Below are 111976 nucleotides of genomic sequence, written 5' to 3'. Positions count from 1 at the left end.
CGGCGGCCGTACCGGTCGCTGCCCGCCCCGGCCAGCGGCACCACCAGCAACTCGGTGGCAAATCCCAACCCGCCCAATGCCCAGCAGCAGCGACGTCACCGCCACCCCGTCCGCCCGCAGCGCCGCGAAGTACGCGCCCACCACCAGCCCGCTGGCGGCCGACCGGTCCGTATTAGCGACTGGGCGCCCAGCACCGCGCCCAACCCCCGCCCTGGAGGCTGGACGGTCGAGGCGGCGGGCGGCGGTGAGGTGGCCATGGCGCGGCCCAGCCAACCATGCCCCGCCGGCGCCAACCCCGCTGCCCGACCGCGCCCCGCAGTGGCTTCCGTGTCCTGGCCTGCGTCGAGCAGCGCCGGTCGGAGTCGGTCGTCGCGCGGTAGATGGCGGCCGGGCGGGTTGTCCGGACAGGCATGCATACGCTCCCCGCGGCCTGCTCTCCGGCACGGCCGCCCTCGACCTGGCGGGCAGGGATGACCCGGTGGCGGGTACGGCCGGCCTGCACGAGCATGAACCGATGAACATCGCCCCGGTTGACGCTGTCGTGTTCGACGTCAACGAAACTCTGTTCACGCTGGACCGGCTGCGACCGGCGTTCACCGACGCGGGCCTCGACCCCAGCCTGGTTCCGGTATGGTTCGCCCGGCTGCTGCGCGACGGGTTCGCCCTGACCGCGCTCGGCAGCTACCGGCCCTTCGCCGAGGTCGCCGCGGAAACCCTCCGCAGGCTCGGCGCCTCCGTCGAGGATGACGCGGTCGCCATGATCGTCGCGACGATGCGGGATCTCGACCCGCATCCCGACGTCGAACCGGCACTGCGCGCGTTGCGCGACGCCGGCATCGCCACGGCCACGCTGACCAACGGCAGCGTCGAGGTCGTCCAGGCGCTGCTGCACCGCGCCAACCTCGGCCGGTATCTGTCCGCCAATCTGTCCGTCGACGCGGTACGCCGCTGGAAACCGGCCGCCGAACCGTACCGGTTCGCGGCCACCGAACTCGCCGTCGACCCCGGATCGCTGGCACTGGTGGCCGCGCACCCTGGGGACTGCGCCGGCGCCACCGCCGCCGGCCTGCGCGCCGCCTGGGTCAACCGCGCCGGCCAGCACTGGCCGGCGATCTTCCAGGCAGCCGGGTTCTCCGCCCCCGACCGGGCCACCCTCGTCGACGCGCTGCTGGCCACTCGCCGGTGAACCGGTTCCCGCAGCCGGCAGCACCGCAGTGATCCTCCGCATCCGGTAGCCGGGGCGCGGGTTGATCGGCCAATCGGTCGGTAGGCCCCGTCGCGGGCTGGCCCCCTACTGTGTGCGGGCTCACAGACCGCGCCTGGCGGGCGGGGAGACGGTCAACGACGACCAGACCCCGGCTGAAGTCATGAGGAGCCCCGAACGATGCCCCGCGTTCCGGTACACGACCTGCACAGCGCACCTGACGCCAGCCGCGACCTGCTCGTGGCACTGAAGGACCGCTACGGCAAGGTCCTCAACATCCACGGCGAGATGGCGCACGCCCCGGTGGTCCTCGCCGCCTACAGCGGCATCCAGGCCGCCATCGCCGAACACGGCAGTTTCGACCCGCGCACCAGCGAAGCGACCGCGCTGGCCGTCGCCGCCGCCGACTGCGGCTACTGCCAGGCCGCGCACACCGCCGCCGCGCAGCGCGCCGGCATGAACCTCGACGAAACCGTCGCGGCCCGCCTCGGCCGGCCGATCGAGCCGAAACTCGACGCGCTGCTGGCCGTCGTCCGCGCCGCGGTCACGCACGTCGGCCAGGTCGACGAGGCGACCTGGCGGCAGGCCCTCGCGGCAGGCTGAACCGTGCCGGAGCTCGCGGCGCTGTTCGCGTACCTGATCGCCAACATGTTCACCAACTACTTCAACCACTACGTCGGCACCGACCTGGACTTCCCACCCGCACCCGATCCGAGCTGACTTCCGAAGCTGCTGCCGGGGTCCGCGGCCTAGCGGTCGGCCGCGTTCACGAGATTCCTGAGGACGCGGTCGGCGTCGGCGTCGAGCGGGTAGATCAGCTCGATACGGAGCTCGTCGAGGGTGATCTCGGCGGCGGACTCGAACCGGGCGGCGATGCCGATGGTCTTCACGACCTGGTCGCCGACGCGGAACCACGGACACACCACCGGGTCGGTGGATGGCCGGTGCGGGCGGGGCACGCCGGACAGCGTGGTCTCGGCCCGCTCGACCAGTCGCCTGAGCCGCTGGTCGAACGGGGTGCGGTCAAGCTGGTGGCGGAGCCGGTCGAGGCCGGCCCAGGCAACCTCGGGCCAGTTGGCGATGGTGTGCCGGGCGGCCGGGTCGGCGAGGAACCGGCGGGTCAGGTCGGCACCGACGATGTCGGCGCCGAACAGGGCGTGGCAGGCTCGGTTGGCCAGCAGCACCGTGCCGTACGGGTCGATGACCATGGCCGGGTAGGGCAGGTGGGCCTGTAGCAGCCGGTCGACGGCGGCCAGATAGGGGGCCAGGTCGCGGTCACCCAGGTCGGCCTGCGGGTAGGCGACCGGCAGGCCGGCGGCGTGCAGGAGCTGGTTGCGTTCGCGCAGGGGCACGCCCAGCGCCTCGCCGAGCCGCAGGACCATCTGCCGGCTGGGGCGGGAGCGTCCGGTCTCCAGAAACGACACGTGGCGGGCGGTGGAGCCGACCGACGTCGCGAGGGCGAGCTGGCTCAGGCCGCGGTGGGTGCGCCAGCGGCGCAGCCGAGCCCCGAACGGGCTGACCGCCGCCTCGGTGGCGTTGTCCATGACGCCAGTATCCCGGCCGGCCGGCGGTCTGCCGATTCCCTGTTCGGGAATCGACGCGGCGCCGGCCCGCCGCCCATCCTCGATGACATGTTCTCGCTGACCGACCACATAATCATCGACGCGCCCGCCGACCAGGTCTGGGAGGTGGTGGCCGGCCGGTTCGACCGGATCGGCGAGTGGGCCACCGCGATCCCGGCCTCGGCCGCGCTGCCGGCGGCGCCCGCAGGCACCCTGCCGGCCGTGGGGGCGCCGGTGCCGGGTCGGGTCTGCCACACCGGGATCGCGCTGGTGCCCGAGGCCACCGAGACCATCGTGGAGTACGACGAGGCCGCCCGGTCGCTCACCTACCAGGCGAGCGGGCTGCCCGGGTTCGTCACGCTGGCCCGCAACCGGTGGCAGATCACGGCGCTGGGCCCGCACCGCTGCCGGGCGGAGTTCCAGGCCCAGCTCCAGGTGCGCGGCGCGCTCGGGAAGCTGGCCCGGTGGTGGCTGCTGGCCCGCGTCGGGCGGACCGGGCAGCACCTGCTGGCGGACCTGCGGCACCTGGTCGAGCACGGCACCGTGTCGCCGCGCAAGCAGCGGCAGCTCAACCGGCTGACCCTGCAACGCAGCCGCATCATCCGGGCTCCACTGCCCGACGTGTGGGAGATCATCTCGGACCTCGACGGCTACCACCGGCACACCGACACCCTGGCCGTCACGACGGTGATCTCCGGCGCCGGCCAGGGGGCGCGACGCCGCTGCGTCGACAGCTCCGCACGCGACTGGCAGGAGACGTGCACCCTCTGGCAACCCCATGACCGGTACGTGATGGACGTCGACGTGTCGACCTACCCCGCCGCGTACCGGGCGATGTTCCGGACATTCACCGGCGCGTGGAGCGTGGCGCCGGTCGACGGCGGCACACAGGTCACCATCCGGTTCGACGCCCGGCTGCGGCGGGTCCCGGGGCTGGCGGCGCTGGCCCGCCTCCACGCCGAACGCGGCGGCGCGGATATGGAGGCGATCCTTGACAGCTACCAGCGCACGGCCGAGCAGCAGGCCGGATAGCCCCCGGGGCGACCGCACCGTCGCCAGGCACCAAGCCCATCCCGGTTCTCCGGCAGCCCACTCGACGTCGTGGTGTGCCGTCACCGTCGCACGGCGACGATCCGCCGGACCGGTACCGGCACGGTGAGGCGGGCACGGGCCAACCCCCGCAGCGCCGTTCGTGCCGTTCGGTACCGGTAGCCGGGCAGGTCCGGCAGGTACAGCGAGGCCAGGAACCGGTCGGCCGCCGCCGCGTCGAGCAGCGGGTACCCGAAGCGGCGTCGCTCGTCGTCGACCAGCCTCAGCCCGGCGCCGGTGAGCAGGTCCGGCAGCCGCCGCAACGCGGCGTCGTTCGGATACCGCAGGCCGCGACCCAACACCGCCAGCAGCCCGGCGAGGACGAGCACATCACCGGGTCGCAGCGGCCCCCGGTCGGGCCACGTGGCCACCAGCCGGCCCCCGGGCACCAGCACCCGTGTGATCTCGGCGAGCACGGCCGGCAGCGGCGCCAGCACCTGCAACGCCATCGAACACACCACCACCTCCACGCTGGCGCCCGCCACCGGCAGCGCCGCCGCCGAGGCGCGCACCAGCGGCCCCGCACCCCGGCCGCGGGCCGCCGACAGCTCGCCGGCGGACGCGTCCACCCCGACGAGGTAGGTCCGGCCCGGCAGCCGCGCTCACAGCGGCGCGCTGCCGCACGCGACATCCAGCACCCGAGCACCGGGCGGCGCCACCGAGGCGACCCAGTCGTACGGGTCCCCCGGCCCGCTACGGGCGCGCTCGAGTACCTGCTCGGTGATTCCCGGATTCCGGGCGTGGAAGTCGGTCAGATAACGCGGCCACCGGTCATCTCGCACCCTAGCCACCGTAGCGGCGCCCACACCGACCCCACGCGAGAACGCCAGCCCCTCCGGTAGTCGGTAACGCCGGGTGTGTCAGTGAGCTGGATCACGGAAGATGGGTGCCAGGCTGCGGCACGCTGACCGGTCGGCGGACGAATGGAGCACCAATGAAGGTACGGCGGGCACTACTCGCCTTGATGGTCGTCGGCACGCTGGTCGTGACCGGCTGCGCGACCGGCTCGGACCAGCAGGCGGCGACGTCGGGGAGTTCGGCCGCTGGGGCCGCCGACACACCGACCGGCAGCTACGACTTCACCGCGGCCACCCTCGACGGTGGCAGCTTCGACGGTCACAGCCTGGCCGGCAAGCCCGCGCTGCTGTGGTTCTGGGCCCCCTGGTGTCCCACCTGCCTGCAGCAGGCCCGGCCGGTCACCGACCTGGCGGCCAAATACCAAGGCAAGGTCACCGTCGTCGGGGTGGCCGGGCTGGACCAGGAGTCGGCGATGCACGACTTCGTGAAGATGGCCAAGCTGTCCGGGTTCCCGCAACTGGCAGACGAGCAGGGCGTCGTGTGGAAACGGTTCAAGATGGCCGAACAGAGCACCTTCGTGGTGCTCGACCGCACCGGCACGGTCGTGGCGCGCGGCCACACCGACGTCGACAAGCTGCCCGACGTGCTCGACCCGCTGCTGGCCGGCTGAGATGGGTGAGGCACCGCTGGGCCTGGCGGTAGCCGCCGGCATGCTCGCCGCGGTCAACCCGTGCGGGTTCGCGCTGCTGCCGGCCTACCTGTCGCTGCTGGTGGCCGGCGACGGCACGACCGGCCGCGGGGCCGCCGTGGCCCGGGCCTTGGCAGCCACCGCGGCGATGACCGCCGGGTTCGTCGCCGTGTTCGGCCTGTTCGGGCTGGTCCTGGCACCGGTCGCCGGTACGGTGCAGCGGCACCTGCCCTGGGTCACCATCATCCTGGGTGTGCTGCTGCTCGGGTTCGGTGGTTGGCTGCTGGCCGGCCGCCAGCTGCCGGGCCTGCGGCTGACCGGCTCGCGCGCGCCGACGGTGCGCCGGTCGGTGCCGTCGATGGTGCTGTTCGGCGCCGCCTACGCGGCGGCGTCGCTGTCGTGCACGATCGGCCCGTTCCTGGCCATCGTGGTCACCAGCTTCCGCGCCGGCTCGATCGTCGCCGGGGCCGGGCTGTTCCTCGCGTACGCGGCCGGGATGGGACTGACCGTCGCCGTCGCCGCCCTCACCGTCGCGCTCGCCCGCGACGGCGTGCTACGCCGGGTCCGCCGCGCCGCACCACTGTTGTCCCGCCTCGGCGGCGCGCTGCTCCTGGCCGCCGGCGTCTACGTGGCCTGGTACGGCTGGTTCGAAATTCGCATCCTGCACGGCACAACGACCAGCGACCCGATCATCGACACAGCCGCCGTCGCCCAGCGCCGGCTGGCCACCCTGCTCGACCGCGCCGGCGCAGGAATCCTCGCCGTGGTCCTGGCCGCCCTCCTGGCCGGCGCCGCCGTGGGCTGGATGCGTCAACGACGCCGCCATCGCCGCCCCCGCCAGGAGCCAGCCCCGACCGGCACCGCGAGGCCGCGCGACTGAGCGAGGCTCACCCGGCCTGGCAGCGGGCCCCCTCGTCCACCGGTCGCGCGGTACTGGCACGGCCAGGGTGGTCCCGCACCCGCGCATTCGCGCCGGGGAGCGACCTCGACGAGTAGCCAAGGGTTGGCACGGCGTGACGGTTCCGGGCCGCCTCGACGGTAGGGGTGTGGCTGTGGCCGGCCGTACGGAGGTGCTGGTCCTCGACGCCGAGGACCCGCTCGCCGTTGCCGCCGTCACCGCAATCCGCACCGGTGACGTGGCCCGGCCGCGGCGGCGGCTGGCCGGGCAGCCGGGGCTGGCCACCGCCCGGCCGGGTGACCACGACAGCCGTCCGGACGGTGGCATGTCCCGCACCCTGCTGCACGTGGTGACCGACTGGCCAGGTCACTATCCCAACGGTGCCACCACCGTCGCCGCGCTCGTCGCCGCGGGCGCCGACGTGCACGTCCGGTTCACCGGGCCGCATACCGAGACGCCGCTGCACTGGGCGGCCAGCAGCGACGACGTCGAGTTGCTCGACGCGTCTGCTGGACGCGGGCGCGGACATCGGCGCCCCTGGTGCGGTCATCGGTGCAGGCACACCGTTGGATGATGCGACGGCGTTCCCCCAATGGCGGGCCGCGCACCGGCTGGTCGAGCGCGGCGCGAACGACCTTGTGGCACGCCGCGACGCTCGCGATCGTCTTCAGCGGCATTTCGCCGATGCCGCGCCGCCGGATCGTCGCGAGATCAACCGAGCGTTGTTTGATTGGCCGGGGTGGCGCTGTTGGCGTCGGTCATGGCTTTCCTTCTTGGTCTCTCATATAAAGCTGTTGTCCGATGTGGAGTACCGCTGCGGACAGGGCACCTGCGGGATGCACCGGTGAGCTGATCGCGCCACGATCCGGTAGGGCGCGCCGGGGCGGGCAGCGTCCTCGCGGGCCCGATTCTGCGGTGACTCCAACTGGTACAGGCGGGTGCTGACCGGCTCCATCACCCGGGTTGCCGGGTACCCGGCAACCCGGGTGATGGCCAGATCCTCGACCAGATCTCTGATGCGCATCGCGCGTCGCCCCGTCGTCGTCTCACGGTCGCGTCGCGGCGGCGCGGGGTTCAGGCAGCGCAGCAGGACAGCTTGGACACGTCGCGGGTGTATGTCTGGGCGGCGAGTTTGAGCGCCTCGGCCATGGTCAGGTACGGGCACCACAGGTCGGCGATCTTCGCCACGGTCATGTGGTTGGCCAGCGCGTACACCGCGGTGGCGATCACCTCACCGGCGCCCTCGGCGATGACGTGCGCGCCCAGCAGCCGGCCGGTGTCGGCGTCGGCGACGAGTTTGACCAGGCCGCGGGTGTCCCGGTTGACCACCGCCCGGGGCACATACTCCAGCGGCAGGACCCGGCAGTCACACCGGTGCCCGGCCGCGATGGCCTGGGCGTCGGTCATGCCGGCCGAGGCGATGGCCGGGGTAGTGAACGTGACCCGCGGCAGGGTGGCGTAGTCGACGCCGCGCTCGGTGCGGTCGAAGGCGTTGTCGGCGATCAGTGTGCCGTGCGCGGCGGCAACGTACACGAACTGGGGGTGGCCGGTGACGTCCCCGGCGGCCCAGATCCTCGGGTTGGTGGTGCGCAGGCCGGCGTCGACGACGATCTTGCCCCGGTCGCCGACCTCGACGCCCACGAGGTCGAGGTTCAGCCCGGCGGTGACCGGGTGGCGGCCGGTGGCCACCAGCAGCTGCTCGCCGGTCAGTTCCTTGACGTCGCCACCGGCGAGGGTCACCGCGACCCGGTAGCCGGCGGTGTCCCGGCCGACGGCGGTGACCGTCGCCGCGGTGTGTACGGCGATGCCCTCATCGGCGAACACCTCCTCGATCACCTGGGAGATCTCCGGCTCCTCGAACGGAGCCAACCGATCGAGGGCCTCGATGACGGTGACCTGGGCCCCGAGGCGGGTGAAGAGCTGGGCCTGTTCCAGCCCGATCGCGTTGCCCCCGATGGCGATCATCGAAGCGGGCAGGTGGTCGAGGTCCATCGCGGTGGTGGAGGTCAGATACCCGGCGTCGGCGAGGCCGTCGATCGGCGGGGCCCATGGCGCCGACCCGGTCGCCACCAGGTAATGGGCCGCCTCCAATGTCTGGGTGCCGCCGTCGGCGAGGTCGACCTCCAGCAGCGGTGCGTCCGGATCGCCGGAGAACCGGGCGGTGCCGGCCAGGATCTGCCAGCCGTACTCGGCGGCCAGGTCGCCGTACTTGTCCGCCCGCATCGCCTCGACCAGGTCGTTCTTGGCTCCGGCCAGGGCCGGCCAGTCCACAGGACCGGCACTGGTGGCCACGCCGGGGAACCGGTGGTCAAGGGCGACATGGCGGGCCTCCGCCGCGGCCAGCAGCGCCTTGGACGGCACGCACCCGGTGTTCACACACGTCCCGCCGACCGTGCCTTGCTCGATCATCACCACAGACACGCCCCGGCGGCGGGCGGTGATCGCGGCCGCGAACGCCCCACCGCCGGAGCCGATGATCGCCAGGTCGTACCGCATCACGGTCTCCTCCACAGCCGGAACCATCCTGCTATCCAGATGAACAGGTCCTACGCTAGCATCTGGTTATCCGGATGATTCCAGAAATTGGGGTGGTGAGGTGAGCCAGCGTTCGGCGCCGATCGGGGCGCTGCTGCCCATCGAGGACGAGGGGGTGGCGATGGTGGCCAAGTTCTTCCGCGCCCTGGCCGACCCGACCAGGCTGCGGCTGCTGGAGTTCCTGCTGCACGAGCCGCACACCGTCGGCGAATGCGTTACGCACGTCGGGCTGGCTCAGGGCCGCGTGTCGACCCACCTTGCCTGTTTGGCCGACTGCGGCTACGTGGCGGCCCGCCGCGACGGGCGGCGCACGTTCCACCAGGTCACCGACCCCCGGGTGGCCGACCTGATCGTGCTGGCCCGGTCTCTGGCCGCCGACAACGCGACCGCCCTGGCCGCGTGTGTGCGGATCGCCCCTGCCCCCCGGCCGGAAGGGTGAGCATCGTGCCACCGCCCACCGACGGCCCACCCGAGCGCAGCTCCGCCAGCCCCTCGGTCGCCATCGCTGGCGGGGCCGGCGCCATGGCCGCCTGCTGCACCGTGCACCTGCTCATCGTCGCCGGTGTCCTGGCCGGCCTCAGCGGCGCCGCGATCGGCGGGATCGCCCTCGCCGTCGGCCTGACCACCGCCGCCACCGTGTGGGCGATTGCGGTCCTACTGCGCCGCCGGACCACGTCCGCGGCGTGCCGCACCAACCCCGCACCCCAGCAGGACGCCGAGCGGTACCACGACGCCGAGCCCCAACCGAGGCGTCGAGCCGGGTACGCCGGCCGCGACGAAAGGCCGCCGCCGATGAGTTACCGTCCTGCCCCGCCGCCGCATCCTCGCCACCGCCGTCGCGGTTGGCCGTGGCCGGCGGCGGCGCCGTGCACACCACCAGCGGACATCGGCACCGCCGGCGGCGACGACTTGGCCGCGCAGGCACTCACCATCGTCGACCACCACCCCCTGCCCGTTGCGGGCGTTCGCCGTTCAGACGCTGCGAAGAACCCACGAGCCGTCGGCACACATCAATTAGATGTCCGCATATACTTGCAGTTCAAGGGCCTTTTTCTGTGGGCCGCCGGGGACTCGAACCCCGAACCTACTGATTAAAAGTCAGCAAATCAAGACGAATGCGGACTATATACACTCGGTGACCAACTGACCAACCCTGTCGCGGTGGTCCTAGCGGTTGACGTTGCGTCCAGCGGCGTAGGTGCTGGTCCTCGCGGCAAGTGCGGACCGCCACGACCGAACAGGCAGCTGCTTTGGGTCAGAATCCGGGCACCCGGCAGTCAGTCCATCCACACACCGAAACATCCGAGCACCCAAGGAGCACCCACAGCCTCCACCCGAATCCCCCTGTGCCCCCGAGGAACGGCGTGCCGCTGAACATCGGCCCACCTGTCCTCGCGCCAACGCCTACGCTCAGTTCCCAGCATGCGGTCGGCCGACGCCCGGATCGCGGCAGATGAGCGCATGTGCGGTGTTCTGATAATCAGGGCGAAGCGGTCCTCGACCAGACCCTGATCCTCCACCAGCGGCACCTGCTACACGCGCTCCGCGAGTACGAGGTCTTGTACAACGAGCATCGCCCTCATCAGGGCATCGCCAACGCCCGGCCACTCGCGCCACTGCCCGAACCGATCACCGACCCGGACCGTCTCATCCACCTGAACATCCACCGACGCGACCGCCTCGGCGGCATCCTCCACGAATACGAACATGCCGCCTGACCTGCCCGGATGACCTTTTCGGCAAGTACAGGTGCTGGACGCGATGTGGGAGCTGGACCCGCATCCGGACGTGGAACCGGCGTTGCGGACGTTGCGCGAGGCCGGTGTGCCTGCGGTGACGCTGACCAACGGTGGCGTCGAGGTCGTCTCGGCGTTGCTCCGGTGGGCCGGGCTGCGGGTCGTGCTCCTCGGGCGGTGCTCCGGGCACCAGTGCCGTGCCCGGAGCACCGCCGTGAGCACGCCTCGTCAGGAGGTCGGCGGAGCGGCCGGTAGGTCCAGCTCCGTGCCGGCGTAGTGGTTGAAGTAGTTGGTGAACATGTTGGCCATCACGTGGGCGAACAGCTCGGTGAGTTCCTCGGCGCTCCATCCGGCGTCCAGGGCCTGCTGCCAGGTCGGCTCGTCGACCTCGCCCCGCGCGGTGGTGGCCTGCCGAGCCACAACTAGCAGCGCGTCGAGGCGGGGTTCGATCGGCGTGCCGGCCCGTGCCGCCAGCGCCTCGTCGGGGCTCAGGCCCGCGCCGCGCGCGGCCACCGTGTGGGCGGCCTGGCAGTACGCACACTCGTTGACGGCGCTGACCGCGAGAGCGATCGCCTCCCGGGTGCGGGCGTCGAAGCTGCCGTGCTCGGCGATGGCGGCTTGGACGCCGGTGTAGGCGGCGAGCACGACGGGGGAGTGGGCCATCCCGCCGTGGACGTTCAGCACCTTGCCGAACCGCTCGCGCAGCGCGGTGAGCATGTCGTGGGCGGCTTTGGGCGCGTCGTCCAGGGTGTGTGCGGGGACGCGGGGCATCCTCGGCTCCTCTCGTTGACGTGTTGACGTCGCCTACGGTCCCCGCTCGGCCGAAGAGCGTCTGTAAGGCGGCTTACGCACCTGCTGCCGGCGGTGCGTTGTGTGTGCTGGCTTACCGAACGTGAACCGGATGCGCGCCTACCGTCGGTGCCGTCCGAGGGAGTCGTCGACGCGGAGGTACCGGCATGGCCACCGGCAGCGCTACAGCGGTCAGTCCCGCGCGATCGACCCGCGACTCTAGGCCCGGTTCGCCACCTGGGAGTTGCGTGAACACGGCCCGGCTGGGAACGGCTCGTCGATGACGAGCCCCGATCGTCCGATCCCCACCAGCGCAGCGCGTGCCGCACGGTCGGACCTCGCGTCAGCGCCGTCACGTGGCGCTGACCTGCCGATGTCGTACTGTTTGGGAGACAGCCTCGACGTGCTTGACCAGCCGCCCTGGGGTGCCGCACCGCCGCCCTGGGCGCCCGGACGTCGTGAGGAGGTCGCCGCCATGGAGCGCGCCGCCGTGTATCAGGACAAGGTGTGGTGCTTGAGTCAGGTCGACATTTTCCGGGATCTGTCGCCGGCGGAGATGGACGCGATCGCCGCGATCGCCCCATCGCGGACCTACCGTCCGGGGGAGATGCTGTACTCCCCTCCGAACCCGGTGGAAACCCTGTTCATCCTCAAGGCCGGCCGGGTTCGCCTGTTCCGGATCTCCTCCGACGGGCGGGCCCTGACCACTTCCCTGATCAACCCGGGGACGATCTTCGGGGAGATGATCCTGCTCGGGCAGCACATGTACGACAACTACGCCGAGGCGCTCGACGAGGTGGTGGTCTGCGTGCTGAACCGCGCCTGCGTACAGGAGCAGTTGCTGTCCGACCCGCGCATCGCCGCCCGCATCACGGATATCCTCGGGCAGCGCCTGCTCGCGATGGAACGCCGGCTGTCCGAAAGCGTGTTCAAGAGCGTGCCGCAGCGCATCGCGGGGTTGCTGCTGCAACTGGCGGCACCGCCGGCCAGGCGGCCGCTCACCGCGCGCGCGGAGCAGGTCCGGCTCACCCACGAGCAGATCGCCGCTCTGGCGGGCACCTCCCGGGAGACGACCACGAAGATCCTCGGGGAGTTCGCCGAGCGCGGTCTCCTCCGGCTCGGCCGGGGTCGGATCACCCTGCTCGACCGGGACCGGCTCGCCGCTGAAACCGGCGACTGACAGACCATCCCGGATTCGCCGTTCGGAGCTCGACCGGGGGCGGGTGGCCTACCACAGCCAGAACGACAGGCGGGAGTATCGATGGTGATTCGGCGAGTGTGTGCGGCGCTGGTGCTTGTGGTCGCGTTGGCTCTCGCCGGGTGCGGCGAGGGTGCGGCACCGAACACCAGCGGCGCTGGGGCTTCCCCGGGTGCGGCGGTGGATCTGACCTTCACTGTCGCCACCGTCGATGGAGCCACGTTCTCCGGTGATCGGCTGCGGGGCAGACCGGCTGTGCTGTGGTTCTGGGCTCCGTGGTGCTCGACCTGCGCGACCGAGGCGCCGACGGTGAAGACCCTGGCGACCGAGTACGTCGACCGTGCCACGGTGGTGGGTGTGGCGGGACTCGGCGAGCGGAAGGCGATGCGGGAGTTCGTCGCCCTGACCGGCATCGACGGGTTTCCGCAGCTCGCTGACGCCCAGGGGGTGGTGTGGCAGCGGTTGGGGGTGACGGCGCAGGCTACGTTCGTCCTGCTCGACTCCGACGGGGTCGTGGCCGCTCGGGGTTATCTGGAGCCCGACGAGCTGAAGCGGCGGATCGACGGGCTGGTGGGCTGACCGGTGAATGAGACGCCCTTCGCGTTGGCGGTGGCCGCCGGGATGCTCGCGGTGGTCAACCCGTGCGGATTCGCGTTGCTGCCGGCGTACCTGTCGTTCCTGGTCGTCGGTGACGGCAGCGCCGGACGGGGGGCTGCCGTGCTTCGTGCGCTGGTTACGACGGCAGCGATGACCGTGGGGTTCGTCGCCGTGTTCGGTGTGTTCGGGTTGCTGGTGGCCCCGGCCGGCGGTGCCATACAGCGTCACCTGCCATGGGTGACCGTCGTCATGGGCGTCCTGCTGCTCGGCCTCGGCGGTTGGCTCCTGGCCGGCCGGACGCTGCCCGGCCTGGGCGTGGCGGCCGGTCGGGGGCCGGCGGTGAGCCGGTCACTGCCGTCGATGGCCGCCTTCGGCGCGGCGTACGCGGTAGCGTCACTGTCCTGCACCGTCGGACCGTTCCTGGCCATCGTGGTGACCAGTTTCCGGGCCGGTTCCGTCGCCGCCGGTGCCGGGCTGCTCGTGGCGTATGCGGCGGGCATGGGGTTGACCGTGGCGGTCGCGGCGGTGGCCGTCGCGCTGGCTCGGGACGGCCTGATCCGCCGGGCCCGGCGAGCGGCCCCGCTGCTGTCGCGGGCCGGTGGCCTCCTGCTGGTGGTCGCCGGCGGCTATGTGGCCTGGTACGGGTGGTACGAGACCCGGGTGTTGCGCGGCGCGGCGTCCGGCGACGTCGTCGTGGACGGCGCGGCCGTGGTGCAGCGCTGGCTGGCCGAGGTGCTGTCCCAGACCGGCGCGGTCACCCTCTCGGCTGCGCTGGTCGCGCTGCTCGCCGTGGCCGGCGTGCTCTGGTGGGGACGACGTCCGGACGGTCGGTTCCCGACACGCTCTGGCACCCGACCGGCGGCTGCCGATGACCGGACCGAGGTCCCGGTCCGCGGGTCAGGACCGTAGGGCCCGGTAGGTCGTGGCGGTGACCGCGCCGTAGGCGAGGTGGGGTATCAGGTCGGTCACCCAGTCGGCGGTGCTCCAGGTGCGCGGGTCGGTGACCTTGAGCAGGGTCATCGGCGTGGCTGCGGCGATCATCGCGGTGGCGGTGAGCGCGGCGGTGGCGGTGGCCCAGCGGGGGCGGGCAGGGTCGGCGAGGGCGTACAGGGCGGCGGCGCCGATGCCGGCGGCGTATCCGAGTAGGGGGCCGATTCCGGCGTGCCGGTTGGCGGCGGTCTGCTCGTCGCCGAGGTCGACGTGCAGGGTGCTGGTGAGGCGGTCGGCGGTCTGTTCGGGTGTCTGGCTCGCGGGTCTGGCGCGCAGCGTCATGTCCAGGTAGGTGACGATGTTGAGGGCGCTGGAGCCGGCAGCGCCGGCGAGCGCTGCGCTGAGAAGACGTCGCATGGCGACGGCCTACCCCGAGCCGGCCTGGTGAAACGCCTGCGATCAGGCCTGGCCGTTGTCGGCGGGGGAACTGACCTGGCCGAGCGAACTCCCGGCCACCGGACAGCCGTCATTGGTCAACTTCTGGCGGCGCTCTTCCCGTTCTCAGGAAGGCGCCACTTCCGCGTGCAGCCAGCCGATGAGTTCGGGATCGGCCAGTTCGGCGAGGCGCCTGTCATACCGGTCCAGGTCTTGTTCGGTAAGCCACGTTCGCCAGCCGCCGGATGGTCCGCTGCGGAAGAACCGCCCGGCGTCGTCGAGGATGTCGGCGTCCGGCGCGAGTAAGGCGGAGCGCTGCCGCATCCGTTCGAAAGTGGCCGCGTTGACCAATATCGGCCACATGGTTTCCGCGACATCGATGCCGAGCAGGCCGGCCAGCCATCTCATCTGCCCGGGAAGGTCGCGGCGCAGGTCGTGGTAGTGCACCAGCGCCACGTTGGGCTGGTGACGGCGTGACCAGGCGTCCGCCAGATGCCAGACCATTCCCTTCAGCGTGACCAGGTTGTGCTGCGGCGCGTCGTCGTTGTTCAGCCAGGACAGCAGGCTTTGCGGGAAGCTGGGCGGGATCGATTGGCGCCGGGCACTCGGGGCCCCGAAAATGGAGGGTTTGAGGTTGTTGCGGTGGTGGTACAGCGACACGGCCACATCCCGGGGGTCGCGACCCACCACGACATAGGTGACCCGGTGGTCGAACGGTATGCCGTCGAGTGGCGTGTGCGTCTTGATGAACCGTCGATGGCGTTGGGCCTCAAGGTGATCGCACACCGCACCGGGCGGCCGTAGCCGCGTGTCCAACCACGGTGACAGCGCGGCCAGCGGTGCCGGCAGATCGGCCGACTGGAAGATGAGCAGGGCGCAGATCATCTGTACCCAGGTGGTGCCGGTCTTGGCCGGCGTGCTGATGACGATGTCGCCGTCGCGGAAACGCAGGTTCTGCCAGCGGCTGTTGTCTTCCAGTGAGGTCCGGTAGCGGACGATCATGCGGGCTCCTCCAGTTCAATGCCATTCCGGGCGTCGATGGGCATGTACGGCCGATTGTCAATACGGCCGAACCGACGTGATGCGAGCGAGCCGGGCAGCCGCGAGTCTGACCCGGTGAGAGAGGAACCACGCCGATGAACCTGCCTCCGCGAGAAACCCGGGCTCACCTGGACACCACGGTGGCGCGCTTCCGTCGCGCCATGCAGGACGCCGACTTCGATGCGCTCGACGGGCTGTTCGCCGAGGACGTGCGGTTCAACAGCCCCCGAGCGGCCAAGCCGGTTCAGGGGGTACGGGCGATCAGCATGGTGCTGTGGTCCGCGATGTCCAACTTCAAGTTGCTGCGCTATGTCGGGCATGTTGGCCCGAGCGCGGGCGGCGCCGATCGCCGTGCGGCCGAGACGCATGTCCTGCTGTTCGACGCTGTGGGCGTTCGCGGAGCGAAGCTGAACGGCGTCGACATCATCGAGCTCGACCGTGCGGGCCGGATCTGCGCGTTGACGGTGATGTTGCGGCCGCTGGATTCGATCGCCGCGGTGCGGCGGCTCGGTGCCGGTCGCTGACCGGCTACCTGGCCACCATCGGCTCACCCCAGCGCAGGGACAGGCCAGCATAGACGTAGCGGCTGGCCTCGATGGCTAGCAGCAGTACGGTATCCCCAGGACGGATCCGTCCCTGTGCCACACCCGCGTCGAGGGCCAGCAGGACCGCCGGTGATCCGGTCGCGGCCACATCGGCGAGGTTCTCGACCACCCTGCGCTGGACCAGCTCGTGATCCTGCCGAGACATCCCGGCGGCGGCCAACTCGCTGCTAAAGTATTCGGCGTTGCCCTCGGGCAGCACGAACGCGTCGATGTCCGATAACTGCCAGCCTGTACGGTCAAGCATGTCCCGCAGCGCGGTCACGAACACCTGCGGGCCCAGCCCGGCCACGCCTGAGGCGTCAAGCTGGATGTCCATCAGCCGCTTGCGCGCCAACTGCCGGGAGTACGGCAGGTCGGTGCCACCGCCGACGACCCGCATCCCCGGCTTGCGTCCGCCGCCCAGGCAGGCGGTGCCGAAGACGCAGGCACCCAGGCCCGGGGCCCGCTCCGGGCCGGTGCCGCGGGCCGGGTCGGCTCGTAACACGACGGCGGCGGCACCGTCACCGAAGTTGTACAGGCTCATCCGGTCTCGCATCCGCACGCCCAACGGGTCCAGCCCCTGATACATGGGCACGAGCAGCGGCGAGATCGCCTCGGCTCCGATCACCAACGCGGTCCGGAAGGTCCCGTCGGCCAACTGCCGACGGGCGATGTCGAGGGCCTGCACCGCACCGACGCAGCCGGCCCGCAGCTCGATCGTGGCACAGCGCTGCAGGCCGAGATGCTCCTGGACGTAGCTGGCCGCAGTCGGCAGATGATATTCTGGGCTGGCCGTCGACAACACGATCAGATCGACGTCCTGCGGTGCCAGACCAGCCTTGGCAAGCGCGACTCGTGCGGCAGCTTCAGCCATCCGGCTGTTGCTGATGATGTGCTCGCCGGTGGCGGGATCCACGAGCCAGTGCCGCCGCGCTACGCCGAGTCCGGCGAGCACGTCGGCTGGCAGCGGGCCGCACAGTTTCTCCAACTGCTCGTTGTCAATGGGCTCACCCGGCAGATAGCTTCCGGTGGCCAGGATCCTGGCGCTCACTTCTCGGTCCTCTTCAAAATCAGGGAAACGTGTGTGCCGCCGAGCGAGGAGCTGTTGATCAGCACGAAGCGGCCCTGGTCGGCTTGCAGGGCGAGCGCGACGGCTTCCAGCGCACGGACGCCAATCGGTTGAGCCCGTCGCCGGCTGGGCCGGTGGATCGGCACGCCGGCAGCGCCGATCACCCGCCGGATCGCCCGGTCCTCGGGACGGTCGACCGCGGCCACTCCGATGGTGTTGGTCCACACCCCGCACAGATCGCGAGCCGGTATTGCAGCCTGGGCCAGGGCGAAGCGCATGGCCCGCTCGATCCCGGCTCCGTCGCGATCCCACCGTCCGATGCCGATGGCGTCCGAGGTGATCGCGCGTCCGGCGACGGTGGCCAGGATGCGGGCCCCGCGTGCCAGCGCGACCGAGCGGCGTTCCAGCACCAGCGCCACACCGCCTTCAGCCGGCCGCAGCCGCTTGAGCAGCGGCAGATGTGCGTACACCCGTCTGGTCAGCTCGGATGGCGTGTCGACGCCGACGCACAGCAGGGCGTCGGCTCGCCCGGCTCGCAGCAGGTCGTGGGCCACGCACAGGGCGGCCGTGCCGGCGGCGTGGGACGCGGCGATGGTGGAGGTCGGTCCGCGGGTACCCAGATGCATCGCCACCTGACCGGCGGCGGCGTTGTGCACCGTGTTGGGGAAGAGGCCCGGATTCGCGGCGCCCGGCCCCTCGGCCAGTACCGGAATGGCGAACCTTTCGATGCTCTCGACCGGCCCGAGGCCGGAGCCGAGGACCACGCCGATCCGGTCGCCGCTGTCGGCGTCGACCCGCAGGCCGGCGTCGGCCAGGGCCTGGCTGCCGGCGGCGATGGCGAGGAGACTGAGCCGGTCCAGGCGGCGACGCTGGCGGGCCGGCAGGACGCCGTCCAGGTCGAGGTCCACGTGCAGATCGTCGCCGCGATCGAGCACGCCGATGCCGGTGACGACGACGTCCTCGGGCGCGGCACGTTCGGCCGGGTCGGCCTCGGGAAAGTAGGCGCCGAAGGCGACGGTGGCATTGGCGCCGGCGAAGGCGAAGTTGTTGGACAACGCTACCTCGATGGGCATCTGGCGGGCGGCGCCGGGCACCGGGTCAAGCCCGCAACCGGGATCGGGGTCGGCGAAGTTGGCCGTCGGTGGCGCGGTCTGATGCTGCACGGCGAGCACGGTGGCGATTGCCTCTACCGCTCCGGCCGCGCCGAGCAGGTGACCGACCATCGACTTGGTGCTGCTCAACGGCGTTTTCTCGGCATGGGTGCCGAGGGCGGCGCGTACCGCGTTGCTTTCGGCGGCATCGTTCTTGAGGGTGCCGGTGCCGTGACCGTTGATGTAGTCCACGGCCCCGGCGGCGACACCGGCGTCGGCCAGCGCGGCGGTGATGGCTCGGGCTGCGCCCTCGCCCTGCGGGTGGGGGGCGGTGGGATGGTAGCCGTCCGCGGACAGCCCGTAGCCGAGCACTTCAGCCAGGATGGAAGCGCCGGCAGCCTGAGCGACGGCCAGCTTGGCGAGCACCAGCATGCCGGCGCCCTCGCCCAGGCTCAGGCCCTGGCGTTGCTTGGAGTATGGGGCGGCCGGCTTGGGGGACAGCGATTCGAGGCTGTTGAATCCGGCGAACACTGTCCTGGTGAACGCGTCGGTGCCGCCGACCAGCATCGCGTCCGCCTGATCGGACCTGATCATGTCCAGGGCGTGGCCGATGGCGTGCGCGGCGGAGGCGCAGGCGGTGTTCACCGACAAGACCGGTCCCTGGAGCCCGAACTCGGCGGCCAGGGCTTCGGCGAGGATCTGTGGCTGAATCGCCAGGTAGTGGCGCCAGTCGGGTTGACGCCCGGCCTGTTCGGCCTGCCAGGCGTGCTCGGCGCTGCGCAAGCCGGCGTTGCAGGTGCCCAGTACGACACCCCATCGGTGTGGTGCGACAGTGATGCCGGTGTCCGCCATCGCCTCGTGCGCGGCGGCGAGCGCGTAGTCGAGGGCGGTGTCGCGGCCGGCCCGCCGCGGCCAGTCGACTTCGCCGCCTAGCGCGGTGCGGTGGCCGGTCAGGTCGAGGCTCGACACCGGTCGGATAGCGACGTGGCCCTGCAGCAGCCCATGCCACAGGTGGGGCACGCCCGCACCGTGGGCGGTGACCGCACCCATGCTGGTGACCACTGTTCGTTGCATCTGCGGCTGCCTTTCAGTGCGCGGTGGTGAGGGCGAGCGCAGTGGCCTGGCCTTCGAAGCCGCGGGCCAGCGCGAGAGCATGATGTAGCCGGGCCGACATCGGCTCGCGCCGGATGTGGTCGAGGTCGCATCCGGGGTCGGGATCGTCGAGGTTCAGCGTCGCCGGTGCCGCCCCGTGTCGAAGTGCCAGCGCGGCGACGGCGACGTTGAGTGCGCCGGCGCCGCCGACAAGGTGGCCGGTCTGCGGCTTCACGGTGCTGACCGGCACCTGGGCCGGGCCCAGGATGTGCCGGATGGCGCGTGCCTCGCTGATGTCGCCGGCCCAGGTGGCGCTGCCGTGTGCGGCGACATAGGACAGGGCGCCGGGTTCGAGTCGGCTGTCGTCGAGCGCCCGGCGCATCGCGGCAGCCACGCCGCGTCCCTGTGGATCGGGGCTGGGTGCGGGCCGGCAGTCGTTGCCCTCCCCGAAGCCGATCAGCTCGGCGTAGCAGGGCACGCCCCGGGCCAGTGCGGTGTTCCGTTCTTCCAGCACCAGGATGGCGGCGCCCTCGCCGAGCACCGAGCCACTTCGCTGGCTGTCGAACGGCCGGAATGCGGCGGACCCGGCGTCGTTGTCGGTGCAGAGCACCCCGAGACCGTCCATCTTCGACATCGACCACCAGCCGCTGGCATCGTCGTAGCCGCCGGCGATGGCGCGGTCGGCCTCGCCACGCCGGATGGCGCGCATCGCCCGCCCGATGGCGCGGGCGCCGCTGTCGGCGGTACCGGCGAAAAAGCAGTTGGGGCCGCGGATGCCGAACTTCTCCGAGACATGGAACACCGCGGCCGGCTGCAGCCCCTCGACGAAGAACAGGGGCGGCAGCACCGAGGAGGCGGTGCGGCCCAGCTTGAGCAGGTCGGCGGTGCCGCCCTCGGCGCGAATGGCCGACAGGTTGGCGATCAGGTCGTCGAGGCGGGAGATCTCCTTGCCGCCGCCGAGGAACAGCCCGGTGCGGTGGCCGAGTTCGGTGCCGGTGTCGAGTCCTGCGTCGGCGACGGCCAGCGTCGCCCCGGCCAGCCCGAGCTGGTCGCCACGGTTGAGCATGCGCAGCGCCTTGCGGGAGGCGAACCGCAGCGGGTCGAACCCGGCGAGTTCCGCGCCGAGCTGGCTGTGCAGCGGCGACGGGTCGTAGCCGGTCAACCGGGCGATGGCACTGCGTCCGGCCAGCAGGGCGTCCCAGTTGGCTGCGGCGCCCTCGCCAAGGCCGGTGAGCAGCCCGATCCCCGTGATCACCACCCGCCTGCTCATACCCGCTCCAGAACCAGCCGGCGGGCGGTCGCTACCGTGCTGTCCGCGATCTGGGCCTTGGCTCTCAACTCGATCACCTCATCGGTGTCCGCGGTGACCTCGGCGGTGATCACCACCTGGTCGCCCGGTTGAACGAAACGCCTGAACTGGATGCGGTGCGCCGCACGCAACCGCCAGCCGTCGCCGACAACGCGCGACGACAGCCGAGCCATGGCTTGCAGCAGCAGCACTCCGGGCAGTACCGGAAATCGGGGAAAGTGGCTGTCGAACAGCGACAGCGTCGCCGGGATGTTCATGATGGCCACCCCGCGTCTGCCCGGCTGGATCTCCAGCACCCGGTCCAGCGGTGTCATCGCTGCGCTCCCACGACGAGAACCGTGTTGCTGCCACCGAACGCAAAAGCGTTGACCATGGCCGTGCGGATCCGAGCGGGGCGGGCGCGGTGGGGCACGTAGTCCAGGTCGAGCCCGTGGCCGGGGCGGTCCAGATTGATCGTCGGCGCGACGATGCCGTGCCGGATTCCGCCGATCGCGGCAAGCAGGTTCAGCCCGGCCGCGGCGGCGGTCAGGTGCCCGGACATCGACTTCGGTGAGCTGATCAAGAGCCGGTACGCGTGGTTGCCGAACACCTTCTTGATCGCCCTGGTCTCGGACACGTCGTTGCCGGGCGTGCTGGTGCCGTGCGCGGCGACATAGTCGACGGCATCAGCGTGGAGGTCGGCGTCGGCCAGGGCCGCCTGCATGGCCTCGATCGCGCCCGAGCCGTCCGGTGGCGAGTCGGTGATGCGCCAGGCGTTGAGGGTGGAGCCGTAGCCGAGCAACTCCGCGAGGATTTCCGCGCCACGGGCTCGGGCGTGCGCCAACTCCTCCAGCATGAACACGACCGCGCCCTCGCCGAGCACGAATCCGGATCGGCGGGCGTCGAAGGGCCGGGACGCACGCTGCGGCTCGTCTTCGCCTCCGCTGGCCAGCGCCCCGAGCAAGCTGAACCCCAGCACGTCGAGCCAACTGGTCAGCGAGTCGTAGCCGCCGGCCAGCATCAGGTCGGCGTCACCATCCTGGATTACCCGCATCGCCTCGCCGATGGCGTGGCCCGAGCCGGAGCAGGCGGTGCTGGTCCCGATCAGCGGCCCGCTCGCGTTCAGCATCCGGGTCATCGCGGCGCAGGGCAAATTCTGGTTACCGGCCAGGGTGCGCGACGGCGGCTGCCGCTCGATCTTCCCGCTGTGCCCTATGTCGACCAGCATCTGCAGATCGGGTCGACCCATGCTGGCCCCCATGGCCACGCCGCGGCGATCGCTGACCGACTCGGGGCGCACGCCCGAGGCACGGATCGCCTCGGCGGCGGCGACGACGCCGAACTGGCCCGCCCTGGACAGGTGCCGCCAGTTCAGGCCCTCGGGAAGGCGCTTCGGTGGCGGGAAGTCATGTACCTGTCCACCGATCCGTACCGGAAAGCCGGAGGTGTCGAACGTGGTCAGCGGCCCTATGCCGCTGCGGCCTTCGGCGAGAGCACGCCACGTCGCCTCGGCATCGTTACCCAACGGCGTGACCGCCCCGATGCCGGTGACTACCACACGCCTCATCCCCGCACCTCCGTACGTAGCAGGCAGCGAGCCATCCGCTCGACGTCATGCCTGGCTTGCAACGTTTCCGCCTCGCGCAGGGCGCACATGATCCCGGAGGCTTCCAGGACGGTCCGGCCCTCCACCTCCACCCGACCGTCAACGACGATGGCGTCGGCGATGCTGGATGCGACGGTTGCGGTCACGGTGAGCACGTCGCCGGGCTCGACGCAGCCGTGGACGGTCATCTCGCCGACCGCCAGCAGCAGAGCGCGGCGCTCGAACCCGCTGCTCAGCATGATCAGCCAGGTGGCTGCCTGGCAGACAACCTCCAGCACGAGCTCGGGCGGCATCACGATCCAGCCGGCCGAGTCGGCGTACCAGAACTCCTCCGCGGCCGCGGTCACCTTCCGCGCGGTGATCCCGCAGCCCGGCTGCCAGGCCTCGATCCGGTCGATCAGCTGGAAACGCATGGTGTCATCCGCCGATCCGGCCGATGCCGAGCTGGGCGCCGAAGCCACCATCGGCCGGGACCAGCGAACCGGTCATGTACGGCGACTGCGCCACGTAGGAGATGACCTGTGCGATCTGCTCCACGTCGCCGAAGCCGCGCAGCGGGATCTGGCGCGCGAGCGCCCTGCCCTTCTCGCCGTCGAGGCGTGGACCGACCAGCTCGGTACGGGTGAAGCCAGGCAGCACCGCGTTGACCCTGACCTTGAACCGGGCCAGCTCAACCGCACTGGCCAGGGTGAACGCGTTTATCGCGCCTTTCGATGCCGCGTACGCCGATTCGCCGGTCCAGCCGCGCTGTGCCATCATCGACGACACGTTCACGATGGAGCCGTCCCGCTGTGACATGAGATGGCTCATCGCCGCCTGGGTCATGTTGACGACCCCGCCGAGGTTGACTCGCATCACCTGCCACAGCTCGTCGACGTCGAGATCGAAGATGAGGCTGTCCCGGGAGGTCCCGGCATTGTTGATCAGGTAGTGGAGCCCGCCCAGTTCCCGTCTGGTCTGCTCGACCAGGGCGGCTGCCTGGTCCGGATCGGATACGTCCGCCTGGATGGCGACCGCGGCACCGCCGAGGTCTTCGATCTGCTTGACGGCCTCTGCGGCTTCGTCATTACGGGATCGGTAGTTCACGGCGACGCTGGCGCCCTGCGCCGCGAACCGCACAGCGGTGGCGCGACCGATGCCGCGCGACGCGCCGGTCACCAGAGCCACCTGGCCTTTGAGCGTCACGGCGCCACCGCCCCGTCGCATACCAGCACCGCGAACGCGATGGCCAGGTGTGCGGTGTGCGACAGCGAAATCTCCATCGACCGGACCCCTGCCGTGCCCGCCACCGACCGTGCCGCACCGGCCAGGCGCAGCCTGGGTCGACCGCTGGCCGCGTTGACCACCTCGACATCACGCCAGCCCACCCCGCCGGCCAGGCCAGTGCCGAGCGCCTTGAACACCGCTTCTTTGGCGGCGAACCGGGCCGCCAGATGCTCGTGGCGTCGACGCCGGCCGCTGCAGTAGGACAACTCGCGCTCGGTGAATACCTCGCCGGCAAGATCCGGCTGTGCGGTCAGCATCGACGCCAACCGGTCGATGGCCACCAGATCGGTGCCGACCAGCACGCGCGGAACCGGGCTCGCGCCGTCAGCGGGCATCTGCTGCCATCGCCGCACGCTGGGCCACCAGGTACGCCAGGTTCTCCACCGTGAACAGGTTCATGATGTCGTCGGCGACCAGACGTCCGGCGAGCTCCGCCTTGTCGATCTGCGGCAGCACCCGTTGCAACTGGTCCAGGCCGGCTGCGGTCACGATCCCGCCAGGTCCTTCGAACTCATCGTCGCTGAGGTCACCCTGCAGCAGGTCGGCGATCTCGGTCGCCGAGATCTTCACACCCACCACCCGCTCGACTCGAAACAGGACATCCAACAGGTCAATCGACTCCGCGCCCAGATCGCCGAGGATCGTGGCCGACGGCTCGATATCGCTCTCTTCGAGTCCCACCGCCTCGGCCAGTGCGGGGCGCAGGACCGCGACGTAATCGGTGATCCCACCGTCAGCCATAGCAAACCTCCTCGATTCGGATCGGCGCTGTGCGCCTGCACCGACACGCTAGAAATTCGCTGCGGCCGGCAGTAGACGGCCGATTACCGTCGTTGACATTCGTCTGACGGCGAGGTATCAGGTGCGCGTTGTGTAATGCCGCCCACATACGGCTCCGGTCGTCGGTCGTACTTTCCTCGGTAGACAGCGGTCTTCGGCGCCGCAGAACGTGCTTCAAGGAGTCATCGCAGATGTCCACATTGCTTGCTCGTCCGATGCGGCCGGCAGCCGACGTCACGGCCAGCATCGATGCCATGCCGCGCATATTCCGGCTGGTCATGCTGATAGTCGGAGTACACCGGGCGATCAGCCTGGCCACGGTGCTTGCCGAGGGCTCCGCTCGGCCCGGCACATCCATGTCCATCGCGGTGGCCCTTACTACGGCTTGGGGATGCATCCTGCTATGGGACGCCTGGCGGCATGCCGCCTTCCGGCAACCCCTCGCCGTGCTCGATGTCGGCCTCGCCGCAGGCATCGGCCTGCTGGCGCTCGCCGGCGGCTGGGAGGACCTGGCGTTCAGCTATGGCAGCCTGCACTGCGCGGCGATCGTCGCCGGATGGGCACTGTCGACCCGCGCTGTCATGGTTGCGCTCGCCAGCTTGGTCACCATCCCGCTACTGCTCGCCCTTCACCCTGCCGACGCCGTTGACATCACGGTGCCTCAGGTCGCGGCGCACACGGCAACCCTCGTCGTCATCGCTCTGGTGGCCGGTGCGACTCGCCGGACGCTGTTGGCCACCGACGACACCATCGGCCGCTGCGAAGACGCTGGCGAGACCCAGTGGGATGCCCCGGAGAGTCGGCGCGTAGTGCACGACACGGCACTGGCCACGCTGACCGCGATCGCTAGCGGCCGGCTCGATGCCAACTCCGACCAGGTCCGAGCCTTGGCCGCCCGCGACGCCACCTATCTGCGGACCATCATGCAAGGGGGCACCGTGGCGTCCGACAGCCTGCCAGCCGCGCTGGCGTCGGTGGCAGCGGACGCCACGGGCATCGGCCTACGGCTGCACCCGCTGCTCGCACCGCTGTCGTCTTCTATAGATCGACGAGCGGTCACCGCGATCGCGATGGCCTGCCGAGAGGCCCTCAACAACACACACCGCCACGCTCGCACCGGCGAGGCCTGGTTGACCGCGGGCATGGAGGACGGTGCGGTCGTGGTCCGCATCGTCGATCGTGGCGTGGGTTTCGAACCCGTCGATGAGACAACTCCTGGAACTGGAATACGAACCTCGATCATAGCTAGAATGCGAGAAGTGGGGGGAACGGCCTCGGTGCATTCCGTCCCCGGCGATGGGACCTGCGTGGAGCTGAAGTGGCCGCAGTGATCACGATCGCAGCCGTGGACGACGATCGTATGTTGATTTCCGGCCTGACCGCGTGGGTTGACAGTGCACCTGATCTTCGTCTGGTGGCTACCGTCGAATCAGTGGATCAGTTGATGCAACGCGACATGGGCACCATCGACGTCGTCGTTCTCGATCTTATGCTGGCCGACAATTCCGATCCGGCCACCAACGTGCGCCGGATCATCCGGGCCGGCCCCAAGGTGCTCGTGGCCACTGTCATGGCCGATCCGGCGCACATGCTGGCCACCCACGCCGCAGGTGCCGCCGGGTATCTGACCAAAAATCATGACTTGGCCGAACTGGCCGCGATGATCCGCGACATCCATCGCGGCCAACAGATGTTTCCCAGCGAACTGGCCTTCGCCATAGCCCACGACAGCCGGCCCAACAAGCCGAGACTGTCCGACCAGGAACTGCGGTTGCTGGTTGCGTACGCATCCGGCATGACGTTGGACTCTGCGGCACGGCGCACCAGCATTCGGCCTGCTACGGCCAAGCACTACCTGGAACGGGTGAAGGAAAAGTACCGGTCCGTAGGCCGACCGACCTACACCAAACTCGACCTCGCCAACCGAGTGCGTGAAGATGGCCTGGTCGCCGGTGACCCCCCTCCACCATGAGGCTGCGGCCAGTGCTGCGTCCTGCGTCTGGTGAAGCGGTACCGTGAGCAGGCGTTCGCCGTCGTCGTGGAAGAAGGCACGACACTGGCGTTGTCGTTCACGCTTCGGGCCACAGGCCGGTGGACCTACGGCGTCACGACGCTGAGATGGGCCGGGGGTAGCCAGAGCAGTGGCTCGTCGCCGAGCCGCAGCGGGGTCGCCGGCCCGACTCTGATCTGCAGGGTGAGCCCCGAGCTGGTGGCCCGCACGTCGAGGTGGGTGCCACGGTCGGTGACGGCGGTAACGGTCGCCGGGACGACGTTGTCGCCCCGCTGGTCGTCGGCGACCACGATCGCCTCCGGTCGGATGAGCAGCAGGCCGGGTCCCCGGTGGTCGGTGTCCAGGTGCAGGCTGCCGAGGGGGCAGTCGAAGCGGCCCGGGCGGGCGGAGCCGGCGACGACGTTGACCGCGCCGCCCAGGAAGCGGGCGACGGCGAGAGTGGCGGATCGGCGGAACAGGTCGGCGGGTGGGGCGTGCTGGGCGACGTGGCCGTCGAGCAGGACGGCGACCTGGTCGGCGACGTCGACGGCGTCGTCGCGGTCGTGGGTGACGAACAGCGTGGTGGTGCCCTCCCGCTGGTGCAGGTCGGCGAGGAGGGTGCGCATGCTGGCCCGCAGTTGCGGGTCGAGGGCGCTGAACGGCTCGTCGAGCAGGAGCACGGCCGGCCGGGCGGCCAACGCCCGGGCGAGGGCGACCCGCTGCTGCTGGCCGCCGGAGAGCGCGGTGCTGCGTCGTCCGGCGTAGTCGACGAGCGCGACGGCGTCGAGCAGCTCTCCGACCCGTCGCCGGGTGGCGGTGCGGTCGGTGCCGCGCATCCGCAGCCCGAAGGCGACGTTCTCGCTGACGGTGAGGTGTGGGAACAGCAGCGGACGTTGAAAGACCACGCCGAGGTCGCGGCGGTGCGCCGGCTGGCGCAGAACGCTGCGACCGGCGAACCGTACGTCGCCGCCGGTGGGCGCGGTCAGCCCGGCGACGATCGACAACAGGGTCGACTTGCCGCTGCCGGAAGGGCCCAGGATCGCGGTACGGGTGCCGGCCGGCACCTCCAGGCTGACCCGGCGCAGGGTCGGTGCGGCGGCACCGGGGTAGGTGTGGTCGAGGGCGTCGATGGTGACGTCGGTGGTCATCGTCCGACTCCGAGCCGGGCGGTGTCGCGGCCGGCGAGTTGGCGGGCCGCGAGGGCGGTGAGCAGCAGGGGCGGGGCGATGGCGACCAGGGCGATGGCGGCGGTGGCGGCCTGGTTGCCGCTGCCGGCGGCGGTGGCGAACAGCAGCAGCGGCACGGTGGTGACGACACCGCCGCCGATGAGCAGGGTCATCAGGTAGTCGCTCCAGGAGACAAGGAAGGCGAACATCGCGGCGACGGTCAGGCCGCCGCGCAGCTGAGGCAGGCTCACCGCGCGCATTGCCCGCCAGGGCCCGGCTCCGAGGGTGCGGGCCTGCCGTTCCAGGTCGGGGTCGACTCCGGCCCAGACCCCGGACAGCAGCAGGGTGGCGTACGCGGTGGCGGCGGGTAGCTGGGCCAGCACCACCCCGGCGACCGAGTCGGCGAGGCCGGCGCGCAGGTACACGGTCTGGGCGCCCATCGCGACGGCGAACGGCGGCACCAGCACCGGGGCGAGCAGGACCAGTTCGATCAGCCGCCGGCCGGGCAGCCGGTGCCAGGCCAGCGCCCGCCCGGCGGCGGCGCCCAGCACGGTGGCGAGTACGGCGACAGCGGCCCCGATGCCGATAGAGGTGGCGACGGCCTCGGGCAGGCGCGACTGCGGGCCCAGCGCCTGCCGCCAGCCCGCCAACGACCATCGGCCCGGCCACAGATCCGGGTAGAACCACTGGTCGGTGAAGGCCTGCACGGCCAGCGGCAGCAGCGGTCCGGCGACCCAGAGCCCGGCGAGGATCACCACCGCCGGGCGGGCCAGCGTGGTCACCGCTTCGCCCCGGTGACGTCGCCGACGGCCCGCCGGCTGGCCCAGGTGTACGCCCCCGCGGCGGCCACCGCCACCGCCGCGATCAGCAGCGCGACCGCGACCCCTTCGGCGCGGCCGGACAGTTCGGCGGCGGTGAACCGCTGGTAGGCGAGCACCGGCAACGGTTGCGGGTAGGCGCGGCCGAGCAGCGCCGGCACCTCGTACGCGCCGAGGGTGAACGCGAAGATCAGCACCGCCACGGCCAGGATCGACGGGGCGAGCAGCGGCAGGGTCACCCGCCGCAGCACCTGACGAGGGCTGGCGCCGAGGGTGGCGGCGACCTGTTCGTGTTCGCCGACCGGGCCGCCCAGGGCGGCGAGGACCACGATCAGCACGAACGGGGCTTCCTTCCAGACGTACTCGACGATCACGCCGATCGCGTACGGGTCGGCGACCAGGGCGGGCAGCGGGACACCCATCGCGTGAGCGGTCCGGGCGAGCAGCCCGGAGTCGGCCAGCAGCAGCCCGATCGCGACCGCCCCGATCAGGTGCGGCACCGGCAGCCCCAGCTGGGCGAGGAACGTGGCGGTCCGCCGACCGCCGGCGGTGCGGCGCAGGGCAAGGGCGGCGGCGACGCCGATGACGACGGCCAGGACGGTGGCCACGGTGGAGATCCACAGGCTGAGCAGCAGCCCGTCGACGAACGCCGGCCCCTCGGTCACCTGCCGGTACGCGGCCAGGCCGGGTGGGGCGTCGGTGAAACCGGCCAGACCCAGGCTCTGGGCGAGGCCGTAGCCGAGGCCGCCGCCGAAGAGCAGCACGACGGCGGCCAGCGCGGGCAGGACCAGCAGCAGCCCGGTACGACGACGGTGGTGGTTCACCGTTGCAGGACCTCGCGCCGCCAGCCCTCCTCCAGCGGCGGCAGCCAGTCGGCGCGCAGCTCCGGCTGGCTGTTGCGGGACAGCTCGGCGTAGCCGGGCACCTGCGGCGAGGTGGGCAGGGCGGCGAACCGGTCCCGCCACTGCACGTCCAGTTTGTCCAGATCGACGGCCGGGTACTGCCCCCACCCGCCAGGCCTGGCCTTCTCGTACTGCAACTCCGGCGACAGCATCAGGTCGGCCAGTGTCAGGGCGGCCGGGCGGTTGGCGGCGTTGGCGGGCACGGCCAGGTAGTTGGTGTTGCCGATGGTCCCCTCGTCCAGCAGCAGGGTGCGGGTGGTGGCCGGGAACTGGCCCCGCTCGACCAGGCTGGTGACCTGCGCCGGGCCGTAGGTCATGGTGAAGTCGACCTGCCGGTTGGCGTACAGGTCGTTGAGTTCCTTCTCGTTGGCCGGGTACGTCCCACCCTCGCGCCACAGCGCGGGCCGCAGCTCGCGCAGGGTCTGCCACAGCGGAGGGGTGAGCCGGTCGTAGGCGGCCTGGTCGAACCCGTCCGGGACCTGGTCGCGCCCGCCGGACTGGGCGGCCAGGACGTGCCGGACGAAGACCGAGCCGGTGAAGTCCGGCGGCGCGGGATAGGTGAACCGGCCCGGGTTGGCACGGACCCAGTCCAGCAGACTGGTGAGCGTGCTCGGCGGGTCGTCGACCCGGGCCGAGTCGTAGACGAACGCGAACTGGGCCCGGCTCCACGGCACCTCGCAGCCGTCGACCGGGGTGCCGAAGTCGTTGGCGACCGCCGGGTCGGACCAGTCCACGTAGCGCATGTTGGGCAGCACCTCGACCAGGCCGCACTGCCACAGCCCGGCCTGCTTGCCGGTGCGGAAGTTCTCCCCGTTGATCCACACCAGGTCCACCGATCCGCCCGAGGCGCGACCGGCCTGCCGCTCGCCGAGGACCTTGTTGACCGCCAACGCGGTGTCGGTGACCGGCACCCGGTTGATCCCGACGTCCAGCTGCTGGCGGGCGGCCGGGGCGACGACCTCGTCGATGTAGCGGTTGGCGCCGTCGTCGCCGCCGTACATGAACAGGTTGACGGTCTGCCCGCGCGCCTCGCGCTGCACCTGGGCGAAATCGCCCGGCGCGGGATCGGCCCCGCCGGGCTCGCCGCCGCAGGCGGTGGCGAGCAGCCCGGCGGCGGTCAGCGCGACCACGGCACGCCATCGTCGGATCATCGGGTGGGCCTCCAGTCAGGATCGGACAGGGTACGCACGGCGTACACGACACGCTGCCCGGCGGTGACCGCGACCACGGCGGCCCACACCCAGGCGATCGGCCCGGCGACGCCGGGAAACAGGCAGAACAGGCTGTGTACGGCGACCGTTTCGGCGCCCTCGGCCAGCCCGCCGAGGAAGTGCAGCGACCGCTCGTCGCCCCGGTCGCGGCCCAGCCGTTCGGCGATCGACGAGTACGCCAGCAGGGCCGCCCCGTTGACGTAGTAGGCCACCAGCAGCACCAGGAACGGCGTGGCCGAGCCGTCGACGCCGACGGCGACCCCGGCGACGAACGCCCCGTACACGGTGAAGTCGGCGACGATGTCGAGGAACCCGCCCAGCGGCGACGCAGTGTCGCGGCGGCGGGCCAGCGGCCCGTCGAGGCCGTCGGCCAACCGGGACAGCAGCCACCCGGCCAGCGCCCACCACCACAGCCCGGCCGCCGCGGCGACGCTGGCGGCCAGCCCCAACGCCAGCCCGGCGGCGGTGAGCCGACCGGGCGTGATCCACGGCCGGTCGAGGCCGGCGGCGAGGCGGTCCAGCGGCCCGGCCAGCACCGGACGCAGTCGCGCGTCGATCACCGCGCGTCGACCCCGGTTTCGCGGCGGCGGACCCGCGTCTCGCGGCGGCGAACCCGGCGGGCGGCGAGCAGCCCGGTCAGCGACAGCAGACCCAGACCGGTCAGGGCGATGAGAAACTGTGGAGACGTCGGGTCGGTGACCGATCCACCGACCGCCGTGTAGGCGACGATCCCGGGAGTCATGCCGATCGCCGAGCCGAGCGTGTAGTCGCGCAGCCGCACCGCAGTCACCCCCGACCCGTAGTTGAACAGCGCGAACGGCACCAACGGTACGAGCCGCAGGCCGACGACCGCGACGAGTCCCCGGCGGGCGAGGAACCCGTCCAGCCGGTCCAGCCGGCCACCGACGAGCCGCTCCACCGCCGGACGGCCCAACGCCCGGCCCAGCAGGAACGACGCCACCGCGCCGAGCGTCGCCCCGAGCAGCACCACCACCGAGCCGCCGACCACGCCGAACAGCAGCCCGGCCGTCGCGGTCAGCAGCACCCCGGGCACCAGCAGCACGGTGCCGACGGCGTAGCCGACGACGAACAGGACCGGCCCCCAGACCCCGGCGTCGGCGACCCCGGCGCGCAGCGTCTCCACGTTCAGGCCGCCCCCGGTGGCGAGCAGCGTCGCCGCGCCGGTCAGGAAACCCGTCAACAGCGCCAGCCTCGGCCACGGTGAGGCGATGATCCGCGCCAGCCGGGACATCGGCACCGGCCGGGCCTCGCTCGTCACCGGCTCGGTCTCGATCCCCACGGGCTCGGCCTCGGTCGTCACCGGCCGAGTCTCGTCGGGGATCATCGGCGGTCACCCCGGACCGGGTGCAGGGCGCGGCGCAGGCCGCGCAGGCCGCCGATGGCGCGGGAGAGCAGCGGCCCGGCGAGGTCCGCCCGGACCTGGGCCAGGCTGGCGTTCCACGGCCCGTCGGCGTACGTCGGATAGGCGTGCACGGTGCCGGCGACGTCGCGCACCTTCGCGCCCCGGCGAATCGCGGCGGCCAACTCGGCGATCGACTCCCCGGCCCGGGGCGACACCACAGTGGCGCCCAGCAGCCGGTCGGCCGGGCCGATCACCAGCAGGGTGAACCCGTCCGGGCGGCCGTCGGTGATCGCCCGGTCGACGTGCTCGTGCGTCAACCGTCGGTAGTGGACCCGGTCGCCGTGGCGGCGGCGGGCCTGGGCGAGGGTCGCCCCGACGTGTGCCACCTCCGGGTCGGTGAACGTCACCCACGGAATCGCCGCGTAGTCGACACGGCGGCGCAGCCCGAGCAGCGCGTTCGTTGCGGCGTAGCCGCCCTGCACCCCGGCGACATGGGTGAACGGCAGCACCCCGGTCACGTCACCGGCGGCGAAGATCCGCCGGTTACTGGTCCGCAGCAGCCCGTCCACGACGACGTGGCCCCGCTCGTCGCAACGCACCCCGGCGGCGGCCAGTCCCAACCCGCCGGTGCGGGGTCGCCGGCCGGTGGCGACCAGGATCCGGTCGACCACGACCGGATCCGCGCCGGTCAGCTGCACCGTGCCGCCGTCGACGCGTTCGACGTCCGCCCCGGACAGCACGGCCACCCCCTCGGCGCGCAGCCGTTCGGCGATCAGGGCACCGACCTCCGGCTCCTCCTTGGTCAGCAGCCGGTCGGCCCGCTGCACGATGGTGACCCGCACACCGAGCCTCGCGAGGGCCTGGCCCAGCTCGCAGCCGACCGGGCCGCCCCCGAGCACCGCCACCCGTTCCGGCAACGCGTCGAGGTCCCACAGCGTCTCGGTGGTCAGCGGATCAGCCTCGGCCAGACCGGGCAGATCCGGTACGGCCGGGGCGGCACCGGTGGCGAGCACCGCCCAGCGGAACCGCACCGCACGCTCACCGACGGCCCCGGTCACCCGCAGGCTGCCGGGGCCGGTGAACTCCGCCCGGCCGGTCACGACCTGTGCCCCGTCCGCGCTGATCGCCGCTGGCGAGTCGACCGGCTCGATCCGGGCGATGGCCGCCCGCACGTACGCCAGCACCGCGGCGTCGTCCACCTTCGGCGGGCCGGCGTGCACCCCGAACCGGGCAGCGGTACGGACGGTGTGCGCGGCATGCGCGGCGGCGATCAACGACTTACTCGGCACGCACCCGGTCCACAGGCAGTCACCCCCGGTGCGGGCGGACTCGACCAGCAACACCCGCGCGCCGAACCGGCCGGCGGTCTTGGCCGCCACGATGCCGGCCGTACCGCCACCGATGATCGCCAGATCCCACTCGTCCACGCATCGTCCTTCCTCGCCGTCGGCGTCGCCCGTGCGGGCAGTGCCGGTTCATGCTGCCCGATGGGGGCGTGCGGAACTGTGAGCTTGCTTCCAGAACGCCCCAGGGCAGCGCAATCATTCTGCTTCCGAGTCGACGCGCCCTGGTCCGATCCGCCATGGCTGGCAAGCCCGACATACAGCGCGCCTAATGTGGGGTGAGGGAGGCAGGATGGATACCGCGACCGACAAGCAGGAAATTCGTGTCCGCCGCCGCTGGTGGCGGACGCTGCGCCGATGGGAGCGGGTCACCCGGCCAGTCGACCCTGAGTTGGCAGCTGCACTGGCCCGCCGATGGGCTGAGTTGCCCGAGCACGTCCGCACCCAGGCGCAACTACTCGGCCGCAACGCGCTGGGCTGCGAGGGCACCCACGGGGTCTTCCCCCGCTGCAACCTGCTGCTACCACTCTAGACCCGTCTTTCGCACATGCGGTTGAGTGACTTGCGTTGCGGGCGTGCGGCTGGTTCGTTGCTGATCCATGAGTAGATCTGGTGGGCCTCGACGGGTGGCGCGGCGGCCTCGGACGCGGGTCGCCGCGACGGGTCGGGTGGAGAAGCAGCTGGGGTCGCTGCCGGTCATCGCGGACTTCTCCCGCCGGTTGGACATCGCGGGTGTGGTGGACCGGGCCTGCCCGATACGGGAGGTCGCCTCCATCAGCCACGGGCAGGTCATCGAGGCGCTGATCGCGAACCGGCTGACCAGTCCGAAGGCGATGGTCGCCGTGGCCGACTGGGCCCACGCGTGGGCGGTGGAAGAGGTCTACGACATCGATCCCGACCTGCTCAACGACGACCGGCTGGGCCGGGCCCTGGACGCCCTCGCCGATCAGGCCGACCAGGTCGTCGGATCAATCGGCGCGACCGCGATCACGGCATTCGGCATCGACGTCACCCGCTGCCACTGGGACATGACCTCGATCTCGCTGTACGGCGCATACGACCACGTCGACGACGAGTACCCCACCCCTGCCTACGGCCACCCGAAAGACCGGCGCACCGACCTCAAACAGATCCAGGCCGGCCTCGCCGTCACCGCGGACGGCGCCGTCCCCGTCCTCAGCCGGACCTATGACGGCAACGCCGCCGAGATCGCCCAGGTCACCGACACCATGCGCGCTCTGCAAGCCCTGGCCACACCCCGCAACTTCCTGCTGGTCGGCGACTCGAAACTCATCTCCTACCCCAACGTCACCGCGATGACCACCGAGCAGGTCACCTTCATCGCGCCCCTGGCCGCGTCCCGGGTCCCCGACGGGCTGTTCGCCGGCCTCGACCCGTCCCGGGCCACGATCGTGGACTACGTCGCCGAACGCGACGAGGGCAGACCACACACCGAACGGTGCACCTACCGGGTCGACGAAGACACCATGGACCTGACCGGCCCCCGCAAGAAGGACCCGGTACACACCCTACGGCGGATCCTGGTGCACTCCACCGCCAACGCCACCGCCCAGGCCAAGGCCCGCGCGCTCAGACTCGCCCAGGCCCGCACCGAACTGGACACCCTCACCCGTACCGCCGGCACCCGCCACCACCGCACCATCGAGGCCGTCACCACCAAAGCCACCGCGATCGCCCGCCGCCGCCGCATCAGCGCACACCTGCACACCACGATCACCACCGACGACACCGGCAAACCGACGTTCGCCTGGACCTTCGACCAGGCAGCCCTCGACGCCGAAGCCGCCGCCGACGGCTGGTACGCCCTGCTGACCAACCTGCCCGCCGACATCGACGCCACCGACGTGTTCCTGCGCTACAAGGACCAACCCACCGTCGAACGCCGCTACAGCGAGTTCAAAGGCCCCCTCGCCGTCGCACCGATCTTCCTACGCAACAACCGCCGGATCACCGCCCTGATCACCGTGATCTGCCTGGCCCTGCTCATCTTCTGCCTCATCGAACGCGAAGTCCGCCGCAACCTCGCCCCCGACACCGAGATACGTGGCTTCTACATCAACGACCGCCGCCCACGAAAGCCCACCGGACGGCTCATCCTGCAAGCACTCGGCGAACTCCGACTCATCCCCGCGCCCCCGAACGAAGCAGCCACCATCCCCACACCCGGGCCTCTACAAACCCGACTCCTGCGACTACTCCACGTCGACCCCACCCAACCCCGCTGGCCATGACCGACGACCACGGGTGTGTACAACTAACGGCGGATCTGCTGATCAAGGGAGATGCGCCAGATGACGACCGAGACCACCATCGAGCAGGAGCCCGCAGGCGGGTCGGTGGGTACGGCCACGGATGAGCAGTTGATCGCGCTGCTGGTGGACCGGGCACGCGGTGACGGGCTGAAGCTCACCGGTGAGGGCGGTCTGCTGCAGCAGCTGACCAAGCGGGTCCTGGAGTCCGCCCTGGAGGGCGAGATCACCGACCACGTCGGCTACGACAAGCACGACCCGGCCGGCAAGGGCACCGGGAACTCCCGTAACGGCACCCGGACGAAGACCGTGCTGACCGACGTCGGCCCGGTCGAGGTACGGGTCCCCCGGGATGTCGCGGGGACGTTCGAGCCGCAGATCGTGCGTAAGCGCCAGCGCAGGCTGTCCGGGGTGGACGAGCTCGTGCTGTCGTTGTCGGCCCGGGGGCTGACGCACGGGGAGATCGCCGCGCACCTGGCCGAGGTGTACGGCGCCGAGGTGTCGAAGCAGACGATCTCGACGATCACGGACAAGGTCATCGACGGGATGACCGAGTGGCAGAACAGGCCACTCGACCCGGTCTACCCGGTCGTGTTCATCGATGCCATCAATGTGAAGATCCGGGACGGGAAGGTCGCGAACCGGCCCATCTACCTGGCGATGGCGGTCACCGTCGACGGCCACCGGGACATCCTCGGCCTGTGGGCCGGTGACGGCGGTGAGGGCGCGAAGCACTGGCTGCACGTGCTCACCGAGCTGAAGAACCGGGGCGTGGCCGATGTGCTGATGCTCGTCTGCGACGGGCTCAAGGGCCTACCGGAGGCGGTCGAGGCGGTGTGGCCGGCCACCATCGTGCAGACGTGCGTGATCCACCTGCTGCGCAACTCGTTCCGCTACGCGGCGCGGCAGGACTGGGAGAAGATCGCCCGAGCGCTCAAGCCGGTCTACACCGCGCCGACGGAGGACGCGGCGACGGAGCGGTTCCTGGAGTTCGCCGAGGCCTGGGGGCGGAAGTACCCGGCGATCGTGAAGCTGTGGGAGAACGCCTGGGCCGAGTTCGTGCCGTTCCTCGCGTTCGACGTGGAGATCCGCAAGGTCATCTGCTCGACGAACGCGATCGAGTCCGTCAACGCCCGGATCCGCAAAGCGGTCCGCGCCCGCGGGCACTTCCCCAACGAGCAGGCCGCGCTCAAGTGCGTGTACATGGCGTTGATGAGTCTGGACCCGACCGGCAACGGCCGCCGCCGGTGGACCATCCGGTGGAAGGCACCTCTCAACGCGTTCCAGATCGCCTTCGAGGGCCGGCTCACCCCGGCCAACCTCTGACCACTTCAACAACCAAGATCAGCCGTTAACTTGACACTCCCGCAGACGACGGACAAACGGTGCGCACCTCTGCAAGATCAGCTGTACATAGCTCTGCACTCCAGGCCGTACCCCGACACACTGCTGCTGTTCGGTGATCACGGCGACGACTTCAGCGTCCACCAGGATCGTGTCCGGGGCCTGGTCGATTTTGCTTTGCCCGTAACGGAACCGGGCAATCCGCTCGTGGTCGGCGACCTCGACAGCCCGGCTGGTGGCCGGGGACAGGCAGTCGAACTCGGTCAGGCAGATCTCGCTGAGCCGGCGGCCGGTGAGGATCTGCAGCAGGAGCATCCGCATCACCTGTGGCGCGCCCCACCCCGCGGCTTGTTTCTGCGTGCCGTCGATGGTCACCGTCACGGTCTCGTGTTTCGGGGCTGCCAGCACCGCCAGGTGCGTGGTGATCTGCGCCAACGCGTGGTCGTCGACATAGCGGGTCGCATCGAGGCGCCGTACTGGGCGTGCACGGATGATCTGGCGCGACCACACCGCCGGGTGTCCCTCGGTGAGCGCGTCCCACGGCGACGGGCCGAAGCACCGCCGGTAGTCCTTCTGATGGTCCACGACGAACGCCATCAGCTGAGCCACGGCCCGTATGTCCTGGTTGGTGCCGTTGCTGGTCGGTGGGCGGCCCCGTGCAGTGCTGGCTCGGTTGGCCGGATCGGCGGCCCACTGACGAAACCCGGCGGCGAACCCTGCGGCCCGGCGCGGGTCACCGACGACCTGGGCCGGGTCGGGCAGGGTCGCCAGCCAGCGGTCGAAACGCAGCAGACACTGGATGCGGTCGCCGCGGACCGTGCTCCAGGTCAGCGCTCCTGCCTGCAGCATCATCGCCAGCGCCCACTTGGCGGCGTCTCGAAGCCACGGCACGACGATGGCGCCCGGCGTGCATCCCACGCCGGCGGAGGGTTCACGCTCCCGCAGCGGTATCCGTGGGTCGCAGCGCGGATACCAGGTGTCCATCTCCCACCACGGCCCCTCGTGCAGCCGGGCGGCTAGCGCCAGCCGTGGATAACCGAACAGCGGACGCAGGCTGCGCAGGCTCACCGGGGCGGGCAGCCGCTGGTGACGCGCTTCGAACCAGACGCTGACCATCCTGGACGCGGCAGCGAAGTCCAGATCCCGCAACGAAACGGGGACCGCCCGCTTCGCGTCCGCGGCCCCGGCCAGCACCGCGGCGAGCTGGTTGATGCCGGCCACGTGCACGCCCACACCGTCGAGGTACTGCCAATGCGCCATCCACGCCAGCTCGACCCGTAGCCGTTCGGGCAGCCGGTGCAGCCGCAACGCCGTCATCCGCCCACGTCCGCTACGCGCCGTCCAGTCGACGATGCCTGGACCGATGATCTCGCCGCGCCACTGCGGGGGCAGATCCGCCAGCAGCCGGGCGACCGGGCTGGTGTCCGCGCCCGCAACCGCGGCGACCCGCGGGCGGGAATAGTTTTCAGCGGCCATCAGCGACCTGCCAGCCATCGGTGTACTTCTTCCAATTCGCGGCCACGCGTAAGGCCTCGTCCTCGCTGACCCAGCCGTAAAGGTCCAGGGTGGTCTGCACATGGGCGTGGCCCAACCGGCGGGAGACCACCCAGTCGGGGATTCCACCGAGCAGCAGAGCCGTGGCGTGGCTGTGCCGAAGCCAGTGCGGGGTCCACCCCGGCGGTCCGATACCGCGGCGCTTGAGCGCGGTGACCTTGTCCCGGATCGTGCCCTCCCGCAGCGGCGCCAGCAACGGCGGCCGGTCCAGGTTCACCCACAGCGGGCAGTCCACGTTCACCGCGGCCCCGACCTCGGCCGCCCGGCACGCCAGATGCGTCAGATAGTCGGCGAACAACCGTTCAAGGTCCGCACCCACGTAGACCCGCCGTGGACGCATCATCTTCACCCTGGCACCGTTCGGGTTGTCGTCCCGCGGCACGATCTCCACGAACGGCGTGCCGCCCCGGCCCATCACGAAGTCGCTGATCCGCATGCCGAGCAGCTCACCCAGCCGCATCCCGCTCTCGGCAAGGGTGGCGAACAGCAGCCGGTCACGTAGGTTACCCACCCATCGGCCGGCGGCGCTGTCGTAGACCGCGCAGCCGTCCAGGATCGCCTGAATCTGCTGCGGCAACAGCACCGGCGGCCGCTGGTGCCCGCGGTGGCGACGCACCCGTACCAGCGACGACGGCCCAGGCGACGAACGAGCATCCAGGTGCGACAGCAGCCCCCGAGCGGGGCGCCGCCGGGGAACCCCGCGCAGCAGCCGACGGGCGACCGGCACACGGAACCTCACCGGGAGCCGGCAGGGCCACGAGAAGCCTCGGGCTGCCCACCGACGCACCCGCATCGTCCGGCCGTGTCGTGGCCCGCCCCCTGCCGCGCAGGCTTCCCGGCGACCCCGTGCAGGGGAAGTAGCCGGCGTAGTGCGTCGTTCTCCGCAGGGTCGAGGACGGCGTGCTGCACGCAGGCGGGGACGAGCCGATCCCGCTCGGGGTGGGCCATGGTGTAGGAGCAGGCCAGCAGCCGGTCCTGGGTTGCCCGTACGGCGGGATCGCTGCTGAGGGCGCCCTGCTCGAGCAGCGCCCACGCCGGACGGACCTGATCGGCGGGAATGAAACTGTGCATCACGAACGTCATCGGGCGGACCCGACGGGTCAGCAACGGGCGGAGACCGGCACGGCGGATCAGCCCAGCCGCCCAGCGAAGCCCGGTCCAGGTAGCGGTGGGATGTGAAACGAGGGCGCGCAGTAGGCGGACGGCCAGCAGCTGGGGCGGGGTGCCGCCGACGTTGACGCCACCGAGGTGGCGCAGGAACGCGTCGCGGGCGGCGAGGTCGACCGGACGCTGGTCGTCGATCAGTGGGATCCACCGGTCGCCGAGGAAGAAGCCGAAGGCGGTGCGGTTGCAGCGTCCGTCGCCCATCTGCAGGGCACGCCAGGGCAGTCTGGTGCCGGCGCCGCGTTCGATCTCAGCCCACACCTGATCGCCGGTCAACGACCGGTAGTCCTCCTTCCAACGGCGTTCGTCGCCAATGGCGGCGGCGGGCTGGAAAGACATCATGGCGTAGCCCATGGTGTGGGTTTCGGCGATCACCGCTGCGATCTGGTCGACGTTGCGTGGGTGACGGTCATGTTGTGGGCCAGGTAGGCGCGCACGCCGTACTCGCGGCGCAACCGGTGGAACATGTCGGCGAACTGCCGGCGCAACGGCGCAAGCTCGGTCTCGGTGCGAGGTCGGGGGGCGCCGCGCCGGCCGCGCATCAGCGAGTCGATGTGGGCGGCGAACGACAGCCGGCGTAGCCGGCGCCGACCGCCCGGGCCGATCGCGAGGGTACGCAAGTAGTGGTAGTCGAAGTCGCCGTGGGTCATGCTCATCGGCTCGCGCCCGTGTTCGCGCATCACCTGTAGCGCGGCGGCGTGGTCGTCGGGCGGCAGCAAACTGACCTCGCCGCCGATGAGCTGGGCGTGTGCGCGCGGGCCTCGGGCGCGGCGCAGATGGGCCATTTGCCGGCGAACCTCGGCCACGCGGTGTGGGTGCCGTCGACGCGGACCTTGTTGGCGTCTCTAGACCCGTCTTTCGCACATGCGGTTGAGTGACTTGCGTTGCGGGCGTGCGGCTGGTTCGTTGCTGATCCATGAGTAGATCTGGTGGGCCTCGACGGGTGGCGCGGCGGCCTCGGACGCGGGTCGCCGCGACGGGTCGGGTGGAGAAGCAGCTGGGGTCGCTGCCGGTCATCGCGGACTTCTCCCGCCGGTTGGACATCGCGGGTGTGGTGGACCGGGCCTGCCCGATACGGGAGGTCGCCTCCATCAGCCACGGGCAGGTCATCGAGGCGCTGATCGCGAACCGGCTGACCAGTCCGAAGGCGATGGTCGCCGTGGCCGACTGGGCCCACGCGTGGGCGGTGGAAGAGGTCTACGACATCGATCCCGACCTGCTCAACGACGACCGGCTGGGCCGGGCCCTGGACGCCCTCGCCGATCAGGCCGACCAGGTCGTCGGATCAATCGGCGCGACCGCGATCACGGCATTCGGCATCGACGTCACCCGCTGCCACTGGGACATGACCTCGATCTCGCTGTACGGCGCATACGACCACGTCGACGACGAGTACCCCACCCCTGCCTACGGCCACCCGAAAGACCGGCGCACCGACCTCAAACAGATCCAGGCCGGCCTCGCCGTCACCGCGGACGGCGCCGTCCCCGTCCTCAGCCGGACCTATGACGGCAACGCCGCCGAGATCGCCCAGGTCACCGACACCATGCGCGCTCTGCAAGCCCTGGCCACACCCCGCAACTTCCTGCTGGTCGGCGACTCGAAACTCATCTCCTACCCCAACGTCACCGCGATGACCACCGAGCAGGTCACCTTCATCGCGCCCCTGGCCGCGTCCCGGGTCCCCGACGGGCTGTTCGCCGGCCTCGACCCGTCCCGGGCCACGATCGTGGACTACGTCGCCGAACGCGACGAGGGCAGACCACACACCGAACGGTGCACCTACCGGGTCGACGAAGACACCATGGACCTGACCGGCCCCCGCAAGAAGGACCCGGTACACACCCTACGGCGGATCCTGGTGCACTCCACCGCCAACGCCACCGCCCAGGCCAAGGCCCGCGCGCTCAGACTCGCCCAGGCCCGCACCGAACTGGACACCCTCACCCGTACCGCCGGCACCCGCCACCACCGCACCATCGAGGCCGTCACCACCAAAGCCACCGCGATCGCCCGCCGCCGCCGCATCAGCGCACACCTGCACACCACGATCACCACCGACGACACCGGCAAACCGACGTTCGCCTGGACCTTCGACCAGGCAGCCCTCGACGCCGAAGCCGCCGCCGACGGCTGGTACGCCCTGCTGACCAACCTGCCCGCCGACATCGACGCCACCGACGTGTTCCTGCGCTACAAGGACCAACCCACCGTCGAACGCCGCTACAGCGAGTTCAAAGGCCCCCTCGCCGTCGCACCGATCTTCCTACGCAACAACCGCCGGATCACCGCCCTGATCACCGTGATCTGCCTGGCCCTGCTCATCTTCTGCCTCATCGAACGCGAAGTCCGCCGCAACCTCGCCCCCGACACCGAGATACGTGGCTTCTACATCAACGACCGCCGCCCACGAAAGCCCACCGGACGGCTCATCCTGCAAGCACTCGGCGAACTCCGACTCATCCCCGCGCCCCCGAACGAAGCAGCCACCATCCCCACACCCGGGCCTCTACAAACCCGACTCCTGCGACTACTCCACGTCGACCCCACCCAACCCCGCTGGCCATGACCGACGACCACCCAACCGCATGTGCGAAAGACGGGTCTAGTGTCCTGAGTCGTTAATTCGTTGGTAGATTGCTGGTATGGGTGATGGACGTGGTCCGAAGCTGGCGCCGCTGGAACTGACCGCTGAGGAGAGGGGGGGAGTTGCAAGGGCTGGCTCGGCGGCCGAAGACGGCGCAGGCGTTGGCGACGCGGGCGCGGATCGTGCTGGCGTGTGCGGAAGGCCTGTCCAACAGCGAGGTGTCGCGTCGGCTTGGGGTGTCGCTGCCGACGGTCGGCAAGTGGCGCAAGCGGTTCGTGGCCGATCGGGTGGACGGGCTGCGCGACGAACCGCGCCCGGGCGCGCCACGGAAGATCGGCGACGCCCAGGTCGAGGCGGTGATCACGAGAACGCTCGAAGAACCACCATCCGATCGGGACAGCCACTGGTCGACCCGGTCCATGGCCAAGGCGGTCGGGCTGAACCAGACCGCGGTTTCGCGGATCTGGCGGGCGTTCGGGCTCAAGCCGCACCTGGTCGACAGTTGGAAGCTGTCGACCGACCCGCTGTTTGTGGACAAGGTCCGCGACATCGTCGGGTTGTACCTGGACCCACCCGAGGCCGCCATGGTCCTCGCCGTGGACGAGAAGTCGCAGATGCAGGCGCTCGATCGGACCGCGCCGATGCTGCCGATGATGCCGGGCGTGCCCGGCCGGGTGACCCATGACTACGTCCGCCACGGCACGACCAGCCTGTTCGCCGCGCTGGACGTGGCCACTGGCAAGGTCATCGGCCAGACGCAGCGCAAACACCGCCACCAGGAGTTCCTGCGCTTCCTGCGCACCATCGACCGGGCAACCCCGACACTTGCCGACCGTCGGCAGCGACACCCCAAGCCGACGCGACACCTCGCTGTTGGACAGGCCTTCCGCACACGCCAGCACGATCCGCGCCCGCGTCGCCAACGCCTGCGCCGTCTTCGGCCGCCGAGCCAGCCCTTGCAACTCCCCCCCTCTCCTCAGCGGTCAGTTCCAGCGGCGCCAGCTTCGGACCACGTCCATCACCCATACCAGCAATCTACCAACGAATTAACGACTCAGGACACTAGACGGGGGTTCCGTCTGTGCTGAGACCACCATCGGGCCGTCGGGTATCCGCTGTCGCCTTGTTTCGGTCTTGGCCGAAAGGCCACTATCGATGCTGTCGAGGAGGCTGGTGCTGATCCCTGGATCGGAAGGGTCACGGATGGTCTACCGAATCCACTTCACCGCAGAGGACCTTGGCCGTACCCGGATGATCGGGTCGCCGGCGCCGCTGGTGGAGACCATGCGGGTGGTCCGTGGGCTGTGGAAGCCCTCGCTGATGCGGCATGTCCCCTGGAAGGGCCCGATGGTCCCGCGCTTGCCGGCCGAGGCCCGCTTGGTCTTCGACCTGGCGCCGGCTCGTGGCTACGCGCCGGACTTCCTATCCCCGGCACGGCTTGAGGGCATGCAGGAGTGCCTGGAGCAGATCCGGTCCACCTCCCGGCTGGTGATCCGCCGGGAGATGACCCAGCTCGCCGAGGAACGGCCGGTGCCGGGCTGGGCACGCCGACTCGAAGATGACCCACAGGTCCTCCAGCGGATCGCTGACGCCCTCGGCCAACTGCATGCCACGCTGGTCGCCCCGTACTGGGACCAAGTGACCGCCCGCGTCGCCGTCGACCGAGCCGCCCGGGCCCGGGATCTGCTCGACCACGGGATCGACCACTTGCTGCGCAACCTGTGTCCACCGCAGATCCGCTGGAACCCGCCTGTCTTGGAGATCCACTCCGGGCTCATTGGCGAGCTGCACCTCAACGGCCGCGGGCTACTGCTGATCCCCACGGTCTTCGGCTCCGGCATGCCCAGCATCGACTGCGACGCCGAACCCCAGCCCTGGCTGAACTACCCCACCCACCACGACGCGCCCCCAGACCTCGGCGCACCCATACCGACAGCCCCGGCGGCGCCCCGACGGATCGTCGCGCTGCTGGGCCGCACCCGCGCGACGGTCCTGCACGTCATCGCCCACCAACCCGGCTGTACCACCGGCGAGCTCGCCGCCGCTGCCCAGATCAGCCTCAGCAGCGCCAGCGAACACTCCACCGTGCTCCGCGCCGCCGGCCTCATCACCACCACCCGCCGCAGGCAAAGCGTCCTACACGTCCTTACCCCAACCGGCCAGTCCCTCCTCAACATCCCCACCAAACCCTGAGACGGGAGCCCGGAGCCCTGGCCAAACGGGGTCCGGAATGAGAGCTTTCTGCTGGTCTCGGCGTAGCTCAGCTCTGCGCCAGTGAGGTCCGCATGTCGTGCCGCATCGAGTCGACCAGGCCGACAGCGCGGCAACAGGATCGTCGGCGAAGAACCGGATCGTCCGTACATGTGCGAGCCGGCCCAACGGGCGGACCACCCGCAGCGGCTCGGCCAGCTCGACCACCAGGTTGGTCTGCGCGATCGCCGACACGATCAGCACGTCACCGTCGACCCGAATGGTGCCCTGCTCGTTGTAGTTGCGCACCATGCGGACCCCGGTGACCAGCCGGCGGGGCACCCGGACGTCCAGGAACGCGGCGGACCGGACCCGGACCTCGTCGGGCCCGATCACGTGCGGGCGGGTCACGGTCGCGGCGATCACGGCCAGAGCGATCAGTACGCCGTACGCGTCGACGATCAGGATCGCGTACCGCAGCGGGGCCGGGGCACCGACCGCCCGCAGCAGGATCTCCACGACGACCAGCTCCACGATCGACACCACCAGGAACATCACATCGTCGACGCCACCGCCCCGGCATAGGCACCGCCGTCGCCGACTCCGGTACGCCGTGGCGGCGACGGCGTACCCACAGCCAGATGCTGACCAGGCCGGCACCCTCGAATCCGACCAGCCGGCGCAGCACCACTCCGACCCGTCGCAGGCCGCCGACCTGCTCCACCGGCGTCCCGCCGCCGGTCCGGGCCGCCGCCCCGCTGCCCGACTGCGCCGTCATCGCTGGCCCCGCAGCCGGGCGAGGAGCAGCCGGAACACCTCGGCCTGGGCGGGGGAGAACTCACCGGCGATGGCGGTCAGCCACTGGATACCTGCCGCGTCGCCCGCGTTCGTGACGATCGCCCCGGTCATCTCGGCCGGTAGGAAGCCCTCCAGGTCGGCGGCGAGCGCCGCCACCCGCGCGTCGGCCGGGTCAGCGCCGGCGATCTCGTCGAGCCGCCGGTAGAACTCCTGCGTACGGGCCAGCATCGCCGGCTCGGTCAGCGGCTGGAACAGCGCGCTGAACTCGCTGCGGTGCTCCGGCGCGACTCGGGTGTCCAGCAGCGCCAGCATCTCCCGGTCCATTGCGGCGAACGCCGATCCGTCGGCCGGCAGGCGGCGCAGCACCGTCGGCATCTCCTCGGAGACCGTGGCATCGGCGTCCAGCTCGGTGAGCACCTCGCGCAGCTCCCGGCCCTGGTCGTCGGCGAGTACGTCACGGATCTCGTCGAGCGAGAGCCCCAGCTCGGTCAACCGGCGTACCCGGGCCAGGGCGACCGCGTCCCGCAGCCGGTACTCCCGGTAGCCGTTGGACAGCCGCTCCGGTTCGGGCGGCAACCCCAGATGGTGGTAGTGGCGCACGGTCCGGGTGGAGACCCCGACCAGCGCGGCAAGCTCGCCGATCCGCATGCCACCAGTAGAAACGTTGCCGCTGCGACAAGGTCAAGACAACCTGGAGTCTCCGCCTCATCGCTCCTCGGCGATCTGCTCCAGCAGGTCGACCGCGACGACGACGCCCTTCTCGGCGCGGACCTGTTCGCCCAGCCGACGCGCGGCGGCGATCATCGCCGGATCGTCGAGGGCCTGGCGGATCGCGGCGGCCAACCCGTGGGCGGTCAGGTTCCGCTGGTCGATTGGTTCCGGTGCGACACCCAGCTGCTGCATCCGGCGGCCCCAGAACGGCTGGTCCGCGACGAAAGGGCAGATTATCTGCGGTCGGCCCGCTCGGATCGCGGCGGCGGTGGTGCCGGCACCACCGTGGTGCACGATCGCCGCCATCCGGGGAAACACGACGTGGTGGGGCAGGTCCCCGGCCACGAACACGTCTCCCGCCGACGGTGTCTCCTGCAGTCCGCCCCAGCCGGTGGCGAGAACGCCACGGACGCCAGCGAGCCGCAACGCCTGCACCACCTCCTGCGTCGTGGCCACCGGATCCGGACCCGCCATGCTGCCGAAGCTGACAAAGACCACCGGCTCGTCGCCGTGATCCAGGGCGGCGGCCACCGGCTCGGGTACGGCCCTCGTCGCATCTGTCGCCGCGTCAACGAACCAGTAGCCGGTGACGCGGGCCGTCGGCGGCCAGTCCGTGGGGCGGGGCAGTACCGCTGGGCTCACGGCGTGCAGTACGGGAGCAGGCGTGCCGTCCGCACGGCGCAGCGGATCGTGCCTGCCGCGTCGTAGTGGCAGGCCGAGGCCGGTGCGCCACTGGTCCACGGTCCGACCGAACATCACCGTCACTGCCTTCATCCCGGCATAGGTCAACCGGTTCAGCCCCGCCGGCAGCCGTTTCGACAACTGCTGGCCAGGCCAGGGGAACTGCCGGGTGGGCACATACACCGGTGTCGGCAGGGCCATGACCGACGGCACACCCAGTTTCTCCGCTATGTGCTGACCCGCCATGATCTGGCCGTTGTGCACGATCAGATCGGCGCCCGCGCCCGCCCCGGTCGAGGCCACCTGCCAGCAGTCGTCGAGCACGGCGGTGACCATCGCCCGCATCCTGCGCATCAGGGCGAACTTTGCGCGGACGCCCCCTGCGGCCGCGTCGGCCACCGTCCTGGAACTGTCCAGGACCCGTAACGGGCCGTCGTCCACCCGGGCGAACGCCACCCCGTGCCCGGTGACCAGATCAGCGAACCTCTCAGGTGCCGCCAGCACCGCCTGATGGCCGCGACTCTGTAGTTCGCGGGCCAGCGCCACGAACGGCTGCACGTCACCGCGGGTTCCCAGGGTCAGGATCAGGACCTTCATCGTCAGTCTCCTGGGGACGTCGGTGCGTACCCCTCCAGTATGTTCGCGGGGTCACGGACGTAGTAGCCGGGCGGAGCGCAGACGCGTCAGCGGCGGTGACCGTCGGGGAACGCGGCGAGGGCGATCTGCAGGTCTGCCAAGGGTCCGCCGTCGATCGGTGCGTGAGTGGCCAGCAACGCGCTGACGCCGCGCCAGACCGCCACCGCGTAGTCGGCCTCGGACACCTGGCACAGCGGCAGGCCAGCGGGCGTGCTCAGCCGCAGACCATGACGGCGGGTACGGCGCACGGCGAAGCTCCAACCGCTCGCGGCGCCGGTCAACATGTAGCTGGCGTCCGGGTGCGCCAACAGGGTCACGACGCCGTTGAGCATGTCTGCGGCGACGAGATACGCCATCGACAATCCACGCGAACCGTCTGGGCGGAGACTCCGATGTGACTATCAGCGATAGTTGACACTTCCCGGCGATAGTTGGCACCGGGACGATTGATCCCCCATCTCGGGATGAGGGCGGGTCAACGCCTACATGAGGCGGAACCCGCCTTCATCCCATTGCGGTGAATGTCATTTATTGAGGCGGCGGGGCCGCCGCCGTAGCCGGCTCGGCCGGTACGAGGCGATACCCTTCGGAAGGCGAGGGTCGTAGGCGGGCACGAGCCGCGGAGCATCTTCCGGCTCGGGAGCACGACGCGCCCGGCGAGCGAGTCTCGTGACGAAGTCGCCAAGCCCACGAAGCACATAGGCTAGGTAGGCGGTCGACCGTGCCATACGCCTCCTCCGGACGATCCGACTCAGTCGCAGTTGATGCGTAGGTAGTTGAAGTCGACCCTAGAGACCGGTAGCACCGGGTGATCCATGGCGACCTTCCAAGATGGGGTCGGTGGGCGCGGGCCCTATTTCGGTGGTTCGAGCCAAGCGAGTGGTTGTCCGGCGAGAGCGGCGTCGGCGAGGCGGTGGGCCGAGGCGGTCTTGAGAGCGGCGCGGGAGCTGTCGATCCAGCGTTCGACGTTGTCGATGCCCTGGTGGCGGTACTCGACGGCTTGGACGAGAAGTTCGAGTTTGTCGGCATCGCGAGCGACGATCGCTTCGAGGGTTTCGCCGGCTTCGTACTCGGCGACGGCGGCGGTGATGACGTCGGCAACGGCTGGTGGGCAGCCGGCGACCTGGTCGGCGGTGATGGTGGTGCTTGGCGCGGCGGTAAGGTATCGCTTCGCGATGTGGGGCAGGTCGGTGGTACGGGTCTCCTGCGTGTCGTGCAGGACGCAGAGCATGGTCACGCGCGCCGGGTCGGCACCTTCCATGGCCGCGAGCATCATGCCGACGATTGCCGTACGGAACGAATGGTCGGCGATGGATTCGGGCTGGGTGACGCCGGCGAACCACCAGCCGGTGCGGGCCGCCCGTTTGAGTACGCCGGTCTCGAAGATGAACTTCATCGAGCCGGCGGTGTCATCGTGGTTGTCGCTCATCTGCTCGTTCCTGTGCCGGGGAACCCGTTGGTACGCAGGCTGTAGAGGACCGAGGTTAGCTCCTGCCGGGACTGGCCGGAGATCGTGTCGCTCTCCAGGAGAGCGGGAGTGCGGTCGACGAGCGCGTGGGCGCTGGCGGGGTCAGCGTGGACGAGTGTGGGGCGTGCAGTGAGTAGTGCCCAGAGGTTGTGGATGTTGAGGTCGATGAACGGGTGGCCGGGTTCCAGGCGGTGCACCAGGTGTCGTAGGAGCCGAGTTCCGTACCAACTGCTGGTGTTGATCGGCATGAAGGTGTCGTCGCGCTGCCGGTGGGGGATCTCACCAACCCAGTACGCTGAGTAGTTGAGGGCCGCCTGTTCGCATGCGTCGTCCGGGTGAGCCCTGGCGATGAATTCCCGTAACGGTTCGGGATCGCCCTGCTTCGCCAAAGAGGTGGCGACGGATCGGGCGTCGGACCATTGCGGAGACCAGGTGTGGAAGGCAAGCCCCCGGCGGGCGCTCCTGACGGTGTTCTGGGCGAGCCAGGCTGCGGAGGCGCCGCTGGGGTCCATACCGGCCAGGAAACATGCCTGCCGGTGTAGAAGCAGATGCGGGTGACGTTGACTCGCGGCACGCTCGGCGAGCGTCTGCAGATGAGCAAAGAACGCTCGGCGTTCGTCGGCGGAAAGTAGCGGACTGGTAGCTACCGGTCCGCGTCGGCGCTGCGGAGCCCGGGGGTTTCGGATGAAGGTGGGGGTCTGACCGATTACTGTCCATAGTAGTAGGTCAGTGAGGCGGTGCGTGAGGACTGACCAGCCGAGCGGCTGCTCGGCGATCTGGGTGCGTTCGATCCTGTCGTTCAACACTGAACTGAGGATGAAGTCTACCTCGACAGCGTCCTCGACTGCGGTGAGCAGTGTTGGATCCGCGCCGAGTCTGCCGAGTCGCTGCCGTGTGGCGACTGCCTGTCCTAACGGCACGGCCGTAAACGGTCGACGTCCGGATTCCCAGCTCTGCACCGTCGCGCGGTCGACGCCGAGCTCTGTGGCGAGCTGTTCCTGAGTGAGCGGAATGGACTCCCGGATGAGCTTCAGCAGGTATCCGGTTACGTCTCCACGGTGGCGGATTGGTCGTGCGAGATCTGCCATGCGCATCCCTACGTTGACCGGCAGTTCACGTTTGTGGCGCGAAGGGCTCTGGGGGTGGCTCTGGCGGCCTGCTTACTCGTACTACCGGTGAGTCCTACCGTCACCGCCCTGATCGTAGCGTTGTGGTCACCGAACGTGCCAAGCGTGGTCGCGTACCGGGTTAGCCGGCGGCGGCTCGGGGTTGACGTGGAGAGCCACCTCGGGTCGCCGCCCTTCCAACTCTCGCTGTTGAGGGGGCTGCGGTGCTGGGGAAGTGGTTTCAGCGGGCAGACGTGCCAGTGGACGTGGTGTATCCGGTGCCGGGTCGGCGCCGGTACGCCGAGGTGAGCTCGCCGCCGCCGGACCGACGGCCGGCGACCCGGACGGATCGGGCGCTGCGCCGGGGCGGTAACGCTGGCCGGCACTACCTGCCGTGAGAAAGCCGGAAACCGGGCGGGAGCCGGTGCACGAACCGCAGCGGCCGTCGTGGTGGTGTGTGGTGTGTCCGGACGGTACGCCGTGGCCCTGCCCACCGGGGCGGGTGCAGTTGGCGGAAGCGTACGTCGGTGAACCGATCGCGTTGTCGGTCGACGTCAGCGAGTTGCTGCCGGTGGCCGCGCAGGAGGCCGGCATCACCGATCCGGCCGAGCTGTACGAGCGGTTCGTGTCCTGGACCTGGTCGGCGGCGGGTGACCGGCGGTGAGTGTTGCGGTCGGGCGGCGGGTGGCGCAGTGGCGGGTGCGGCGGCGAATGACCCAGCAGGTGTTCGCCGACCGGATCGGCCGGTCGAAAAGCTGGGTGGACAAGGTCGAGCGCGGGGTCCGGACCCTTGACCGCTTTTCGCTGATCAAGCAGGTCGCCGAGGTGCTGCGGGTCGACCCGGCGGAACTCCTCGGCGACGACAGCGAGCCGCAGCTTGGCGCCGCGTCGGCCGGTGTCGATGCGGCCCGGGCGGCGCTGGCCTGCTACGACGTGTTCACCACTTCACCTGCCGGTGCGTCGCCGACGCTGCCGGGGGAGGTGGCGCGGCGGGTCGAACATGCGTGGTCAACGTACCGCCACGGCGACTACCCCCGGTTGCTGCGGACGGTGCCGGAGCTACTGGACGCCGCCCAGCGGTCGCACACCACCCGACCCGAGGAGGGGGCGGTGCTGTTGACGCGGGCGTACCAGGTCACCGCGCTCGTGCTGGTCAAGGTAGGTGAGGCCGAGCTGGCCTGGTTGGCGGCCGATCGGGCGGTCGCGACCGCCGGCACTGACCGGTTGCTGGCGGCGTCGGCGGTGGTGCCGCTCGGGCAGGCGCTGCGCGGGTTGGGTCAGGGCCGGCTGGCGATGGCGGCGGCGGTCACCGCCGCCGACCGGATCGCCGTATCCACAGACGCGCGGGCGACACCGCCGGGCCGGGCGGTGTACGGGACGTTGCTGGTGCAGGCGGGGTTGGCCGCCGCCAGCTGCGGCGACACCCACAGTGTCACTGAGCTGCTCCGGCAGGCGGCCGACGTCGCCGGCCAGGTCGGTGACGGGAAGGACTACCGGGCGGCGAGTTTCGGGCCGGCGGCGGTGGAGTTGGCACACGTGGTGGCAGCGGTGGAGTTGGGCGACGGTCGGCAGGCGATCCGCCTGCATGAGTCGGCCACCAGTCGACAACTCTGGCAAATGCTGCCGGCCGAGCACCGGGCGGCGTATATGGTGGACGCCGCACGGGCGCACCTCGACGGCGGTGACTTCACCGGGGCGGGGCGGTGGCTGGTCGAAGCCGACCGCGTCGCACCAGCGGAGATTCGCTGCCGACCCTCCGTGCGTACCGTCGTGGCTGAGGTCGCCCGGTGCGGGCCGCAGGTCGCCGGCGTCGCCCGGCTGGCGACGGCGCTCGGGCTGACGACGTCTCCGCCACGAGCGGGCTAGGCGGGAACGACGTGCCTGAGCCTCACCTTGATGTGTCCGGGTACCAGGCGGCGGCGCTCATGTCGACCCGCTCGCCGCCGTCGCCGACCCCAACCGCTGTCCCCTTGAACGGGCATCCTTCGGCACGCAGCAGGGCACGGGCGCGGTCTTCGTGCCCCGGCGGCAGCCGGCCGGCCGAGGAAACCACCCGGTACCACGGGACGGCGGAGCCATGGCGCGCCATGATGTTGCCGACCAGGCGGGCGGAGGCACGCCCGCTCGGCTCCGCCAGGGCGTCGGCGACCGCGCCGTACGACATGACCCGCCCGGGTGGGATGCGTTCGACGAGCGCCAGCACTTCCTCGACGTACTCCTGCGGGGTCACGCACGCCACGATATGAGATCTCGCGCCGACGACGCGCACGCCGGCACGCACAATGGGCGGGTGCGTGCCGCAGTTACCCAGGCGAAGCGGGTCGTCGTCAAGATCGGCTCCTCGTCCCTCACGACAGCGGGCGGCGGCCTGGACGGCGACCGGGTCGACGCCCTCGTCGACGTCCTCGCCGCCCTGACGGACGACGGACGTGAGGTGGTGCTCGTCTCCTCCGGGGCGATCGCGGCCGGGCTCGCGCCGCTCGGGCTGACCCGACGCCCGCGTGACCTGGCCACCCAGCAGGCGGCGGCCAGCGTCGGGCAAGGGCTGCTGATCGGCCGGTACGCCGCCAGCCTGGCCCGGCACGGTCTGACGACGGGCCAGGTGCTGCTGACCGCGGACGACGTGACCAGGCGGGCGCACTACCGCAACGCGTACCGGACGTTGCGCAAGCTGCTCGACCTCGGGGCGATCCCGATCGTCAACGAGAACGACACCGTCGCCACCGACGAGATCCGGTTCGGCGACAACGACCGGCTGGCCGCCCTGGTCGCCGCCCTGGTCCACGCCGATCTGCTGGTGCTGCTGTCCGACGTCGACGCCCTCTACACCGGCGACCCAGCGAAGCCGGCCAGTGAACGGATCTCCGAGGTGCGCGACGCCGCCGATCTGGCCGGGGTGGCGATCGGCAAGGCCGGGCGGGCCGGGGTCGGCACCGGCGGCATGGTCACCAAGGTGGAGGCGGCCCGGATCGCCACCGGATTCGGTATCCCGGTGGTGCTGACCGCCGCCCCGCTCGCCGCCGAAGCGTTGCGCGGTGACGCGGTCGGCACCCTGTTCCACCGGGTGGAGCGCCGGCCCGCCGCCCGGCTGTTCTGGCTGGCGCACGCCACCGCGCCCCGGGGCCGGCTGCACCTGGATCCCGGCGCGGTGCAGGCGGTGGTGGCCCGCCGCAAGTCGCTGCTGCCGGCCGGGATCACCGCCGTCGACGGTACGTTCACCGCCGGCGACCCGGTCGACCTGGTCGACGCGGCGGGTGCGCCGGTGGCCCGTGGGCTGGTCAACTACGACGCGGTGGAGCTGCCGACGCTGCTCGGCCGGTCCACCGGTGAGCTGGCCGCGGCACTAGGGCCAGGATATGAGCGGGAGGTCGTGCACCGCGACGACCTGGTGCTCCTATGACCACACGACAATCGAGGAGAAGCTGACCATGAGCGTGACCGAGCAGGGCCGCCGGGCGCGGGTGGCCGCCGACGAGCTGGTCACCGCGACCCGGGCGGCCAAGGACGCCGGGTTGCTGGCGATGGCCGATGCGCTCGTCGCCCGTACCGCCGAGATCGTGGCCGCGAACGCGGCCGACCTGGCGGCGGGACGGGCCAACGGCCTGTCGACGGCGCTGCTGGACCGCCTCGCCCTCAACGAGAAGCGCATTGAAGACATGGCGCAGGCGTTGCTGGCGATGGCCGGGCTGGCCGACCCGGTCGGCGAGGTGGTGCGCGGCTCGACCCTGCCGAACGGGCTGGAGCTGCGGCAGGTGCGGGTGCCGTTCGGGGTGGTCGGCATCATCTACGAGGCGCGGCCGAACGTGACCGTCGACGCCGCCGGGATCTGCCTGAAGTCGGGCAACGCGGCGCTGCTGCGCGGCTCGTCGTCGGCGGCGCACTCCAACGCGGTCCTGGTCGAGGTGCTGCGGGCCGCGCTGGTCGGTGCCGGACTGCCGGCGGACGCGGTGCAGCTGCTGGACGCCTCGTCGCGGGACTCGGTCAAGGAGCTGATGCGGGCGCGCGGCCTGGTCGACGTGCTGATCCCGCGCGGCGGGGCGGATTTGATCCGCACCGTGGTCGAGGAGTCGACGGTGCCGGTGATCGAGACCGGGGTCGGCAACTGCCACGTGTACGTCGACGCCGCCGCCGACCTGGACAAGGCCCTCGCCGTGGCGGTCAACTCGAAGACGCAGCGGCTGTCGACCTGCAACACCGCCGAGTCGCTGCTGGTGCACGTGGACGTGGCGGCGGCGTTCCTGCCGAAGCTGCTGGCGGCGTTGCGTGACGCCGGGGTGACCGTGCACGGCACCCCGGAGGTGGCGGCGTTCTCGGCCGACGTGGTGCCGGCCACCGACGACGACTTCGCCACCGAGTACCTCTCGGCCGACATCTCGGTCGCCGTCGTCGGCTCGCTCGACGCGGCGGTGGCGCACATCAAGCGGTACGGCACCGGGCACACCGAGGCGATCGTCACCGACTCGGCGAGCGCCGCCCGGGAGTTCGTGGCCCGGGTCGACGCGGCCGCGGTGATGGTGAACGCGTCGACCCGGTTCACCGACGGCGGGCAGTTCGGCTTCGGCGCGGAGATCGGCATCTCCACCCAGAAGCTGCACGCCCGCGGCCCGATGGGGCTGCCGGAGCTGACCTCGACGAAGTACGTGGTCACCGGCGACGGCCACCTGCGCGGGTAACCCCACCCGACGGCGGGCGCGCCCGCCGGCAGGCCGGTCAGCGGCAGGCGCGGATCGCGGCCAGGACGACGTGCACCTCGAACGCGTCGCCCGCGTCGCTGTCCCAGCCGCCGTCGCTGCGCTGGGTGGTGGCCAGCCGGCGGCGGGCGTTGGTCAGCAGCCAGTCGTCGTCGGCCAGGCCGGCCCGGCGCAGCGCGGCGGCCAGCTGGGCGACGTCGCCGGGGGTCATGGTGGCGAGCCGGTCGTTGAGCACCACCTGCATCCGGGCCGACTCGTAGAACATGGTCTGCCGGTAGAGGGTGGCGGCGGCCAACCAGCCGGCCAGCAGGTACGACGGCCAGGTGCCGTCCGGGCGCATCTGGGCAGCCAGGTAGTGGGCGGCGCGCTGCGCGGCGGCGCGGTGACCGGGGTCGCCGGCACCGTCGGTGTCGGCGACGCTCAGCCAGTAGCCGGCGTTGGCGGTCAGGTAGTAGGTGGCTTCCGGGTCGCCGGGCCGTGCCCAGTCGGGTGCCTCGGCGGCCAGGCTCTCGTCCTCTTCCCAGCTGCCGTCGGCCCGTTGCCGGGCGGCCAGCCAGTCGAGTGCCTTGCGGGCCGGTGGCCGGTCGAGCGCTCCGAGGTCGTCCAGCTCAGCGAGGCGGAAGCAGGTGGCGTCGACCGAGGCGACGTCGCCGGCCCAGAAGGCGGGCCAGCCGCCGTCCGGGGCCTGGCCGATCTCGGCGCTGGTGAGGGCGTCGGGCTGCGGGGCGGTCCCGGTCCGCAACCAGGACAGCCGGGCCCGGTCCACGGTGTCGCCGTGCGCGACGACGAACCCGATGGCGGCATCCATATCGACCACGGACGACAGGCTACCGGCGGGTCCGCCGGTCCGCCTCGGTAACTCAGTCAAGGTCAACTAGCCGGCCGGGGACCTGGACGGACCGGATCCCCGGCGGCACCGTCATGACCGGCCGGTGGCCGCCGGCCCGCAGCGGGCGGCCACCGGCCCCGGAGGGCTGGCGGCCACCGGCCGCTGGATCAGTAGCTGGGCAGCGACATCAGTAGCTGGGCAGCGACGGGTCGATCTGCTTGACCCAGGAGAGCACCCCGCCCTGGACGTGCACGGCGTCGGCGAAGCCGGCGGCCTTGACCGCGGCGAGGGCTTCGGCCGACCGTACGCCGGACTTGCAGTGCAGCACGATCTGCCGGCCCTGCGGCAGCTTCGCCAGGGCTTCGCCGTTGAGGAACTCGCCCTTGGGGATCAGCGTCGAGCCGGGGATCTTGACGATCTCGTACTCGGCCGGCTCCCGGACGTCGATCAGGAAGAAGTCCTTGCCGGCGTCCTGCCAGTCCTTCAGTTCGCGGGCGGTGATGGTGGAGTCGACGACGGCCTCCTCGGCTTCGGTGGACACCGCGCCGCAGAAGTCGTCGTAGTCGATCAGGCCGGTGATCGGCTCGCCGTTCGGGTCCTTGCGGATCTTGATGACCCGGTAGGTCATCTCCAGGGCGTCGTAGACCATCAGCCGGCCGAGCAGTGGATCACCGATGCCGGTGATCAGCTTGATCGCCTCGGTCACCATGATCGACCCGATCGAGGCGCAGAGCACCCCGAGCACGCCGCCCTCGGCGCACGACGGCACCATGCCGGGCGGCGGCGGCTCCGGGTAGAGGTCCCGGTAGTTCGGGCCGTGCTGGTCCCAGAAGACGCTGACCTGGCCGTCGAACCGGTAGATCGACCCCCACACGTACGGCTTGCCGAGCAGCACGCAGGCGTCGTTGACCAGGTAGCGGGTGGCGAAGTTGTCGGTGCCGTCGAGGATCAGGTCGTACTGGCCGAAGATGTCGAAGACGTTGTCGTTGTCCAGCGACACGTCGTGGATCTGGATGTTGACGTACGGGTTGATCTCCCGGACCGACGACGCGGCCGACTCGGCCTTGGACCGGCCGATGTCCGACTGGCCGTGGATGATCTGACGCTGCAGGTTCGACTCGTCGACGGTGTCGAAGTCGACGATGCCCAGCGTCCCGACACCGGCCGCGGCCAGGTACATCAGGGCGGGTGAGCCGAGCCCACCGGCGCCCACGCAGAGCACCTTGGCGTTCTTGAGGCGTTTCTGGCCGTCGACCCCGACATCCGGGATGATGAGGTGCCGCGAGTAGCGGCGGATCTCATCGACGGTCAGCTCGGCGGCGGGTTCGACGAGCGGGGGCAACGACACGGTGAACTCCCCGGGATCGGCAATGCTGGCTGCGCTATTGTTGCTCGCTTCGCGCCGACTCGGCCATGAGTAGCGACACCGCCCGCCATCCGGGATCCGGGAATAGCCGCTCCCGGCGCGGGTCGGCACCCGGCACCGTGGGCCGGTCGCTCCCGGTCAGGTCATCGGTGGGCCGGCGTACCGCTTTCCGTCCAGGTAGGGCCAGCCGTTGGCCACGCAACCCTGCATTCCGTACGTCTGCTGCTGCATCACCGGAGCGGGCCGGCCGGGTGCCGGGCAGAGTTCGTGGCCCATGCCGAACTGGTGACCGACCTCGTGGTTGATCACGTAGGCGCGGTACTCGGCGAGCGTTCCGTCGTAGTGCGGCACCGCCTCCAGCCAGCGCGCCAGATTGATGATCACCTGGCCGGGCAGTCGGCACGAGGTGTACTTCTCGGTGGACAGCCCACCGAGCGCGCACATCTGCTCCGAGGTGCCCGGGGTGGCCAGGTAGATGGTGAACTCGGCGGCGTCGACCCGGGACACCCGCTGCAGCCGGAACTGCCGGGAGGCGATCCAACTGCGTTCGTCGCCGAGCGTCGCGTCGACGATGGCCGCGAACTCGTCGGCGCGCTGACCGGTCCCGTCCTCGACGGCGACCCGGAACCGGCGTAGGTCCCCGGCCCAGCCGAGCAGCCGGCCGGTCCCGGTGAGGTAGCCGAAGGTACCCGGCCCGGTCTCCGGGTAGCTGGCCGGCGATGGGGCCGGCGATGAGGTCGGCGGCAGACCGGCGCCGTCCGACGGTGCGCTGCCGGCGGGTGCCGCCCCGCCGCCGGGGCCGGGCTCGCGTACCGCCGCCGCCAGCAGCCCGGTGGCGCCGGAACCGGCTCGCAGGACGTCGGTGACGATCAGCGCCGCCGCCATCGTCACCAGGACGAGTGCCCCGGCCCGGCGGCGTCGGCGCCGCGCCGCTCGTCGCCGGTCCGTCCGGTGATCCCGCTGGCGGTCCGGCCCGTGGCCCGGCCGGCGGTCCGGCTCCTCGGTGACTCGTCGTCGGTCGTGCATCGTGGCCCGCCCCTCATGGCGTGCTTCGCCACCCGCGCCGGTCGGACTGGTGCACGACAGGGGGCGAACCGGCGCGAATCCCTGGCCTGACCTGCCCAGATTGTCACGGCATGTCGGTAAGGCCCGAACGACGCGCGGGGATCATCGGCTCAGGGATTCAATCCGACCGTACGCCCCGTATCCTCCGACGATCCGCCGAGCGGCCGGATCACAACGGGGGACCGGCGTACCGCTCACCGGCCAGGAACGGCCACGGGTTGGCCACACATCCCTTGAGGAACAGGGTCTGCTGCATCATCACCGGGGCCGGCTCGCCCTCCCCCGGACAGCGCTCGTGGCCGTAGCCCAGCTCGTGGCCGACCTCATGATTGATCACGTACGCCCGGTAGACGTCGAGCGGGACCTCGCCGCTGACGTAGTGGTCGACCGAGAACCGCCAGCGGTCCAGGTTGATGATCGCCTGGCCCTGCGCCCGACACGAGGTGTACGGCTCGCCGTCGATCCGGATGTCCACCCAGCCGGCCTGGCACATCCGGGCGGCGGTCTGCGCGGTGGCCAGGTAGACCGTGAAGTCGTGGCCGGCCTGGTCCGGCACCCGCTGCAGGCGCAGCTGACCGCCGCCGATCCAGCTCCGTTCGTCGGAGAGCAGCTTCTCCACCGTGTCACCGAACGCCTCGACGTCCTCCTCGGAGCCGATCTCCACGGCCACCCGGTAGCGGCGCAGGGTGCCGGACCGACCGGCGATCTTCCCCTGCTTCGAGCTGAAGTCGAACTCGCCGCTGCCGGCCGACGGCGCCGTGCCGGACAGCCGCAGCACCGGCGCTGGTGGCGCGGTCGTCGGCGGTGGGCCGGTCGTCGTTGGCGGGTCGACGCTGGGCGTCGCCGCTGCGGTGCCGCCGGGCGGCGCGGCCATCGCGTCCCGATCGCCGCCCACTCCGACCCGGGGTAGCGCGAACCCGATCGCGGCCAGCCCGAGCACGGTCACCAGCAGCGCCGCCAGCACCGGCCACCGCAGCTGCCGCCGACGGGTACGCGACGCGTCCCGCCGCTGCCGGCGGTGCGCCGACCGGCTCCGTGCCCCGGACGGGTGGTCACGGCGTGTCGGGCGGGTGCGGCGGTCTGACATCGCTGACCAGCGTGCCACAGCGAACGCCGGTCCGGGCACCCCGGATCGGCGCGTCGGTCCGGGCACGCCGTCTGGCCGACCGGGCCACTGAGCGACCGGTCAGGCCGCCGGACCGCTGCCGATCAGGCCGCAGATGCGTGCCGATCAGGCCAGCAGAGCATCCAGTCGCCGGTTGACGGCGGCGAGTGTGGCTCTCACCACAGCCTGCCGCGGGTCCCCCGAGACGACCGCCGAACCGGCCAACTGCTCCACCCAGCCACCGCAGGCGAGCAGGACCACGACCACCGCCACCTCGCAGCCGCCCATCGGCACCACGGCCGCGTGCTCGACGATGCACCGTCCCCGGTCCGCCGCGCCGGCCGGGCCGGCCAACAGCTTCTCGATCGCCGAGGCGGCGGCCACCGCGCACAGCCGCAGCACGTACCCGTCGACCGCCGGTCCGGTCGCCACACCGGACGTGGTCCGCCGGCCGGCGGTCAGTCGCACCTCGACGGTGGCGTCCACGCCGAATGTGCTGACCTGGACGTGGTCCAGCACGACCCGGGGGCCGGGCCGACCACCCGGGTTCAGCGGCCTGGGCGGCCCGCTCTCCGGCGCGGTGCCACTCGGCTCCACACACGGCACAGCGGCTGTCGCGGCGGCCGTACCCGCGTGCCGTGGCGGCGGATCGTCCTGGCCGGGGCGGGGACCCAGCGGCTGTCGGCGGCGGCGCGGTACGTCCGCCGGCTCCGGGGCGACCCAGCCGGGTACGCCGCCCGGTGCCGTCGGCGGCGGAGCCGTCGAGCCCGGCGGCCGACCCGGCGCCGGCAGATCGGCGCGGCCGGGCAACGCCGGCAGCCCGTGGTCGGGTTCGACACCCGGCAGGTTCTGCGGGGCCGCCGCCAGGCCCATCCGTTCCTGGAGCAGCCGCGCCACCAACCGGCTCACCTCCGCCGGGTCGGCACCTTCGGCCAGGTCGAGCCGGAGGCTGTGGGCACCGGCGTCGGTGGTCCGCAGCGAGGCGTCGCGGACTCCGCCGACGCCGCGTACCGCCGCCAGGATCGCTCCGACGTCGAAGCCTTCCGGCCGCTCCTGCGGCTGGTCGACGACGTCGCCTCGGCGCAGGTGGGACGCGATCCGCGCGAGCTCCGGCGTCTCTGCCGCGTGTTCGACCGGCGGCAGCTGCTGTGGCACGGTCGGCACGTCCGGGTCGGCGGGAACCCGCTGCGGCAACGCGTCCAGCGCGGCAGCCGCGATGGGGGTGGCGGACAGATCCGCCGGATGTTCGACCGGCGGTAGCGCAGCACCGGCCGGCTCGGCAGTCACCGGTGCCACAGCCGGCCCGGACACCGTCGCCTCGCCCAGTTCGTCGTCCGCACGGCGGGAAACCGCCCGGCGGCGGGGCATCAGGTCGTCGGCGTCCCCGTCGCTGTCACCCTGGCCGGGCCGCCCCGGTCCGTACTGCCCGGCGGGAGCCGTCGGCTCGTACCGGGGCTGGCCACTGACCGGCCGGTACCCGGCCGCCTGGCCCAGGTCGGCCGGGCGGTCGGGGCGCCACGGCATCTCCTCCGGCACGGTCGGCGGATCCGGCATCGCCCAGCCCGACTCGCCGCTCGCCGCGCCCGGCCAGCCGCCGCGGTCGTCGCCGCCCCAGCTCGGTGGCGGCGGACCGGACCAGCCGCTGTCAGCGGTGGTGGTCTGGTCGTCGGACCAGGCCGGCGGCTCGATGTCGTCCCGTTCCGCCGGGCCGCTCGGCCCACTGGCGGCCTCGGCCGCCCACACCTGACCGCCGGATTCCGTGGCCGCCCAGCTCGAATCGGTCGGTCCGTCCGTCCAGCCCGGCTCCGACGCCGACCAGCGCTGCCCGTACGACCAGTCCGGCTCACCGGCCGGAGGCCCGGACGTCGGCCCGGAGGGCGCCCCCTGACCACGCTGGGTCCGGTGGCCCGCGTCGTCGCCGGAGGGCCGGTCCCAGGCGGCGGAGCTGGTCGGTCGCGGCCATTCGCCGGTGGCGCTCTGTCGATGCCACTGGTCGGCGGCCGGTACGGCGCTGGTCGGGACCGGCCGTCGCCACTCGTCGGTGGCACCGGGCCGGGGCCATTCGCCGGTCACCTGCCGGGACCACGGCCCGACAGCACCTGGACCGGGCCATTCGCCGGTCGGCTGCCGGAGCGGACCCGGGTCGGAGGGCTGCCCAGCAGGCTGCGGCGGTGCCGGGGCAAGGTCGTCGCGGCGGGCCGGTTCGTCGTGTCTGGCTGCGTCCGCCGTACGGCCGGCGGGGCCGCCAGCAGACCGGTCGGCTGGCGTGCCCGGGGAGCCGGGCCGGTCGGTCGACATCGCAGGGCGGTCGGGCGGAAGGCCGGACTGCGCGCTGCGCTGCCGGTCGGGCTCGACCGGGCGGTCATCGGGCTCGGACCGTCGCTCGGCTGGCCGACCGGTGGTCGGCGGTTGGAAGCCCGGTGGGGTGCCGGGGCGGGCCGGCCGGGCGGGCGACACCGGTGCCGCCGAGGCCACCGGCACCGCGCGCAGCGGCGCGGTCGGCACCACCCGGGCCGTCTCCTGCCAGCGGGGCGGCGGGTTGACCGGCGTCGGGGCCGGGCGTGGGTTGTCACCGCCACGGCGCTCAGCGGGGCCACCAGCTGCGGGCGGGTCGTCGGCAGGCCCACCGGCCACCCGGGCGGTCGGCTCGTCGTCGGCCCGTCCGGTGTCCGTGCCGCCCGGCTGGATCGACTCACCGGCCGGCGCGGGGCGTGGGGTCGGTACCACGGTCTCGGCCGGCCCGGAGACCGGCCGGCCGTTGACGGCGGTGGCACGGCCGTTGTCGGTGCTGCGGGAGCCGCGGGCGGGTGAGCCGCCGCGCGGGGTCCGGGTGAACGGCAGCACCTCGGCGTACCGGGACGGCGGGTCGGCCCAGTGCGGGCCGCTCACCGGTTCGTCGCGGGCGGCCCAGCCGGCACCGGCACGGTCGGCGTCCGGGCCGACACCCGAGCCGTCCGACCACCGGGTCGGCGACCCCGTCCAACTGCCCATGCCCTGGTCACGACGGTCTCGCGGATCCGCTCCGCCGTCCTCTGGTCCCGGTGCGGCCCCGCGGGGTTCACCTGATTCGTCCACCGTGCGCTCCTCGGTCGCCCCCGCTGAGGCTACCGTGTGCTGACAGTGGCGATAAGTTGCAACGTCGGGCCAATCGACCGGCCAGGTGATATGCACTGATCGTTTCGTTTCTTCGCCGACCAGATGGCCGCGACCGGACTCGGAGGTTCGACATGACCGCTGCGTCGAGCGACGCACAGACAAGCGGCCGACCGGCCCGGATGCCGCGGTCCGCCCGCCGCAAGCAGCTGCTCGCCGCCGCCCAGGAGGTGTTCGTCGCGCAGGGTTACCACGCGGCGGCGATGGACGACATCGCGGAGCGGGCCGGCGTGTCGAAGCCGGTGCTTTATCAGCATTTTCCGGGCAAGCTGGAGTTGTATCTGGCACTGCTCGACACGCACTGCGACGCCATCATCGCGAAAGTCGCCGCCGCGATGGCCGCGACCACCGACAACAAGGAACGGGTCAGCGGGGCGGTGCAGGCCTACTTCGACTTCGTCGACGAGGAGAGCGGCGCCTTCCGGCTGGTCTTCGACTCCGACCTGCGCAACGAACCGCTGGTACGGGCCCGGGTGGAGCGCGTCGAACGCGAGTGCATCGCGTCGATCACCGACACCATCATCTCGGACACCGGGGTGAGCCGGTCCCGGGCCGAACTGCTCGCCTCCGGGTTGGTCGGCGCGGCCGAGACCGCCGCCCAGTTCTGGTTGGCCGGTGGTCGACAGGTGCCCAAGGGCGAAGCCGAGTCGTTGCTCGCCGCACTGTCCTGGCGGGGCATCGCCGGGTTCCCGCTGCAGGGCGAGGCATCCTGAACACAGTGCGTCCGCATCGGCTAACCTTCGCGTTGGCGTTGTTTTCGCCCACCTCAAGGAGGACCCGTGGAGGTCAAGATCGGCGTGCAGTACGCGCCGCGCGAGCTCGTTCTGGACAGTGCCCAGTCACCGGCTGAGATCGAGCAGATCGTGACCCAGGCAATCGCGACCGAGGGGACTCTGTCACTCACCGACGAGCGCGGCCGCCGGGTCATCGTCCCGGTCAGCAAGATCGCGTACGTCGAGATCGCCGAGGCCGCTCCCCGTTCGGTCGGCTTCACCGTCCGCTGACCTGACCTGACCGGCCCGAAGCTGCCAAGCCGGCCGCCGACTCACGGCTGCTGACTCCCGGCTGCCGACCGCACCGATCCGGATCGGTTCACCCTGATCCGGATCGGTCCGCCCAGATCACCCGCCAGATCACCGCGCCGGTCGCGATTGCGGCCCGGTCGCGACTCTGCTCGGCCGACACCGCCGACGACCGTGCCGTTCGTCACCGCCGCCGTGCCCGCACCACCCCGACGGCGTGACAAGAACCACAGCTGAGTCGTCGGTCCGGCCGCCGTCGCCGAGGATCTCCACGTCGACGCGGACCGTCAGCTACCATGGTCAGCAATGCTGCGGCCGTCGAGGATGCTCGAGCGGGGTTCGCGGCGCGCGTGCGGCCCGCGACCTGTCGATCGCGTGTGGCCAGCGCCGTCAACTGACGCACTGCGGCATGCCGCAGACAACGCGTCGCCCCGGCATCGCGGCGGCACGTCGCAGCACCCGCACCGCACCGACACGACGTCGGTGCCGACGACCATCGGACGCGCCGGCTCGGCGCGCCGCACAACCGGCGCCCTTCCGGCACCGACCACAACCGGCGCGCACCCTGCGCGCCGCACAACCGGCGCCGTCGCGGCGCCGCATCCGACACGCGCCCTCAGGAACAGGCGGGGCGCACCACGAGAGGCACCCCCGACACCTGATGACTGACATTTTCGATCACAACGCCGGTGACGAGTTCGATCACAACGTCGGTGACGAGCCGGCGAAACGCCCACCGGCACGGCCGGACAGCCCCACCTTCGCCGACCTGGGCGCCCGCCCGGAGACGGTGACCGCGCTCGCCGAGGTTGGCATCGTCCACGCCTTCGCCATCCAGGAGTACGCCCTGCCGATCGCGCTGCGCGGCAGCGACCTGATCGGCCAGGCACCGACCGGGACCGGCAAGACTCTCGGCTTCGGCGTACCGCTCATCGACCGGGTGCTCGCCCCGGCCGAGGGCGGTGACGGCGTACCGCAGGCACTGGTCGTCGTCCCGACCCGCGAGCTCGGCCTGCAGGTCGCCAAGGACCTGGCCGCCGCCGGCAGCACCCGCGGCGTGCGGGTGCTGCCGATCTACGGTGGCGTCGCGTACGAGCCGCAGATCGAGACGCTGCGCTCCGGCGTGGAGATCCTGGTCGGTACGCCGGGTCGGTTGATGGACCTGGCCAAGCAGAAGAAGCTGCGGCTCGACCGGATCCGGGCACTGGTGCTGGACGAGGCCGACCGGATGCTCGATCTGGGCTTCCTCGACGACGTCGAGCGGATCCTGGCAATGCTGCCCGAGGACCGGCAGACGATGCTGTTCTCCGCCACCATGCCCGACCCGATCGTGGCCCTCTCCCGGCGGTTCCTGCGCCAGCCGGTGACCATCCACGCCGGGCACACCACGGAGGCGGGCGTCCCCCCGCTGACCCGTCAGGTGGTCTACCGCACCCACCCGATGAACAAGATCGAGATCGTCTCCCGGATCCTGCAGGCCGAGGAGCGCGGGCTGACGATGATCTTCACGCGTACCAAGCGGGCGGCCGACCGGGTCGCCGAGGACCTGGACTTCCGTGGCTTCGCGGTGGCCGCCGTGCACGGCGACCTCGGCCAGGGGGCCCGGGAACGGGCGCTGCGCGCCTTCCGTACCGGAAAGATCGACATCCTGGTGGCCACCGACGTCGCCGCTCGCGGTCTGGACGTCTCCGGCGTCACCCACGTCATCAACTACGACTGCCCGGAGGACCAGGACACCTACACCCACCGGATCGGCCGCACCGGCCGGGCCGGCGCGACCGGGGTGGCGGTGACCTTCGTCGACTGGGAGGACATGACCCGGTGGCGGATCATCGACAAGACCCTCGGGCTGGAGATGCCCGAGCCGCCGGAGACGTACCACACCTCCGAGCACCTCTACGCCGACCTGGACATCTCCCGCGACGTCTCCGGCACGCTGCCCAGCGCCGACCGCACCCGCGCCGGGCTGTCCGCCGAGGTCGAGGAGGACCTCGGCGGTCGCAGCGCCGGCCGACGGCGGCGCGGTGACGGCGACGGCCGCGCCGAGCGTGGAGCGCGCGGTGACAGCCGGGGCCGCCGGTCGTCGCGGTCCCGCCGATCCGCCGCGCCGGACGACACCGACCGGTCCGCCGCCACCGCGACGACCGGCGGCGAGGACGGTGCCCCGGCCAGCCGCCGGCCACGTCGGCGGCGGCGCGGCGGCCAACTCGTCGACGGCGGTGCCGCCACCGACTCCGGTGCGGCGTCCACCGGCGGTACGGAGATCGCGGCCGCCGCCACGTCGGACGGCAGCTCGGGCGGTTCGACGCGCCGCCGCCGGCGCCGCCGGGGTGGCTCCGGCGGTGCCGGCCGGGCCGACCAGGCCGGCGGCGGCGACAACTGACCCGTTCCCTCGCCGACGCCCTCGACGACGTCCGGGCGCTGCTGCTCAGCCCGCAGCTCACCCGGGCGGTCGCCGCTGGGCGTCGGCGCAACGCCGCCCCGTCGGTCGTTCGGGCCGAGCTCCGGCCGGTCGCCCTGCGGGCCGGTACCCATCTGCAGATCGTCACCAACGACGGCACCCGTCCGGTGACCCGTAACCTGCCGCCGGGTGCCCCGGCCGAAGCCGCGGTCGACCAGCTGCTCGCCGAGCCGTTCGGGAACTGGCACGTCGAGACCAGCACCAGCACCCTGCAGCTGCGGGTGACCAAGAAGGGCACCGCGCAGGTGCACCGGTCGACCGCCGACCGGGCCGACACCGGCCCCGGCGACCACGACCGGGCCAAGCGGTACCTGCTGGATCCGGACGACCCGCTGTTCGCCGCGATCGGTGCCAACGCCGCGAAACGTCGCCAGGTCGACGCGTTCCTGCGGGCACTCGCCGCCACCCTGCCCGACCCGCTGCCCACCGGGCCGCTGCACGTCGTCGACCTGGGCTGCGGCAACGCCTACCTGACCTTCGCCGCCTACCGCTACCTGATTGCCTGCGGCGTGGAGCCGGTGGTGACCGGCGTCGACGTCCGCGAGGACCAGCGGCGGCGCAACACCGCGCTCGCCGACCAGCTCGGCTGCGCCGGGCAGGTCCGGTTCGTCGCCGGCACGATCCAGCAGGCACCGGTCGAGCCGGCACCGGACCTGGTGCTGGCGTTGCATGCCTGCGACACCGCCACCGACGAGGCGTTGGCCCGGGCGGTCGACTGGCAGGCCCGGTGGGTGCTGGCCGCGCCCTGCTGCCATCACGACATCGCCGCCCAGCTGCGCCGGCAGCCGGCACCGCAGCCGTACGGGCCGCTGGTCTCCGCCGGCATCCTGCGGGAGCGGTTCGCCGACGTGCTCACCGACACGCTGCGGGCGACCCTGCTCCGGGCGTACGGCTACCGGGTGGACGTGGTCGAGTTCATCGACTCCCAGCACACGCCGCGCAACCTGCTGCTGCGGGCCCGGCGCGGCGGCGTACCGGACCGGCGCGAGCAGCACCGGGCCTACCGGGCGCTGGTCGACCAGTGGGCGGTGACCCCCCGGCTGCAGACCCTGCTGCCGGTGTTGCCGGACGCCGCCGGGGCGATGGTGCCCGACGCCGCCCCGTCGACCGTGCCGGACGCCGCCGGGGCGACCGCGGTCAGTCGACCGTGACGGTGAACTCGGCGGTGTGCACCTCGCCGGCCACCTGAAAGTCCAGGAACAGCCGGTAGTCGCCGGAGCTCGGGGCGGTCAGCCAGAACTTCACCGCGCCGTCGACCAACTCGGCCTCCGGATGCACGTGAAGGTAGCCGAGGTCGCCGTCGCGCAGCGCGACCAGATGCCCGTACGCGCCGAGGTATGGCTCCAGCGTCGGGGCCCGGCCGGCCCGGCTCACCTCGAACAGCAGCGGCGTCACCACCCCGCGCTGCGCGACCCCGCGCATCCGTACGGTGAAGTCGTCCACCTCGGCGGTGTCGGCTGCGGTCGGCAGGTCGGTCGGCAGGTACTCGCCGGCCACCACGAGGTCGACGCCGAGGGTCAACGCGACCGGCGTACCGCCGGAGTCGCGCAGGGTGAAGTCGGTGTAGAGCCGCCAGATGCCGGCGGCGGCCAGCCGGACCGGGACGCTCCAGGTGCCGTCCGGTGCCATCGTCGGGTGCAGATGCTGGTAGCCGGTCAGATCCCGGCGGGCGATGATCAGGTGCATCGGCTTGTCGTGCACCACGTCGAAGGCGGTGACCGGCCGCTGATCGGCGTCGACGATCTGGAAGCGCAGGTCGACCTGGTCGCCGACCGGTAGCTGCCGCTGCACCGGCGCCAGGGTGTAGCCGCCGACGCTGACCGACAGGCCGGACACCTGGTCACCGCCGTCACCGCCGTCACCGCCGTCGGTGCCGGCGCCGTGCACGTGCGGTGTGGTCCCGGGCGGGTGGGTGTGGTCGGCCGCGCCGGCCGCGTACTGGGTGCCGATGCTGGTCGGGGCGGTCACCGCCCGGCCCAGGGCGAACCCGGCGAGCATCGCGAGCACGACGGCAGCGACCCCGGTCGCCAGCCGCACGGTGGACGTCCCCGGCCCGGCCGGCCCGGCCAGATCCGTCGGCTCAACCGGCTCCGTCGGCCCCGTCGGCTCAACCGTCTCCGCCGGCTCCGTCGGATCGCCGGCACCGGTCGCTGTTTCTCCCACCTCGCCGACGGTAGTCGCTACCGGCCGGCAACGCCTCGGCCGGGTCGTCGGCCGGGTCGTCGGCCGTGGCTTCCGCGACGCACGGTCGTTGTACCATCCGTGACCGTTAATAGCTTGGCAGGTAGGGCAGCCGCCCTCGTCACCGCTGTAACCGCCACGTTGCTGCCGGCTCCGGCCCAGGCGCAGGCCTCGATCGCCGAGTTGGACCGGCGGATCGACCAGGCGGCCCACCAGTTGGAGACGGTGGTCGAGCAGTACAACGAGATCCGGGTGGACCTGCGGGAAAACCAGGAACGCGCTGATGGACTCAGCGAAACGATCATCGAACTGGACCGGCAGCTCGCGGTCCGACACGATCAGGTCGGCCAACTCGCGGCCAGCAACTACCGGGTGAACGGTGCCCGACCCGTCGCCACCCTGCTGTCCACCGCGTCGGCGGAATACTTCGTCGACCAGCTGCTCATCGCCGACGTGATCAACCGCGACAACGAGCAGACGATCGCCGGGCTGCGCGACACCCGCGACCGCAGCGAAGCGGCACGCCGGGCGGCGAACGCGCTGATCGAGCAGCAGCTGCTGCAGCAGGAGCAGCTGTCCGCGACGCAGCGGCAGATCGAGTCGGACATCCGGGCGCTGACCGAGCTGCGAGACCGCCAGCAGGCGCTGCTGGACCGGTCCGGTGCTGACGCCGCCGACCGCAGCCGGGCCGGCCCGCTGCCCGAGGCGGCGACCGGCCGCGCGGCCAACGCCGTCGCCTTCGCCCACGCCCAGCTCGGCAAGCCGTACCGGTGGGGGTCGGCCGGGCCGCACTCGTACGACTGCTCCGGGCTGACCTCGACGGCCTGGGCGAAGGCCGGGGTGCGGTTGCCGCACAACGCCCGCCGGCAGTTCGGCACCGTCACCCGGATCGGCCGCGATCAGCTCCGCCCCGGTGACCTGGTCTTCTTCTACAGCAATGTGCAGCACGTCGGGATCTACATCGGGGCCGACCAGATGATCCACGCGCCGCGGCACGGTGAGGTGGTCCGCGTCGACCGGATCGACCGGATGCCGATCAAGGGCTACGGCCGACCGGGCTGACGGGCGGATCGCTCGGACCTGGTCAGTTGGTGGTGGCGAGGGCGAACGGCAGCACCGCCGGAGCGCCGGAGTGCCGCAGCAGCCGGGCCACGACGGTCAACGTCCAGCCGGTGTCGACCAGGTCGTCGACCAGCAGCACCGGGCCGGTCAGCCCGGACAGCGCCGCGGCCAGCTCCGGCGGCGCGGCGAAGGCGTCATGGACGGTACGGACCCGTTGGGCGCTGTTGCCCCGGCCCTGCGCCGACGGCGGCTCGGCCCAGGCCGGCTCGACCGAGCCGAGCAGCGGCAGCCGGCCGACCTCGGCGATCCGTCGGGCGGTGCTGGCGACCAGCTCCGGGCGGGTCCGGGAGGCGACCGCCACCACCCCGACCGGTCGGGCCGGCCAGGGCTGGGCACCGCGCGCCCACTCGCGGAGCACGTCGATCACCGCACCGGCGACGTCGGCCGGCAGCGCGGTGTCCGGCCGGCCGGCGGCGAGCAGGTCCCGCAGCCGGCTGCCCCAGCCCAGGTCGGACAGCCGCCCGACGGCCCGGCCGGGCAGTGCCTGCTCGTCGGGGCCGATCTTGCCGCGCAGCGGTACGCCGACCGCCTCCAGCCCGGTCGGCCAGAGCTTCTTCGGGGGGATCTCCACTCCGGCGCGGCCGAGGAAGGTCTCGGCGGCGCGCAGCGCGTCCGGGCTCACCCCGGCCGGCAGCCACCCGCCGGCGCACCGGTCGCAGCGCCCGCACGGCTGGGCCTGCGGGTCGTCGAGGCAGTGGCGGAGGAACTCCATCCGGCAGCCGGGTCGGCCGGCCGGCGGTGCGGTGTCGGCCGGTACCGCGTACTCCTGCATGATCTGCTGCTCGGCGGTGCGGGCCTGGGCCACCCGGTGCAGCCGGGCGGCGTCGTAGTGCCACGGCTCGCCGGTGGCGACCCAGCCGCCGCGCACCCGGCGCACCGCGCCGTCCACGTCGAGCACTTTGAGCATCAGTTCGAGCCGGGTGCGCCGCAGGTCGACGATCGGCTCCAGGGCCTGGGTGGACAGCGGACGGCCGGCGTTTTCGAGGGCGGCCAGCACCGAGCGCACCTGTTCTTCGCGGGGGAAGGCCAGGGACGCGAAGTACCGCCAGATCGCCTGGTCCTCGGGGCCGGGCAGCAGCACCACGTCGGCGTACCGGTCGCCGTCGAGCGCCCGACCGGCCCGGCCCACCTGCTGGTAGTAGGCGATCGGTGACGGCGGTGCGCCGAGGTGCACCACGAATCCGAGGTCCGGCTTGTCGAAGCCCATGCCGAGCGCGGACGTCGCCACCAGGGCTTTGATCTTGTTGTCCAGCAGGTCCTGTTCGGCGGCGCGGCGTTGCGCGTCGTCGGACTGGCCGCTGTACGCGGCGACGGCGTAGCCCCGGGACCGCAGGAACTCGGCGGTCTCGGCGGCCGCCGCGACGGTGAGCGTGTAGACGATGCCGGAGCCGCGCAGCGTGTCCAGGTGGTCGGCGAGCCAGCCGAGCCGGTGCGCGGTGCCGGGCAGGTCCAGTACGGCCAGCCGCAGCGACTGGCGGTCCAGCGGGCCGCGCAGCACCAGCGTGTCGCCGAGCCTGCCGGCCCCGCCCTCGCCAGCGCCACCAGCGCCACCAGCGCCACCAGCGGCGCTGGTGGCGTCGAGCTGTTCGGCGACGTCGTCGGTGACCCGGGTGTTGGCGGTCGCGGTGGTGGCCAGCACCGGCGTGCCGGGGCGCAGCTCGTGCAGGAAGGTCCGGATCCGCCGGTAGTCGGGGCGGAAGTCGTGCCCCCAGTCCGACACGCAGTGCGCCTCGTCGATGACCAGCAGGCCGGTGGTGGCGGCCAGGCTGGGCAGCACGTTGTCCCGGAAGTCCGGGTTGTTCAGCCGCTCCGGGCTGATCAGCAGTACGTCGACCGCGCCGGCCCGGATCTCCGCGCTGACGGTGTCCCACTCGTCGAGGTTGGCGGAGTTGATCGTGCGGGCCTGGATGCCGGCCCGTTCGGCGGCGGCCACCTGGTTGCGCATCAACGCCAGCAGCGGCGAGACGATCACCGTCGGCCCGGCTGGCGCGGTCGGCGCCGACCCGGCCGAGGTAGCCGGGCCGGTGCCGGCGCGCAGCAGCGCGGTGGCGATGAAGTAGACCGCCGACTTGCCCCACCCGGTGCGCTGTACGCAGAGCACCCGCCGCCGGTCGACGACCAGCGCCTCGATGGCCCGCCACTGGTCGTCGCGCAACGTCGCGCCCGGCCCGGCCAGCCGGTGCAGCGTCTGCCCGGCGCGTTCGCGCAACTCGGCCCGGTCCACGGTCATGCCATGGACCGTAGCAAGGACCGGTCAGCGGGTGGCGGCGCGGACCGCCACCGCGGTGTCCGGGTGGTCGGCGAACAGCCCGTCCAGCCCGAGGCTGTAGAACAGCTCGTACTCGGCGGTGATGTCGCCCCGGGCGGCCGGGTCGGTGCCGATGCGGTGGTCGGCCGGCAGGAACTGGTTCTCCGCCCGGAACGTCCAGGCGTGCACCGCCAGCCGGGCCCGGTGGGCGTCGCGGATCAGCGAGGTCGGGGCCAGCAGCGCGCCGTCGGCGTCGCGCGGCACGATCAGGTCCTTGGTGGGTCCGATGGCGTCGGCGTACCGGCTGATCCAGGCGAGCCCGTCCGGGGTGGCCAGGTCGGCGTAGCCGCGCGGGTCACCGGCCACGACGAAGTCGTACGGCCGGCCGCTGCCGCCGAGCAGCTGCACCAGCCGCACGTTGGTCATCCGGCTCAGCTTGCGCAGGTTGGCGGTTTCGAAGGACTGGATGAACACCGCGTCGGTACGCCGGGTCAGCTTGTTGCGTCGCAGCGTGTCGACCAGCGGCTCCTCCAGCGGCAGTCCGATCGACTGGAAGTAGGTGGGGTGCTTGGTCTCCGGGTAGATGCCGATGGTCCGGCCCAGCCGGCGGCTCTGCGACCGGGCCAGGTCGATGACCTCCTGCAGGGTCGGCACCGCGAACTCGCCGTCGAACGCCGTGTTGGTCGGCCGGACCTGCGGCAGCCGCTCCACGGCTCGCAGGGTACGCAGCTCGGCCAGGGTGAAGTCCTCGGTGAACCAGCCGGTGACGGAGCGCCCGTCGATGGTTCTGGTGGTCCGCCGGTCGGCGAACTCGGCGCGGTCGGCGACGTCGGTGGTGCCGGAGATCTCGTTCTCGTGCCGGGCGACCAGCACCCCGTCGGCGGTCGACACCAGGTCGGGCTCGATGTAGTCGGCGCCCTGGCGGATCGCCAGCCGGTACGCCTCCAGGGTGTGTTCCGGCCGGTAGCCGCTGGCCCCTCGGTGCGCGATGACCAGTGGTTTCGGCTCGGCCTGCGGCTTGCCGCGGGCCGCCGGGTCGGTCGCGGTGGCGGCGGACGGGATCGCCATGGTGGCCAGCAGGGTGCCGGCGAGCAGCATGATCGGCAGAGTACGCGACAACGTCGTCTCCTCACAGGGGTTCCCGGGGCGCGGTCGGGCGTCAGTGAAGACGCCCGGGACGACGGGTGGGAGACCTGCGGGCGACGGGCGGACGGTGACCGGCCGACTATCACATGAATGCCGATCGATCTCCGGTTTTTTTCGGTTTTGCGGTGGTATGACATCTGTGATGCGCCGGCCGCTGCGAAACCCCGCCCGGATCGTGCCGATCGCGTTCCTCGGGGCGATCGCCGTGGGCACCGTACTGATGATGGTGCCGGCCAGCCGCCAGGGACCCGACGCGGCACCCTTTGTCACGGCCCTGTTCACCGCCACCTCGGCGGTCTGCGTGACCGGGCTGGCCGTCACCGACACCCCGGCCTACTGGACGCCGCTCGGCTTGGCGCTGATCACCCTGCTCACCCAGCTCGGCGGCTTCGGGATCATGTCGCTGGCCACCCTGCTCGGCCTGCTGGTGTCCCGCCGGCTGGGGCTGCGCAGCCGGCTCACCGCGCAGGCCGAGACCAACAGCCTCGCGCTGTCCGACATCCGGCGGGTGCTGCTGCGGATCGCGGCGACGATGCTCGGCGCCGAAACGGCGATCACCCTCATCCTGGCCGCCCGGCTGTGGCTGCACTACGACTACCCGCCGCCCCGGGCCCTGTGGTACGGGCTGTTCCACGCCGTCCAGGCGTTCAACAACGGCGGCTTCGCCCTCTACTCCGACGGGCTGGTCCAGTTCGTCGGCGACTGGTGGATCTGCCTGCCGCTGATCGTCGGTGTGGTGGTCGGCGGGCTCGGCTTCCCGGCCCTGTTCGAGCTGGCCCGCGAGCACGGCCGGCCGCAGCGCTGGTCGGTGCACACCCGGCTGACCGTGTGGGGCACGCTGGCGCTGATCGGCACCGGCTTCGTCAGCATGCTCACCTTCGAGTGGGCCAACCCGCGTACCCTCGGTCCGCTCGACCTGCCGGAGAAGCTGCTGGCCGCGCTGTTCCAGGACGTGATGACCCGGTCCGGCGGGTTCAACACGGTCGACAACGGAGCGTTCAACCCGGAGACGACGGCGGTCTCCATCGGGATGATGTTCATCGGCGGTGGCAGCGCCAGCACCGCCGGCGGCATCAAGGTGACCACCTTTTTTCTGCTGGCCTTCGTCATCTGGTCGGAGCTGCGCGGCGAGCACGACGTGGTGATCGGCCGGCGCCGGATCGCGGCGGCCAGCCAACGCCAGGCGCTGACCGTGGCACTGATCGGGGTGGCGCTGGTCGGGGCCGGCACGCTGGCGCTGATCAGCCTGACCGACGACATCGGCGGCGAGCAGGCGCTGTACGAGGTGACGTCGGCGTTCGGCACGACCGGGCTGTCCACCGGGATCACCGGTGACCTGCCCGACCCCGCTCAGGTGCTGCTCGCCGGGCTGATGTTCGTCGGCCGGATCGGCAGCGTCACGTTGGGCTCGGCGATCGCGTTGAACACCCGGCGGCGGCGGTTCCACTACCCGGAGGAGCGACCCATCGTTGGCTGACCGTACCGGCACCAGGTCCACCCGGACCGCAGTCATCATCGGGCTCGGCCGGTTCGGCGGCCAGGTCGCCGACTCGATGCTGCGGATGGGCTTCGACGTGCTCGGCGTCGACTCCAGCCCGGCGGTGGTCCAGCACTGGGCGGACCGGCTGACGTACGTGGTGCAGGCCGACTCGACCGACACCGAGGCGCTGCGTCAACTGGGTCTGCGGGACTTCCAGCGGGTGGTGGTCGGCATCGGCTCGGACGTCGAGGCCAGCGTGTTGACCGTGCTCAGCCTCGCCGAGATCGGCGTCACCGAGGTGTGGGCCAAGGCGGTCTCCGGCAAGCACGGCAAGATTCTGCGTTCCGTCGGCGCCCGGCACGTCATCTATCCGGAGGCCGCGATGGGCGACCGGGTGGCACACCTGATCACCAGCAAGATGCTCGACTTCATCGAGTTCGACGACGGGTTCTCGATCGCCGAGACCCGGCTGCCGAGCGGTACGGCGGGCCGGCGGCTCGGCGAGACCGACCTGCGGTCGCGGTACGGGGTGACGGTGATCGGGGTGAAGATACCGGGGGAACGCTTCACCTACGCCGACGGCGACACTGAGCTGCGCGAAGGTGCCCTGCTGATCGTCTCCGGCACCACCGAACAGGTGCAGCGGTTCGCCGCCGCCACCTGAACCCGTACCTACCGCGTCATCAGAGCCGGACCGCCCACCGGTGTCCTACCGGACCGGGGACGGGTCGGTGGCGGGCTGACCGGTCGCCGTTTCCAGCAGTTCGGTCGTCGCGCCCGCCGCCTGCCCGGGGACCGCCGCGACGGACACGCCGCAGATCAGCTCGTCGAGGTGGAACTCCAGCGGCAGCGTGTTGACCCCGTCGTAGTCACCGGCCAGTTGGAGCTGCGCGGTCGCCCCCGGGGCCAGGGTGGTGGCGTCGGCCGCCGGCCGCAGCCGTACGTCGCCGCCCTGCTGTTCCCACTGCCCGCCCCGCACCGCGGTGAGCCGCTGGGTGCCGGGGAAGGCGAAGCGCAGCGACCAGTCGGTCAGCTCGGCGGAACCGGTGTTGGTGACGGTGGCCGCCGCGACGAACTCCCGCCCGGAGTCGCCGCGCACCGTGTATTCGACCCGGCAGGGCACCGAGGACTGGGCGGCGAGCCCGAAGTCCGGCGGCGCGGCCACCGCCTCGCGGAATCGGTCGGTGGCCGGCGTGGCACCGGCTCCGGCCCAGACCAGGGCGCTGAGCAGCATCAGGCCGACCCCGATCACCACGGCTTCCGCCCGGCGCTGCACCCACGAGGTCCGCAGCCGGCGGCGTCGGCCGGTGCCGGTCGCGACCGGCAGGTCCAGCCCGGTGACCTCCAGCCCGCAGGTGACGTCGACGCCGACGGGTGGCGGGCCGTCGTCGGTGCCGCCGTCGGTGTCGGAGCCCGGCCGGTTCGGTAGCGGCGCCACCATCGACGGCGACAGCCCGGCGGCGACCCCGACGGAGGCCGCCAACGTCTTCGCCACCTCCTCGCTGGTCGGCCGGTCCGCCGGGCATTTGGCCAGGCACCGCAGGGTGAGGTCGACCACCTCGGCCGGCAGTCCGGCGACCGGCGGCATCGGGTCGGGCACGGTGTGCAGGTGTGCCCGCAGCATCTGGGTGACGCTCGCGGCCTGCCAGGGCAGCCGGCCGGTGAGTGAGCGGTAGAGCAGCAGGCCGACGGCGTACACGTCGGTGGCCGGGGAGACCTGGCCGCCGTTGAGGCGCTCCGGCGCCAGGTACGCCGGGGTGCCGAGCAGGTTGCCGTCGGGGCCGACGTCGCTCTCGCCGGCCAACGCGGAGATACCGAAGTCGACGACCTTCGCTCCGGTGCTGGTCAGCATGACGTTGGCCGGGGTGACGTCGCGGTGGACGACGCCGGTGGCGTGCGCGGCGGCCAGCGCCGAGGCGACCTCGGCGCAGGCGACCACCGCGTCCCGCCAGGACAGGATGTGTTTCCGGCGCAGCCGGGTGGCCAGCGACTCGCCGTCCACCAGCTCCATCACCACGTACGGCAGGGTGGCTTCGTCCCGGACGGCTTCGCCGTAGTCGTAGACGTTGGTGATGTGTGGGTGGCACAGCCGGGCGGCGGCCTGCGCCTCCACCCGGATCCGGTGGCGGAACACCTGGTCGGGGGCGTACTGCGGGGCGAGGACCTTGATCGCGACCTGCCGGTCGAGGATCTCGTCGTAGCCGCGCCAGACCACCGACGTCCCGCCGGTGCCGAGCCGTTGGATCAGCCGGTACCGGTCACCGAGCAGTTGCCCGCAGTCGTTCGCCACCCCGCCCATGACACCCGAGTTGCCCGATCTGGCCCAAGCTACACCTGCGGAAACGCATCAGGGGGCGACAAGCAGCTGGTCGACCGGGGCATAGTCGTCGGTGAGCGGCTGCGCGTCGGCCACGAAATCGGTCAGTTCGTCCCCGGCGAGCAGATCGAACTCGGCGCCGACCGAAGCGGTCAACCGGGCCCGTACCTCGTCCAACGGCAGCGGTCGGTCGGCGGCGAGGATGACGAAGTTGCTGCCGCTGAGCCGGGTCGACGCCCCCGGCCGGGTGATCAGGGCCACCTCGGGGAACTCGGCCGCGACGGTGGCCACCTCGGCCTGGATGAACCGTAGTGGCGGGTAGTCGATCACGTTCTGCAGGTAGATGCCGTCCGGTCGGGTCACCCGGCGGATCTCGGCGGCCATTTCCCGGGTGGCCAGGTGCCAGGGCACCACCAGGTGCCCGAAGGCGTCCCCGACGACCACGTCGACGCTGTCCGTGGGCAGGTCGGTGACCAGGATCCGGGCGTCGCCGACCACCACGGCCAGGTCGGGACCCGGCTGTACGTCGAGCTTCCGCACGCCCAGGTCGACCAGTCCACCGTCGATCTCGTAGACGGTGTTGCGGGTGCCCGGCCGGGTGGCGCTGAGGTACCGGGGCATGGTGAAGCCGCCGCCGCCGAGGTGCAGCGCGTCGAGCGGTTCTGCGGGTGGGGCGGTCACGTCGAGGGCGGCGCCGATCCATTTGGTGTAGGCGAACTCCAGATGGGTGGGGTCGTCGAGGTCCACGTACGAGTGCCGGGCCGAGTTGAGCAGCAGCAGCCGGCCGGAGTCGCGGTCCGGGTCGGCCTGCACGGTGGCGCAGTGGTACTCGGTTTCCACGTCGCACGGGTCGGGTGCGACGACGGCGAGGCCGACGGCGAGCAGCCCGATCACGGCGACGGCGGCCCGGGTGGCGGTGCCGGCCCGGCCGCCGCCTGCGGTGCCGCCGGTGGCGGTGGTCGTGGCGGGTGGCCGGGTGCGGTGCAGGTGGAGATGCACCCCGAGGGCGATGCCGCAGCCGCCGAGCAGCAGCGCCAACGTCATCATGATCACGCTGCTGGGTAGCGTGGCGACCAGGAAGAAGCCGGTGCCGAGGGTGGCGGTGATCGCGCCGAGCGTACCGATGCTGGACAGCTTGCCGACCACCTCGCCGGTGCGGTTCAGGTCGCCGAGCTGGAGTTTGATCACCAGTGGGGTGACCGCCGAGAGCAGCGCGGCCGGCAGCACGATGGCCACCATGGTGAGCAGCAGGATGCCCACCACGGCGCTGCCGCGCAGTAGTTCACCGGCGTACCGCACCAGCGGGAGGGTGATCGCGGTGGTGATCCCGGCGAGGACCAGCGCGGCCGGCAGCAGCGGGCGGGGGTCGCGGCGGTCGGCGATCCGGCCACCGATCCAGGTGCCGTAGGCGATCGCGGCCAGCGCGACGCCGATCACCGCGCTGTTGGTCTGCAGGGTCACCCCGATGTACGGCCCGACCAGCCGCAGCGCGACGATCTCCAGCACCAGTACGGCGCCGCTGGAGACGAAGACCAGCGCGGCGGCCAGGCCGGGCCGCAGCGGCGTGGCCGGCGGTGCCTCGACCTGGGTGCCGGCTGCGGGCTGGGTGCCGGCGGCGGAGTCTGCCGGGTCGGCGCTGTCGGTGGCGACGTCCGGTGGTGGCGAGTCCATCGCAGTGATGGTACGCATCCGGCCCGCCGCCCGACCGGAGGTCGAGCGGGATGCACGGAGGCCAGGTCAGAGCATCGAGAGATGCACGTGGTTAGGTCAGAGCATCGACAGATGCACGTGGTTGGTGTGGTCGCCGGCCGGGCTGCCGCCGCCGTTGTACGACCGCCAACCGGTGCCGGGCATCCAGATCTGCCGGTACCAGATGACGTAGAGCACACCGAGCCGGTCGGCGTTGTTGATGTAGTAGCTGGCGAGGTTGTTGCCGTACGTGCGGTTGCCGCCGGTGGCGGCGCGGTTCTGGAATCCGCCGGCTTCGGCGGAGAAGTCGCAGGCCCGGCCCTTGGGGTGCTCGCCGCTGCCGCCGTTACGGAAGCAGGAGACGTACCGGGTGAAGCCGGCCGCCTTTGCCTGGTTCAAGGCGTGCAGGGTGCGCGGCGTGATGCAGCCGGAGGTGGTCGGGTCGTCGACGTTGCAGGACTCGGAGGGCCAGGAGCCGTCGGAGTTGCGGGGCGCGGGTTTGGCGGCGGCCGAGGTGGTGCTGACGAATCCGCCGCTGGACTGGCCGCCGACGGCCGCCAGGGCACGCTCGGCGTCCTGCTTCTTGCGGGCCATGATGGCGACCTGCTTTTCCTGCTCCCGTACCTCGTTGTCGATCGCGGCCTTGGCCCGGGCGGCCTGCTCGTGAGCTTCGGTGAGCGCCCGCAGGTTGCGGCCCTCCCGCTGGGCCATCACCTCCAGCCCGGCGGCGCGGTCCAGCATGTCGGCCGGGGAGGCGCTGTTCAGCAGCAGGGTGACCGAGGTCAGCCGCCCCACCCGGTAGGACTCGGCCGCCATCAGCCCGACCTCGTCGGTGAGCGAGACGAGCCGATCCTGTACGGCGTCGTACTGGGCGGTCAGCTCCTTCTGGCGCTTCTTGGAGTTGTCCAGCTTGGCCTTTGCTTCGATGTGCCCCTTGGAGGCGGCTTCCAGGACCTCGCGCAGGCTCTTGTTGTCGCCTTCGTCCGGGGCGTCGGGCGCGGCCGAGGCGACCGGTGTGCCGATCACCAGCGCGATCGCGGTGACCAGCGCAACGAGTGACGCCGCCGCACCGGAGCGCCGCCGGATTATCGTCGTGCCGACCACTGTCGCGTCCTCCTGGATCACTTGTCAGCTCGCGGTCTGGTAACTCGCGGTCCGTAAACCGGGCACAGCTTACCGGATTTCACCGTCGCCACTGGAACACCGGCGCGTCGAGTGCATTACCACACTATGCAGATGGTGCGCAGTCGAGTCCCAACTATTACCTGCAGCAATGAACTCATCACGCAAAATCAGTGCGGTTACGGATTGTGGCCGTCGGTGTGTCGTAGAGCCATCCCGGCGGTGCCGCAGCTGGCCAGTAAATTAAGCTAGCCTAACCTTATCCACAGTCTCCAGTGAGGATTCCGGTGCCACGATCCGAGGCTCACGTCCGGACCCCACGGTCGCGGCGCCACCTGACCCACCTGTGCGAACACTTCGCCACCGCCGTACCGGTCAAATGGACCGCCGACCAGGGGCTGATCGACTTCGGTTTCGGCACCTGCCGGATCGACGCCACCGACGACAGCCTCACCCTGCACGCCGACAGCGACGACGACATCGGGCTCGCCCGGGTCGAGTACCTCGTCGGCGAACACCTGGAACGCGCCGGCGCCCGGGAAAGCCTCGCCGTCGACTGGCAGCCGGCCGGCGGCTGAGGGTCACCCGCCCGGCAACAGCGCCGCCCGTACCTCCTGCCAGGCCGCGTCGGTCCGGGCCACCAGCAGCCCCGACCGGTCGTCGGTGAAGTCGTACGGGCTGCCGTCCAGCCGCATCGCCACCCCACCGGTCTCCCGCACCAGCAGCGTGCCCGGCACGTGATCCCACGGCAAGGTCCGCCAGAACACCGCGAAGTCCTGCTCGCCGGCGGCGATGTCCCAGTGCTCCCGGCCGGCGCAGCGCTGCCCCGGCAGCACCGCACCCACCCGGTCACCGCCGGCCTCGACGGCGGCCCGCACCGGCACCGGCAGATACTCCAGCGGCACCGCCCCGCGCAGCCGGTCCACCGGTGGCGTGGCCGACGGCGACGTCAGCCGTACCCCGTCCACCCAGCAACCGGACCCGCGCTCGGCCGACACCAGCGACCCGGCCACCGGGTCGAGGATCCAGCTCGCCACCGGCGCACCGGCGGCGAGCAGGGCCACCATCATCACGAACGGCCGACGGCCGGCCGCGTAGTTCGCCGTACCGTCGATCGGGTCGACCAGCCAGACCCGGCCGGCGTCGCGCAGCCGGCGCAGCAGCCGCTGATCGACGGCGACCGCCTCCTCACCGACCACCACCGAACCCGGCGCCAGCCGGCGCAGCCCGGCCGCGATGACCTCCTCGGCCTGCTGATCGGCGACGGTGACCAGGTCACCCGGGGCCTTCTCGGTGATGTGCTCGGCGGACAGCTGGTTGAACCAGGGCAGCACCGCCCGCGCCGCCGCCTCCCGCAGCAGCTCACCCACCTCGTCGATCATGTCTCAGCCGCGCGGGGGCAGCTTCACCACGCTGACGAAGAACTCGTCGATCTGCCGGATCACCGCGATGAACCGCTCGAAGTCCACCGGCTTGGTCACGTACGCGTTCGCGTGCAACTGGTAGGAGCGCAGGATGTCCTGGTCGGCCTGCGAGGTGGTGAGCACCACCACCGGGATCCGGCACAGCTCGTCGTCCTTCTTTATCTCTTCGAGGACCTCACGGCCGTCGCGCCGGGGCAGGTTCAGGTCGAGCAGGATCAGGTCGGGCAGCACCGCGTCGGCGTACTTGCCCTCCCGGCGCAGGTAGGCCAGCGCCTCGGCGCCGTCGGAGACGACGGTGAGCCGGTTACGGACCTTGTGCTCCTCGAACGCCTCCTGGGTCATCAGCACGTCACCCGGATCGTCCTCGACCAGCAGCACCTCTATCGGGCTCTTGCCGTCCGGTTCGGTCATCACGCCATCGCCTCCTTGTCCGCGCCGCCGTCAGCCGCCGTCAGCCGACGCGGCGGACGCCGGGTCCGGGCGGGCGGTCACCGGAAGCGTAAAACGAATCGCCGTACCCTCGTCGACCTGGGTGTCCACCCAGATCCGGCCGCCGTGGTACTCGACGATCTTCTTGCCGATCGCCAGCCCGATCCCAGTGCCCGGGTAGGCGTCCTTCGAGTGCAGCCGCTGGAAGATCACGAAGATCTTGTCGGCGAACTCGGCCTCGATCCCGATGCCGTTGTCCCGGCAGCTGATCTCCCACTCGCCGTCCAGCTCACGGGCGGAGATCTCCACCCGGGGCGGCACCTGCGGCTGGCGGAACTTGAACGCGTTGCTGACCAGGTTGACCAGCAGATTCGTCAGCAACGGCTCCTCACCGGGGATTACCGGCAACTGCGACCAGGTCAACTCGCCGCCGGCGTACTCCCGGCTCGCCTCGGTCTGGCCGGCCACCTCGGTCATCACCTTGTTCAGGTCGACCTCGGTGAAACCGGAGGTCACCCGGCCGATCCGGGAGAACGCCAGCAGGTCGTTGATCAGCCGCTGCATCCGCTGCGCGCCGTCGACCGCGAAGGCGATGTACTGGTCCGCGCGGGCGTCCAGCTGACCGGCGTACCGGCGCTGCAGCAGCTGGCAGAAGCTGGCCACCTTGCGCAGCGGCTCCTGCAGGTCGTGCGACGCCACGTAGGCGAACTGCTCCAGGTCACGGTTGGACCGGACCAGCTCCTCGGCCTGCTGCTGCAGCTGGCTGTTCACCCACTCGACCCGTTCCCGGGACTCCCGTACCTCGGCCAGATCGGCGGCGATCTTGCGCCGCATGCCGTCGACGTCGCTGGCCAACGCGGCCAGCTCCGGCGGCCCGACGTTGGCGATGTCCCGCTGGTACGCGCCGTTGGCCACCTGCCGCACCTGGGCGGCGAGACCGGTGACCGGGCCGATCACCAGGCGGTTCAGCGACATCAGCAGCACCACCCCGGCCAGCACCACCACCGCCGCCGCGACGGCCAGCAGGCCGGCCAGCGTCCGGCTGGTGCCCCGGGCGTCCGCCGCGACCTGGTCCCGGACCACCAGGATGTCCGCCTGCAACTGGTCGACGTCGGTCCGCAGCGTGTCGAACCGCTGCCGGGCGGCGTCGTCGAGCAGCGTCTGCCCGGCGGCGGTCCCGTCCGCCTCGACGGCGGCGATCGCCGGCTCGGCGACCCGGTCGCGCCACTGCTGCGACTGGTCGGCGACCGCCTCGATCTGGGCGCGCAGCGGGTCGTCCGGGCCGGTCAGCCCGAGCATGTGGTCGAGCAGCTGCCGCTCCCGGGCGACCCCCTGCCGGTACGGTTCGAGATCGGCCGGGTCGCCGGAGACCGCGTAGCCGCGTACCCCGGTCTCCTGGTCGACCAGCACGGTCAGCAGGCTCTCCGCGTCGGCCCGCAGCGGGCCGACCTGGGTCAGTACGGTGTCGATGTGGTCCTGGTTGGCCCGGGCGACCAGGGCCGCGCCGCCGGCCAGCACCGCCAGCAGGCCGCCCACCACCACGCAGAGCAGCGTCACCCGGGCGCGCAGCGTCAACCGGCCGACCGGGCCGACGGTCACCGGCCACCGCCCCGGCTGACCAGCAGCATCGCCACGTCGTCGGCGAGCGGGCCACCGTTGATTTCCTCGGCCTGCCCGACCAGCCAGCCGGGCAGCGCCGGCAGCGGGACGTCCCGGGCCGCCGGCTCGGCCACCAGCCGCTGCAGGCCGGCCACGTCCAGCCGTTCGTCGGAGTCGCCGAGCCGCCCCTCGATCAGACCGTCGGTGTACATCAACAGGGACCACTCATCGGCGTCGAACTCCACCTCGAAGGCGCGGGGAGGGCGGGGGTGGACGCCGAGCAGCAGGCCGCCCGGGGCGGGCACCGGCACGACCTGGCCGTGGCGGAACAGCAGCGGCGGCGGATGTCCCGCCAACCGTACAGTGGCCCGGTTCGCGGCCAGGTCCAGCCGGACGGCGGCCACCGTGGCGAAGATCTCCCGCAGCCGGCGCTCGCTCATCAGCACCTGCTCCAGCGCCGGCAGCACCGCGTCGTCGGCCACCCCGGCCAGCACCAGCGCCCGCCAGGCGACCCGCAGCTCGACCCCGAGCGCGGCCTCGTCGACGCCGTGCCCGCAGACGTCGCCGACGATCAGGTCGATCCGTTCCGGGGTGGTCTGCACCACGTCGAAGAAGTCGCCGCCGATCAGCGCGGCGTGCCGACCCGGCCGGTAGAAGGTGTGCACCGACACCTCGTCGGTGTCCATCAGCGGCTGCGGCAGCAGGCCGCGCTCCAGCCGGGCCGACTCGGCCTGCCGCAGCTCGACCTCCCGAAGCCGGCGGGCGTTCTCGTCGGCCCGCTTGCGCTCGACGGCGTACCGCAGCGCCCGGCTCAGCAGGACCCCGTCGACCTGGCCCTTGACCAGGTAGTCCTGGGCACCTTCGGTGACCGCGCCGATGCCGAGGTGCTCGTCCTGACGCCCGGTCAGTACGCAGACCGCCGCCCGGCCGGCCACGCCGAGCACCCGGCGCAGACCGTCCAGCCCCTGCGCGTCCGGCAGACCCAGGTCGAGCAGGACGCAGTCGACCCCGGCGATCCGCTCCCGGGCCTGGTTCAGGCTGTTCGCCACCACCAGGTCGACGGCCGCCTGCGCCTCGGCCAGCAGCTCGCCGACCAGGAACGCGTCGGCCTCGTCGTCCTCGACCAGCAGCACCCGCAGCCGCTCCGCCGGCGGGACAGGAATCGGCGGGCCCGGCTCGGACCGAGGATAGGAACGGGGCGGAACGACTGACGAACCGGTCATACCGGCCTGCTACTGGTCCGCCGCCGAGCCAGGTGAGTATCGATGGTGGGCTCCTTCTCGATGACCCGCTGATCGTCTCCCAGCCGACCAGGGCACACAACTACGGGAACATTCACAAACTAGGCCACCCGGCCGATGCCCGGTGACCCGGCCGGCCGAGGTTGGGCAGGATGTAGGCACCTTTACCCCCGCAGCGCAGGAGAGCACCATGGGCGTACCCCTCGTCGCCGCCGCCCACCGGGCGTTCGCCCGGCCCCGACGGCGGCCGGCTGCCGCGCTCGCCGCGCTGGCCGCCCTCGGCCTGGTGGCCGCCGCCGCACTGGTCGACCTGCGCCCACCCGCGCCGCGTGGCGTCGACGCGCCGGCCACCGAGTTCAGCGTGGACCGGGCCCACCAGCACATCGAACGGATCGCCCGGCGGCCGCACCCGACCGGCAGCGCCGCCAACGACGAGGTCCGCGACTACCTGGTCGACACGTTGACCGGGCTGGGGCTGGCACCGCAGACGCAGGACGCGGTCGGTGTCGAGGCCGGGCAGCTCAGCGGCGCGGCCAGCGGCGCCACCCTGGCCCGGGTACGCAACGTGGTCGCCCAGATCCCGGGGACCGACCCGACCGGACGGGTCGTGCTGGTCACCCACTACGACTCGGTCCAGGTGAGTCCGGGGGCCAACGACGACGGCGCCGGCGTCGGCACCCTGCTGGAGGTGGCCCGCGCCATCACCGGAGGTGACCGGCCGCGTAACGACGTGGTGCTGCTGTTCACCGACGCCGAGGAGGCCTGCCTGTGCGGGGCGGCGGCGTTCGTCGCCGGGCATCCGCTGGCCGACGCCGACGACAGCGTGGTGCTCAACCTGGAGGCGCGGGGCAGCGGCGGGCCGGTGGTCACCTTCGAGACGTCCCGCGACAACGCCGCCCTGGTCGACGTGTTCGGCCGGGCCGCCCCGCACCCGGTCGGCACGTCGTTCGCCGTCGAGGTCTACCGGCTGCTGCCCAACGACACCGACTTCACCCCGTTCCTGGACGCCGGCTTCGCCGGGCTGAACTCGGCGTACATCGACGGATCGGCCGTCTACCACACCCCGCAGGACACCCCCGGGTCGATGGACCGGGCCAGCCTGCAGCACCACGGCGACAACACCCTCGGCCTGGCACGCGGGTTCGGCGCGGCGGACATCCCGGCGCTGTCCGCCGACTCCGACGCCACCTACTTTCCCACCCCGCTCGGGCTGGCCCGCTACTCCGGCGCGCTGACCTGGCCGTTGGCGGTGCTGGCCGCCGTCGCGGTCGGCGTACTGGCCTGGGCGACCCGGCGACGCGGCCGGGCCGACTGGCCGCGACTCGCCGCCGGGTTCGGGCTGGCGGCGATCCCGCTGGTCGCCGCGTCGGCCGCCGCGCAGCTGCTGTGGACCGTCGTGGTCCGGCTCCGGCCGGAGTACGCCGACCTGCTCGACCCGTACCGGCCGGTGCCGTACCGGCTGGCGGTGCTGGCGCTGACCACGGCCGTGATCTTCACCTGGTACGCGTTGCTGCGGCGGCGGGTCGGCCCGGCGGCGCTGGCCGTCGGGGGGCTGGCCTGGTTGGCCCTGATCGGTCTGCTGCTCGCCGCCCTCGCCCCCGGCGGGTCGTACCTGGCGACGCTGCCGGCGCTGGCCGGCACGGCCGGTTGCCTGGTCGCGCTGTCGCTGCGGATCACCGGCCCGTGGCCGGTGGTGGCGTTGGCCGCCGGGGCGACGGTCGGCGTGCTGCTGCTGGCGCCGACGGTGGTGTTGCTCTTCCCGGCGCTGGGCATGGGCCTGGCCGCCGCCGCCGCGTTCGTGGCGACACTGCTGGCGTTGGCCACGTTGCCGGTGCTGGACCTGCTGCTGCCGCAGGCCGGCGGGCAGCGCGGCGTCGCCGCGGTCCGGGCCCGCCGGGCCGGGCCGGTGCCGGCGGTCGCCGCCGGGCTCGCCGCGCTGGTGCTGGCCGTGGTCGGCTTCGTCATGGACCGGTTCGACGCCGACCATCCGGTGCCGACCCAGCTGATGTACGCGCTGGACACCGACTCCGGTGAGGCCCGCTGGTTGAGCCGGGAGACCCGGCCGCAGCCGTGGACCGCCGGGTACGTCGACCAGACCGCCTCGGTGGCGGACGAGTTCCCGCTGATCGGCGACCATCCACTGCGTACCGGGCCGGCCGAGGCGGCGGACCTGCCGGCCCCGGCGCTGGACCTGCTCGACGACAGCGGGGTGGCCGCCGACGGGCTGCGGACCCTGCGGTTGCGGCTGCTGCAGCAGCGACCGGTCCGGCTGGTGGGGCTGCACGTGGCGGCCGACGGGCCCGAGATGGTGTCGGCGACGGTCGCCGGCCGGGAGGTGCCGGTCGAGCCGACCGGCACCTCGTCCGGCGACGGGTGGAGCTTCGGGACGGTGTTCCACGCCCCGCCGCCGCAGGGGCTGGAGGTCGTGCTGGTGCTGCGGGTCGGCGACGGCGCGGACGCCGCCGCCGACCCGGTCCGGGTACGGGTGGCCGACGGTAGCGACGGCCTGGCCGACCTGCCCGGGTTCACTCCCCGGCCGACCGGGGTCGGGGTGGCCGGCTCGCACACCAGCGAACTGGTGACCGTCGCCCGGACCTACACGTTCTGACCTCCACGGTCCGGTGCCCGCCCGGGCGGCGCAGGGGTGTGGATCAGCCGCGGCCCTGGTCGACGATGAAGGCCGCGATCCAGGCCAGCGGGGCGTTCCAGTTGATGGTCAGCTCGTTGGTGGACCAGGACTCGATGTCGTCGACGTAGCAGAACTGCGGCGCGCAGCCGGTCAGCAGCCGCTGCGCCACCGGGTCCTGGATCGACGAGTTCGGACCACCGGCGAGCGTGCCGCGCGGCGGGTTCGGCAGCTCGGGGTTGAGCTGCCGGGCGTACCAGCGGGAGTGCTGGTTCTGCGACGACACCGTGCCGTAGCCGGTGACGTAGGAGATGTTCAGCGCGTTGCGGCCGAAGATGTAGTCCATCGACTGCAGCACCCCGTCGCGGTACTTCTCCTTGCCGGTCAGGTCGTAGGCGGTGGCGATCACGATCGCGTTGTTGACGACGACGCTGTTCGAACCCCAGTCGTAGATGTTGCCGACCGGGGTGTACGGGATGCCGTACGGGTGGGCCTTGAGCGTGGCCAGGTAGCGGTCGGCCGCCTCGATCACCGACGCCCGCACCTGCCACCAGCCCGGCAGGCTGTTCGGCACCGTGGCCAGCGCCATCCGGCCGAGCGGCGCGGTCCACTGCCAGCTGAAGGCGCCTTCCTCGAAGATGTCACCGGTGTGGTGCGGCGAGGCGAGCACGAAGTCGCGGAACTCGCGCTCCCCGGTGGTCAGGTAGAGCTCGGCGGCCGCCCAGTAGAACTCGTCGGTGACGTCGACGTCATCGTAGGCGCCGCCGCCGGTGGCGTCGGCCGGGTCGGCGTACATCTCGGGGTTGGCCTTGGCCGCCGCCCACGCGTCGCGGGCCGCGTGCAGGTTGCGGTCGGCGAAGGCCTCGTCGTACGGCGCGAACACCCGCGCCGCCTGGGCGGCGGTGGCCGCCAGGTTGAGCGTGGCGGCGGTCGACGGCGGGTGCAGCTCCCGCAGCTGGGAGTCGAGGTGCGGCAGCAGCGGCAGACCGGTCCACGCGGCGTCGTGGATCTTGTGATGGGCCATGCCGGCCAGCGGTTGCCCGGCCGGGACCTGCATCTTGAGCATGAACTCCTGCTGCCAGCGGACCTCGTCGAGGATGTCCGGCAGCTTGTTGCCGCTCTCCGGCAGGTCGAGCACGCCGTCACGCTGCAGCCACGGCTTGCCGTGGCCGACCCGCAGACCACGCTCGTACTCGCTCATCAGCTGGTAGACGGAGATGCCACCGTTGACGACGTACTTGCCGTGGTCACCGGCGTCGTACCAGCCGCCGGAGACGTCCAGGGTGTAGTCACAGACGCCGGGCTGGCAGGGCACTTCAAGGTCGCCCTGGTTGGGTTCGACGCCGACGTGCCCGGCCGGGCGGCCGTAGCCGGGGCGCAGGTCGTCCAGGATCTCGATGCCGCTGCGCTGGGTGTAGTAGAACTTCAGCGCGTCGGCACGCAACTGCGTGTAGAAGGTGGTGCCGATCTCGAACGGGTGGCTCGTCTCGCCGTCGGCGACCAGCGTGTAGCCGGTGCCGGGCCGGACGAAGCGGCTGAACGTGATCGCGTGGACGTTCTGCCCGGAGGATTCGTCCAGCCCACGCGGCTTCGTCTTGCCGTTGACGACGACCTTGCCGCCTGAGTCGTACAGTTTCCACGGCAGCGGGTCGGTGGCGTCGGTGACAAGGGTGGCGTTCTTCGGCCCCTTCGGCAGGTAGCCGACCTGGTTGACCCGTACCCGGGGTCCGGTGTCCGGCACGTACTCCTCCGGTTCGGCGCCGCCGCGCAGCGACACGTCGTCGAGGCAGAGCCGCCACGGGTCGGTGCTGCCGCCGACCTGGAAGGCGACCTGGGCGTTGGGCAGGTCGGTCGGGGCGGTGAAGGTGTACGTGTAGTTGTTGCCGGAGACGCTGACCTCGGGGTTGGCCGCCATGAACTGGGTCCACGGGTCGACCGGCAGTTGGATCAGCGCCCGGATCACCTTGTTGGGGGTGGCGGTGGCGAAGAACTTGTATTCGTACGTCTCGCCGGCGACCAGCGGGACGTCGTCCTGGCCGATGATGACGTCCCACGGGTTGACGGTGCCACCGGGGATGTCGGCGCAGAGCTGCTGGCTGCTGGAGTCGAGGGTGATGTTGGGGGTGCCCCACCAGGGGGCGTGACCGTCGTCGAAGGTGCCGTTGACGATCTGTTCGGGTGCCTCGTCCTGCGCTTGCGCGGGGGCAGCGGCGGTGAGGGCGGTGGCGGTCAGCGCCGCCACCGCGGTGACAGCGAGCGGAACGGTCCGCCGCCGGGAGAGTATCGACACGCCTGGTCCTTTCGATGGTCGTGCGGCGCGGGCGAGGCTCTGCCCGGCGCGCCGCGTCAGCGGTCGTGCATCGAAAGCAGCGGATGGGAGCGCTCCCACCCGCAGTACTCGAATATTCTCAGCGTGTTTCGAGCATGTCAATAGATCTATGCCGGCGCCTTCAGCGGGGGCGCAGCACCGACACCCGGTCGTAGACCTCGTTGCGGGCCAGACCGGTCAACTGGCCGGCCAACGACCGTACCGTCCGGGTGTCCAGCCCGGCACCGAGCAGCAGCTCGATCACCCGGTCCGGGTCGAGGCCGCCGGCCCCGACGCCGTTGGTCGACTCACCCCGCCGGACGCCCTCCACCACCACGGTGATCTCGCCCTTGACCTCGGCGCGGGCGGCCAGCTCGGCGTGCACCTGGGACAGCGGGCCGCGCAGCCACTCCTCGTGCGACTTGGTCAGGTTGCGCACCAGCGCCGCCGACCGGTCGCCGAGCACCTCGCGTACGTCGGCCAGCATCTCCACCACCCGGTGCGGCGCTTCGAAGAAGATCAACGTGGCGGACAACGAAGCGAGTTCGGTCAACGCGGTGCGCCGCGCCGCCGACTTGCGGGGCAGGAAACCGACGTACAGGAAACGGTTGGCCGGCAGCCCGGAGCCGACCAGCGCGCTCAGCGCGGCGCTCGCCCCCGGTAGCGGGTCGACCCGCAGCCCGTCGGCGAGCGCCGCCCCGACCACCAGGTAGCCGGGGTCGTTGACCAGCGGCGTACCGGCATCGGAGATCAACGCGACGTCGGTGCCGGCGTTCAGCGCCGCAAGCAGTTCCTTGGTACGGGCCTGCTCGTTGTGGTCGTAGCAGCTGACGACGCGGACGTTGATCTCGTGCGCGTCGAGCAGCCGTCTGGCCCGTCGGGTGTCCTCGGCGGCGACCAGTCCGGCGGTACGCAGCACGTCGAGCGCCCGCAATGTGATGTCACGTGGGTTGCCGATCGGCGTCGGCACCACCGACAGCGTGCCGCGCCGCTCGCCACCCCGTTCACCCTGGGCGACCTGCTCACCCCGCCCGCCGGTGTTGCCCTGGTCGGCCCTGCGTTCGTCGGCTGCCTCGTTCACCCGGCGATGGTAGCCACCCGGCCGGCCGTCACCGTTGCTGGCCGCACGAACCAGGGGTGGCCCCGGTCGGGGCGCAGCAGGTGTCGCCGCGCCAGGCCTCCCGGCCTTCCTTGACGGCGACGGCGGCGATGACGAGGGCGGCGGCGGGGTCGGCCCACCACCAGCCGAACAGCGAGTTGACCGCCAGCCCGACGAGCAGGACGGCGGACAGGTAGGTGCAGAGCAGGGTCTGTTTGGAGTCGGCGACGGCCGACACCGAGCCGAGCTCCCGTCCGGCGCGGCGCTGCGCGGTCGAGAGCACCGGCATGACCGCCAGGGACAGCGCGGCGAGGACCAGCCCGACCGTGGAATGGTCCGGCCGGTGCGCGCCCAGCAGCGCCCGTACCGATTCGACTCCGACGTAGCCGGCGAGGGCGAAGAACGACAAGGCGATGACCCGCAGCGCGGCACGTTCCCGACGTTCGCGGCGTTCGTGGTCGGCGCCGGTGAACTGCCAGGCGACCGCGGCGGCGGAGGCCACCTCGACCACCGAGTCGAGGCCGAACCCGATGAGCGCGGTGGAGGAGGCGACGGTGCCAGCACTGATCGCGACGATCGCCTCGATCACGTTGTAGGTGATGGTGGCGGCGACGAACCAGCGGATCCGCCGGGCGAGTGTCGCCTGCCGGGCGGCGGACGGCTGGGCCGGGCCGGTCGACCGGTTCTGTCCGGTCGACCGGTTCTGTCCGGACGGTCGGGTCGGCCCGATCGGGATGAGCGGCAGCTGGGCGGACATCAGCAGCAGTCGTCGGTGTCAGCCGACGGGCAGGCCGCCGGGTCGACGGTCAGCACCAGGCCGAGCAGGTCACCCAGGGCGTGGGCGAGCCGGGGGTCGGCCAGCTCGTAGCGGGACCGCCGGCCTTCGGGCACCGCCACGACCAGGCCACAGCCGCGCAGGCAGGCCAGGTGGTTGGAGAGGTTCTGCCGGCTGGTGTCGAGCAGGTCGGCCAGCTCGGCGGGATAGCCCGGGCCGTCGCGCAGCGCGAGCAGCAGCCGGGCCCGGACCGGGTCGGACAGGGCGTGCCCGAAGCGCGCCAGCACCTGCCCGTACGTCAGTGTCTCCATGACCCGCGACAGTACATCAAACGCTGAATAAATCAATCAGTGAACCATTGTCGCCGGCAGCGCCGGCAGCGTCCGGCCCGCACCGAGCAACCTCAACCACGGCGGTACGGGCGGGGAGGGCTGACAGGTCAGCGGGGCAGCGGGGCATGGTGTCTCTGCTGGCCTGATGCCACAGGTGCATCTTGATGCATCTCTGGCATCAAGGCTGAACCAGCACTCCTCGGCCCAGGCAATCACGCCGCGTAATCGTCGGGTGCGCTCTGCTGCTGTGGCCGACATACGGCAGGGGGTGCTCGGCGCCACCTTTGTCGTGACACCGCGAAAGATCAGCGGGCCGCTCAGGTCACCAGGCCCCGGCGGTACGCGTACACCACGGCCTGCACCCGGTCGCGCAGGTCGAGCTTGGTGAGGATGCGGGACACGTACGTCTTGACCGTCTCCTGGCTGATCACCAGCGCCGCGGCGATCTCGCTGTTGGACAGGCCCTCCGCGATGAGCCGGAGCACCTCCAGCTCACGCGGGGTCAGCGGGCCGCCGTCCGCGGTGCCCTCGGCCGAGCGGATGCGGGCCGCGTACCTGCCCACCAGTTGCCGGGTCACCTCCGGGGCCAGCAGCGCGGCGCCCGTCGCGACCGTGCGGATGCCGTTGAGCAGTTGCGCCGGTGGGGCGTCCTTGAGCAGGAAGCCGCTGGCACCCGCGCGCAGCGCCTCGTAGACGTACTCGTCGAGGTTGAATGTCGTCACCACGAGGACCTTCACCGGTTCGGGGACCCCAGCGCCGGCCAGCAGGCGGGTCGCCTCGATGCCGTCGAGCACCGGCATCCGGACGTCCATCACCACCACGTCCGGCCGGAGCCGAGCGGCCAGGTCGACCGCCGCGCGCCCGTCGCCGCAGGCGCCGACGATCTCCATGTCGGGCTGGGCGTCGATGATCGTCGCGAAACCGACGCGGATCAGCTCCTGGTCGTCGCAGACCAGCACCCGGATCGGCGCGGTCACGACCGGTTCCCGGCCGGGATCCGGGCCCGCACGAGGAAGCCGCCGTCGGCCTGCGCGCCCGCGCTGAAGTCGCCGCCGAGGACGGTGACCCGCTCGCGGAGCCCGGCGAGGCCGCGCCCGCTGCCGCCCGGGGACGCGGTGCCGGATCCGGAGCCGTAGGTGCTGATTTCCACGGTTGTCTCCCCTTTCCCGTGGTGAACGTGAACCCTGGTCCGGCTGCCGTGCGCGTACTTCAGCGCGTTCGTCAGCGCCTCCTGCACCACCCGGTACGCCGCCACCTCGGCGCTGCCGGTGACCCCCGCCGGCGTACCTTCCCTGATGAACTCGACCGGCTGCCCAGCCTGCCGGGTCTGGTCGACGATGGCGTTCAGGTCACCGACGGAGGGCGTACGCGGGTCGCCTGTGCTGTGGTCCGGGTTGAGCAGGTCGAGCAGCTGCCGCAGGTCGCCGACGGCCCGGCGGCCGGTGCCGGTGATCGCGGTCAAGGTCTGCTCCAGCTTGTCCGGGTTGCCCGTCAGGTAGCGCGCCGCCTCGGCCTGCACGACCATCGCCGTCACGTGGTGGGTGACGACGTCGTGCAGCTCCCGGGCGATGCGCGTGCGCTCCCCCGTACGGGCGGCCTCCTCGGCATGGCGGCGGCGTTCCGCCTCGGCGGCCCGGTTCTGGCGCAGCCACGCCCCGACGCCCCACGCGAGCGTCAGCAGCAGGTAGAAGGTGGTGAACCCGGCGACGCCCTCACCCGAGCCGAGCCGGTCGAGGCAGATCGCCAGGGGTACGTACGCCGCCGAGGCGAGACCCGCGACGACCCAGCGGCGCCTTTCCAGGTGGGCGCCGGCGCTGATGAGCGCGATGGCCAGTGCCGTACCCGCGATGGTGTGGTATCCGCGGATCTGGTCGATCGCGAAGCCGAGTGACACCAGCGCCAGGCAGACGGCCGGCCACCGACGGCGTACGGCCAGCGGCAGGCACTCCAGGGCGACGACACCGACGGTCAGCGCGTCGTACGGGCGGTCCGGGAGGTCGCCGAGCTGCGTACCCTGGCGTTCCAACGCCGGGATCACCGCCGCGAGGGCGAGGGCGAGCGCCAACGGGAGGTCCCGGACCGTGACGGGCCACCGCCGCCACAGATCCGGGAGCCTCCGGATCCTGGTCACCGGGTGACTGTAGCGGAGGCCGGGGCCGCCACCGTGCGGCGGCGGCGCGGGACGATGTGCCCGCGGCGCTTGGCCAGCCACAGGAACACCACGGTCAGCACCGCACCGGCCAGCACCGCGTACAGGCTGCTCTCCGGCCCGAAGTCGCCCCCGCTCAGCGCGACCGGGCCCGACGTCGATGCCTCGAGCAGCCCCTTCGACTCGCCGTTACCCGAGACCACGACGCTGAAGATCCCACCGGCGGCGAAGTTCCAGCCGAAGTGCAGGCCGATCGGGATCCACAGGTTCCGGGTGGCGGCGTAGCAGGCGGCCAGCATGAACCCGGCCTCGATCGCGATGGCGGTCGCCCCCCACAGGGTGGCGTCCGGGTTCACCAGGTGTATCGCGCCGAACACCACGCCGGTCAGGGCAAGGGCGATCCAGGTGCCGGTACGCTCCTCGATGATCCGGAACAGTACCCCCCGGAACAGCAACTCCTCGGCGACGGCGACTGCTGCCATGAACCCGAGCAGACCCAGCGCTCCCGTCGGCGAGCCCCAGCCATCGACGTGGTAACCGCCGAGGAACGCGATATTGGCGACGACGGCCGCGAACATGGCGAAGCCGATGAGTGTCCCGCGGCCAAGCTTCCCGCCCCAGCCGTCCCGGCCGAGCTCGGTCGGCTCGCGGCGCTCGGTTCGCCGCACGACCCACCGGTAGACGACCACGCCCAGCACGGCGGTCACGGCGCCGATCACCAGGGTGAGGAAGAAATTGCCCTCGACGGCGGCCATGCTCTGCCCGCCGACGAGGGCGACGGCGGCGACGGCGAAAAGCTGTTTGACGAATCGCATGATGACTCCTTCGCAGTCCGCGACTGGAGCGCCGCGGACACGAAGAACCTATGAATTTTCGCCGCCACAATCGTCACCGCGCGGTGGACAATTGCGGGTAGCTCGCGCGGGGGACAAGACGCCTACCGGGTGGGATCAGATGTCGGCCGTCACCGCGGTGACCGCTCCGTCGAGGGTGGCGGCGGTGGCGATCAGCTTGGTGTGGTGTGGGCCGTCGGGTAGGTGGACTTCGCATCGTTGTGGGGTGAGCACGGCGGTGACGACGGTGCCGGGGTGGTAGGTGGCGAGTGCGGTGAGCGCGGGCACCGGGTCGGGTAGGCGGCTGTCGGGCTCGCCTGGGTTGTTGTCGAGGTTGGTCGGTACGAGGATCGGGGTGGTCGGGTCGGTGGGCACGGTGTGGTCGGTGGCGTTGGGGAGGTACTCCAGGGCTTGCGTGATCGCTTTCGGCAGGCTGGGCTGGTGTGCTCCGGGATTCCAGCGGTCGAGGTGGCGGGTGGTGTCGGGTGGGGCGAAGCGGACTCCCCAGCGGAGGCCCTGGACCTGGTAGGGGATGCCGTCGTTGCGGCGGTGGTCGGCGACGCTGACGACCAGGGCCAGGCCGAGGGCGTACGCAAGTGTGACCACTGTGGCCAGGGGCGGCACCTTCGGTGGGGTGGCGTGCAGCAGGATCCGGCCGCCGGGGTGCCCGTTGGTGACGTTCTCCAGGTACGCGGTGAGCGGGTCGCCGCCGGGGCGGTGGACGGTGGCGTAGCCGTGCAGCAGCTCGTGGTCGCGCAGGAACATGGTCAGCCCGTCGAGGGTGGCCAACTCGGTCGGGTCGAGGCCGAGCTCGGTGAGGTGGTGGGTGAGCTGGTACTCCGGCGGGAGTTGGTGGATTGCCTTGCCGTTGGGGTGGTAGCCGAGCCAGGGCGGCGCGGCTGGCGGCGTACCGCCGAGGGGTGGCCAGTTGAGGTGGCGGACCCGGCGGCGACCGGCGGCGATGGTGACGGTCGCACCTTGATAGATGCGGTGGGTGCCGCCGCAGGTGCGGCAGCCGCCGATCCGGTCGCAGTCGCAGTCTTCCCAGTGCGGCAGGTGGGTGCAGTCGGGGCAGCGCCGGTGCGGGATGGGTGGTCCTTGCCACGATGGTGGCGGTGGCTGCCAGGAGCGGGCCAGCCGCCCGTCGGTGTCGGTGTCGGCGTCGGCGCGCAGGGTGGTGTGCCACCAGCGGCCGTCGCGCCAGATGGCGTGCGCGCCGGGGGTCGGTTCGCCGGTGAGCAGGGCGGTGCAGTCGGCGACGATGCGGCGTTCGAGCTGGTCGACGTCGACCGGTGGCGGGCCGAGGCTGATGCCGTTGGCCGGGCGTGGGGTGACGTGGTGGGCGGGGGCGTGCTGGCTGCGGTCGACCAGCTCGTAGCAGGCGCGGGCGACACTGACCCGGGTGGCGGCCTCGGCGAAGCTGCCGTAGCGGCCGACGCCGGTGGGGACCGGGCTGCCGGGCAGTTCGAAACGGACGTCCCAGCGGAAGCGGTCGCTGTCGGGCGCGAGTGGGTCGCGGCGGGCTTCGATGACCAGGTCGAGGCAGAGCAGTTCGGCGGTTTCGCAGAGTGCGCCGAGGCGGCGGGCCGGGTCGGGCGGTGGTGGGGCGGCGGTGCGGCCGTACCAGATCCGCCATGGTTCGTAGCTTTCGGCGGCGATCGGTGCGGCTTCGAGGGCGTGCCGTTGGTGGTCGGGCAGGTCGGGTTGCCAGCCGGCGGGCAGTTCCGCCCACGGGGCGAAGATCGGTTCGCCGGGTAGTTCGGGGTCGTAGACGTGGGCGGCGCCGACCCGGGCGGCGAGGTCGTCGACGACGGGCGCCAGGTCGAGGCACCAGAAGCGGCCGTCGTCGGTGCGGGTCGGGGTGACCGCGCCGGGTACGACGTTCGCCGACGCGACGGCGGCGGTGTCGATGTTGGCGACGGTGAGCACGAACTGGGCGCGGCGTTTGCCGGCCCCGCCGCAGCGCGGGCACGCCGCGGCGGGGCTGCCGTCGCACCGGGGGCAGGTGACGACGGTGACAGTGTGGTGCGGGGTCGGGTCGTGGGTCACGGCTGCCCCGCGTACCTGGCGGTGGTGGTGCCGGCGCCGGTCCAGGCGGGCAGGTTGACGGTGGCCTGCGCGGCGCGGGCCTGGCTGGTCTGCCACCGTCGCAGCGCGTCCTTGATCCGGTCGTTCTGCTCGTAGGTGCGGTCAAGCTCGGCGTAGACGACGCCGAGGTCGTGGGCGACCCGTTCGAGGAAGGCGGCGACCTCGCCGGGGTCCAGGCCGGGCCCGTGCGCCTTGCGGGTGACGGTCGGGAAGCGGTGGGCGCGGATCTGCCAGGGCCGGATCGGCCGGTACGCGGCGGGCCGCTGGTTGCGGCCACGACCATCGGCGGGTACGCGGTAGACACCGCTGCCGTTCGGCCAGTCACGCGGCGGCGTGCCGGCCATGGTGCGGCGTTGCCGGCGCAGCCGCCAGCGTCGCCAAAGCTCTCGCATCACGTCTTCCTCCCCAATTCCTTGACTACTGGGTGTTCGGGTCTGGCTGTGTCGTGGACCGTGTGCCTGGACGGGGGTGGCCCTGCCGCTTGCCGAACCGGCGGGGCCACCCCCACCCCGATCGCCGCAGCCCTCCTCGGCAGTACGGCGACCAGGGCAAACCTTCGGGGCCGGGACGCCCAACGGCGTGACCCGCTGACCGCCCCGACCGGCCGCGTGGCGTCCTCTGAGGTTGGAGACCAAGGAGGAAACCTCGCACCGAGGAACCTAAGCGAAGTAGTTCGCTTAAGTCAACACCACTAGTTCGCTGTACCGGCATCTTGCTGCCTGAGCTATCCGCGTGATCTCATGGCGGGTGGAGACCAAGGAGTGCCCATGCCCGCCACCAAGTGGGAGAAGCTTGCCGACCACATTCGCGCTCAGATCAAGAGCGGCGAGCTGCGGCCCGGCGACAAGCTCCCATCAACTGCCCAGCTCAAGGCCGAGCACAACGTCTCGGACTCGGTGATCCGCTACGCCATGCATGCCCTGCGCACGGAGGGCCTTGTCGAGAGCGCCCAGGGCGTTGGCGTCTTCGTCGCCGAACCGAAGTAGAACTCCGCCTACGCGGCTGGCTGCTCCGCTGACATCGCCGTGATGCTTGCAGCGAGGCCTGGACGATCAGCGGTATGACCGCGGGGCGCAATCTCGTCTACGTTGGTAGGTCCAGAGACTAACCGTGGGAGCGCTTGTAGCGGGGGCGACACTGGTTCGCAGGCTCCGATAGTGTGGGCCAACGGCTCGGGAGCCCCGAGACGCATCCCTGAGCGTAGGCCGATGGGAGGGACCGGATGGCCAGCATCCACGAGGTCAAGGCTGGTCTCGCCCAGGCCATGGCACACGGCGGTGCGACCATCCAAGAGATCCGTGCCGCGCGGGAGATGCTCGAAGGGATCATGGGAGACGTCCGTGTGCTCGGGGCTGGCACGGGACACCCCCACATCAATGCAACCATCAATGCCTGCGAGCAGGGCCTGGAGTATCTCCATGAAGTCTCCAACCTGATCTACGGAGCGAACGAGGCTACCCGCAACTACGGGGATCGGCTCGGCTGAGGCGCAGGCGATGAGTGTCGACGACGTCAAAGCCGCGCTTGTCGAGGCGAACACATTAATGGCCAGAGCTCGCGGCATCTTTCTGGGTGCCGCAGAGGTTGTTGCGGAAGGCAAAGCCCTAGCCGAAAGCGCTTGCCGCGACAGTAGGAAAGATGAAGTTGTTGCGGCCGGCAAGACTTTCATTGCTGCGGCGCAGGAAATCGAGCGGACTGTCCGTAGATTTGATTTGTGCCGTCGAGTTGGCTGACGAGTACCGAGGTCAGATATAGTGACCGCAAGCATGGAACCTGTCCTTGCCCAGGTTCAGGCGGCTTTTGATCAACTTGCCGAGGCTGCGGTGCGAGCGAGACGGGCAGCGGTTGACGCTGAACAGGCCCGGGACATCTATGAACGCACGGCTGAAGGCGCTACCGATCCTAAAGTGCGTCGGGCGATGGCCGAGGCGCAAATCGCCGCAGACAAGTGCGGGCGATACGCGAACCTTCTTGATGCTGCTCGTGCCCAGTACGAGGCGTATTTCAAGATCGTGGCACCCGGTTGGCGATTTAGCAGTGCTGACGGGATGCCGGATGGTGAACGGCTAGCCGAGGAGGCGCTGACACAGGAATCCCGTGCCGAGCAGCTTCATCGTAAGCTGGTCAACGCTGTCGGGGAAAAAGAGGGAGAGATCAAGCAAGGTGAGCAGTTGGCGCGTGACATTGCCTCTGCTATCAAGGATCTTGTGAGACCTGGGGACACCCATTCGGGAACAGTTGCACCTGGACAAAATCCTTTCCTGCAGCCAAGGGCACAAGATTCTCAACACCCTGTCGCCGACGTTGTTATTGCATTGACCGGCGCGGGGCTGATCGTCCATTCGTTCATCAGGAAGTTCAGGAACTCGAGAGCGAAGAGAAATGACCGAGATCAAGCCGGAAATAGTTGACTATGTCCGCACGTTCGTCCGCGACGACCACGAGGAAAACGACCGGATCGAGCGCCTGCTCGACGAAGAGGGCTGGGGCGACGGGTTCGCCTCTTACCTGGCTGCGGTCTTCTACTACGCCATCGATCGTAGGTTCGGGGGCAAATGGAGCCAAAGTGCGGTGATCCAATTTGTCGCAGACATGCGAGCTGCGAACCCCGTTGCGGCCCAAGTTGATCCAAGCATTGCGGAAGCTGCGATTCGAGCTGCTCTGGATCCGGCGGCCGATTTGAATGTGTCGGCGCTGGAGTTGCCCAAGACGCAAATTGTAGCCATCCATCATGCGGTCGCCGACCTAGACATGACAGACAGCGATCTCGACGATCTCCTGCGCAAGGCCGAGCGCCTGGCGGCCCGATGAGATCGTCGAGATGGTGGACTGAAAGGTGATTGTTGGCCAACATCCAAGAAGTCAAAGCCGGGCTTGCCATGTCCGAGGAGCAGGCAGCCAAGGTCGTCGCCCGAATTCAGGGCGCGATCGACGAGATCGAAAGAATGCTCATCATGCTGCGATCCGTCTCGTCTAGCGCTGGACATCCGCTGGTTCAAGCTGCAATCACTCGCTGCGAGCAGAGTCAACAGCGCTTGACGGAGGCTACGAAACTTGTGCGGCAAGCTAGCAAGGCTACATCCGAGTACCGAGGGCTCCTTGGCTAGTCCTAACGGTTCGACCGGGCTGGCTTTCGTGTAGTCCGGACTTCGTGATGTAGTTGCGCAGGTGGCCTCTCGGCTCCTAATCTGCGACTTGCTCGTCGGCCAGACGAATATTTCGGTGATATTCGATCAAAGACCAGTTGAGCGGGTGTTTTTCGGTCTGCTGCAGGTCAACGACAAACGTATTACTCATGGTGTCTATGACTCGACCACTCGAGTCAATTTGAAGGGCTCCGTTGTCGAACAGTATGTGATGGTTCGGGCAGAGGCAGAGGACGTTGCTGAGGACGTCTGGGCCGTTGTGCGGCTTCCCGAGGGGCTTGATGTGTGCGGCTTCCGCGTATGGGCCGGCGGGGGTCATCAGCTTGATTCCGCAGATTTGGCATGTGTAGTCATGAAGACGCTTGGCCTCCGCTGCGACAGTGGCACTTCTAACGAGCCGTTGAATTGTGGCCTCGACCCGAGTGGTACGGGTGGACGTCTCCGGCGGAGCGAGGATCCTGGGTAGATCCAAGCTCTCGTAAGTCACCAAGCGAAAGCGCCAAATAGTGTACCCGTCGGTCCCGATGTCTTTCCAGTGGTCAACGACTCTGAAGAGTCCGTCATAGCGGAGACCGACCTTGGGTGAGTGCGTCTCGTTCGCTCCCGCGCCGCGAATTACGCGGACCGGGTTGCCATCGAGTCGGCTCCTGGCAAGCCCGAGGTTTCCGCGCGTGAGCTCTTGATGCGCGACCTGACGCTTGGTTCGGGGGTCGTTACCGCCCTGGCCCGTGTACACGATCTCGTTGCCGTAGTCCTCGTCGTCGATATAGCCGCCGGAGACGACGATGGACTCTGCTCCATCCTGCCCGCCGCAGATGCCGCCCTGAAGTGGCCGGTGGACCTTGGCCGCTGCGAGTTCGGTGCGGTTCGCGAACGTCGAGCCGGGTGGGTAGCCGGGGATCTCGCCATACGTCCGCTCCGCCATAGCCGGCAGAGTAGGTCATGCGGACGGAAATGTGAAGACGATTCGATTCTGGCAAGTGGCTGCGCCGGAGGTGCAAGACTGGCGTAGTCAGCTGTGCTGCAGGGATGGAGGTACGACGATGTCGATGCGCTGCTCCAGCTTGTGGGGGGTGGCGAAGAACTCCACGTCGCTCACCGACTCCAGCTCGCGGACGACGGCCGGCGACCAGTCGTCTTGTGTCCCGTCGAGGGCTGCGATGCGCTGCTGTTTGGGCACCTCGGACAGGCTGAAGATGTGGTAGCAGTGCTCGGCGGCCTGCTCCTGGTCGCGTCCGCTCACCGCCTGCACGTACGCGGCGTTGTTGGCGGACGACACCTGCACAGTAACGGGCCGCTGGCGACCTGAGCTCAGTCGTACCGGTGCCTCGCGCCGCACCTGTCGACCGTCGTTGGTGGCCCACGCCTTGATGCGTGTAACGACCCTGTCCGGGAAGCGCACCGGCGGCTGCTTCACCGCCAGCCATCGGAGCTGGTCCACCCGCATCGACGCCTGCGCCACGGCGAGCACCAGCTCGCCCAATGACTCCTTGGCGCCGTAGGTGGCCAACTCGCCAGGCACGGCGTCGAAGCCGTTCAGCCCGGACAGGCGTGCTGCTTCGGCGATCGCTTCCGCAGGGCGACCGTGGTCGAAGTTGACACCAGCCATCGACAGCAGGGTGGTCGCCGTGGCCCGGTCGGAGACGCGGTAGCCGTCACCGATCGGCTCGACGAGCAGACGCACCGCGTCGCCGTCGCCGTAGGTGAGCGGCAGGTCGATGAGCAGGCCGTCGCCGTACGCCTGGGTGGTGCTCTGGTCGTTGACCGCCCGCAAGATCGCGCCTACGACGGTTTCGCTGTTCATCGCCACCCCCATCACGGCTCTACCCAGGTGAAATCACTACCCAGTTCAACGAAGCACTCTGCCGCGAATGCTTCAAATATCGCACGGTGGACGCCCGGAGCGACCCGAGGCGCCAACGGCACCTCGGGGATGTCCGTAGGTTTGTATGCCACTTCGTCGCCTATCGCCGGTTCCGTCCGATGCTTGTGGGTGCCCTCGATGGGTCGGTGCGTGTGGTTGACGCACAGCCGCCGGGCCGAGAAGCCGTCACGACCAGCGCCGACGAGGTATTGAAGGAAGGGCTCGCTCGGTCGTAGCGGATGGACCGTCATCCGCAGGACGCACGGCGCAAGATGCTTGATGGCGATCCGGACCTGGACCAGGCCCTCCTTGTCGAGGCCGGGCTTCTGCCTCCAGGAGATGCCCCCAACGGTCGTTGCGGAGGCGGCGGGTGACAGGAGGCTGCCCAGGTTCGCGTGCGTGGCCAGCGGGGAGGCTTGCCTGCTCAACGATGCTCACCGGTCCAGGGGAGTGGCGGGGAGGGGACTGGACCCTGTCGGACCAGTCGTGCGTCAGGGTCGATCTGGCTCAGGTTACTGCACAACTACTCCGCGCGATGCCCCGCTTCGTGTCGTCTGTGGACGTGGCCCGATGAATGCGCGGGCTCGGGGCAGGCGATGTGGTTGACTGGGTCGCACGTACGTGTGGGTGAGCGGGGCCGGAGGAGGTGGCGGCGCGGTGGTGCAGTTGCCGGCGGTGCTCGGTGAGCCGATCCGGTTCGTGCTGAACTGGGGTCGCCGCTACTCGCTCTGGGTGTTCAACTTCGGCCTGGCCTGCTGCGCGATCGAGTTCATCGCCACCAGCATGGGCCGGCACGACTTCATCCGGCTCGGCGTCATCCCGTTCGCCCACGGGCCACGCCAGGCCGACCTGATGGTCGTCTCCGGCACCGTCACCGACAAGATGGCGCCGGCGATCAAGCGGCTCTACGACCAGATGCCCGAGCCCAAGTACGTCATCTCGTTCGGGGCCTGCTCCAACTGCGGTGGCCCGTACTGGGACTCGTACTCGGTGACCAAGGGCGTCGACCAGCTGATCCCGGTCGACGTGTACGTGCCCGGCTGCCCACCCCGGCCCGAAGCGCTGCTGCACGGCATCCTGCGGCTGCAGGAGAAGATCGCCGCCGAGCGGTCCGGCATCGGCGGCGTGCACCGGCCCGACCCGCTCGCCTCGCCGGTCGACCGGCTCACCGCACCGGTCGTCAAGCCACCGAGCTGAGCCGGCCCGCCAGCCAGAACCCGACCGATCGCCGAGCTGACTCGGCGTACCGCCGGGATCTGACCCGGCGCTCAGCGGCGCGGTTGCTGAAACGCGGTAGCCTGCGCGGACGTGAGTGATTCTCAGCGCGCGACGCAGATCGTCGACATCCTGACCGCCGAGTTCGGCGAGCTGATGGCCATCGACCCGGCCGCCTTCCGCCGCAAGTTCCGCAAGATGGCTGCCAGCCCGTTCGCGTTCTACCGGGGCACCGCCTGCCTGTTCTACGCCGACCAGACCGAGCCCGACGGGCCGTTCAACGACGACAGCTTCTGCGACAAGCAGACCAGCCGGGTCTGGATCCACGGCGACCTGCACGCCGAGAACTTCGGCACCTACATGAACGGCTCCGGCGAGCTGGTCTTCAACGTCAACGACTTCGACGAGGCGTACGTCGGCCCGTTCATCTGGGACCTGCGCCGCTTCGCCGCCAGCCTCGCCCTGATCGGCTACGCCAAGGCGCTCTCCGACGACATCATCGGCACCCTGGTACGCACCTTCGCCACCGCCTACCTGGCCGAGCTGCGGGCCATCGTCGCCGGCGGCGAAGAGGCGATCGGCTCCATCACCCTCGCCAACGCCGACGGGGTGCTGCGCCACGTGCTGCAGGAGGCCCGGCTCAACACCCGCGTCGGCCTGCTGGAAACCCTCACCACGATCAACGACTACGAGCGGCGGTTCGTCATCCGCGACGGGGTGTACGAGGTCGACGACGACACCCGGGCCGCGGTGACCGCCGCGTTCGGCGAATACCTGGCCACCCTGCCGCACCGGGCCGGCGGCGGTCGCGCCGTCGCCGCCCAGATCAAGGACATCGTGCTACGCAAAGGCGTCGGCATCGGCTCGGCCGGGCTGCCGTCGTACAGCATCCTGCTCGAAGGCCACACCCAGGCGCTGGAGAACGATGTCGTCGTCTACATGAAGCAGGCCCAGGTGCCGGCCGTCGCCCGGCACGTCCACGACGAAGGCGTCCGTTCGTACTTCCGGCACCAGGGCCACCGGACCGCCGAGTCGCAGCGGGCGTTGCAGGCGCACGCCGACCCGTGGCTCGGCTACACCGAGCTGGCCGGCGTCGGCCAGCTGGTCGCCGAAGTGTCGCCGTACGCCGCCGACCTGGACTGGTCCGACGTCAACGAGCTGGCCGAGCTGACCGGCGTGGTCACCGACCTGGCCCACTCGGTGGCCCGGATGCACTCGGTCGCCGACGACGAGTCCAGCCACGACCTGGTCGACTACTCGACCGAGGAGGCGATCGTCGCGGCGGTCGACACCGACGAGGCCGGCTTCGTCGCGGGCCTGGTCGACTTCGCCCACCGGTACGGTGCCCGCGCCCGCACCGACCACGGCATCTTCGTCGACCTGTTCCGCAACGGCCAGCTGCCCTGGGTCTGACGGCCGGCCCGATGCCGGGCCGGCCGTTGGCGTGTGCCGGCTACTGTGGGCTGATGGCCCGATCCGGTTGGCGTTTCACGGCGCGGGGGTTGCTGAGTGCCCCACTGGTTGCCGGTGGTCTCGTCTATGTCGCCTGCGACGATGGGTACGTCTATGCCATTGACGCCAGCAGCGGCCGGCCACGATGGCGCGTCCGGCGAGGCGAGCCGAAGCCAAACGGGATTTTTCCGCCGCTGGCACCGGTGCTCGCAGGTGACGTCCTGGTCGTCGCCGGGTGCCTCGACGGGTTCGGCTTGCCGGTCGCGGTGCTCGGGCTGGCGGCGGCTGACGGAGCCCACCTGTGGACGTATCCGCTCGCCGGCACCATCGTCACCGGGTTAGCCGCCGACGAGAAGGACGTCGTCGTCACGGGCCACAGCACTTTGTCCTGTCTCGACCCGGCCAACGGGCGGGTGCGGTGGACGGTGCCAGCACCGGAGACGAACAAGCCGTGGCAGGCCAGCTTGGAACAACCAGCGGTCGGCGGCGACCACGTGTACGCCGTCACCCGGCTCTGGGGGCCGAGCACGGCAACTGCCGACTGGTACCTGGTCATGGCGTTCGACCGGTCCACCGGGGCCGATGCCTGGGGTGTCCAGGTCGACGGCGGCGGTGCCACGCTGACCGTCGGCGGCGGGCTGGTCTGCGTCGGCGACAGTGAGGGCCGGTTCATCACGTTCCATCGCGGCACCGGCGACGCCGGCTGGTCGATACAGGTCCGCCCGAAGTCGGGGATGCCGATCCGGTCCGGGCTGCTACCGTTCGCCTCGCCGGGCGGGGCGGTGGCGATCGCCGGTCAGCAGGTAGACCGGCCGGTGATCACCGAGCAGGAGATCTACGTGCCGAGCCGCAATGGTGACGTCCACCTGCTGGACCGCGACACCGGTGAGTTGCAGCGCGTCTGGCGGGTCGGCGTACCGGCGCTCAGCATCGCCGCCTCGGACGACCTGCTGCACGTCGGTGGCATCCAAGGCCTGCTGGTCACGCTCCAACGTGACCGACGCGAGGTGCACTGGTGGCGGTGGCTGCCAGTCGGCCGGATCGACGCGCTGGCCGTCGCCGACGGTCTGCTCTACGTCGGCAGCGGCCGGCGCCTCGCCGCGCTGAACCCGGCCACCGGGGCCGGTGCCTGGCGTCGGTTCCCGGCCCGGGTACGCCGGTCGTCGTACCCGTCCGGAACGGCCGAACGGGAGCTGACCAACGAGGATCTGCCCTGGGCCGATACGCTCCACCGGCCGGTACGCCCCTGACCTGGCACTGGCCCTCGGCACCGGAACCGGTCAGTTCAGTCGAACCCGTCCGGTCGGCGTGAGGACGGCGCGGATCAGGGCGACGACGCCGGCCCTGATCCGCTCAGGCGGTTCGGCGCGCAGGTGGTGCAGCAGGTCGCTGCGGACGGCGCCGAGCAGGGCGTGCGCCAGGTAGTCGGCGTCGTGCGGGCCGCGTACGCCGGAGATGATGCCGGCCAGGTGCCGGTGCAGTTCGTCGTACGCCGGATTGAGGTACGGACTGCCCCGGCCGGCGCTCTCCAGCGCGAGCGTCAGTGAACGGTTGGCCTGTTTGTAGGCGAGGATCGCGTCGAAGATTGCGATGACCCGTTCGGTCGGGGTCGCGTCGCCGACCGCCCCAGTGTCGCCGGTGTCGCCGGCCGCGTCGGCTGCCGGTAGCAGCGCTGCGCTGCGCTGGGTGGCGAGGGCCTGCAGCAGCCCGGTGCGGTCGCCGAAGCCGCGGAACAGGGTGCCCTTGCCGACGCCGGCGGCCTTGGCGATGTCGTCCATGGACACCTGGTCGGGGTCGTCGGTGGCGTCGAGCAGCCGGCCGGCGGCGGCCAGCACGGTTTCCCGGTTACGGACGGCGTCGGCCCGTTCCTTGCGTGCCGCTGGCATGCGCGATCACCCTCCCCGACTATATATCCGGACCGATGGTCCGTATAGTAGAAACGGACCGCTGGTCCGCACTGTATCGCGGCCCAAGTGGATCACTGCACACCACCCGGATCGAGGAAGATCTTGACCGACTCACCCAGCCCCGACGCCAGCGTCCCGCAGCCCGTTTTGGTGCTCGGCGCGACCGGCAAGACCGGTCGGCGCATCGTTGACGGCCTCGTCGCCCGGCACCACCCGGTCCGCGCCGCCAGCCGGCAGCAACCCACTGACGACCGCCTCACCGACGATCGATCCGCCGATCATCGCCCCACCAACCCGGATGCCGTAGCCCGGCACGTCACCTCTGACTGGGCGGACCCAGTGTCGCACCGGGCCGCCGTCACCGGCGTACACGCGACTTATCTCATCCCACCACCCGGCACCACCGACCCGGCCGCGCAGCTCGACCCGTTCCTTGACCTGGCCCGCGACGCCGGAGTGCAGCGGATCGTGCTGCTCAGCTCATCGGCGTTCCAGGCCGGCGACCCCGGTTTCGGCCAGGTGCACACCACCATCGCCAAGCAGTTCCCGCAGTGGGCGGTGCTGCGGCCGTCCTGGTTCATGCAGAACTTCGTCGGCGAGCACCCACACGCGCACAGCATCCTGCGCGACGGCGAGATCGTCACCGCCACCGGAGCCGGCCGGGTCGCCTTCATCGACGTCGCCGACATCGCCGCCGTCGCGGTACGGGTGTTGACCGATTCGACCCCGCACAACACCGAACATCTGCTCACCGGCCCGCAGGCGCACAGCTACGCCGACGTTGCGGCCATGATCAGCGAGGTCAGCGGCCGACCGGTGCGGCACACCGCGATCGGCGTCGACACGATGCACCGCCGGCTCGCCAGCTTCGGCATCCCGGACGCGTTCGCCGCCATCCTTGCCGGCATGGACGGCGACATCGCCGCCGGCTCCGAAGACCGGACCACGAGCACGGTCTCCGATGTCACCGGCCGGGCACCGACGAGCCTGCGCGACTTCTGCACCGCCCACGCCGACCACTGGCGGCCGACGGTCAGAACTCGATGACCGTCTTGATACCGCCCTGCTCGGCGTACGCCCGCTGGTAGTCGTCCAGGCCGTACCGGTGGGTGATCAGGCCCATCAGCCAGTCGTGGTCGGCACGGGCCAGCGCGTCGGCGGCCTGCCGCCAGTGCCGCCGGTTGGCGTTGACCGTGCCGAAAATGACGTTGTTCTTCAACACCAGGCAGCGGTTCAGCTCGTTGAGGTCCAACTCGGTGTGGTGGGCGCTGGCGTTGATCCCGGTCAGGCAGCCGATGCCGTTCGGCGCCAGTTTGTTGAACACCTCGCGTACCACCGGCGGCGCGCCGGTGCACTCGATGATGACGTCCGGGTCGAAGTCCAGCTCCTCCACCGGCACCGCGTGGTACGTCGCACTCAGCCGGCGGGCCAGCTCCGGCTTCGGCCCCGACGTGCCCCGGGCCAGCACGTGCGTCTCCAGGCCGCGCTGCACGCTCAGCAGTGCCGCGAGCAGCCCGATCGGGCCGGCCCCGGTGACCAGCACCCGCTGCGGCGCCCAGAAACCCCGCGCGCCGATCCGGTCGACGTGGTCCCATGCCTTCGCGACCACGCTGGTCGGCTCCAGCAGCACCCCGGCCAGCCCCAGCTCCGGCCGCAGCGGTACGGCGTACTCGGCCGGCACCCGCCACCGCTGCCGGGCGAACCCGTCGACGCCCTTGATCCCGCACTCGGTGTACCGTCCGTTGGTGCACATGTCCCACTCGCCGGCCGCGCAGTACCGGCACGGCACCGGGTCGGGCCGCCGGACGATCCCGGCGACCAGGTCACCCGGCCGGGTCGCCCCGCTCGGGTCCTCGATCACCCGGCCCAGCGACTCGTGGCCGAGGACCAGCGTGTCCCGGCCCGGCGGCGGCTCACCGTAGTCGCCGCCGAGGATCTCCCCGTCGGTGCCGCAGATGCCGACCGCGACCGCCTCGACCAGCACCTCACCCTCGTCGGGTGCCGGCTCCGGCGCGTCGTCGACGAGCCGCAGCGAGTCGGCCTTGCCCGGGGTGACGTACAGCGCACGCATAACAGGGATGTTCCCCGCAGATCAGGACCTACACGGGAAATGTCGGGTCCGCTTCCACCCCACCCGGGCCCTTAGGATCAGACCCATGACCCCCGAGGAGATCGGCGCGCACCTGGTCAGCCTGCTCGACCAGCCGGCGGCTGCGTCGGAGGCTGCGCAGGTCACCGCCACGGTCTCCGGCGGCGGCGACCGGTACGCCCGGGCCACCGTCGACGTGCCGGCCGACAGCTGGCCGGCCGCGGTCGCCGCCGCCCGCGACGACGCCGACCTGGCCTGCGACTTCTTCGACTGGCTCTCCGCCGTCGATGAGCTCGACGACGGCTTCGCGATCGTCGCCCACCTGTGGTCCACCCGGCACCGGCACGGCCTGCTGCTGTGTACCCGGGTGCCGCGCGAACGCCCCGAGCTGCTCTCCGTGGTCGACGTGTTCCCCGGCGCCGACTGGCACGAGCGGGAAACCCACGAGATGTTCGGCGTCCACTTCGTCGGCCACCCCGCCCTCACCCCGCTGCTGCTGCCCCCCGAGTTCGAAGGCCACCCGCTGCGCAAGGAGTTCGTCCTCGCCGCCCGGGTCGCCAAGCCGTGGCCGGGCGCGAAGGAACCGGGCGAACCGGCCGGCGGCGGCGGGGGAGCCCGGCGGGCCCCGATGCGGCCACCGGGCGTACCGCTGCCGACCGAATGGGGTCCGCAGGCCGTCAGGTCCGCGCGCGACGCCGACCCCGACGGCGGCCAGAACGCCAACCCCGACGGGGGTACGCCCTGATGCCGCTCTGGCTGGAGCTGACGATCCGGGTCGGTGCCGTCGTCGTCGCGTTCCTCACCCTGCCGCTGCTCGTCGGGCAGCTGGAACACAAGGCGATGGCGCACATGCAGGGCCGGCTCGGCCCGATGTACGCCGGAGGCTTCCACGGCTGGGCGCAACTCATCGCCGACGGCGTCAAGTTCGTGCAGAAAGAGGACATCACCCCGCGCGCCGCCGACCGGCCGGTGTTCCGGCTCGCCCCGGCGATCGCCCTCGTGCCGTACCTGCTGGTTCTGCTCGTCATCCCGCTCGGGCCGGGCGACCTCGTCGGCCAGCCGCTCGACGTCGGCCTGTTCTTCGTCCTGGCCGTGATGGGCGTCGGTGTCGTCGCCGTGCTGATGGCCGCCTGGGCGTCGGCCAACAAGTACAGCCTGCTCGGCGGGCTGCGCGGCGCCGCCCAACTGCTCGCCTACGAACTGCCGCTGGTGCTCGCCGCCGCAAGCGTCGCGATGGCCGCCGGCACCCTGTCGCTGTCCGGCATCGTCGAAGCCTGGCGGCCCTGGTGGCTGCTCTGGCAGGCGCCCGCCCTGATCGTGTTCTTCCTCGCCGGCATGGCCGAGATCCGTCGCCCACCGTTCGACATGCCGATCGCCGACTCCGAGCTGGTCTTCGGCTACCTGACCGAGTACACCGGGCTGCGGTTCGCGTTCTTCCTGCTCGCCGAGTACGCCGGCATCGTCGTCATCGCCGCGCTGACCACCGTGCTGTTCCTCGGCGGCTGGCACGGGCCGTTCGGCGTCGAACAACTCGGCTGGCTGTGGACACTGCTGAAGGTCTTCGCCGTCGCGTTCGTGATCATCTGGCTGCGGGTGTCGTTCCCCCGGCTACGCGAAGACCAGTTGCAACGGTTGTGCTGGCTGGTGCTGGTGCCGCTCGCCCTGGCCCAGCTGGTGCTCACGGCAGGGGTGAAGGTGGCCATCGGATGACCAGCGCCACGCACACCGAGGAGCGTGCGGGCGGCCGGCCCGACCGACCCGACCAGCCCGACCGGCCCGACGAGTTGCCGCCGGCCGGCACCGCTTGGCCGACGGGGGACCGGCTGCGCTGGCCGGCCCGGATCGCCCTCGCCGTGGCACTGGTCGTCGGCGCCGCCGGGCAGATCATGGTCTGGGCCGCCGGCATCTGGTTGTGGAACGACGAGACCGCCATCGCCATCAACCTGCGCCGCACCTTCCTTGAGCTGACCCGGGGGATGGAGTTCCAGCAGGTCGCCCCGGTCGGCTGGCTCTGGCTGGAGAAAACCCTGTGGCTGGCGTTCGGCGACGGCGAACGGGTGCTGCGGCTGCCGTCGCTGGCCGGCATGCTGGCCGTCCTGGCGCTGACCGCGATCATCACCCGCCGGGTGGTCGGGCGGTGGGCGGCGGTCGCCGCGACCGCGTTGATCGCCGCCGCGCCGATGATCCTGACCTACGTCGGCGAGCTCAAGCAGTACGCCGTCGAATCGGCGGTCGCCCTGGCGGTACTGCTGCTCGGCGACCGGTACCTGGCGTCGGTCGGGTCCCGCCGGGGCCGGTCCCGCTGGCTGACCCCGGTCGGCTGGGCGGCGGCCACCTTGGTCGCCGTCTTCGTCAGCCTGACCGCGGTGCTGGCCCTCGCCGCCGCTGTCGCCGGCATGACCCTGCTGCTCGCCCTGCGTCGCCGCTGGACCGACGCGGTGGTCCTGCTCGCCGGCTCGGCGCCGGCGGTCGCCTTCGCCGGCTACCTGATCCACCGCCGCCGCCGGTTCCCGTTCATGCCCGGCCAGGCCGACTACTTCGCCGACGGCACCCCGCCGGCCGGCTCCGGGCCGGTGGAGATCCTCGCCTGGCTACCCCGGATGTGGTCCAGCTTCGTCACGGTGACCCTGGACTGGCGTCAACCGCTGCTGGTCCTGCTGCTGGCCGTGGCCGGCGTCGCCGTGCTGATCTGGCGTCGCCGGTCGCTGTGGGCGGCGATGCTCGGCGGGACCCTGCTGGTGGCGGTGGCCGCTGCGGCGGCCCGGGGCCTGCCGCTCGCCGACCGGGTGGCGACCTGGCTGATCGCCCCGACGGTGATCCTGGTGGTCGCCGGCCTGGACGGCGGCGTACGGCTGGCTCTGCGGGCCGGCGCCGGGCTGACTTCGCGGGTTGGCACCGGGTGGCGGGCCGGCCAGGTGGTGGCGTCGCTGGTGCTGCTGCTGGCCGCCGCCGTGCTGCCGGTGATCGCCCACCCGGCGGCCGTCGCGGCGTACCGGCAGGCGATCGACCCACGGATGAAGGATGCCGGACCCGCCGCGCTCACCGACGTGGCCGACCGGGCCCGGCCCGGCGACGTGGTGCTGTTCTACTGGTTCAGCTACCGGATGGTGGTCTGGTACGGGCCGCAGCACGACCTGGTACCGCACACCGTGCGGCTGTACCCGTCCGATCACGACAAATGCGACCCGCAGGCGTTCGGTGAGTGGCTCGGTGACGCCGACCGGGTCTGGTACGTGCACGGCCGCAGCCTCAGCAGCGCGCCGGACGACTACGTGACCCGGGTCGCCGCCGAGTTCGCCGAGTACGGCACCATCGTGGAAATCCGCGACTTCCCCGCCGACCGCTGGTCGACGTCCACGGCGGCCTGGGTGCTGGTCGATCTGACCGCCGGCCCGGACCCGCAGCCGCCGGTCGTCGCACCGGATCCGGAACACGCCTGCCTCGCCCGCTGGTGACAACGTGGCAAGCGGCGACGGAGACCGCAGACAGCGGAGATCGAAGGCAACGGGGATCAGATGCTCGCGTGCCCGGTACGAATTCGGCAGGATGAGGCGCATGGACCGACGCGGCGGACGACCGGCATGAGCGGCGAGGAGCACGACACCGGACACAGCGGGACCGGACACAGCGGGGCCGGGCACGGCGGCGGCCACGGCGAAGGGCTGCTGAAAGGCCTGGCGACGACCTTCAAGACGATGGTCTCCCCGGCCCACACCCAGCAGTACCCGGACGTCGCCCCGGACCTGCCGCCCCGCTCCCGGGGGGTCATCGCGCTGCTGGCCGAGAACTGTACGGTCTGCATGCTCTGCGCCCGCGAATGCCCCGACTGGTGCATCTACATCGACTCGCACAAGGAGGAGGTGCAGGTGCCGGGAGCGGCACGGGCCCGGCAGCGCAACGTCCTCGACCGGTTCGACATCGACTTCTCGCTCTGCATGTACTGCGGCATCTGCGTCGAGGTCTGCCCGTTCGACGCGCTCTACTGGTCGCCCGAGTTCGAGTACGCCGAGTACGACATCCGGAACCTGCTGCACGACAAGGAACACCTCGGCGAGTGGATGGCGAGCGTACCGCCGCCACCGGCGCACGACCCGAACGGCGAACCGGCCAAGGAGGAGACCGCCGCCGCCCGCAAGGCCGCCGCGCCCGACCGGCCCGCGCCCGGCCGACCCGCCCGCGGGGCGACCGCGTGACCGGTACGGACGTGCTGCTGCTCGCCCTCGGCGCGGTCGCCGTCGGCGCCGCCACCCTGGTGGTGACCACCCGGCACGTGGTCCGCGCCGGGCTGTACCTGGTCGGCTGCCTCGGCGCCGTCGCCGGCCTGTACCTGGTACTCACCGCCGAACTGGTCGCCTGGGTGCAGGTGCTGATCTACGTCGGCGCGGTCGTGGTGCTGCTGCTGTTCGCGGTGATGCTCACCCGCGCCCCGATCGGCGCCGCCACCGACCTGGACCGGCCCGGCTGGCCGGCCGCGCTGATCGGCGGCGGGGCCGGGCTGGGGCTGGCCGCACTGTTCGTCGACGCGTACCGCTGGTCGCGCGTCGACCTGCCCGACGCCGGCACCGCCGACCGGCTCGGCACGGCCGTCTTCGGCAGCTGGGTGCTGCCGTTCGAGGTGCTGTCGGTGCTGCTGCTGTCCGCGCTGATCGGGGCGATCGTGCTGTCCCGCCCCGACGTCGGCGCGCAGCCCGAGCAGGCCGGGCAGGCCGGGCCGGGCGGGCGCGGCTGATGCGCCCGGTCATCCCGTACCTCGTCGCCGCCGCGCTGTTCGGGCTCGGCCTCTACGGCGTGCTGCGCCGCCGCAACGCCGTGCTGCTGCTGATGT

115 protein-coding genes, 1 tRNA gene and 1 pseudogene (2 of these 117 only partly in view) are annotated in these 111976 nt (G+C 71.3%); 51 read left to right on the top strand and 66 right to left on the bottom strand.

Going from position 1 to position 111976, the window contains the following annotated elements:
• Positions 1 to 68: the start of a hypothetical protein gene (locus EDC02_RS33920; protein ID WP_123606258.1), read on the bottom strand. The gene continues 217 nt to the left of window position 1, outside the view; 68 of the gene's 285 nt are visible here — the first part of the coding sequence; it begins with the start codon at positions 66 to 68; the stop codon falls past the left edge of the window.
• A gap of 410 nt (positions 69 to 478) precedes the next feature.
• Here EDC02_RS33920 and EDC02_RS40580 point away from each other — a divergent pair, with 410 nt between their 5' ends.
• Both EDC02_RS40580 and EDC02_RS33910 read left to right on the top strand, forming a co-directional pair.
• Positions 479 to 1186, top strand: coding sequence for a haloacid dehalogenase type II (locus EDC02_RS40580; RefSeq protein ID WP_158632404.1), 708 nt, complete (start codon positions 479 to 481; stop codon positions 1184 to 1186).
• 198 nt (positions 1187 to 1384) lie between these two features.
• A complete protein-coding gene (locus EDC02_RS33910) occupies positions 1385 to 1807 on the top strand; it encodes a carboxymuconolactone decarboxylase family protein (RefSeq protein WP_199758014.1) in 423 nt (140 codons plus the stop codon).
• Between the two features lie 146 nt (positions 1808 to 1953).
• On the opposite strand, the gene EDC02_RS33905 is transcribed toward EDC02_RS33910, so the two are convergent.
• Positions 1954 to 2748 carry a helix-turn-helix domain-containing protein gene (locus EDC02_RS33905; RefSeq protein WP_123606256.1) on the bottom strand — a complete coding sequence of 265 codons (795 nt, stop codon included), beginning with the start codon at positions 2746 to 2748 and terminating at the stop codon, positions 1954 to 1956.
• 87 nt (positions 2749 to 2835) lie between these two features.
• Here EDC02_RS33905 and EDC02_RS33900 point away from each other — a divergent pair, with 87 nt between their 5' ends.
• On the top strand, positions 2836 to 3798 hold the full coding sequence (locus EDC02_RS33900; RefSeq protein ID WP_123606255.1) for an SRPBCC family protein: 963 nt from the start codon (positions 2836 to 2838) through the stop codon (positions 3796 to 3798).
• 80 nt (positions 3799 to 3878) lie between these two features.
• Here the strand turns inward: EDC02_RS33900 and EDC02_RS33895 are convergent, their stop codons facing one another.
• Together EDC02_RS33895 and EDC02_RS33890 are read right to left on the bottom strand one after the other, a co-directional pair.
• Positions 3879 to 4451 (bottom strand): class I SAM-dependent methyltransferase, encoded by a 573-nt coding sequence (locus tag EDC02_RS33895; RefSeq protein WP_305036236.1) that lies wholly within the window; start codon positions 4449 to 4451, stop codon positions 3879 to 3881.
• 6 nt (positions 4452 to 4457) lie between these two features.
• Entirely contained in the window at positions 4458 to 4637 is a 180-nt protein-coding gene (locus tag EDC02_RS33890; RefSeq protein WP_123606253.1) for a hypothetical protein, read from the bottom strand.
• Positions 4638 to 4789: 152 nt separating this feature from the next.
• On the opposite strand from EDC02_RS33890, the gene EDC02_RS33885 reads away from it, so the two are divergent.
• The 3 genes from EDC02_RS33885 (at position 4790) to EDC02_RS33875 (ending at position 6813) form a co-directional block, all read left to right on the top strand.
• Positions 4790 to 5323, top strand: a complete 534-nt coding sequence (locus EDC02_RS33885; protein WP_123606252.1) for a redoxin domain-containing protein — start codon at positions 4790 to 4792, stop codon at positions 5321 to 5323.
• A gap of 1 nt (position 5324) precedes the next feature.
• Entirely contained in the window at positions 5325 to 6221 is an 897-nt protein-coding gene (locus EDC02_RS33880; RefSeq protein ID WP_123606251.1) for a cytochrome c biogenesis CcdA family protein, read from the top strand.
• A 172-nt stretch (positions 6222 to 6393) separates the two neighbouring features.
• Positions 6394 to 6813: a hypothetical protein gene (locus EDC02_RS33875; protein WP_199758013.1), complete on the top strand. Its 420-nt coding sequence runs from the start codon at positions 6394 to 6396 to the stop codon at positions 6811 to 6813.
• A 207-nt stretch (positions 6814 to 7020) separates the two neighbouring features.
• Here EDC02_RS33875 and EDC02_RS41090 read toward each other — a convergent pair whose 3' ends face one another.
• Positions 7021 to 7263: a hypothetical protein gene (locus tag EDC02_RS41090; RefSeq protein ID WP_199758012.1), complete on the bottom strand. Its 243-nt coding sequence runs from the start codon at positions 7261 to 7263 to the stop codon at positions 7021 to 7023.
• 50 nt (positions 7264 to 7313) lie between these two features.
• Entirely contained in the window at positions 7314 to 8735 is a 1422-nt protein-coding gene (gene merA / locus EDC02_RS33865; RefSeq protein WP_123607359.1) for a mercury(II) reductase, read from the bottom strand.
• A gap of 100 nt (positions 8736 to 8835) precedes the next feature.
• On the opposite strand from merA, the gene EDC02_RS33860 reads away from it, so the two are divergent.
• Positions 8836 to 9213 carry a helix-turn-helix transcriptional regulator gene (locus tag EDC02_RS33860; RefSeq protein ID WP_123606250.1) on the top strand — a complete coding sequence of 126 codons (378 nt, stop codon included), beginning with the start codon at positions 8836 to 8838 and terminating at the stop codon, positions 9211 to 9213.
• A 5-nt stretch (positions 9214 to 9218) separates the two neighbouring features.
• Complete coding sequence (locus tag EDC02_RS33855) at positions 9219 to 9869, top strand: hypothetical protein (RefSeq protein ID WP_148083748.1); 651 nt, start codon at positions 9219 to 9221, stop codon at positions 9867 to 9869.
• On the opposite strand, the gene EDC02_RS40575 is transcribed toward EDC02_RS33855, so the two are convergent.
• Positions 9831 to 9928 (bottom strand) — tRNA-Ser (locus EDC02_RS40575). The genes EDC02_RS33855 and EDC02_RS40575 overlap by 39 nt on opposite strands.
• A 309-nt stretch (positions 9929 to 10237) precedes the next feature.
• Here EDC02_RS40575 and EDC02_RS33850 point away from each other — a divergent pair.
• Positions 10238 to 10492, top strand: coding sequence for an integrase (locus EDC02_RS33850; protein ID WP_123606248.1), 255 nt, complete (start codon positions 10238 to 10240; stop codon positions 10490 to 10492).
• Positions 10493 to 10535: 43 nt separating this feature from the next.
• On the top strand, positions 10536 to 10787 hold the full coding sequence (locus EDC02_RS41085; RefSeq protein WP_199758011.1) for a hypothetical protein: 252 nt from the start codon (positions 10536 to 10538) through the stop codon (positions 10785 to 10787).
• Here EDC02_RS41085 and EDC02_RS33840 read toward each other — a convergent pair.
• Positions 10739 to 11281 carry a carboxymuconolactone decarboxylase family protein gene (locus tag EDC02_RS33840; protein WP_123606247.1) on the bottom strand — a complete coding sequence of 181 codons (543 nt, stop codon included), beginning with the start codon at positions 11279 to 11281 and terminating at the stop codon, positions 10739 to 10741. The genes EDC02_RS41085 and EDC02_RS33840 overlap by 49 nt on opposite strands.
• Before the next feature lie 262 nt (positions 11282 to 11543).
• On the opposite strand from EDC02_RS33840, the gene EDC02_RS33835 reads away from it, so the two are divergent.
• The 3 genes from EDC02_RS33835 (at position 11544) to EDC02_RS33825 (ending at position 14003) form a co-directional block, all read left to right on the top strand.
• A complete protein-coding gene (locus tag EDC02_RS33835; protein WP_199758010.1) occupies positions 11544 to 12479 on the top strand; it encodes a Crp/Fnr family transcriptional regulator in 936 nt (311 codons plus the stop codon).
• Between the two features lie 81 nt (positions 12480 to 12560).
• Positions 12561 to 13076, top strand: a complete 516-nt coding sequence (locus tag EDC02_RS33830; RefSeq protein WP_123606245.1) for a redoxin domain-containing protein — start codon at positions 12561 to 12563, stop codon at positions 13074 to 13076.
• Positions 13077 to 13079: 3 nt separating this feature from the next.
• Complete coding sequence (locus tag EDC02_RS33825) at positions 13080 to 14003, top strand: cytochrome c biogenesis CcdA family protein (protein WP_123606244.1); 924 nt, start codon at positions 13080 to 13082, stop codon at positions 14001 to 14003.
• Here EDC02_RS33825 and EDC02_RS33820 read toward each other — a convergent pair.
• Positions 13992 to 14441, bottom strand: a complete 450-nt coding sequence (locus tag EDC02_RS33820; RefSeq protein ID WP_123606243.1) for a hypothetical protein — start codon at positions 14439 to 14441, stop codon at positions 13992 to 13994. The two genes, EDC02_RS33825 and EDC02_RS33820, sit on opposite strands and share 12 nt — an antisense overlap.
• Positions 14442 to 14585: 144 nt before the next feature.
• Positions 14586 to 15461: a sulfotransferase domain-containing protein gene (locus EDC02_RS33815; protein ID WP_123606242.1), complete on the bottom strand. Its 876-nt coding sequence runs from the start codon at positions 15459 to 15461 to the stop codon at positions 14586 to 14588.
• Positions 15462 to 15595: 134 nt separating this feature from the next.
• Between EDC02_RS33815 and EDC02_RS33810 the strand changes: the two genes are divergently transcribed.
• Positions 15596 to 16024 carry a nuclear transport factor 2 family protein gene (locus EDC02_RS33810; protein WP_123606241.1) on the top strand — a complete coding sequence of 143 codons (429 nt, stop codon included), beginning with the start codon at positions 15596 to 15598 and terminating at the stop codon, positions 16022 to 16024.
• A gap of 4 nt (positions 16025 to 16028) precedes the next feature.
• Here EDC02_RS33810 and EDC02_RS33805 read toward each other — a convergent pair whose 3' ends face one another.
• Genes EDC02_RS33805 through EDC02_RS33765 form a run of 9 tightly spaced genes read right to left on the bottom strand, consistent with a single transcriptional unit; the run spans position 16029 to position 24237 of the window.
• Positions 16029 to 17135: a 3-oxoacyl-ACP synthase III family protein gene (locus EDC02_RS33805; RefSeq protein WP_123606240.1), complete on the bottom strand. Its 1107-nt coding sequence runs from the start codon at positions 17133 to 17135 to the stop codon at positions 16029 to 16031.
• On the bottom strand, positions 17132 to 19318 hold the full coding sequence (locus tag EDC02_RS33800) for a beta-ketoacyl-[acyl-carrier-protein] synthase family protein (protein ID WP_199758009.1): 2187 nt from the start codon (positions 19316 to 19318) through the stop codon (positions 17132 to 17134). Before EDC02_RS33800 ends, EDC02_RS33805 begins: the two co-directional genes overlap by 4 nt.
• A gap of 13 nt (positions 19319 to 19331) precedes the next feature.
• Positions 19332 to 20606 (bottom strand): beta-ketoacyl synthase, encoded by a 1275-nt coding sequence (locus tag EDC02_RS33795; RefSeq protein WP_123606238.1) that lies wholly within the window; start codon positions 20604 to 20606, stop codon positions 19332 to 19334.
• Positions 20603 to 20941, bottom strand: coding sequence for a 3-hydroxyacyl-ACP dehydratase FabZ family protein (locus EDC02_RS33790; RefSeq protein WP_199758008.1), 339 nt, complete (start codon positions 20939 to 20941; stop codon positions 20603 to 20605). The genes EDC02_RS33795 and EDC02_RS33790 overlap by 4 nt, the downstream gene beginning before the upstream one ends.
• Positions 20942 to 20955: 14 nt before the next feature.
• On the bottom strand, positions 20956 to 22191 hold the full coding sequence (locus EDC02_RS33785) for a beta-ketoacyl synthase (RefSeq protein WP_123606236.1): 1236 nt from the start codon (positions 22189 to 22191) through the stop codon (positions 20956 to 20958).
• A complete protein-coding gene (locus EDC02_RS33780; protein ID WP_158632403.1) occupies positions 22188 to 22643 on the bottom strand; it encodes a 3-hydroxylacyl-ACP dehydratase in 456 nt (151 codons plus the stop codon). The genes EDC02_RS33785 and EDC02_RS33780 overlap by 4 nt, the downstream gene beginning before the upstream one ends.
• Before the next feature lie 4 nt (positions 22644 to 22647).
• Positions 22648 to 23388, bottom strand: a complete 741-nt coding sequence (locus EDC02_RS33775) for an SDR family NAD(P)-dependent oxidoreductase (RefSeq protein ID WP_199758007.1) — start codon at positions 23386 to 23388, stop codon at positions 22648 to 22650.
• A 23-nt stretch (positions 23389 to 23411) separates the two neighbouring features.
• Positions 23412 to 23849 carry a holo-ACP synthase gene (gene acpS / locus EDC02_RS33770; protein WP_199758006.1) on the bottom strand — a complete coding sequence of 146 codons (438 nt, stop codon included), beginning with the start codon at positions 23847 to 23849 and terminating at the stop codon, positions 23412 to 23414.
• Positions 23821 to 24237, bottom strand: coding sequence for an acyl carrier protein (locus tag EDC02_RS33765; RefSeq protein WP_123606233.1), 417 nt, complete (start codon positions 24235 to 24237; stop codon positions 23821 to 23823). Before EDC02_RS33765 ends, acpS begins: the two co-directional genes overlap by 29 nt.
• 230 nt (positions 24238 to 24467) lie before the next feature.
• Between EDC02_RS33765 and EDC02_RS33760 the strand changes: the two genes are divergently transcribed.
• Both EDC02_RS33760 and EDC02_RS33755 read left to right on the top strand, forming a co-directional pair.
• Positions 24468 to 25607: a sensor histidine kinase gene (locus EDC02_RS33760; protein ID WP_148083747.1), complete on the top strand. Its 1140-nt coding sequence runs from the start codon at positions 24468 to 24470 to the stop codon at positions 25605 to 25607.
• Complete coding sequence (locus tag EDC02_RS33755; RefSeq protein ID WP_233606578.1) at positions 25595 to 26248, top strand: response regulator; 654 nt, start codon at positions 25595 to 25597, stop codon at positions 26246 to 26248. Before EDC02_RS33760 ends, EDC02_RS33755 begins: the two co-directional genes overlap by 13 nt.
• 125 nt (positions 26249 to 26373) lie before the next feature.
• Here EDC02_RS33755 and EDC02_RS33750 read toward each other — a convergent pair whose 3' ends face one another.
• The 7 genes from EDC02_RS33750 to EDC02_RS33720 all read right to left on the bottom strand — a co-directional run bounded on the left by EDC02_RS33750 (position 26374) and on the right by EDC02_RS33720 (position 33153).
• A complete protein-coding gene (locus EDC02_RS33750; RefSeq protein ID WP_123606231.1) occupies positions 26374 to 27414 on the bottom strand; it encodes an ABC transporter ATP-binding protein in 1041 nt (346 codons plus the stop codon).
• Positions 27411 to 28214 (bottom strand): ABC transporter permease, encoded by an 804-nt coding sequence (locus EDC02_RS33745; protein WP_199758005.1) that lies wholly within the window; start codon positions 28212 to 28214, stop codon positions 27411 to 27413. Before EDC02_RS33745 ends, EDC02_RS33750 begins: the two co-directional genes overlap by 4 nt.
• The gene (locus EDC02_RS33740) at positions 28211 to 29074 is read right to left on the bottom strand and encodes an ABC transporter permease (RefSeq protein ID WP_123606230.1); all 864 of its coding nucleotides are present in this window, start codon (positions 29072 to 29074) and stop codon (positions 28211 to 28213) included. Before EDC02_RS33740 ends, EDC02_RS33745 begins: the two co-directional genes overlap by 4 nt.
• On the bottom strand, positions 29071 to 30282 hold the full coding sequence (locus EDC02_RS33735; protein WP_199758107.1) for an ABC transporter substrate-binding protein: 1212 nt from the start codon (positions 30280 to 30282) through the stop codon (positions 29071 to 29073). Before EDC02_RS33735 ends, EDC02_RS33740 begins: the two co-directional genes overlap by 4 nt.
• A 17-nt stretch (positions 30283 to 30299) precedes the next feature.
• Positions 30300 to 30923, bottom strand: a complete 624-nt coding sequence (locus EDC02_RS33730; RefSeq protein ID WP_123606228.1) for a CDP-alcohol phosphatidyltransferase family protein — start codon at positions 30921 to 30923, stop codon at positions 30300 to 30302.
• Positions 30920 to 31615 carry a TVP38/TMEM64 family protein gene (locus EDC02_RS33725; protein ID WP_199758106.1) on the bottom strand — a complete coding sequence of 232 codons (696 nt, stop codon included), beginning with the start codon at positions 31613 to 31615 and terminating at the stop codon, positions 30920 to 30922. Before EDC02_RS33725 ends, EDC02_RS33730 begins: the two co-directional genes overlap by 4 nt.
• A gap of 89 nt (positions 31616 to 31704) precedes the next feature.
• Positions 31705 to 33153, bottom strand: a complete 1449-nt coding sequence (locus EDC02_RS33720) for an NAD(P)/FAD-dependent oxidoreductase (protein WP_123606227.1) — start codon at positions 33151 to 33153, stop codon at positions 31705 to 31707.
• A gap of 208 nt (positions 33154 to 33361) precedes the next feature.
• Here EDC02_RS33720 and EDC02_RS33715 point away from each other — a divergent pair, with 208 nt between their 5' ends.
• The 3 genes from EDC02_RS33715 (at position 33362) to EDC02_RS33705 (ending at position 36665) form a co-directional block, all read left to right on the top strand.
• Complete coding sequence (locus EDC02_RS33715) at positions 33362 to 33601, top strand: hypothetical protein (RefSeq protein WP_199758004.1); 240 nt, start codon at positions 33362 to 33364, stop codon at positions 33599 to 33601.
• A gap of 136 nt (positions 33602 to 33737) precedes the next feature.
• Positions 33738 to 35321: an IS1634 family transposase gene (locus EDC02_RS42590; protein WP_123604387.1), complete on the top strand. Its 1584-nt coding sequence runs from the start codon at positions 33738 to 33740 to the stop codon at positions 35319 to 35321.
• A 60-nt stretch (positions 35322 to 35381) separates the two neighbouring features.
• Positions 35382 to 36665, top strand: a complete 1284-nt coding sequence (locus tag EDC02_RS33705) for an IS256 family transposase (RefSeq protein ID WP_123604599.1) — start codon at positions 35382 to 35384, stop codon at positions 36663 to 36665.
• 18 nt (positions 36666 to 36683) lie between these two features.
• Here the strand turns inward: EDC02_RS33705 and EDC02_RS33700 are convergent, their stop codons facing one another.
• From EDC02_RS33700 to EDC02_RS33685, 4 genes are read right to left on the bottom strand one after another with little or no spacing between them, the layout of a single operon-like run.
• On the bottom strand, positions 36684 to 38159 hold the full coding sequence (locus EDC02_RS33700; RefSeq protein WP_123606226.1) for a hypothetical protein: 1476 nt from the start codon (positions 38157 to 38159) through the stop codon (positions 36684 to 36686).
• Positions 38149 to 38964 (bottom strand): tyrosine-type recombinase/integrase, encoded by an 816-nt coding sequence (locus EDC02_RS33695; RefSeq protein ID WP_199758003.1) that lies wholly within the window; start codon positions 38962 to 38964, stop codon positions 38149 to 38151. Before EDC02_RS33695 ends, EDC02_RS33700 begins: the two co-directional genes overlap by 11 nt.
• Positions 38965 to 38972: 8 nt before the next feature.
• Positions 38973 to 39776, bottom strand: coding sequence for a hypothetical protein (locus EDC02_RS33690; protein WP_123606225.1), 804 nt, complete (start codon positions 39774 to 39776; stop codon positions 38973 to 38975).
• Positions 39773 to 40207, bottom strand: coding sequence for a hypothetical protein (locus EDC02_RS33685; RefSeq protein WP_148083745.1), 435 nt, complete (start codon positions 40205 to 40207; stop codon positions 39773 to 39775). The genes EDC02_RS33690 and EDC02_RS33685 overlap by 4 nt, the downstream gene beginning before the upstream one ends.
• 179 nt (positions 40208 to 40386) lie before the next feature.
• On the opposite strand from EDC02_RS33685, the gene EDC02_RS42585 reads away from it, so the two are divergent.
• The 3 genes and pseudogenes from EDC02_RS42585 to EDC02_RS33665 all read left to right on the top strand — a co-directional run bounded on the left by EDC02_RS42585 (position 40387) and on the right by EDC02_RS33665 (position 44181).
• Entirely contained in the window at positions 40387 to 41970 is a 1584-nt protein-coding gene (locus EDC02_RS42585) for an IS1634 family transposase (RefSeq protein ID WP_123604387.1), read from the top strand.
• Positions 41971 to 42046: 76 nt separating this feature from the next.
• Positions 42047 to 42809, top strand: a pseudogene (locus EDC02_RS33675) (IS630 family transposase); the annotation flags it as partial.
• Between the two features lie 382 nt (positions 42810 to 43191).
• Entirely contained in the window at positions 43192 to 44181 is a 990-nt protein-coding gene (locus EDC02_RS33665) for a helix-turn-helix transcriptional regulator (protein ID WP_123606223.1), read from the top strand.
• Here EDC02_RS33665 and EDC02_RS33660 read toward each other — a convergent pair.
• The 6 genes from EDC02_RS33660 to EDC02_RS33635 form a co-directional block, all read right to left on the bottom strand.
• Positions 44125 to 44721, bottom strand: coding sequence for a hypothetical protein (locus EDC02_RS33660; protein ID WP_148083744.1), 597 nt, complete (start codon positions 44719 to 44721; stop codon positions 44125 to 44127). The genes EDC02_RS33665 and EDC02_RS33660 overlap by 57 nt on opposite strands.
• 231 nt (positions 44722 to 44952) lie before the next feature.
• On the bottom strand, positions 44953 to 45624 hold the full coding sequence (locus EDC02_RS33655) for a MerR family transcriptional regulator (protein WP_123606221.1): 672 nt from the start codon (positions 45622 to 45624) through the stop codon (positions 44953 to 44955).
• 57 nt (positions 45625 to 45681) lie between these two features.
• Positions 45682 to 46965 (bottom strand): glycosyltransferase, encoded by a 1284-nt coding sequence (locus EDC02_RS33650; protein ID WP_123606220.1) that lies wholly within the window; start codon positions 46963 to 46965, stop codon positions 45682 to 45684.
• An 86-nt stretch (positions 46966 to 47051) separates the two neighbouring features.
• Positions 47052 to 47360 (bottom strand): hypothetical protein, encoded by a 309-nt coding sequence (locus tag EDC02_RS33645; protein ID WP_123606219.1) that lies wholly within the window; start codon positions 47358 to 47360, stop codon positions 47052 to 47054.
• A gap of 497 nt (positions 47361 to 47857) precedes the next feature.
• Positions 47858 to 48433: an HD family hydrolase gene (locus tag EDC02_RS33640; protein WP_123606218.1), complete on the bottom strand. Its 576-nt coding sequence runs from the start codon at positions 48431 to 48433 to the stop codon at positions 47858 to 47860.
• Positions 48430 to 49560 (bottom strand): helix-turn-helix transcriptional regulator, encoded by a 1131-nt coding sequence (locus tag EDC02_RS33635; RefSeq protein WP_123607354.1) that lies wholly within the window; start codon positions 49558 to 49560, stop codon positions 48430 to 48432. The genes EDC02_RS33640 and EDC02_RS33635 overlap by 4 nt, the downstream gene beginning before the upstream one ends.
• A gap of 242 nt (positions 49561 to 49802) precedes the next feature.
• Between EDC02_RS33635 and EDC02_RS40570 the strand changes: the two genes are divergently transcribed.
• The 3 genes from EDC02_RS40570 to EDC02_RS42580 are packed head-to-tail and all read left to right on the top strand — an operon-like array spanning position 49803 to position 51444.
• Positions 49803 to 49976: a hypothetical protein gene (locus EDC02_RS40570; protein ID WP_158632402.1), complete on the top strand. Its 174-nt coding sequence runs from the start codon at positions 49803 to 49805 to the stop codon at positions 49974 to 49976.
• On the top strand, positions 49973 to 50242 hold the full coding sequence (locus EDC02_RS39900) for a hypothetical protein (protein WP_148083743.1): 270 nt from the start codon (positions 49973 to 49975) through the stop codon (positions 50240 to 50242). The genes EDC02_RS40570 and EDC02_RS39900 overlap by 4 nt, the downstream gene beginning before the upstream one ends.
• The gene (locus EDC02_RS42580) at positions 50239 to 51444 is read left to right on the top strand and encodes a helix-turn-helix domain-containing protein (RefSeq protein WP_305036227.1); all 1206 of its coding nucleotides are present in this window, start codon (positions 50239 to 50241) and stop codon (positions 51442 to 51444) included. The genes EDC02_RS39900 and EDC02_RS42580 overlap by 4 nt, the downstream gene beginning before the upstream one ends.
• Positions 51445 to 51466: 22 nt before the next feature.
• Here EDC02_RS42580 and EDC02_RS33625 read toward each other — a convergent pair whose 3' ends face one another.
• Positions 51467 to 51808 carry an MGMT family protein gene (locus EDC02_RS33625; RefSeq protein ID WP_123606217.1) on the bottom strand — a complete coding sequence of 114 codons (342 nt, stop codon included), beginning with the start codon at positions 51806 to 51808 and terminating at the stop codon, positions 51467 to 51469.
• Between the two features lie 60 nt (positions 51809 to 51868).
• Between EDC02_RS33625 and proB the strand changes: the two genes are divergently transcribed.
• A complete protein-coding gene (gene proB / locus EDC02_RS33620) occupies positions 51869 to 52978 on the top strand; it encodes a glutamate 5-kinase (protein ID WP_199758002.1) in 1110 nt (369 codons plus the stop codon).
• 28 nt (positions 52979 to 53006) lie between these two features.
• Positions 53007 to 54251 carry a glutamate-5-semialdehyde dehydrogenase gene (locus EDC02_RS33615; protein WP_123606215.1) on the top strand — a complete coding sequence of 415 codons (1245 nt, stop codon included), beginning with the start codon at positions 53007 to 53009 and terminating at the stop codon, positions 54249 to 54251.
• 37 nt (positions 54252 to 54288) lie between these two features.
• Here the strand turns inward: EDC02_RS33615 and EDC02_RS33610 are convergent, their stop codons facing one another.
• From EDC02_RS33610 to EDC02_RS41080, 5 genes are all read right to left on the bottom strand, one after another.
• Complete coding sequence (locus tag EDC02_RS33610) at positions 54289 to 55077, bottom strand: prenyltransferase/squalene oxidase repeat-containing protein (RefSeq protein WP_123606214.1); 789 nt, start codon at positions 55075 to 55077, stop codon at positions 54289 to 54291.
• A gap of 208 nt (positions 55078 to 55285) precedes the next feature.
• On the bottom strand, positions 55286 to 56446 hold the full coding sequence (gene moeZ, locus EDC02_RS33605; protein ID WP_123606213.1) for an adenylyltransferase/sulfurtransferase MoeZ: 1161 nt from the start codon (positions 56444 to 56446) through the stop codon (positions 55286 to 55288).
• Positions 56447 to 56602: 156 nt separating this feature from the next.
• Entirely contained in the window at positions 56603 to 57490 is an 888-nt protein-coding gene (locus EDC02_RS33600) for a DUF3152 domain-containing protein (RefSeq protein ID WP_123606212.1), read from the bottom strand.
• Between the two features lie 208 nt (positions 57491 to 57698).
• Positions 57699 to 58616 carry a DUF3152 domain-containing protein gene (locus tag EDC02_RS33595; protein ID WP_123606211.1) on the bottom strand — a complete coding sequence of 306 codons (918 nt, stop codon included), beginning with the start codon at positions 58614 to 58616 and terminating at the stop codon, positions 57699 to 57701.
• A gap of 144 nt (positions 58617 to 58760) precedes the next feature.
• Entirely contained in the window at positions 58761 to 61709 is a 2949-nt protein-coding gene (locus EDC02_RS41080; RefSeq protein ID WP_199758001.1) for a hypothetical protein, read from the bottom strand.
• A 152-nt stretch (positions 61710 to 61861) separates the two neighbouring features.
• On the opposite strand from EDC02_RS41080, the gene EDC02_RS33585 reads away from it, so the two are divergent.
• The 4 genes from EDC02_RS33585 (at position 61862) to EDC02_RS33570 (ending at position 66421) form a co-directional block, all read left to right on the top strand.
• Positions 61862 to 62500 carry a TetR/AcrR family transcriptional regulator gene (locus tag EDC02_RS33585; RefSeq protein ID WP_123606210.1) on the top strand — a complete coding sequence of 213 codons (639 nt, stop codon included), beginning with the start codon at positions 61862 to 61864 and terminating at the stop codon, positions 62498 to 62500.
• Positions 62501 to 62566: 66 nt separating this feature from the next.
• Positions 62567 to 62791 (top strand): DUF3107 domain-containing protein, encoded by a 225-nt coding sequence (locus EDC02_RS33580; RefSeq protein WP_123606209.1) that lies wholly within the window; start codon positions 62567 to 62569, stop codon positions 62789 to 62791.
• A 679-nt stretch (positions 62792 to 63470) separates the two neighbouring features.
• On the top strand, positions 63471 to 65192 hold the full coding sequence (locus tag EDC02_RS33575; protein ID WP_123606208.1) for a DEAD/DEAH box helicase: 1722 nt from the start codon (positions 63471 to 63473) through the stop codon (positions 65190 to 65192).
• Positions 65189 to 66421: an SAM-dependent methyltransferase gene (locus EDC02_RS33570; RefSeq protein ID WP_123606207.1), complete on the top strand. Its 1233-nt coding sequence runs from the start codon at positions 65189 to 65191 to the stop codon at positions 66419 to 66421. The genes EDC02_RS33575 and EDC02_RS33570 overlap by 4 nt, the downstream gene beginning before the upstream one ends.
• On the opposite strand, the gene EDC02_RS33565 is transcribed toward EDC02_RS33570, so the two are convergent.
• A complete protein-coding gene (locus EDC02_RS33565; protein ID WP_233606577.1) occupies positions 66408 to 67433 on the bottom strand; it encodes a hypothetical protein in 1026 nt (341 codons plus the stop codon). The genes EDC02_RS33570 and EDC02_RS33565 overlap by 14 nt on opposite strands.
• Before the next feature lie 114 nt (positions 67434 to 67547).
• On the opposite strand from EDC02_RS33565, the gene EDC02_RS33560 reads away from it, so the two are divergent.
• Positions 67548 to 68513 carry a C40 family peptidase gene (locus EDC02_RS33560; RefSeq protein ID WP_158632401.1) on the top strand — a complete coding sequence of 322 codons (966 nt, stop codon included), beginning with the start codon at positions 67548 to 67550 and terminating at the stop codon, positions 68511 to 68513.
• A gap of 22 nt (positions 68514 to 68535) precedes the next feature.
• On the opposite strand, the gene EDC02_RS33555 is transcribed toward EDC02_RS33560, so the two are convergent.
• On the bottom strand, positions 68536 to 70803 hold the full coding sequence (locus EDC02_RS33555; RefSeq protein WP_123606206.1) for a DEAD/DEAH box helicase: 2268 nt from the start codon (positions 70801 to 70803) through the stop codon (positions 68536 to 68538).
• A gap of 24 nt (positions 70804 to 70827) precedes the next feature.
• Positions 70828 to 71940, bottom strand: coding sequence for a glycerophosphodiester phosphodiesterase (locus tag EDC02_RS33550; RefSeq protein ID WP_123606205.1), 1113 nt, complete (start codon positions 71938 to 71940; stop codon positions 70828 to 70830).
• Between the two features lie 169 nt (positions 71941 to 72109).
• Between EDC02_RS33550 and EDC02_RS33545 the strand changes: the two genes are divergently transcribed.
• Positions 72110 to 73444, top strand: a complete 1335-nt coding sequence (locus tag EDC02_RS33545; RefSeq protein WP_123606204.1) for a TrkH family potassium uptake protein — start codon at positions 72110 to 72112, stop codon at positions 73442 to 73444.
• Positions 73437 to 74111, top strand: a complete 675-nt coding sequence (locus EDC02_RS33540; protein WP_123606203.1) for a TrkA family potassium uptake protein — start codon at positions 73437 to 73439, stop codon at positions 74109 to 74111. The genes EDC02_RS33545 and EDC02_RS33540 overlap by 8 nt, the downstream gene beginning before the upstream one ends.
• A gap of 45 nt (positions 74112 to 74156) precedes the next feature.
• On the opposite strand, the gene EDC02_RS33535 is transcribed toward EDC02_RS33540, so the two are convergent.
• The 3 genes from EDC02_RS33535 to EDC02_RS33525 all read right to left on the bottom strand — a co-directional run bounded on the left by EDC02_RS33535 (position 74157) and on the right by EDC02_RS33525 (position 78557).
• Positions 74157 to 75746 (bottom strand): serine/threonine-protein kinase, encoded by a 1590-nt coding sequence (locus tag EDC02_RS33535; RefSeq protein ID WP_123606202.1) that lies wholly within the window; start codon positions 75744 to 75746, stop codon positions 74157 to 74159.
• A gap of 48 nt (positions 75747 to 75794) precedes the next feature.
• Positions 75795 to 77435 (bottom strand): fused MFS/spermidine synthase, encoded by a 1641-nt coding sequence (locus EDC02_RS33530; RefSeq protein ID WP_199758000.1) that lies wholly within the window; start codon positions 77433 to 77435, stop codon positions 75795 to 75797.
• A gap of 96 nt (positions 77436 to 77531) precedes the next feature.
• Positions 77532 to 78557: a hypothetical protein gene (locus EDC02_RS33525; protein ID WP_233606576.1), complete on the bottom strand. Its 1026-nt coding sequence runs from the start codon at positions 78555 to 78557 to the stop codon at positions 77532 to 77534.
• 305 nt (positions 78558 to 78862) lie between these two features.
• Here EDC02_RS33525 and EDC02_RS33520 point away from each other — a divergent pair, with 305 nt between their 5' ends.
• A complete protein-coding gene (locus tag EDC02_RS33520) occupies positions 78863 to 79153 on the top strand; it encodes a DUF2218 domain-containing protein (protein WP_158632400.1) in 291 nt (96 codons plus the stop codon).
• A gap of 3 nt (positions 79154 to 79156) precedes the next feature.
• Here the strand turns inward: EDC02_RS33520 and EDC02_RS33515 are convergent, their stop codons facing one another.
• From EDC02_RS33515 to EDC02_RS33500, 4 genes are read right to left on the bottom strand one after another with little or no spacing between them, the layout of a single operon-like run.
• A complete protein-coding gene (locus EDC02_RS33515; protein WP_123606200.1) occupies positions 79157 to 79957 on the bottom strand; it encodes an inositol monophosphatase family protein in 801 nt (266 codons plus the stop codon).
• Between the two features lie 3 nt (positions 79958 to 79960).
• On the bottom strand, positions 79961 to 80410 hold the full coding sequence (locus tag EDC02_RS33510) for a response regulator (protein WP_123606199.1): 450 nt from the start codon (positions 80408 to 80410) through the stop codon (positions 79961 to 79963).
• A 30-nt stretch (positions 80411 to 80440) separates the two neighbouring features.
• Positions 80441 to 82027 (bottom strand): ATP-binding protein, encoded by a 1587-nt coding sequence (locus EDC02_RS33505; protein WP_233606575.1) that lies wholly within the window; start codon positions 82025 to 82027, stop codon positions 80441 to 80443.
• Positions 82024 to 83250 carry a PP2C family protein-serine/threonine phosphatase gene (locus EDC02_RS33500; protein WP_123606198.1) on the bottom strand — a complete coding sequence of 409 codons (1227 nt, stop codon included), beginning with the start codon at positions 83248 to 83250 and terminating at the stop codon, positions 82024 to 82026. The genes EDC02_RS33505 and EDC02_RS33500 overlap by 4 nt, the downstream gene beginning before the upstream one ends.
• Before the next feature lie 208 nt (positions 83251 to 83458).
• Here EDC02_RS33500 and EDC02_RS33495 point away from each other — a divergent pair, with 208 nt between their 5' ends.
• The gene (locus EDC02_RS33495; protein ID WP_123606197.1) at positions 83459 to 85876 is read left to right on the top strand and encodes a M28 family peptidase; all 2418 of its coding nucleotides are present in this window, start codon (positions 83459 to 83461) and stop codon (positions 85874 to 85876) included.
• 43 nt (positions 85877 to 85919) lie between these two features.
• Here the strand turns inward: EDC02_RS33495 and EDC02_RS33490 are convergent, their stop codons facing one another.
• The 9 genes from EDC02_RS33490 to EDC02_RS33450 form a co-directional block, all read right to left on the bottom strand.
• On the bottom strand, positions 85920 to 88184 hold the full coding sequence (locus EDC02_RS33490; protein WP_199757999.1) for a glycoside hydrolase family 9 protein: 2265 nt from the start codon (positions 88182 to 88184) through the stop codon (positions 85920 to 85922).
• Between the two features lie 160 nt (positions 88185 to 88344).
• Complete coding sequence (rsmI, locus tag EDC02_RS33485; RefSeq protein WP_158632399.1) at positions 88345 to 89283, bottom strand: 16S rRNA (cytidine(1402)-2'-O)-methyltransferase; 939 nt, start codon at positions 89281 to 89283, stop codon at positions 88345 to 88347.
• 28 nt (positions 89284 to 89311) lie between these two features.
• The gene (locus tag EDC02_RS33480) at positions 89312 to 90058 is read right to left on the bottom strand and encodes a cation transporter (RefSeq protein ID WP_123606195.1); all 747 of its coding nucleotides are present in this window, start codon (positions 90056 to 90058) and stop codon (positions 89312 to 89314) included.
• Complete coding sequence (locus tag EDC02_RS33475; RefSeq protein WP_123606194.1) at positions 90058 to 90387, bottom strand: helix-turn-helix transcriptional regulator; 330 nt, start codon at positions 90385 to 90387, stop codon at positions 90058 to 90060. The genes EDC02_RS33480 and EDC02_RS33475 overlap by 1 nt, the downstream gene beginning before the upstream one ends.
• A gap of 338 nt (positions 90388 to 90725) precedes the next feature.
• Complete coding sequence (locus EDC02_RS33470; RefSeq protein WP_123606193.1) at positions 90726 to 91385, bottom strand: response regulator transcription factor; 660 nt, start codon at positions 91383 to 91385, stop codon at positions 90726 to 90728.
• Positions 91382 to 92539, bottom strand: coding sequence for a sensor histidine kinase (locus EDC02_RS33465; RefSeq protein ID WP_123606192.1), 1158 nt, complete (start codon positions 92537 to 92539; stop codon positions 91382 to 91384). The genes EDC02_RS33470 and EDC02_RS33465 overlap by 4 nt, the downstream gene beginning before the upstream one ends.
• Positions 92536 to 93372 carry a CPBP family intramembrane glutamic endopeptidase gene (locus EDC02_RS33460; protein WP_123606191.1) on the bottom strand — a complete coding sequence of 279 codons (837 nt, stop codon included), beginning with the start codon at positions 93370 to 93372 and terminating at the stop codon, positions 92536 to 92538. The genes EDC02_RS33465 and EDC02_RS33460 overlap by 4 nt, the downstream gene beginning before the upstream one ends.
• Positions 93373 to 93507: 135 nt before the next feature.
• Positions 93508 to 95439, bottom strand: coding sequence for a hypothetical protein (locus EDC02_RS33455; protein ID WP_123606190.1), 1932 nt, complete (start codon positions 95437 to 95439; stop codon positions 93508 to 93510).
• A complete protein-coding gene (locus EDC02_RS33450) occupies positions 95436 to 95870 on the bottom strand; it encodes a DivIVA domain-containing protein (RefSeq protein ID WP_123607346.1) in 435 nt (144 codons plus the stop codon). Before EDC02_RS33450 ends, EDC02_RS33455 begins: the two co-directional genes overlap by 4 nt.
• A gap of 375 nt (positions 95871 to 96245) precedes the next feature.
• On the opposite strand from EDC02_RS33450, the gene EDC02_RS33445 reads away from it, so the two are divergent.
• The 5 genes from EDC02_RS33445 (at position 96246) to EDC02_RS33435 (ending at position 98289) form a co-directional block, all read left to right on the top strand.
• The gene (locus EDC02_RS33445) at positions 96246 to 96464 is read left to right on the top strand and encodes a winged helix-turn-helix domain-containing protein (RefSeq protein WP_370461595.1); all 219 of its coding nucleotides are present in this window, start codon (positions 96246 to 96248) and stop codon (positions 96462 to 96464) included.
• 236 nt (positions 96465 to 96700) lie between these two features.
• On the top strand, positions 96701 to 96964 hold the full coding sequence (locus tag EDC02_RS33440) for a hypothetical protein (RefSeq protein ID WP_123606188.1): 264 nt from the start codon (positions 96701 to 96703) through the stop codon (positions 96962 to 96964).
• A 10-nt stretch (positions 96965 to 96974) separates the two neighbouring features.
• Entirely contained in the window at positions 96975 to 97211 is a 237-nt protein-coding gene (locus tag EDC02_RS39895; RefSeq protein WP_148083741.1) for a hypothetical protein, read from the top strand.
• A 21-nt stretch (positions 97212 to 97232) separates the two neighbouring features.
• A complete protein-coding gene (locus EDC02_RS39890; RefSeq protein WP_158632398.1) occupies positions 97233 to 97889 on the top strand; it encodes a hypothetical protein in 657 nt (218 codons plus the stop codon).
• Positions 97861 to 98289, top strand: coding sequence for a hypothetical protein (locus EDC02_RS33435; protein ID WP_123606187.1), 429 nt, complete (start codon positions 97861 to 97863; stop codon positions 98287 to 98289). Before EDC02_RS39890 ends, EDC02_RS33435 begins: the two co-directional genes overlap by 29 nt.
• A gap of 372 nt (positions 98290 to 98661) precedes the next feature.
• On the opposite strand, the gene EDC02_RS33425 is transcribed toward EDC02_RS33435, so the two are convergent.
• The 3 genes from EDC02_RS33425 to EDC02_RS33415 form a co-directional block, all read right to left on the bottom strand.
• A complete protein-coding gene (locus EDC02_RS33425; RefSeq protein WP_123606185.1) occupies positions 98662 to 99549 on the bottom strand; it encodes a YDG/SRA domain-containing protein in 888 nt (295 codons plus the stop codon).
• A gap of 87 nt (positions 99550 to 99636) precedes the next feature.
• The gene (locus EDC02_RS33420; protein ID WP_148083738.1) at positions 99637 to 100428 is read right to left on the bottom strand and encodes a hypothetical protein; all 792 of its coding nucleotides are present in this window, start codon (positions 100426 to 100428) and stop codon (positions 99637 to 99639) included.
• A gap of 11 nt (positions 100429 to 100439) precedes the next feature.
• Complete coding sequence (locus tag EDC02_RS33415) at positions 100440 to 100916, bottom strand: hypothetical protein (RefSeq protein ID WP_123606183.1); 477 nt, start codon at positions 100914 to 100916, stop codon at positions 100440 to 100442.
• 232 nt (positions 100917 to 101148) lie between these two features.
• Here EDC02_RS33415 and EDC02_RS33410 point away from each other — a divergent pair, with 232 nt between their 5' ends.
• The 3 genes from EDC02_RS33410 to EDC02_RS33400 all read left to right on the top strand — a co-directional run bounded on the left by EDC02_RS33410 (position 101149) and on the right by EDC02_RS33400 (position 104405).
• Positions 101149 to 101685, top strand: coding sequence for an NADH-quinone oxidoreductase subunit B (locus tag EDC02_RS33410; protein ID WP_123607345.1), 537 nt, complete (start codon positions 101149 to 101151; stop codon positions 101683 to 101685).
• Between the two features lie 174 nt (positions 101686 to 101859).
• Positions 101860 to 103116, top strand: a complete 1257-nt coding sequence (locus EDC02_RS33405) for a DUF2252 domain-containing protein (protein ID WP_199758103.1) — start codon at positions 101860 to 101862, stop codon at positions 103114 to 103116.
• An 11-nt stretch (positions 103117 to 103127) separates the two neighbouring features.
• Complete coding sequence (locus EDC02_RS33400; RefSeq protein ID WP_123606181.1) at positions 103128 to 104405, top strand: PQQ-like beta-propeller repeat protein; 1278 nt, start codon at positions 103128 to 103130, stop codon at positions 104403 to 104405.
• Between the two features lie 30 nt (positions 104406 to 104435).
• Here the strand turns inward: EDC02_RS33400 and EDC02_RS33395 are convergent, their stop codons facing one another.
• Positions 104436 to 105041, bottom strand: a complete 606-nt coding sequence (locus EDC02_RS33395) for a TetR/AcrR family transcriptional regulator (RefSeq protein WP_123606180.1) — start codon at positions 105039 to 105041, stop codon at positions 104436 to 104438.
• A gap of 123 nt (positions 105042 to 105164) precedes the next feature.
• On the opposite strand from EDC02_RS33395, the gene EDC02_RS33390 reads away from it, so the two are divergent.
• Complete coding sequence (locus EDC02_RS33390; RefSeq protein WP_123606179.1) at positions 105165 to 106109, top strand: NmrA family NAD(P)-binding protein; 945 nt, start codon at positions 105165 to 105167, stop codon at positions 106107 to 106109.
• Here EDC02_RS33390 and EDC02_RS33385 read toward each other — a convergent pair.
• Positions 106096 to 107133, bottom strand: a complete 1038-nt coding sequence (locus tag EDC02_RS33385) for a glucose 1-dehydrogenase (protein ID WP_123606178.1) — start codon at positions 107131 to 107133, stop codon at positions 106096 to 106098. The genes EDC02_RS33390 and EDC02_RS33385 overlap by 14 nt on opposite strands.
• A gap of 85 nt (positions 107134 to 107218) precedes the next feature.
• Between EDC02_RS33385 and EDC02_RS33380 the strand changes: the two genes are divergently transcribed.
• The 6 genes from EDC02_RS33380 to nuoK form a co-directional block, all read left to right on the top strand.
• The gene (locus tag EDC02_RS33380; protein ID WP_123606177.1) at positions 107219 to 107896 is read left to right on the top strand and encodes an NADH-quinone oxidoreductase subunit C; all 678 of its coding nucleotides are present in this window, start codon (positions 107219 to 107221) and stop codon (positions 107894 to 107896) included.
• Entirely contained in the window at positions 107896 to 108861 is a 966-nt protein-coding gene (gene nuoH / locus EDC02_RS33375; RefSeq protein WP_123606176.1) for an NADH-quinone oxidoreductase subunit NuoH, read from the top strand. Before EDC02_RS33380 ends, nuoH begins: the two co-directional genes overlap by 1 nt.
• Positions 108858 to 110606 (top strand): hypothetical protein, encoded by a 1749-nt coding sequence (locus EDC02_RS33370; RefSeq protein ID WP_123606175.1) that lies wholly within the window; start codon positions 108858 to 108860, stop codon positions 110604 to 110606. The genes nuoH and EDC02_RS33370 overlap by 4 nt, the downstream gene beginning before the upstream one ends.
• 126 nt (positions 110607 to 110732) lie before the next feature.
• Positions 110733 to 111344, top strand: a complete 612-nt coding sequence (locus EDC02_RS33365; protein WP_123606174.1) for an NADH-quinone oxidoreductase subunit I — start codon at positions 110733 to 110735, stop codon at positions 111342 to 111344.
• Positions 111341 to 111880, top strand: coding sequence for an NADH-quinone oxidoreductase subunit J (locus EDC02_RS33360; RefSeq protein WP_123606173.1), 540 nt, complete (start codon positions 111341 to 111343; stop codon positions 111878 to 111880). Before EDC02_RS33365 ends, EDC02_RS33360 begins: the two co-directional genes overlap by 4 nt.
• Positions 111880 to 111976: the start of an NADH-quinone oxidoreductase subunit NuoK gene (nuoK, locus tag EDC02_RS33355; RefSeq protein WP_123606172.1), read on the top strand. It continues 296 nt past the right edge of the window; the window shows 97 of its 393 coding nt (coding positions 1-97); its start codon is at positions 111880 to 111882; its stop codon lies off the right edge, out of view. The genes EDC02_RS33360 and nuoK overlap by 1 nt, the downstream gene beginning before the upstream one ends.

Origin of the sequence: Micromonospora sp. Llam0 (genome assembly GCF_003751085.1) — a bacterium.
Classification (GTDB): domain Bacteria; phylum Actinomycetota; class Actinomycetes; order Mycobacteriales; family Micromonosporaceae; genus Micromonospora_E.
Note: the sequence above shows the minus strand (reverse complement) of the source record. Positions and strands in the feature narration are given on the sequence as shown.

Excerpts from the sequence above, each read along its gene's own strand:
- EDC02_RS33830 (WP_123606245.1), top strand. The coding sequence starts at position 12,561 with ATGGTGATTCGGCGAGTGTGTGCGGCGCTGGTGCTTGTGGTCGCGTTG.
- EDC02_RS33725 (WP_199758106.1), bottom strand. The coding sequence starts at position 31,615 with ATGTCCCGGCTGGCGCGGATCATCGCCTCACCGTGGCCGAGGCTGGCG.
- EDC02_RS33445 (WP_370461595.1), top strand. The coding sequence starts at position 96,246 with ATGCCCGCCACCAAGTGGGAGAAGCTTGCCGACCACATTCGCGCTCAG.
- EDC02_RS33820 (WP_123606243.1), bottom strand. The coding sequence starts at position 14,441 with ATGCGACGTCTTCTCAGCGCAGCGCTCGCCGGCGCTGCCGGCTCCAGC.
- EDC02_RS33440 (WP_123606188.1), top strand. The coding sequence starts at position 96,701 with ATGGCCAGCATCCACGAGGTCAAGGCTGGTCTCGCCCAGGCCATGGCA.
- EDC02_RS33405 (WP_199758103.1), top strand. The coding sequence starts at position 101,860 with ATGGCCATCGACCCGGCCGCCTTCCGCCGCAAGTTCCGCAAGATGGCT.
- EDC02_RS33715 (WP_199758004.1), top strand. The coding sequence starts at position 33,362 with ATGGATACCGCGACCGACAAGCAGGAAATTCGTGTCCGCCGCCGCTGG.
- EDC02_RS33460 (WP_123606191.1), bottom strand. The coding sequence starts at position 93,372 with ATGCGATTCGTCAAACAGCTTTTCGCCGTCGCCGCCGTCGCCCTCGTC.
- EDC02_RS33800 (WP_199758009.1), bottom strand. The coding sequence starts at position 19,318 with ATGCAACGAACAGTGGTCACCAGCATGGGTGCGGTCACCGCCCACGGT.
- EDC02_RS33910 (WP_199758014.1), top strand. The coding sequence starts at position 1,385 with ATGCCCCGCGTTCCGGTACACGACCTGCACAGCGCACCTGACGCCAGC.
- EDC02_RS33385 (WP_123606178.1), bottom strand. The coding sequence starts at position 107,133 with ATGCGTGCGCTGTACGTCACCCCGGGCAAGGCCGACTCGCTGCGGCTC.
- EDC02_RS33645 (WP_123606219.1), bottom strand. The coding sequence starts at position 47,360 with ATGGCGTATCTCGTCGCCGCAGACATGCTCAACGGCGTCGTGACCCTG.
- EDC02_RS33425 (WP_123606185.1), bottom strand. The coding sequence starts at position 99,549 with ATGGCGGAGCGGACGTATGGCGAGATCCCCGGCTACCCACCCGGCTCG.
- EDC02_RS33780 (WP_158632403.1), bottom strand. The coding sequence starts at position 22,643 with ATGCGTTTCCAGCTGATCGACCGGATCGAGGCCTGGCAGCCGGGCTGC.
- EDC02_RS33905 (WP_123606256.1), bottom strand. The coding sequence starts at position 2,748 with ATGGACAACGCCACCGAGGCGGCGGTCAGCCCGTTCGGGGCTCGGCTG.
- EDC02_RS33435 (WP_123606187.1), top strand. The coding sequence starts at position 97,861 with ATGACCGAGATCAAGCCGGAAATAGTTGACTATGTCCGCACGTTCGTC.
- EDC02_RS33500 (WP_123606198.1), bottom strand. The coding sequence starts at position 83,250 with ATGACCGGTTCGTCAGTCGTTCCGCCCCGTTCCTATCCTCGGTCCGAG.
- EDC02_RS33365 (WP_123606174.1), top strand. The coding sequence starts at position 110,733 with ATGAGCGGCGAGGAGCACGACACCGGACACAGCGGGACCGGACACAGC.
- EDC02_RS33655 (WP_123606221.1), bottom strand. The coding sequence starts at position 45,624 with ATGCGGATCGGCGAGCTTGCCGCGCTGGTCGGGGTCTCCACCCGGACC.
- EDC02_RS33395 (WP_123606180.1), bottom strand. The coding sequence starts at position 105,041 with ATGCCAGCGGCACGCAAGGAACGGGCCGACGCCGTCCGTAACCGGGAA.
- EDC02_RS33480 (WP_123606195.1), bottom strand. The coding sequence starts at position 90,058 with ATGTCCGCCCAGCTGCCGCTCATCCCGATCGGGCCGACCCGACCGTCC.
- EDC02_RS33420 (WP_148083738.1), bottom strand. The coding sequence starts at position 100,428 with ATGAACAGCGAAACCGTCGTAGGCGCGATCTTGCGGGCGGTCAACGAC.
- EDC02_RS33545 (WP_123606204.1), top strand. The coding sequence starts at position 72,110 with ATGCGCCGGCCGCTGCGAAACCCCGCCCGGATCGTGCCGATCGCGTTC.
- EDC02_RS33840 (WP_123606247.1), bottom strand. The coding sequence starts at position 11,281 with ATGCCCCGCGTCCCCGCACACACCCTGGACGACGCGCCCAAAGCCGCC.
- EDC02_RS33795 (WP_123606238.1), bottom strand. The coding sequence starts at position 20,606 with ATGAGCAGGCGGGTGGTGATCACGGGGATCGGGCTGCTCACCGGCCTT.
- EDC02_RS33760 (WP_148083747.1), top strand. The coding sequence starts at position 24,468 with ATGTCCACATTGCTTGCTCGTCCGATGCGGCCGGCAGCCGACGTCACG.
- merA (WP_123607359.1), bottom strand. The coding sequence starts at position 8,735 with ATGCGGTACGACCTGGCGATCATCGGCTCCGGCGGTGGGGCGTTCGCG.
- EDC02_RS33585 (WP_123606210.1), top strand. The coding sequence starts at position 61,862 with ATGACCGCTGCGTCGAGCGACGCACAGACAAGCGGCCGACCGGCCCGG.
- EDC02_RS33785 (WP_123606236.1), bottom strand. The coding sequence starts at position 22,191 with ATGAGGCGTGTGGTAGTCACCGGCATCGGGGCGGTCACGCCGTTGGGT.
- EDC02_RS33810 (WP_123606241.1), top strand. The coding sequence starts at position 15,596 with ATGAACCTGCCTCCGCGAGAAACCCGGGCTCACCTGGACACCACGGTG.
- EDC02_RS33880 (WP_123606251.1), top strand. The coding sequence starts at position 5,325 with ATGGGTGAGGCACCGCTGGGCCTGGCGGTAGCCGCCGGCATGCTCGCC.
- EDC02_RS41085 (WP_199758011.1), top strand. The coding sequence starts at position 10,536 with ATGTGGGAGCTGGACCCGCATCCGGACGTGGAACCGGCGTTGCGGACG.
- EDC02_RS33575 (WP_123606208.1), top strand. The coding sequence starts at position 63,471 with ATGACTGACATTTTCGATCACAACGCCGGTGACGAGTTCGATCACAAC.
- EDC02_RS33900 (WP_123606255.1), top strand. The coding sequence starts at position 2,836 with ATGTTCTCGCTGACCGACCACATAATCATCGACGCGCCCGCCGACCAG.
- EDC02_RS33750 (WP_123606231.1), bottom strand. The coding sequence starts at position 27,414 with ATGACCACCGACGTCACCATCGACGCCCTCGACCACACCTACCCCGGT.
- EDC02_RS33370 (WP_123606175.1), top strand. The coding sequence starts at position 108,858 with ATGACCAGCGCCACGCACACCGAGGAGCGTGCGGGCGGCCGGCCCGAC.
- EDC02_RS33705 (WP_123604599.1), top strand. The coding sequence starts at position 35,382 with ATGACGACCGAGACCACCATCGAGCAGGAGCCCGCAGGCGGGTCGGTG.
- EDC02_RS33615 (WP_123606215.1), top strand. The coding sequence starts at position 53,007 with ATGAGCGTGACCGAGCAGGGCCGCCGGGCGCGGGTGGCCGCCGACGAG.
- EDC02_RS33635 (WP_123607354.1), bottom strand. The coding sequence starts at position 49,560 with ATGGCAGATCTCGCACGACCAATCCGCCACCGTGGAGACGTAACCGGA.
- EDC02_RS33700 (WP_123606226.1), bottom strand. The coding sequence starts at position 38,159 with ATGGCCGCTGAAAACTATTCCCGCCCGCGGGTCGCCGCGGTTGCGGGC.
- nuoH (WP_123606176.1), top strand. The coding sequence starts at position 107,896 with ATGCCGCTCTGGCTGGAGCTGACGATCCGGGTCGGTGCCGTCGTCGTC.
- EDC02_RS33555 (WP_123606206.1), bottom strand. The coding sequence starts at position 70,803 with ATGACCGTGGACCGGGCCGAGTTGCGCGAACGCGCCGGGCAGACGCTG.
- EDC02_RS33885 (WP_123606252.1), top strand. The coding sequence starts at position 4,790 with ATGAAGGTACGGCGGGCACTACTCGCCTTGATGGTCGTCGGCACGCTG.
- EDC02_RS33450 (WP_123607346.1), bottom strand. The coding sequence starts at position 95,870 with ATGCGAGAGCTTTGGCGACGCTGGCGGCTGCGCCGGCAACGCCGCACC.
- EDC02_RS33475 (WP_123606194.1), bottom strand. The coding sequence starts at position 90,387 with ATGGAGACACTGACGTACGGGCAGGTGCTGGCGCGCTTCGGGCACGCC.
- EDC02_RS33815 (WP_123606242.1), bottom strand. The coding sequence starts at position 15,461 with ATGATCGTCCGCTACCGGACCTCACTGGAAGACAACAGCCGCTGGCAG.
- EDC02_RS33650 (WP_123606220.1), bottom strand. The coding sequence starts at position 46,965 with ATGAAGGTCCTGATCCTGACCCTGGGAACCCGCGGTGACGTGCAGCCG.
- EDC02_RS33665 (WP_123606223.1), top strand. The coding sequence starts at position 43,192 with ATGGTCTACCGAATCCACTTCACCGCAGAGGACCTTGGCCGTACCCGG.
- EDC02_RS33515 (WP_123606200.1), bottom strand. The coding sequence starts at position 79,957 with ATGATCGACGAGGTGGGTGAGCTGCTGCGGGAGGCGGCGGCGCGGGCG.
- EDC02_RS33535 (WP_123606202.1), bottom strand. The coding sequence starts at position 75,746 with ATGGGCGGGGTGGCGAACGACTGCGGGCAACTGCTCGGTGACCGGTAC.
- EDC02_RS33600 (WP_123606212.1), bottom strand. The coding sequence starts at position 57,490 with ATGCACGACCGACGACGAGTCACCGAGGAGCCGGACCGCCGGCCGGGC.
- EDC02_RS41090 (WP_199758012.1), bottom strand. The coding sequence starts at position 7,263 with ATGCGCATCAGAGATCTGGTCGAGGATCTGGCCATCACCCGGGTTGCC.
- EDC02_RS33495 (WP_123606197.1), top strand. The coding sequence starts at position 83,459 with ATGGGCGTACCCCTCGTCGCCGCCGCCCACCGGGCGTTCGCCCGGCCC.
- EDC02_RS33380 (WP_123606177.1), top strand. The coding sequence starts at position 107,219 with ATGACCCCCGAGGAGATCGGCGCGCACCTGGTCAGCCTGCTCGACCAG.
- EDC02_RS33610 (WP_123606214.1), bottom strand. The coding sequence starts at position 55,077 with ATGGATGCCGCCATCGGGTTCGTCGTCGCGCACGGCGACACCGTGGAC.
- EDC02_RS33530 (WP_199758000.1), bottom strand. The coding sequence starts at position 77,435 with ATGGACTCGCCACCACCGGACGTCGCCACCGACAGCGCCGACCCGGCA.
- EDC02_RS33510 (WP_123606199.1), bottom strand. The coding sequence starts at position 80,410 with ATGACCGAACCGGACGGCAAGAGCCCGATAGAGGTGCTGCTGGTCGAG.
- EDC02_RS33400 (WP_123606181.1), top strand. The coding sequence starts at position 103,128 with ATGCCGGGCCGGCCGTTGGCGTGTGCCGGCTACTGTGGGCTGATGGCC.
- EDC02_RS33765 (WP_123606233.1), bottom strand. The coding sequence starts at position 24,237 with ATGGCTGACGGTGGGATCACCGATTACGTCGCGGTCCTGCGCCCCGCA.
- EDC02_RS33640 (WP_123606218.1), bottom strand. The coding sequence starts at position 48,433 with ATGAGCGACAACCACGATGACACCGCCGGCTCGATGAAGTTCATCTTC.
- EDC02_RS39895 (WP_148083741.1), top strand. The coding sequence starts at position 96,975 with ATGAGTGTCGACGACGTCAAAGCCGCGCTTGTCGAGGCGAACACATTA.
- EDC02_RS33595 (WP_123606211.1), bottom strand. The coding sequence starts at position 58,616 with ATGTCAGACCGCCGCACCCGCCCGACACGCCGTGACCACCCGTCCGGG.